At 58.8% G+C, this 115,343-nt stretch carries 92 protein-coding genes and 10 pseudogenes (2 of these 102 running past the window's edge); 53 read left to right on the forward strand and 49 right to left on the reverse strand.

What is annotated here, in order from left to right; translation table 11 throughout:
- Positions 1-129, forward strand: partial view of a transporter associated domain-containing protein gene (locus tag ACXPVS_RS05865; protein WP_458509078.1) — the 3' portion only. It extends 1,116 nt beyond the left edge of the window; the window shows 129 of its 1,245 coding nt (coding positions 1,117-1,245); its start codon lies off the left edge, out of view; the stop codon is at positions 127-129.
- A gap of 175 nt (positions 130-304) precedes the next feature.
- Positions 305-1,621 carry an MFS transporter gene (locus tag ACXPVS_RS05870; RefSeq protein WP_458509079.1) on the forward strand — a complete coding sequence of 439 codons (1,317 nt, stop codon included), beginning with the start codon at positions 305-307 and terminating at the stop codon, positions 1,619-1,621.
- A gap of 42 nt (positions 1,622-1,663) precedes the next feature.
- Here the strand turns inward: ACXPVS_RS05870 and purT are convergent, their stop codons facing one another.
- The 5 genes from purT to ACXPVS_RS05895 form a co-directional block, all read right to left on the reverse strand.
- Entirely contained in the window at positions 1,664-2,845 is a 1,182-nt protein-coding gene (gene purT / locus ACXPVS_RS05875) for a formate-dependent phosphoribosylglycinamide formyltransferase (RefSeq protein WP_458509080.1), read from the reverse strand.
- Between the two features lie 99 nt (positions 2,846-2,944).
- Positions 2,945-3,412, reverse strand: coding sequence for a preQ0 transporter (locus tag ACXPVS_RS05880; RefSeq protein ID WP_458509081.1), 468 nt, complete (start codon positions 3,410-3,412; stop codon positions 2,945-2,947).
- A 102-nt stretch (positions 3,413-3,514) separates the two neighbouring features.
- A complete protein-coding gene (locus ACXPVS_RS05885) occupies positions 3,515-3,730 on the reverse strand; it encodes a DUF1289 domain-containing protein (protein ID WP_458509082.1) in 216 nt (71 codons plus the stop codon).
- Positions 3,727-4,251 (reverse strand): gamma carbonic anhydrase family protein, encoded by a 525-nt coding sequence (locus tag ACXPVS_RS05890; protein ID WP_007954617.1) that lies wholly within the window; start codon positions 4,249-4,251, stop codon positions 3,727-3,729. Before ACXPVS_RS05890 ends, ACXPVS_RS05885 begins: the two co-directional genes overlap by 4 nt.
- A 68-nt stretch (positions 4,252-4,319) precedes the next feature.
- Positions 4,320-4,919, reverse strand: a complete 600-nt coding sequence (locus ACXPVS_RS05895; protein ID WP_458509083.1) for a CoA pyrophosphatase — start codon at positions 4,917-4,919, stop codon at positions 4,320-4,322.
- Between the two features lie 146 nt (positions 4,920-5,065).
- Between ACXPVS_RS05895 and ACXPVS_RS05900 the strand changes: the two genes are divergently transcribed.
- From ACXPVS_RS05900 to nagE, 7 genes are all read left to right on the forward strand, one after another.
- On the forward strand, positions 5,066-5,617 hold the full coding sequence (locus ACXPVS_RS05900; protein ID WP_458509084.1) for an NUDIX hydrolase: 552 nt from the start codon (positions 5,066-5,068) through the stop codon (positions 5,615-5,617).
- Between the two features lie 64 nt (positions 5,618-5,681).
- The gene (locus ACXPVS_RS05905) at positions 5,682-6,185 is read left to right on the forward strand and encodes a L,D-transpeptidase family protein (protein WP_458509085.1); all 504 of its coding nucleotides are present in this window, start codon (positions 5,682-5,684) and stop codon (positions 6,183-6,185) included.
- A gap of 294 nt (positions 6,186-6,479) precedes the next feature.
- On the forward strand, positions 6,480-7,211 hold the full coding sequence (locus tag ACXPVS_RS05910; protein WP_008151596.1) for a GntR family transcriptional regulator: 732 nt from the start codon (positions 6,480-6,482) through the stop codon (positions 7,209-7,211).
- A gap of 33 nt (positions 7,212-7,244) precedes the next feature.
- Positions 7,245-8,351: an N-acetylglucosamine-6-phosphate deacetylase gene (nagA, locus tag ACXPVS_RS05915; RefSeq protein ID WP_458509086.1), complete on the forward strand. Its 1,107-nt coding sequence runs from the start codon at positions 7,245-7,247 to the stop codon at positions 8,349-8,351.
- A complete protein-coding gene (locus tag ACXPVS_RS05920; RefSeq protein WP_458509087.1) occupies positions 8,332-9,354 on the forward strand; it encodes an SIS domain-containing protein in 1,023 nt (340 codons plus the stop codon). The genes nagA and ACXPVS_RS05920 overlap by 20 nt, the downstream gene beginning before the upstream one ends.
- 51 nt (positions 9,355-9,405) lie before the next feature.
- Positions 9,406-11,922 carry a phosphoenolpyruvate--protein phosphotransferase gene (gene ptsP / locus ACXPVS_RS05925; RefSeq protein WP_458509088.1) on the forward strand — a complete coding sequence of 839 codons (2,517 nt, stop codon included), beginning with the start codon at positions 9,406-9,408 and terminating at the stop codon, positions 11,920-11,922.
- A 46-nt stretch (positions 11,923-11,968) separates the two neighbouring features.
- Positions 11,969-13,684: an N-acetylglucosamine-specific PTS transporter subunit IIBC gene (gene nagE, locus ACXPVS_RS05930; protein WP_458509089.1), complete on the forward strand. Its 1,716-nt coding sequence runs from the start codon at positions 11,969-11,971 to the stop codon at positions 13,682-13,684.
- 89 nt (positions 13,685-13,773) lie between these two features.
- Here nagE and ACXPVS_RS05935 read toward each other — a convergent pair whose 3' ends face one another.
- Together ACXPVS_RS05935 and purL are read right to left on the reverse strand one after the other, a co-directional pair.
- Positions 13,774-14,085 (reverse strand): NGG1p interacting factor NIF3, encoded by a 312-nt coding sequence (locus ACXPVS_RS05935; RefSeq protein WP_458509090.1) that lies wholly within the window; start codon positions 14,083-14,085, stop codon positions 13,774-13,776.
- A gap of 5 nt (positions 14,086-14,090) precedes the next feature.
- Positions 14,091-17,987: a phosphoribosylformylglycinamidine synthase gene (purL, locus tag ACXPVS_RS05940; protein WP_458509091.1), complete on the reverse strand. Its 3,897-nt coding sequence runs from the start codon at positions 17,985-17,987 to the stop codon at positions 14,091-14,093.
- A 274-nt stretch (positions 17,988-18,261) separates the two neighbouring features.
- Here purL and mltF point away from each other — a divergent pair, with 274 nt between their 5' ends.
- Positions 18,262-19,722, forward strand: coding sequence for a membrane-bound lytic murein transglycosylase MltF (mltF, locus tag ACXPVS_RS05945; RefSeq protein WP_458509092.1), 1,461 nt, complete (start codon positions 18,262-18,264; stop codon positions 19,720-19,722).
- A gap of 8 nt (positions 19,723-19,730) precedes the next feature.
- Here mltF and pdxJ read toward each other — a convergent pair whose 3' ends face one another.
- The 8 genes from pdxJ to lptF form a co-directional block, all read right to left on the reverse strand.
- Positions 19,731-20,477 carry a pyridoxine 5'-phosphate synthase gene (pdxJ, locus tag ACXPVS_RS05950; RefSeq protein WP_458509093.1) on the reverse strand — a complete coding sequence of 249 codons (747 nt, stop codon included), beginning with the start codon at positions 20,475-20,477 and terminating at the stop codon, positions 19,731-19,733.
- A gap of 49 nt (positions 20,478-20,526) precedes the next feature.
- On the reverse strand, positions 20,527-21,216 hold the full coding sequence (gene recO / locus ACXPVS_RS05955) for a DNA repair protein RecO (protein ID WP_458509094.1): 690 nt from the start codon (positions 21,214-21,216) through the stop codon (positions 20,527-20,529).
- Positions 21,217-21,388: 172 nt separating this feature from the next.
- Positions 21,389-22,291, reverse strand: coding sequence for a GTPase Era (era, locus tag ACXPVS_RS05960; RefSeq protein ID WP_003210432.1), 903 nt, complete (start codon positions 22,289-22,291; stop codon positions 21,389-21,391).
- The gene (gene rnc / locus ACXPVS_RS05965) at positions 22,284-22,973 is read right to left on the reverse strand and encodes a ribonuclease III (protein ID WP_033053426.1); all 690 of its coding nucleotides are present in this window, start codon (positions 22,971-22,973) and stop codon (positions 22,284-22,286) included. The genes era and rnc overlap by 8 nt, the downstream gene beginning before the upstream one ends.
- A gap of 184 nt (positions 22,974-23,157) precedes the next feature.
- The gene (lepB, locus tag ACXPVS_RS05970; RefSeq protein WP_458509095.1) at positions 23,158-24,012 is read right to left on the reverse strand and encodes a signal peptidase I; all 855 of its coding nucleotides are present in this window, start codon (positions 24,010-24,012) and stop codon (positions 23,158-23,160) included.
- 5 nt (positions 24,013-24,017) lie between these two features.
- Complete coding sequence (gene lepA / locus ACXPVS_RS05975; RefSeq protein WP_458509096.1) at positions 24,018-25,817, reverse strand: translation elongation factor 4; 1,800 nt, start codon at positions 25,815-25,817, stop codon at positions 24,018-24,020.
- 172 nt (positions 25,818-25,989) lie between these two features.
- A complete protein-coding gene (lptG, locus tag ACXPVS_RS05980; RefSeq protein WP_458509097.1) occupies positions 25,990-27,051 on the reverse strand; it encodes an LPS export ABC transporter permease LptG in 1,062 nt (353 codons plus the stop codon).
- The gene (gene lptF / locus ACXPVS_RS05985; protein WP_458509098.1) at positions 27,044-28,162 is read right to left on the reverse strand and encodes an LPS export ABC transporter permease LptF; all 1,119 of its coding nucleotides are present in this window, start codon (positions 28,160-28,162) and stop codon (positions 27,044-27,046) included. The genes lptG and lptF overlap by 8 nt, the downstream gene beginning before the upstream one ends.
- A gap of 306 nt (positions 28,163-28,468) precedes the next feature.
- Between lptF and ACXPVS_RS05990 the strand changes: the two genes are divergently transcribed.
- The 5 genes from ACXPVS_RS05990 (at position 28,469) to rlmF (ending at position 34,975) form a co-directional block, all read left to right on the forward strand.
- Positions 28,469-29,959: a leucyl aminopeptidase gene (locus tag ACXPVS_RS05990; protein ID WP_458509099.1), complete on the forward strand. Its 1,491-nt coding sequence runs from the start codon at positions 28,469-28,471 to the stop codon at positions 29,957-29,959.
- Positions 29,960-30,019: 60 nt separating this feature from the next.
- Entirely contained in the window at positions 30,020-30,448 is a 429-nt protein-coding gene (locus ACXPVS_RS05995) for a DNA polymerase III subunit chi (RefSeq protein ID WP_458509100.1), read from the forward strand.
- Positions 30,449-30,456: 8 nt separating this feature from the next.
- Positions 30,457-30,834, forward strand: coding sequence for a DNA polymerase III subunit chi (locus ACXPVS_RS06000; protein ID WP_458509101.1), 378 nt, complete (start codon positions 30,457-30,459; stop codon positions 30,832-30,834).
- Positions 30,835-30,987: 153 nt separating this feature from the next.
- Positions 30,988-33,834: a valine--tRNA ligase gene (locus tag ACXPVS_RS06005; RefSeq protein ID WP_458509102.1), complete on the forward strand. Its 2,847-nt coding sequence runs from the start codon at positions 30,988-30,990 to the stop codon at positions 33,832-33,834.
- Between the two features lie 118 nt (positions 33,835-33,952).
- On the forward strand, positions 33,953-34,975 hold the full coding sequence (gene rlmF / locus ACXPVS_RS06010) for a 23S rRNA (adenine(1618)-N(6))-methyltransferase RlmF (protein WP_458509103.1): 1,023 nt from the start codon (positions 33,953-33,955) through the stop codon (positions 34,973-34,975).
- A 104-nt stretch (positions 34,976-35,079) separates the two neighbouring features.
- Here the strand turns inward: rlmF and ACXPVS_RS06015 are convergent, their stop codons facing one another.
- Positions 35,080-35,361, reverse strand: coding sequence for an HU family DNA-binding protein (locus ACXPVS_RS06015; protein ID WP_007905514.1), 282 nt, complete (start codon positions 35,359-35,361; stop codon positions 35,080-35,082).
- Between the two features lie 395 nt (positions 35,362-35,756).
- Here ACXPVS_RS06015 and yejK point away from each other — a divergent pair, with 395 nt between their 5' ends.
- Together yejK and ACXPVS_RS06025 are read left to right on the forward strand one after the other, a co-directional pair.
- Complete coding sequence (gene yejK, locus ACXPVS_RS06020) at positions 35,757-36,761, forward strand: nucleoid-associated protein YejK (protein ID WP_458509104.1); 1,005 nt, start codon at positions 35,757-35,759, stop codon at positions 36,759-36,761.
- Positions 36,761-37,111, forward strand: a complete 351-nt coding sequence (locus ACXPVS_RS06025) for a glutaredoxin family protein (RefSeq protein WP_458509105.1) — start codon at positions 36,761-36,763, stop codon at positions 37,109-37,111. Before yejK ends, ACXPVS_RS06025 begins: the two co-directional genes overlap by 1 nt.
- A 21-nt stretch (positions 37,112-37,132) precedes the next feature.
- Here the strand turns inward: ACXPVS_RS06025 and ACXPVS_RS06030 are convergent, their stop codons facing one another.
- The 6 genes from ACXPVS_RS06030 to ACXPVS_RS06055 form a co-directional block, all read right to left on the reverse strand.
- Positions 37,133-38,068 (reverse strand): glutathione S-transferase family protein, encoded by a 936-nt coding sequence (locus ACXPVS_RS06030; protein WP_458509106.1) that lies wholly within the window; start codon positions 38,066-38,068, stop codon positions 37,133-37,135.
- A gap of 88 nt (positions 38,069-38,156) precedes the next feature.
- Positions 38,157-38,468: a GIY-YIG nuclease family protein gene (locus tag ACXPVS_RS06035; RefSeq protein WP_458509107.1), complete on the reverse strand. Its 312-nt coding sequence runs from the start codon at positions 38,466-38,468 to the stop codon at positions 38,157-38,159.
- A 40-nt stretch (positions 38,469-38,508) separates the two neighbouring features.
- Complete coding sequence (locus tag ACXPVS_RS06040; RefSeq protein ID WP_458509108.1) at positions 38,509-38,979, reverse strand: nuclear transport factor 2 family protein; 471 nt, start codon at positions 38,977-38,979, stop codon at positions 38,509-38,511.
- Between the two features lie 127 nt (positions 38,980-39,106).
- Entirely contained in the window at positions 39,107-40,414 is a 1,308-nt protein-coding gene (locus tag ACXPVS_RS06045; protein WP_458509109.1) for a CynX/NimT family MFS transporter, read from the reverse strand.
- On the reverse strand, positions 40,404-41,063 hold the full coding sequence (locus ACXPVS_RS06050; RefSeq protein ID WP_458509110.1) for a FadR/GntR family transcriptional regulator: 660 nt from the start codon (positions 41,061-41,063) through the stop codon (positions 40,404-40,406). The genes ACXPVS_RS06045 and ACXPVS_RS06050 overlap by 11 nt, the downstream gene beginning before the upstream one ends.
- A gap of 350 nt (positions 41,064-41,413) precedes the next feature.
- Positions 41,414-41,656, reverse strand: a complete 243-nt coding sequence (locus tag ACXPVS_RS06055; RefSeq protein WP_458509111.1) for a hypothetical protein — start codon at positions 41,654-41,656, stop codon at positions 41,414-41,416.
- A gap of 284 nt (positions 41,657-41,940) precedes the next feature.
- Here ACXPVS_RS06055 and ACXPVS_RS06060 point away from each other — a divergent pair, with 284 nt between their 5' ends.
- From ACXPVS_RS06060 to ACXPVS_RS06080, 5 genes are all read left to right on the forward strand, one after another.
- Positions 41,941-42,456, forward strand: a complete 516-nt coding sequence (locus ACXPVS_RS06060; RefSeq protein WP_458509112.1) for an Hcp family type VI secretion system effector — start codon at positions 41,941-41,943, stop codon at positions 42,454-42,456.
- A 131-nt stretch (positions 42,457-42,587) separates the two neighbouring features.
- The gene (gene tssI / locus ACXPVS_RS06065; protein ID WP_458509113.1) at positions 42,588-44,633 is read left to right on the forward strand and encodes a type VI secretion system tip protein TssI/VgrG; all 2,046 of its coding nucleotides are present in this window, start codon (positions 42,588-42,590) and stop codon (positions 44,631-44,633) included.
- A complete protein-coding gene (locus ACXPVS_RS06070; RefSeq protein WP_458509114.1) occupies positions 44,630-45,496 on the forward strand; it encodes a DUF4123 domain-containing protein in 867 nt (288 codons plus the stop codon). Before tssI ends, ACXPVS_RS06070 begins: the two co-directional genes overlap by 4 nt.
- Positions 45,493-48,756 (forward strand): toxin VasX, encoded by a 3,264-nt coding sequence (locus ACXPVS_RS06075; RefSeq protein ID WP_458509115.1) that lies wholly within the window; start codon positions 45,493-45,495, stop codon positions 48,754-48,756. The genes ACXPVS_RS06070 and ACXPVS_RS06075 overlap by 4 nt, the downstream gene beginning before the upstream one ends.
- Positions 48,753-49,670, forward strand: a complete 918-nt coding sequence (locus ACXPVS_RS06080) for a DUF6708 domain-containing protein (RefSeq protein ID WP_458509116.1) — start codon at positions 48,753-48,755, stop codon at positions 49,668-49,670. Before ACXPVS_RS06075 ends, ACXPVS_RS06080 begins: the two co-directional genes overlap by 4 nt.
- Before the next feature lie 1,881 nt (positions 49,671-51,551).
- On the opposite strand, the gene ACXPVS_RS06085 is transcribed toward ACXPVS_RS06080, so the two are convergent.
- The 9 genes from ACXPVS_RS06085 to ACXPVS_RS06125 form a co-directional block, all read right to left on the reverse strand.
- On the reverse strand, positions 51,552-51,713 hold the full coding sequence (locus tag ACXPVS_RS06085) for a hypothetical protein (RefSeq protein ID WP_458509117.1): 162 nt from the start codon (positions 51,711-51,713) through the stop codon (positions 51,552-51,554).
- Positions 51,710-54,868, reverse strand: a complete 3,159-nt coding sequence (locus tag ACXPVS_RS06090; RefSeq protein WP_458509118.1) for an efflux RND transporter permease subunit — start codon at positions 54,866-54,868, stop codon at positions 51,710-51,712. The genes ACXPVS_RS06085 and ACXPVS_RS06090 overlap by 4 nt, the downstream gene beginning before the upstream one ends.
- Positions 54,865-56,349: an efflux RND transporter periplasmic adaptor subunit gene (locus ACXPVS_RS06095; protein ID WP_458509119.1), complete on the reverse strand. Its 1,485-nt coding sequence runs from the start codon at positions 56,347-56,349 to the stop codon at positions 54,865-54,867. The genes ACXPVS_RS06090 and ACXPVS_RS06095 overlap by 4 nt, the downstream gene beginning before the upstream one ends.
- The gene (locus tag ACXPVS_RS06100; protein ID WP_458509120.1) at positions 56,346-57,602 is read right to left on the reverse strand and encodes a TolC family protein; all 1,257 of its coding nucleotides are present in this window, start codon (positions 57,600-57,602) and stop codon (positions 56,346-56,348) included. The genes ACXPVS_RS06095 and ACXPVS_RS06100 overlap by 4 nt, the downstream gene beginning before the upstream one ends.
- A gap of 99 nt (positions 57,603-57,701) precedes the next feature.
- Positions 57,702-58,043 (reverse strand): hypothetical protein, encoded by a 342-nt coding sequence (locus tag ACXPVS_RS06105; protein WP_458509121.1) that lies wholly within the window; start codon positions 58,041-58,043, stop codon positions 57,702-57,704.
- A 74-nt stretch (positions 58,044-58,117) separates the two neighbouring features.
- A complete protein-coding gene (gene copD / locus ACXPVS_RS06110; protein WP_458509122.1) occupies positions 58,118-59,056 on the reverse strand; it encodes a copper homeostasis membrane protein CopD in 939 nt (312 codons plus the stop codon).
- A gap of 3 nt (positions 59,057-59,059) precedes the next feature.
- The gene (gene copC / locus ACXPVS_RS06115) at positions 59,060-59,443 is read right to left on the reverse strand and encodes a copper homeostasis periplasmic binding protein CopC (RefSeq protein WP_458509123.1); all 384 of its coding nucleotides are present in this window, start codon (positions 59,441-59,443) and stop codon (positions 59,060-59,062) included.
- A gap of 369 nt (positions 59,444-59,812) precedes the next feature.
- The gene (locus ACXPVS_RS06120; protein ID WP_458509124.1) at positions 59,813-61,201 is read right to left on the reverse strand and encodes a heavy metal sensor histidine kinase; all 1,389 of its coding nucleotides are present in this window, start codon (positions 61,199-61,201) and stop codon (positions 59,813-59,815) included.
- Positions 61,198-61,887 carry a heavy metal response regulator transcription factor gene (locus tag ACXPVS_RS06125; RefSeq protein WP_458509125.1) on the reverse strand — a complete coding sequence of 230 codons (690 nt, stop codon included), beginning with the start codon at positions 61,885-61,887 and terminating at the stop codon, positions 61,198-61,200. The genes ACXPVS_RS06120 and ACXPVS_RS06125 overlap by 4 nt, the downstream gene beginning before the upstream one ends.
- 204 nt (positions 61,888-62,091) lie before the next feature.
- Here ACXPVS_RS06125 and ACXPVS_RS06130 point away from each other — a divergent pair, with 204 nt between their 5' ends.
- The 3 genes from ACXPVS_RS06130 to ACXPVS_RS06140 all read left to right on the forward strand — a co-directional run bounded on the left by ACXPVS_RS06130 (position 62,092) and on the right by ACXPVS_RS06140 (position 65,564).
- Positions 62,092-62,445: a co-regulatory protein PtrA N-terminal domain-containing protein gene (locus ACXPVS_RS06130; RefSeq protein ID WP_458509126.1), complete on the forward strand. Its 354-nt coding sequence runs from the start codon at positions 62,092-62,094 to the stop codon at positions 62,443-62,445.
- 164 nt (positions 62,446-62,609) lie between these two features.
- Positions 62,610-63,146 (forward strand): cupredoxin domain-containing protein, encoded by a 537-nt coding sequence (locus ACXPVS_RS06135; protein ID WP_458509127.1) that lies wholly within the window; start codon positions 62,610-62,612, stop codon positions 63,144-63,146.
- A 93-nt stretch (positions 63,147-63,239) separates the two neighbouring features.
- Positions 63,240-65,564: a heavy metal translocating P-type ATPase gene (locus ACXPVS_RS06140; RefSeq protein WP_458509128.1), complete on the forward strand. Its 2,325-nt coding sequence runs from the start codon at positions 63,240-63,242 to the stop codon at positions 65,562-65,564.
- Between the two features lie 32 nt (positions 65,565-65,596).
- On the opposite strand, the gene flgB is transcribed toward ACXPVS_RS06140, so the two are convergent.
- Positions 65,597-66,007 (reverse strand): flagellar basal body rod protein FlgB, encoded by a 411-nt coding sequence (flgB, locus tag ACXPVS_RS06145; RefSeq protein ID WP_458509129.1) that lies wholly within the window; start codon positions 66,005-66,007, stop codon positions 65,597-65,599.
- A 265-nt stretch (positions 66,008-66,272) separates the two neighbouring features.
- Here flgB and ACXPVS_RS06150 point away from each other — a divergent pair, with 265 nt between their 5' ends.
- The 7 genes from ACXPVS_RS06150 (at position 66,273) to ACXPVS_RS06180 (ending at position 74,520) form a co-directional block, all read left to right on the forward strand.
- On the forward strand, positions 66,273-66,479 hold the full coding sequence (locus tag ACXPVS_RS06150) for a co-regulatory protein PtrA N-terminal domain-containing protein (protein ID WP_458509130.1): 207 nt from the start codon (positions 66,273-66,275) through the stop codon (positions 66,477-66,479).
- Positions 66,480-66,656: 177 nt separating this feature from the next.
- On the forward strand, positions 66,657-68,489 hold the full coding sequence (locus ACXPVS_RS06155) for a copper resistance system multicopper oxidase (protein ID WP_458509131.1): 1,833 nt from the start codon (positions 66,657-66,659) through the stop codon (positions 68,487-68,489).
- A gap of 12 nt (positions 68,490-68,501) precedes the next feature.
- Positions 68,502-69,473, forward strand: a complete 972-nt coding sequence (locus ACXPVS_RS06160) for a copper resistance protein B (protein ID WP_458509132.1) — start codon at positions 68,502-68,504, stop codon at positions 69,471-69,473.
- Positions 69,474-69,822: 349 nt separating this feature from the next.
- On the forward strand, positions 69,823-71,328 hold the full coding sequence (gene pdxR / locus ACXPVS_RS06165) for a MocR-like pyridoxine biosynthesis transcription factor PdxR (RefSeq protein WP_458509133.1): 1,506 nt from the start codon (positions 69,823-69,825) through the stop codon (positions 71,326-71,328).
- Between the two features lie 110 nt (positions 71,329-71,438).
- A complete protein-coding gene (locus ACXPVS_RS06170) occupies positions 71,439-72,509 on the forward strand; it encodes a sugar phosphate isomerase/epimerase family protein (RefSeq protein ID WP_458509134.1) in 1,071 nt (356 codons plus the stop codon).
- A gap of 33 nt (positions 72,510-72,542) precedes the next feature.
- Positions 72,543-73,808: an MFS transporter gene (locus ACXPVS_RS06175; protein ID WP_458509135.1), complete on the forward strand. Its 1,266-nt coding sequence runs from the start codon at positions 72,543-72,545 to the stop codon at positions 73,806-73,808.
- Positions 73,809-74,079: 271 nt separating this feature from the next.
- Complete coding sequence (locus ACXPVS_RS06180) at positions 74,080-74,520, forward strand: hypothetical protein (protein ID WP_458509136.1); 441 nt, start codon at positions 74,080-74,082, stop codon at positions 74,518-74,520.
- A gap of 285 nt (positions 74,521-74,805) precedes the next feature.
- On the opposite strand, the gene putA is transcribed toward ACXPVS_RS06180, so the two are convergent.
- From putA to ACXPVS_RS06195, 3 genes and pseudogenes are all read right to left on the reverse strand, one after another.
- Complete coding sequence (putA, locus tag ACXPVS_RS06185) at positions 74,806-78,708, reverse strand: bifunctional proline dehydrogenase/L-glutamate gamma-semialdehyde dehydrogenase PutA (RefSeq protein WP_458509137.1); 3,903 nt, start codon at positions 78,706-78,708, stop codon at positions 74,806-74,808.
- 95 nt (positions 78,709-78,803) lie between these two features.
- Positions 78,804-80,270, reverse strand: coding sequence for a sodium/proline symporter PutP (gene putP, locus ACXPVS_RS06190; protein ID WP_458509138.1), 1,467 nt, complete (start codon positions 80,268-80,270; stop codon positions 78,804-78,806).
- A 540-nt stretch (positions 80,271-80,810) separates the two neighbouring features.
- Positions 80,811-81,380: pseudogene (locus ACXPVS_RS06195) on the reverse strand (acetyl-CoA C-acyltransferase); the annotation flags it as partial.
- 25 nt (positions 81,381-81,405) lie between these two features.
- Here ACXPVS_RS06195 and ACXPVS_RS06200 point away from each other — a divergent pair.
- The 4 genes and pseudogenes from ACXPVS_RS06200 to ACXPVS_RS06215 form a co-directional block, all read left to right on the forward strand.
- Positions 81,406-81,747, forward strand: a pseudogene (locus ACXPVS_RS06200) (EamA/RhaT family transporter); the annotation flags it as partial.
- Between the two features lie 32 nt (positions 81,748-81,779).
- Positions 81,780-81,989: pseudogene (locus ACXPVS_RS06205) on the forward strand (methylated-DNA--[protein]-cysteine S-methyltransferase); the annotation flags it as partial.
- Between the two features lie 43 nt (positions 81,990-82,032).
- Complete coding sequence (locus ACXPVS_RS06210) at positions 82,033-82,836, forward strand: isocitrate lyase/PEP mutase family protein (RefSeq protein WP_458509139.1); 804 nt, start codon at positions 82,033-82,035, stop codon at positions 82,834-82,836.
- 4 nt (positions 82,837-82,840) lie between these two features.
- The gene (locus ACXPVS_RS06215) at positions 82,841-83,491 is read left to right on the forward strand and encodes a DNA-3-methyladenine glycosylase family protein (RefSeq protein ID WP_458509140.1); all 651 of its coding nucleotides are present in this window, start codon (positions 82,841-82,843) and stop codon (positions 83,489-83,491) included.
- Here the strand turns inward: ACXPVS_RS06215 and ACXPVS_RS06220 are convergent.
- The 4 pseudogenes from ACXPVS_RS06220 to miaE all read right to left on the reverse strand — a co-directional run.
- Positions 83,466-84,055 (reverse strand): annotated as a pseudogene (locus ACXPVS_RS06220) (hypothetical protein). The gene ACXPVS_RS06215 and the pseudogene ACXPVS_RS06220 overlap by 26 nt on opposite strands.
- 2 nt (positions 84,056-84,057) lie before the next feature.
- Positions 84,058-85,061: pseudogene (aguA, locus tag ACXPVS_RS06225) on the reverse strand (agmatine deiminase); the annotation flags it as partial.
- Positions 85,061-85,876 (reverse strand): annotated as a pseudogene (locus tag ACXPVS_RS06230) (LysR substrate-binding domain-containing protein); the annotation flags it as partial. The pseudogenes aguA and ACXPVS_RS06230, both read right to left, overlap by 1 nt.
- A 207-nt stretch (positions 85,877-86,083) precedes the next feature.
- A pseudogene (gene miaE / locus ACXPVS_RS06235) lies at positions 86,084-86,686 on the reverse strand (tRNA isopentenyl-2-thiomethyl-A-37 hydroxylase MiaE); the annotation flags it as partial.
- 160 nt (positions 86,687-86,846) lie between these two features.
- On the opposite strand from miaE, the gene ACXPVS_RS06240 reads away from it, so the two are divergent.
- On the forward strand, positions 86,847-87,710 hold the full coding sequence (locus ACXPVS_RS06240; protein ID WP_458509141.1) for a universal stress protein: 864 nt from the start codon (positions 86,847-86,849) through the stop codon (positions 87,708-87,710).
- Positions 87,711-87,759: 49 nt separating this feature from the next.
- On the opposite strand, the gene ACXPVS_RS06245 is transcribed toward ACXPVS_RS06240, so the two are convergent.
- Entirely contained in the window at positions 87,760-88,230 is a 471-nt protein-coding gene (locus ACXPVS_RS06245; protein ID WP_458509142.1) for a DUF1289 domain-containing protein, read from the reverse strand.
- 408 nt (positions 88,231-88,638) lie between these two features.
- Between ACXPVS_RS06245 and acnB the strand changes: the two genes are divergently transcribed.
- Positions 88,639-91,248: a bifunctional aconitate hydratase 2/2-methylisocitrate dehydratase gene (acnB, locus tag ACXPVS_RS06250; protein ID WP_458509301.1), complete on the forward strand. Its 2,610-nt coding sequence runs from the start codon at positions 88,639-88,641 to the stop codon at positions 91,246-91,248.
- A gap of 173 nt (positions 91,249-91,421) precedes the next feature.
- Here acnB and ACXPVS_RS06255 read toward each other — a convergent pair.
- Positions 91,422-91,858, reverse strand: a pseudogene (locus ACXPVS_RS06255) (SulP family inorganic anion transporter); the annotation flags it as partial.
- A 45-nt stretch (positions 91,859-91,903) separates the two neighbouring features.
- Positions 91,904-93,184 (reverse strand): serine/threonine transporter, encoded by a 1,281-nt coding sequence (locus tag ACXPVS_RS06260; RefSeq protein WP_458509143.1) that lies wholly within the window; start codon positions 93,182-93,184, stop codon positions 91,904-91,906.
- 142 nt (positions 93,185-93,326) lie between these two features.
- Between ACXPVS_RS06260 and ACXPVS_RS06265 the strand changes: the two genes are divergently transcribed.
- From ACXPVS_RS06265 to ACXPVS_RS06285, 5 genes are all read left to right on the forward strand, one after another.
- Positions 93,327-93,542 carry a hypothetical protein gene (locus ACXPVS_RS06265; protein WP_458509144.1) on the forward strand — a complete coding sequence of 72 codons (216 nt, stop codon included), beginning with the start codon at positions 93,327-93,329 and terminating at the stop codon, positions 93,540-93,542.
- Between the two features lie 190 nt (positions 93,543-93,732).
- Entirely contained in the window at positions 93,733-94,692 is a 960-nt protein-coding gene (locus ACXPVS_RS06270; protein WP_458509145.1) for a 2-hydroxyacid dehydrogenase, read from the forward strand.
- 144 nt (positions 94,693-94,836) lie between these two features.
- The gene (locus ACXPVS_RS06275) at positions 94,837-95,904 is read left to right on the forward strand and encodes a phosphotransferase family protein (RefSeq protein ID WP_458509146.1); all 1,068 of its coding nucleotides are present in this window, start codon (positions 94,837-94,839) and stop codon (positions 95,902-95,904) included.
- 48 nt (positions 95,905-95,952) lie between these two features.
- A complete protein-coding gene (locus ACXPVS_RS06280; RefSeq protein ID WP_458509147.1) occupies positions 95,953-96,720 on the forward strand; it encodes an SDR family oxidoreductase in 768 nt (255 codons plus the stop codon).
- Between the two features lie 150 nt (positions 96,721-96,870).
- The gene (locus tag ACXPVS_RS06285; RefSeq protein ID WP_458509148.1) at positions 96,871-97,986 is read left to right on the forward strand and encodes a Gfo/Idh/MocA family protein; all 1,116 of its coding nucleotides are present in this window, start codon (positions 96,871-96,873) and stop codon (positions 97,984-97,986) included.
- Between the two features lie 414 nt (positions 97,987-98,400).
- Here ACXPVS_RS06285 and ACXPVS_RS06290 read toward each other — a convergent pair whose 3' ends face one another.
- Together ACXPVS_RS06290 and ACXPVS_RS06295 are read right to left on the reverse strand one after the other, a co-directional pair.
- Positions 98,401-98,649: a DUF1652 domain-containing protein gene (locus ACXPVS_RS06290; protein ID WP_458509149.1), complete on the reverse strand. Its 249-nt coding sequence runs from the start codon at positions 98,647-98,649 to the stop codon at positions 98,401-98,403.
- A 129-nt stretch (positions 98,650-98,778) separates the two neighbouring features.
- A complete protein-coding gene (locus tag ACXPVS_RS06295; RefSeq protein ID WP_458509150.1) occupies positions 98,779-100,275 on the reverse strand; it encodes a helix-turn-helix transcriptional regulator in 1,497 nt (498 codons plus the stop codon).
- Between the two features lie 299 nt (positions 100,276-100,574).
- Between ACXPVS_RS06295 and ACXPVS_RS06300 the strand changes: the two genes are divergently transcribed.
- Together ACXPVS_RS06300 and ACXPVS_RS06305 are read left to right on the forward strand one after the other, a co-directional pair.
- Complete coding sequence (locus ACXPVS_RS06300; protein WP_458509151.1) at positions 100,575-101,009, forward strand: YeeE/YedE family protein; 435 nt, start codon at positions 100,575-100,577, stop codon at positions 101,007-101,009.
- Positions 101,010-101,011: 2 nt separating this feature from the next.
- Positions 101,012-101,425, forward strand: a complete 414-nt coding sequence (locus tag ACXPVS_RS06305; protein ID WP_458509152.1) for a DUF6691 family protein — start codon at positions 101,012-101,014, stop codon at positions 101,423-101,425.
- A 91-nt stretch (positions 101,426-101,516) separates the two neighbouring features.
- Here the strand turns inward: ACXPVS_RS06305 and ACXPVS_RS06310 are convergent, their stop codons facing one another.
- Both ACXPVS_RS06310 and ACXPVS_RS06315 read right to left on the reverse strand, forming a co-directional pair.
- On the reverse strand, positions 101,517-102,788 hold the full coding sequence (locus ACXPVS_RS06310; RefSeq protein WP_458509153.1) for a Zn-dependent hydrolase: 1,272 nt from the start codon (positions 102,786-102,788) through the stop codon (positions 101,517-101,519).
- Between the two features lie 63 nt (positions 102,789-102,851).
- Positions 102,852-104,335, reverse strand: a pseudogene (locus ACXPVS_RS06315) (NCS1 family nucleobase:cation symporter-1).
- A 552-nt stretch (positions 104,336-104,887) separates the two neighbouring features.
- On the opposite strand from ACXPVS_RS06315, the gene hydA reads away from it, so the two are divergent.
- From hydA to preA, 3 genes are all read left to right on the forward strand, one after another.
- Positions 104,888-106,327 carry a dihydropyrimidinase gene (gene hydA / locus ACXPVS_RS06320; protein WP_458509154.1) on the forward strand — a complete coding sequence of 480 codons (1,440 nt, stop codon included), beginning with the start codon at positions 104,888-104,890 and terminating at the stop codon, positions 106,325-106,327.
- Positions 106,328-106,398: 71 nt separating this feature from the next.
- Positions 106,399-107,766 (forward strand): NAD(P)-dependent oxidoreductase, encoded by a 1,368-nt coding sequence (locus ACXPVS_RS06325; RefSeq protein WP_458509155.1) that lies wholly within the window; start codon positions 106,399-106,401, stop codon positions 107,764-107,766.
- Positions 107,767-109,041 (forward strand): NAD-dependent dihydropyrimidine dehydrogenase subunit PreA, encoded by a 1,275-nt coding sequence (gene preA, locus ACXPVS_RS06330; protein ID WP_458509156.1) that lies wholly within the window; start codon positions 107,767-107,769, stop codon positions 109,039-109,041.
- Between the two features lie 42 nt (positions 109,042-109,083).
- Here preA and ACXPVS_RS06335 read toward each other — a convergent pair whose 3' ends face one another.
- Entirely contained in the window at positions 109,084-109,704 is a 621-nt protein-coding gene (locus ACXPVS_RS06335; protein WP_458509157.1) for a TetR/AcrR family transcriptional regulator, read from the reverse strand.
- A gap of 140 nt (positions 109,705-109,844) precedes the next feature.
- Between ACXPVS_RS06335 and copC (ACXPVS_RS06340) the strand changes: the two genes are divergently transcribed.
- The 3 genes and pseudogenes from copC (ACXPVS_RS06340) to ACXPVS_RS06350 form a co-directional block, all read left to right on the forward strand.
- The gene (gene copC, locus ACXPVS_RS06340) at positions 109,845-110,210 is read left to right on the forward strand and encodes a copper homeostasis periplasmic binding protein CopC (RefSeq protein ID WP_458509158.1); all 366 of its coding nucleotides are present in this window, start codon (positions 109,845-109,847) and stop codon (positions 110,208-110,210) included.
- Positions 110,211-110,213: 3 nt separating this feature from the next.
- Positions 110,214-111,074, forward strand: a complete 861-nt coding sequence (gene copD, locus ACXPVS_RS06345) for a copper homeostasis membrane protein CopD (protein ID WP_458509159.1) — start codon at positions 110,214-110,216, stop codon at positions 111,072-111,074.
- Between the two features lie 116 nt (positions 111,075-111,190).
- A pseudogene (locus ACXPVS_RS06350) lies at positions 111,191-111,770 on the forward strand (OprD family outer membrane porin); the annotation flags it as partial.
- 77 nt (positions 111,771-111,847) lie between these two features.
- Here ACXPVS_RS06350 and ACXPVS_RS06355 read toward each other — a convergent pair.
- Positions 111,848-112,648 (reverse strand): sulfite exporter TauE/SafE family protein, encoded by an 801-nt coding sequence (locus ACXPVS_RS06355; RefSeq protein ID WP_458509160.1) that lies wholly within the window; start codon positions 112,646-112,648, stop codon positions 111,848-111,850.
- A gap of 160 nt (positions 112,649-112,808) precedes the next feature.
- Here ACXPVS_RS06355 and ACXPVS_RS06360 point away from each other — a divergent pair, with 160 nt between their 5' ends.
- Complete coding sequence (locus tag ACXPVS_RS06360; RefSeq protein WP_458509161.1) at positions 112,809-113,672, forward strand: MBL fold metallo-hydrolase; 864 nt, start codon at positions 112,809-112,811, stop codon at positions 113,670-113,672.
- 18 nt (positions 113,673-113,690) lie between these two features.
- Here the strand turns inward: ACXPVS_RS06360 and bkdR are convergent, their stop codons facing one another.
- Complete coding sequence (gene bkdR, locus ACXPVS_RS06365) at positions 113,691-114,176, reverse strand: Bkd operon transcriptional regulator BkdR (protein ID WP_046048920.1); 486 nt, start codon at positions 114,174-114,176, stop codon at positions 113,691-113,693.
- Between the two features lie 185 nt (positions 114,177-114,361).
- Here bkdR and ACXPVS_RS06370 point away from each other — a divergent pair, with 185 nt between their 5' ends.
- Positions 114,362-115,343: the 5' portion of a 3-methyl-2-oxobutanoate dehydrogenase (2-methylpropanoyl-transferring) subunit alpha gene (locus tag ACXPVS_RS06370; RefSeq protein WP_201187542.1), read on the forward strand. 254 nt of this gene lie beyond the right edge of the window; 982 of the gene's 1,236 nt are visible here — the first part of the coding sequence; the start codon lies at positions 114,362-114,364; its stop codon lies beyond the right edge, outside the window.

Genomic DNA, 115,343 nt, shown 5'->3' on the forward strand with positions numbered 1-115,343 from the left:
CCGGACAGTGCGGTATGCCTGAAGATCGGGCGTTATCGGCTGGAGACTCTGGAGACTGAAGACAATCGGGTCTCGCGAGTGTTGATCTGGCATACGAATTCGGCCCCAGCGGTTGTCCCTGCACGATAGATCGCTACGATCTTTTGGCCCTTGTTGAATCGTTAGCTACCTTTCTATAATCGAGCCGCTTACCCAAGCCCGCCACACCCAAGTGCTACCCGCACTCTGCGTTAAGCCCACATCCCTGGGTGTTCGACCCAAATAATTCGCTCCGCTGGGGCACATGACTGTCAGGGATAACCGCATGACAACCCGCACGACTTATAACGACACCGCGCCAGCGCAACCGACGAACTCCGCCACCCGCGTGGCGACCGCGAGTTTCATCGGCACCGCCATCGAGTTCTACGATTTCTACGTCTATGCCACTGCCGCTGCGCTGGTGATCGGTCCGGTATTTTTTCCGCAGACCTCCGGCACAGCCCAGATGCTGTCGGCATTCCTCACCTTCGGCATCGCCTTCCTGGCTCGACCGCTGGGATCGGCGCTTTTCGGCCACTTCGGTGACCGCATCGGGCGAAAATCGACGCTGGTTGCCTCGCTGCTGCTGATGGGCGTTTGCACCACGCTGATCGGCGTACTCCCGGGTTACGACAGCATTGGGGCCTGGGCGCCGATTCTGCTTTGCGTGCTGCGCTTCGGCCAGGGCCTGGGACTGGGCGGTGAATGGGGCGGCGCGGCGTTGCTGGCGACGGAAAATGCACCGAAGGGCAAACGCGCCTGGTTCGGCATGTTCCCGCAGCTTGGCCCCTCGATCGGCTTCCTGGCGGCCAATGGTTTGTTTCTTACGCTGGCAATGACCCTGAACGACGAGCAGTTCCGCTCGTGGGGCTGGCGGATTCCGTTCCTGCTCAGTGCCGCGTTGGTGATGGTCGGTCTGTACGTGCGCCTCAAGCTTCACGAAACGCCGGTGTTTGCCAACGCAATGGCTCGCCAGGAGCGGGTGAAGATCCCGCTGGTCGAGCTGCTCAGCCAATACTGGGCGCCGATGTTGCTGGGTGCCGGCGCGATGGTGGTCTGCTACGCATTGTTTTATATCTCGACGGTGTTTTCGCTGAGTTATGGCGTATCGACACTGGGCTACACCCGCGAGACTTTCCTCGCGCTGCTGTGCTTCGCCGTGCTGTTCATGGCCGCCGCTACGCCGCTGTCGGCCTGGGCCAGTGATCGTTACGGGCGCAAACCGGTGCTGATCATCGGCGGTGTGCTGGCGATTCTGTCCGGTTTCCTGATGGAGCCGCTGCTGACCCAAGGTTCGACCTGGGGCGTGGCGCTGTTCCTGTGCATCGAGCTGTTTTTGATGGGCGTGACGTTTGCGCCGATGGGCGCGCTGCTGCCAGAGCTGTTTCCGACTCACATTCGCTATACCGGTGCGTCGGCGGCCTACAACCTGGGCGGCATTGTCGGTGCCTCGGCGGCGCCATTCTTCGCACAGAAGCTGGTGGCGATGGGTGGTTTGAGTTATGTCGGCGGGTATGTGTCGGGGGCGGCGGTGCTGAGCTTGATTGCTGTGCTGTGCCTGAAGGAAACGCGCGATAACGATCTGAATCGGGTCTCATAAGATCGTTCCCACGCCCTGCGCGGGAACGACCGCAGAGGACGTTTACAGCTCTACTACGACCGCCTGAGAGGCGCGGATAGCCTTGGCGCGAGCAGCGTCAATCGACTCATCACGCGCCAGCGCCACACCCATCCGACGCTGACCATTCACCTCAGGCTTGCCGAACAGACGCAATGCCGTATCCGGCTCGCTCAACGCAGCACCGAGATTGGCGAAAGCCGTCTGAGTCGACTGCCCTTCCACCAGAATCACCGCCGAAGCCGATGGACCGAACTGACGGATCAATGGAATCGGCAGGCCCAGAATCGCCCGTGCGTGTAGCGCAAACTGCGACAGGTCCTGGGAAATCAACGTCACCAGACCGGTGTCATGTGGACGCGGCGAGACCTCGCTGAACCAGACTTGATCGCCTTTGATGAACAGCTCAACACCAAACAGTCCACGGCCACCCAAGGCTTCAGTGACGGCTTGGGCAACGCGCTCGGATTCGGCCAGGGCCGTCGGACTCATGGCTTGTGGCTGCCAGGATTCCTGATAGTCGCCCTTCTCTTGACGGTGACCGACTGGCGCGCAGAACGTAGTGCCGCCAACGTGACGCACAGTCAACAGGGTGATTTCGTAGTCGAAATCGATAAAGCCTTCGATGATTACGCGTCCTTTACCGGCTCGGCCGCCTTCTTGAGCGTAATCCCAGGCTTTCTGCACGTCATCAACGCTACGCAGCAGGCTCTGGCCTTTGCCCGACGAGCTCATCACCGGTTTAACCACACATGGAAAGCCGAGGTCTTCGACCGCCTTGCTGTAGTCCTCAAAGGTGTCGGCGAAGTGGTACGGCGAGGTCGGCAGGTCCAGCTCTTCAGCGGCCAAACGACGGATGCCTTCACGGTTCATGGTCAACTGCGTGGCGCGAGCGGTCGGGATCACGGTAAAGCCTTCGGCTTCCAGTTCCACGAGGGTCGCGGTGGCAATGGCTTCGATTTCCGGCACGATGAAATGCGGCTTTTCGGCTTCGATCACTGCACGCAGGGCGGCGCCATCGAGCATGTTGATCACATGGCTGCGATGGGCAACCTGCATGGCAGGCGCATTGGCGTAGCGATCCACGGCAATCACTTCAACGCCCAGGCGTTGCAGTTCGATCACCACTTCCTTGCCCAACTCGCCACAGCCACACAGCAATACGCGGGTCGCGGTTGGCGACAATGGAGTTCCGATACGGGTCATCTCAGGTCCTCAAGAAGCGGATCATCGAGGGTAGCGGCGCCTGGCGCGCTTCCCATGGGGAGAAAGCGCGGCATTTTACATGAACCTGCGGGTTTGGCTTCAGCTGACGACGGCCTGTTTGCGCAAGCGCCAGGCCATGATCAACCACACGGCCGTCACGCCCGCGAACTTCGAGCCCATGGCGGTAAGGATCACGCCTGGAGTGAACGCATCGATCATGCCGAAGAAGATGAAGGTATCGAGGGGAATGCTCAGGGCCGAACTTATCCACAGGCGGTCATGTAAAGGGCGCTGGGTGATGCTGAACACCAGCCAATCGATGCATTCGGACACCGCGAACGCCGTGGCGCTGGCCAGCGCGATGGAGGGATCGGACGTCACGTAGGACAAGACCAGCGCTGCCAGCATCGCCGCGATCGCGCCATGGCCGAAACGGGTTTGCACCATGTCGCGCAAAACGAACACCAAACCACCCCAGGCCGACCAGATGATGTCCAGGTGCGGAGCGGTGGAAAAGGCGTAGTTGATCAGCACGACGCTGCTGATGTAAGCGATCAGGAAGAACATGGGAGGGGCGCACTACCTGTCAATTTGGCGCACAGGGTACTTCAGCCATACACGAGCGCCAAACCCAAACGCGAATCCTGCAGCCGTTCGCAGAGCCTGCGGCTACAGGTTGGGAGTTTTGCCGATCATCCAGAGCAAACCACTGGATTTAGCCCGCTCATGGCACAACCCCAACACCGTGCGCCGCTCTTCGTTGTCCATCCGGCTCCAGCGCGTGATCTCTTCCACTGTGCGCTGACACCCGGTGCAAATATCGTCCTCGTCCAGCGCGCAGATATTCACGCAAGGCGATCGAACCGCGCGCTCGGGCGTGCTCATTCTTCCTGCTCAACCAGATCGCGGGCATAACGTTGCGAGTTATGCACATAGTGAGCAGCGCTGGCCTCCAGCATTTTTTTCTGCGGCTCGGTCAGCTCGCGCACCACTTTGCCGGGGGAGCCCATGACCAGCGAACCGTCTGGGATCTCCTTGCCCTCACCAATCAGTGAGTTGGCGCCGATGATGCAGTTTTTGCCGATTTTCGCGCCGTTGAGGATCACCGCGTTAATCCCGATCAAGCTGTAATCGCCCACCGTGCAGCCATGAAGCATGGCGTTATGGCCGATGGTCACGCCGGTGCCGATGGTCAGCGGGTAACCCATGTCGGTATGCATTACCGTGCCGTCCTGGACGTTGCTGTTCTTGCCGATCAGGATCAGTTCGTTGTCGCCACGCAGCACAGCGTTGAACCAGACGTTGGCGCCCTCTTCCAGTTTGACCTTACCCACCAGCACGGCATTGGGTGCGACCCAGCTCTGCGGATGGGTTTCAACGCGGGCGTCGCCCAGGCGATATTTCATCTTGTTGTCCTCAAGGCCAGGCTGGCTCACTTGCAAAAAGCGGGGTTCACGCCATACGGGCGATGGCTTCAGGTATTGATAAACGTCTTGGGCGGTTGATGCAGGCTGATTTTGGCGTCATAGAGCAGGTTGATCAACTCGACGATCATAATCGCCGTCAGGCCCCAGATTTTGTACTCGCCATAACGATAGCTCGGCACGTACCAACTGCGACCCTGGTAATCGATGCGATGGGTGTGTTCGCGCGGATCCTTGCGGAAGAACTCCAGCGGTACGCTGAAGACGGCGGCAATCTCGGCATCGTTGGCCCGGTACTCGACAAAGTCCGGAACCACACCGACATAGGGTGTGACCTTGATGCCGTGCAGGGAGATCAACGGGCTCAGCGGGCCGATCACTTCAACCAGGCCCGGCGGCAGACCGATTTCTTCTTCGGCTTCGCGCAGGGCGGTGAAAATAAGGTCCGGGTCTTCAGGATCGCGTCGCCCGCCGGGAAAGGCGACTTCGCCGCCATGGGTCGAGAGCCCGCTGGCGCGCAGGGTCAGCACCAGTTCCGGCTCGTCACTGCGGGTGATGGGCACCAGCACTGCGGCCTCGGGGAAACGTTTATCGGTTTCCAGTGTGCGTGGGGTGTGGTTGCTTACTCGATGCAGTAGCTCGTCCAGCATGAGACTTCTCGATATATTCGCTACCTCGCATCATGCACCAATCGAACCGACCGCCCAACCCCATAACCACAGCATGTCGCTAAACGACAACTTGCCGACAGACACCGCCGCACGCCAAGATAGGCGCAGCATTCAGGAACCCAAGCATGAATTTTTGCAGTCAGTGCGGCAACCCGGTGACCCAGCGCATTCCAGAAGGCGATTCGCGCCTGCGTTTTGTCTGTGACAGCTGTCAGGCGATTCACTACCAGAACCCCAATATCGTCGCCGGTTGCGTGGCGACCTGGGGCTCCAAGGTCTTGTTGTGCCGACGCGCCATCGAGCCTCGGCTCGGTTATTGGACCCTGCCCGCCGGCTTCATGGAAAACGGTGAAACCATCGAGCAGGCGGCCATTCGCGAGACGGCCGAAGAAGCCTGCGCGCGGGTGCGCAACCTGAGCATCTATACGTTGATCGACGTGCCGCACATCAGCCAGGTGCATGTATTCTTTCGCGCCGAACTGGTGGACCTGGACTTTTGCGCTGGCCCCGAGAGCCTGCAAGTGCAGCTTTTCGAAGAAGCCGACATCCCTTGGTCCGAGCTGGCTTTCCGCACGGTGGGCCGTACCTTAGAATGCTTCTTCGCTGACCGGCTGACCGAGGTCTACCCGGTGCGCTCGGAGTCGATCCCGCCGCTTGCCCAGCCGGCCATCACCTAACGCTCCTTGTACTAAAATCACCTATAACTAAATAGCCGCGACACCTTTCAGGGATATCGTTTCAATGCGCTGGTTGCTTGCCGTGTTTTGCTTGTCGTTCATCGCTGTCTCCCAGGCTTCCGTTGCGGAAACCCTGGACGGCAAAGTCATCGAAAAAATTCTGGTTCTCAAATCTGCCCACCAATTGCAATTGATCAAGGACGGCAAGCCGCTCAAAACCTATCGCATCTCATTGGGAAAAAAACCCATCGGCCCAAAACTCATGGAAGGCGACAAACGCACGCCCGAAGGTTTTTACTGGCTGGACTGGCGCAAGGTCAGTGACCGTTTCAATCTGGCGATGCACATCTCCTACCCGAACATCAGTGACTCCGCGCGCTCCCGGCGTGAAGGCGTCGCCCCTGGTGGCATGATCATGATCCACGGCACCCCGGACACTGAAGAAAACCCCGAAGACCTGTTCCACACACTGGACTGGACTGACGGCTGCATTGCCATGCGCAACATGGACATGCGCGAGGTTTGGGGTTTGGTGCCGGACGGCACGATGATCGAAATCCGCCCGTAACGGCTACCTTCGGTCGCCCCTCGAAAAATAAATTCAACAGATCGCAGCCTTCGGCAGCTCCTACCGGGTAGATACCAATTTCACCCGCAGGAGCTGCCGAAGGCTGCGATCTTTACTGTTGAAATCCTGACCTCTAATACCACTTAAAACCTACAGCGCTTCAACCCACCCAACTGGGTAGGCACTCTCGCACCCATAGCAAAGTACTGGCATTGACATGGTATTTAAGTGGTATTAGGTTTAGCCCCACCACCGGGCGACAACACTCCAATATCCGCATCGGACCAAACCTACATGAATGACCTCCAGGCCCTACGCCCTGACGACACCCAGCCCACGCCGTTGTACCTGCAACTGGCGCGCAACCTGGAAGCGGCGATCCATGCCGGCCAGTGGAAAGCCGAACAGGCCATGCCGTCGGAGCGCAACCTCAGCGAAATGCTGGGCATTTCCCGTGTCACCGCCCGCAAGGCGCTGGAAGTTCTGTTCGAGCAAGGCCTGATCCGCCGCAACCAGGGTTCCGGCACCTTTATCACTCCACGCCTGGAACAACCGCTATCGCGCCTCTCGGGTTTCAGCGAGATGCTGCGCCTGAAAGGCTTTGTCCCCGGCTCGCAATGGCTGGAACGGGAAATCACTCCGCCGACCCACGAAGAACTGATCCGCCTGGGTCTCTCGCCGAACGACAAGGTCGCGCGGCTCAAACGTCTGCGTAAAGCCGACGACACGGTGATGGCGATCGAGATGAGCACCTTGCCCGCCTCGATCATTCCCAAGCCGCAAGCCGTGGGCGACTCCCTGTACGAGTACCTCGACGGCATTGGCAAGCCGATCGTCCGTGCGCTGCAGCACATTCAGGCGATCAACGCTTCGGACGAGTTCGCCGCCCTGGTGGGCATCGCCCCCGGCACCGCCATGCTGCTGATGACCCGGGTCGGTTACCTGGAAGACAACACGCCGATCGAAGTCACCGACACCTATTGCCGCAACGATTACTACGACTTTGTCGCAGAGCTTCGTCGATAACCCGCTTCGCCGCTAAAGAACCGAGAACCGATCATGTCTGAAGACAACATCCTCACCGCCCACGGCTGGGTTCGCGGCCGGCTGATTCACGACCACGGCAAAGTCGTGTCGATCGAAGGCCAACCGTGCGATCCGGCCGACAACGACCTGCCATACCTGCTGCCGGGTTTCATCGACCTGCATGTTCACGGCGGCGGCGGAAAAGACATCATGGAGGGTGCGCCAGCCTTCGAGACCATCACCAAAACCCACGTGCGTTTCGGCACGACTTCGCTGCTGGCGACCACCATGACCGCGCCGCCTGCAGAAATTTCCAGCGTGCTCAAAGCCGTCGGCGAATATTGTTTGCACCGCCCGAAAGGCAGCGCCCGAGTCCTCGGCGTGCACCTGGAAGGTCCGTACATCAACCCCGGCAAACTCGGCGCTCAACCGAATTTCGCCCATACCGCGTTGATGGCCGAAGTCGAAGAATACCTGGCTCTGGCGCCGATCCGGGTGATCACCATCGCCCCGGAAATTGCCGGCCACGACGCCTTGATCCGCGACCTCAGTGCTCGCGGCGTGCGCATGCAAATCGGCCACACCCTCGGCAGTTACGAGGAAGGCGTTGCCGCGCTTGAAGCCGGCGCCAGCAGCTTCACTCATCTCTACAACGCCATGAGCCCACTGCATCACCGCGAACCGGGCATCGTCGGCGCGGCACTGGCGCACGCCAAATACGCCGAGCTGATTCCGGACTTGCTGCACGTGCACCCCGGCGCCATCCGTGTGGCCCTGCGCTCAATCCCGTGTCTGTATTGCGTCACCGACTCCACCGCTGCCGCCGGCATGCCCGACGGTGAGTACAAGCTCGGCAGCCACACCGTGACCAAATGCCTGGGCGGTGTGCGCTTGCCCGACGGCACTCTGGCCGGCAGCACGCTGACCATGGATCAGGCCCTGCGCAATCTGGTGACGATCGGTTTGCCGATTGCCGAGGCTTCGCAACGTCTTTCGCAATTCCCCGCCGACTACCTCGGCCTCAACGAACGCGGGCGTCTGCAACCCGGCAGCTGGGCCGACTGCGTGCGGCTCGATCGCTCACTCACACTGACCGCCGTCATGGTCGAAGGAGAAGACATTGACTTCAAAAATGCTTGAAGAGGCGCTGTCCTCGTTTGAGGCCGTGCAAGCCCAACTGCAACAACTGGACCCGCAAATGATCGAGATCGCCGGGCGCCTGCGTCGTCAGCCACCGCAAGTGGTGATGACCGTCGCTCGCGGCAGCTCCGATCATGCCGCCAGTTATTTTGCCTACCTGACCATGCAGCAGTTGGGCTTCCCGGTGGCGTCGTTGCCGATGTCGGTGGTGACCATGCTGCAAGCCCCGTTGAAGGTCAGCGGCCAAGTCGCGTTCGCCTTCTCGCAGTCCGGGCAAAGTCCCGACCTGGTGAATAGCATGCGTCTGCTGCGCAAGCGCGGCGCCCTGAGCATCTCGATGGTCAACGCCGAGAGCTCGCCGCTGGAGGCCGCGTGTGAATTCAGCCTGCCGTTGTGTGCTGGCACCGAAAGCAGCGTCGCCGCGACCAAGAGTTTTATCGCCACCCTCAGCGCCAGCGCCCGCCTGATCGCCCACTGGAAAGAAGATGTGGAATTGCTGGAGGCCGGCCTCGCACTGCCGGAGGGTTTGCGCGAAGCGGCGAAACAGGACTGGAACCTGGCCATCGACGCCCTGCGTGATTGCCAGCGCCTGATGGTGATCGGCCGTGGCGCCGGTTTCGCCATCGCCCAGGAAGCTGCGTTGAAATTCAAGGAAACCTCGGCGATCCAGGCTGAAGCCTTCAGCAGCGCCGAGGTCCGTCACGGCCCGATGGCGTTGATTGATGAAAATTACCCGCTGCTGATCTTCGCCCCGCGCGGTGCAGAGCAGGCCGGTTTGCTGAGCCTCGCCGCCGACATGCGCCAACGCGGTGCCCGCGTAATGCTGGCCGCACCAGATGATGTTGCCGAACGCGACCTCACACTGACCCGTGCCGAGCATCCGGCCCTCGACCCGATTCTGGCGATCCAGAGTTTCTACGTCATGGCCGCCGGTCTGGCGGTCGCCCGGGGCATGGACCCGGACCAGCCCAGGCACTTGAGCAAAGTGACGCGCACGCACTGAGCTGTCACAGGGCGAGTTGATCCGAACCCTTTTTACTGATGAGACCGAGCCATGCACAACAACAATAAAGAGCTGACCCTCAGCGCCCCGCTCAGCGGCCCGGTGCTCACGCTCGCCAAAGTCCCGGACCCGGTGTTCGCCAGCGGCGCCATGGGCGACGGGATCGCCATCGACCCGCTGAACGACACCCTCCACGCCCCGTGCGCCGGTGTCGTGGTGCACGTCGCGCGCACCGGCCACGCCATCACCTTGCGTGCCGACAACGGCGCCGAATTGCTGCTGCACCTGGGCCTCGACACGGTCGAGTTGCAGGGCGAAGGCTTCACGATGCTGGTAAAGGAAGGTGCGCGGGTCAGCAACGGCCAGCCGCTATTGCGCTACGACCTGGACAAGGTCGCGCAGCAGTGCAAAAGCCTGGTCAGCCTGATGATCTTGACCAACAGCCAGGACTTTCAGGCGCGGCCGATCACGCTGAAGTCGGTGAAAGTTGGCGAGCCATTGCTGCACATCATTCCTCGGCACGCACCTGGAGCGCAGGCTGAGGCTGAGCGCTCCGGGGAAGAGATTTACGGCCACATCCGCATCGCCCATCGCGGCGGGTTGCATGCTCGTCCGGCAGCGCTGATTCGTCAGACGGCACAAGGTTTCAAGAGTAAATCGCAGCTGCATTTCGCTGGCAAATCGGCGACCTGCGACAGCTTGATCGCACTGATGGGTTTGGCCGTTGGCGAACAGGACGAGGTTCAGGTCAGTTGCCAGGGACCGGACGCCGAGGCGGCGTTGCAAGCGTTGCTGATCGCGTTATCCACCGCGCTGGCCGAAGACAGCCACGCCGCCGCGCCGACACCGGTTGCCCGACGCACTCGAGCTGCCGAAGCAGGCGTGCTGCACGGCGTCTGCGCCGCTCCCGGTTTGGTTGCCGGGTCGTTGTTCCGCTTGAACGCAATCAGCCTGCCGGTAGACGCCGGCAACCATGATCCCGAGCAACAATTGCAAACCCTCGACACCGCGCTGACCGTCGTGCGCAGCGAAATCAACCACACCCTGGCCCAAGCCAGAAAACATCAAAACACCGACGAAGAAGCGATCTTCGCCGCGCACCTCGCCTTGCTCGAAGATCCGGCGTTGCTAGACGCGGCGAACGCCTCCATCGACCAAGGCATGGCAGCGACCCACGCGTGGAGCCAATCGATCGAGGTGCAGTGCGAGGTGCTCCAGCAACTCGGCAGCCCGTTGTTGGCCGAACGCGCCAATGATCTGCGCGACCTCAAACAACGCGTGCTGCGCGCTCTGCTCGGTGAAACCTGGCACTACGACGTGCCGGCCGACGCCATTGTCGCCGCGCATGAATTGACGCCCTCCGATCTGCTGCAACTCAGTCAGCAAGGTGTCGCCGGGTTGTGCATGGCCGAGGGCGGCGCGACTTCCCACGTGGCGATTCTCGCGCGGGGCAAAGGCCTGCCGTGCATGGTTGCACTGGGTTCTACGCTGCTGGATCAGCAGCAAGGCCAAGCCGTGGTGCTGGACGCCGATGGCGGTCGCCTTGAACTGATGCCAAATGCCGAACGTTTGGCCGAGGTCCGTCAGGCACAACTCGATCATCAACAGCGCCGCGCCGAGCAACAGGCTCAGGCTCACACCCCGGCGTTGACGCTCGACGGCTTGCGGATTGAAGTCGCCGCCAATGTGGCCTCCAGCGCTGAAGCGGTTGATGCCCTGGCCAATGGCGCCGACGGCGTCGGCTTGCTGCGTACCGAGTTTCTGTTTGTCGATCGCAGCACCGCGCCGAACGAAGAGGAACAGCGCGCTGCTTATCAAGCCGTGCTCGACGCCATGGGCGACAAGTCGGTGATCATCCGCACCATCGACGTTGGCGGCGACAAACAACTCGACTACCTGCCGCTGCCGGCTGAGGCCAATCCAGTGCTCGGTCTGCGCGGCATTCGCCTGGCTCAGGTCCGCCCGGAAATCCTCGACCAGCAATTGCGCGCCTTACTGCATGTCAGCCCACTGTCGCGTTGCCGGATCCTGTTGCCGATGGTCACCGAAGTCGACGAGTTGCTGCACATCCGCCAGCGTCTCGATGCGTTGTGCACCGAACTCGGTGTGCTTGAGCGCCCGGAACTGGGCGTGATGATCGAAGTCCCCGCCGCCGCCCTGCTGGCCGAGCAACTGGCCGAACACGCGGATTTTCTGTCCATCGGTACTAACGACTTGTCGCAGTACACCCTGGCCATGGACCGCGACCACGCGGGCCTCGCCTCGCGGGTCGACGCCATGCACCCGGCACTGCTGCGGCTGATAGCCCAGACCTGTGCGGGTGCTGCGGTGCATAACCGTTGGGTCGGTGTCTGCGGCGCGCTCGCCTCCGACCCGCTGGCCACGCCGGTTCTGATTGGCCTGGGGGTCAGCGAGTTGTCGGTCAGCCCGGTGCAGATCGGTGAAATCAAGGACCGCGTCCGCCACCTGGACACGAGCGAATGCCGACGCATCAGCCAGGACCTGCTCACGTTGAGCAGCGCCGGCGCGGTGCGTCACGCCTGTCACCAGCAATGGCCTCTGAGCTGAACGACACCTACAGCTCTAAAACAAAAAGAACACAGGGAGAATTGCCATGTACCACTACTTCATCGAAGGCCTGCAGCGCCTCGGCCGTGCCCTGATGCTGCCGATCGCGATCCTGCCGATCGCCGGGCTGTTGCTGCGCCTGGGCGACACCGATCTGCTGAACATCGCGATCATCCACGACGCCGGCCAAGTCATCTTCGCCAACCTGGCGATGATCTTCGCCATCGGCATCGCGGTCGGTTTCGCCAAGGACAACAACGGCACCGCGGGCCTCGCCGGGGTGATTGGCTATCTGGTGATGATCTCCACCCTCAAGGTGCTCGACGCAAGCATCAACATGGGCATGCTCGCCGGGATCGTCAGCGGCTTGATGGCGGGCGCGCTGTACAACCGCTTCAAGGACATCAAACTGCCGGAGTACCTGGCGTTCTTTGGCGGCCGGCGCTTCGTGCCAATTGTCACCGGGTTCGCCGCCGTCGGCCTAGGCGTCATTTTCGGTCTGATCTGGCCGCCCATCCAACACGGCATCAACAATTTCGGTGTATTGATGCTGGAAAGCGGCAGCCTCGGTGCTTTCATTTTCGGCGTGCTCAACCGCCTGCTGATCGTCACCGGCCTGCACCACATCATCAACAACATGGCGTGGTTCGTCTTCGGCAACTTCACCGACCCGACCACGGGCGCTCTCGTGACCGGCGACATCTCGCGCTACTTTGCCGGCGACCCCAAGGGCGGCCAATTCACCACTGGCATGTTCCCGATGATGCTCTTCGGCCTGCCCGCCGCGTGCCTGGCGATGTACCGCAATACCCTGCCGGAACGCCGTAAGGTCATGGGCGGGATTTTTCTGTCGATGGCGCTGACGTCATTTTTGACGGGGGTCACCGAGCCGATCGAATTCGCCTTCATGTTCCTCGCGCCACTGCTTTTTTTGCTGCACGTGCTGCTAACCGGTTTGTCGATGGCCGTTACCAACCTGCTGAACATCCACCTCGGATTTACCTTCTCGGGCGGCTTTATCGACATGATCCTCGGCTGGGGCAAATCCACCAACGGCTGGCGGGTCATCCCGGTGGGACTGGCGTATGCGGTGATCTACTACGTGGTGTTTGATTTCTGCATTCGCCGCTTCAACCTCAAGACACCGGGGCGTGAAGATATTCCAGTGGGCGACAAAGTCGTCGTGGCTGAAAACGAACGGGCCGGGGCTTATATCAAGGCGTTGGGCGGTGCGCAGAACTTGATCACCGTGGGCGCATGTACAACGAGGCTGAGGCTGGACATGGTGGATCGCAACAAGGCAAACGATGCAGAGTTAAAAGCGCTGGGTGCGATGGCGGTTGTGCGTCCGGGCAAGGGTGGGAGTTTGCAGGTCGTGGTCGGGCCGATGGCCGACAGCATTGCCGATGAGATTCGCTTGGCGATGCCTGCATTGGGCCGCGCGATCATTTCCTCCCCCGCGGCGGGGATCGATGCGCCGAAACTTGCGGCAGTGGCGAATTCAGAAGCACAGCAATGGTTGAATGCCTTGGGCGGTGGCGAGAATGTATTGCAGATGGATTGCATCGCCATGACCCGGATTCGATTGCATCTGGCGGATGGCAAGGCGTTGTCGGAAAGCGATTTGAAGGCGTTGGGTTGCCAGGGCGTCAGCCAGCTGGATGGCGGGGTTTGGCATCTGTTGGTTGGCGACAAGGCATCGAGTTTGAATGATGCACTGGAGGCCTTGGTCAATCGCAGTGAGGTGAGCGCCAAGGTTTAGATGGTTGGCGCCTGACAGGCCTATATCGCGAGCAATAAAAACCCGCTGAAATCACTTCAGCGGGTTTTTCATTTCAGCGATCCGGAAGATCAGAAATCCTCCAGCCGCCACACCTCATAAGCCGGTGTCTCGTAGGGATGACTGAGTTTCAATGCAGCCACCACGGCCACTATCCACTCATCCGCCACCACAAGCTCAACCTTCCATTCCTCAACCTGCTCGACCTGCCCCGCGCGCCCAATAAACGGCTGGCTGCCATCCAATGGACGAAACTGACCGAGGCCGAGCACTTGCCAGGCGCAATGGTCATAAGCACCGATCCGTCCGCCACCGGCAGCGAATACGGCACTTTTGACTTGCTCCACATGACTGGCCGGAACAAAAAAGCTGAGCTTATACACAGCGCTTAGTTAACCCAGACCCGAGCATTACGGAACATACGCATCCAAGGTGCATCTTCGTTCCAGTCTTCCGAACGCCACGAGTTCTGCACCGCGCGGAACACTCGCTCCGGGTGCGGCATCATGATCGTCACGCGACCGTCGCGGCTGGTCAAACCGGTGATCCCGCGCGGCGAGCCGTTCGGGTTGGCCGGGTAGTTTTCGGTGACCTTGCCGTGGTTGTCGACAAAACGCATCGCCACGCAACCCGACAGATCGGCTTCCAGCAACGCATCTTCGCTGGCGAACTCGGCATGACCTTCACCGTGAGCAATAGCGATCGGCATACGCGAACCGGCCATGCCTTGCAGGAAGATCGAGTTCGATTCCTGGACCTGAACCATCGCCACACGGGCTTCGAACTGCTCGGAACGGTTACGCACAAAGTGCGGCCAGAACTCGCTGCCCGGGATCAGCTCGTGCAGGTTGGACATCATCTGGCAACCGTTGCACACGCCGAGTGTGAAGCTGTCGTTACGCTCGAAGAAACCCTGGAACGCATCGCGTGCACGGCTATTGAACAGCGCGGACTTGGCCCAGCCTTCGCCGGCGCCGAGAACGTCGCCGTAGGAGAAACCGCCGCACGCCACCAGGCCTTTGAACTCGTTCAGGTCGACACGGCCCGCCAGGATATCGCTCATGTGCACGTCGATCGCGTTGAAACCGGCACGGTCGAACGCGGCCGCCATTTCCACCTGACCGTTGACGCCCTGCTCACGCAGCACGGCAACCTGTGGGCGGATGCCTTTCTTGATGTAAGGCGCAGCGACGTCCTGGTTGACGTCGTAGCTCAGCTTGACGCTCAGGCCCGGGTTGTCTTCTTCCAGCAGCACGTCGAACTCTTGCTCGGCGCAGTCGGCGTTATCACGCAGACGCTGGATCTGGTAGCTGGTTTCAGCCCACTGACGTTGCAGCAGACGGCGCTGACCTTCGAATACGGTTTCGCCGTTGAAGGTGACGTTGATCTGGCCGTTGTTCATCGGCTGACCGATGACCGACACGCACTCGCCCAAGCCAGCGGCGCTAAACTGCGCGAGGATGTCTGGGGTCGCGTCCTGGCGAACCTGGATCACGGCGCCCAGTTCTTCGTTGAACAGGATTGCAGCGATGTCGGCCGAGGTTTCTGCCAGACCGTCGAGGTTCAGGCTCAGACCGCAGTGGCCGGCAAAGGCCATTTCCACAGTGCTGGTCAGCAGACCACCGTCGGAACGGTCATGGTAAGCCAGCAGGTGACCGTCGGCGTTGAGGCCCTGGATCACGGCGAAGAAGGCTTTGAGGTCTTCGGCATCGTCGACGTCCGGCGCTTGCGAGCCGAGCTTGCCGTGAACCTGGGCGAGGATCGAGGCGCCCATGCGGTTTTGGCCACGGCCCAGATCGATCAGGATCAGGTCAGTGGTGCCTTTGTCCATGCGCAGTTCCGGCGTCAGGGTCTGACGAATGTCAGCCACGGGCGCGAAACCGGTCACGATCAGGGACATCGGCGAGGTCACGGCCTTGTCGACGCCTTCGTCGCTCCAGCGCGTGGCCATGGACATGGAGTCCTTGCCCACCGGAATGGTAATCCCCAGTTCTGGACACAGTTCCATGCCGACCGCTTTCACGGTGTCGTACAGACGCGCGTCTTCGCCGGGGTGACCGGCTGCGGACATCCAGTTGGCCGACAGTTTGATGTCGGAGATCTTGTTGATGCGCGAAGCCGCGATGTTGGTCAGGGTTTCGCCGATGGCCATGCGGCCCGACGCCGGAGCGTCCAGCAGTGCCAGCGGAGTGCGCTCGCCCATGGCCATGGCTTCACCGGTGTACACGTCGAAGCTGGTGGCGGTGACGGCAACGTCGGCGACCGGAACCTGCCACGGGCCGACCATCTGATCACGGGCAACGAGGCCGGTGATGGTGCGGTCGCCGATGGTGATCAGGAAACTTTTGCTCGCCACGGCCGGGTGATGCAGAACGCGTTCGACGCAGTCTGCAATCTCGAGGGTCGACGGATCGAAATCGTCACCCAGTTCGTTTTCGCGAACGGCCGAACGGTGCATGCGCGGGGCTTTGCCCAGCAGCACTTCCAGCGGCATGTCCACCGGGCTGTTGCCGAAGTGACTGTCGGTGACCGTCAGTTGCGGCTCGGCAGTGGCTTCGCCGACCACGGCAAACGGGCAACGCTCACGTTCGCAGATCGCCTGGAAGCGTTCGAAGTCGGCCGGGCCGACCGCCAGAACGTAGCGTTCCTGGGATTCGTTACTCCAGATTTCGTGCGGGGCCATGCCCGGCTCGTCGTTTGGAATGTTGCGCAGTTCGAAGCGACCGCCACGGTTGCCATCGTTGACCAGTTCCGGGAAGGCATTGGACAGACCGCCCGCGCCGACGTCGTGGATGAAGCTGATCGGGTTGTGTTCACCCAACTGCCAGCAACGGTCGATGACTTCCTGGCAGCGACGTTCCATCTCAGGGTTTTCGCGCTGTACGGAAGCGAAGTCCAGGTCTGCCGAGCTGGTGCCGGTGGCCATGGAGGAAGCCGCACCGCCGCCCAGGCCGATCAGCATCGCCGGGCCGCCAAGCACGATCAGCTTGGAGCCAACGGTGATTTCGGCTTTCTGTACGTGTTCGGCACGGATGTTACCCATGCCGCCGGCCAGCATGATCGGTTTGTGGTAACCGCGAACTTCGTCGCCACGCGGGGTGGTGATCGACTGTTCGAACGTACGGAAATAACCGGTCAGGGCCGGACGACCGAATTCGTTGTTGAACGCGGCGCCTCCCAGTGGGCCTTCGATCATGATGTCCAGCGCGGTAACGATGCGCTCAGGCTTGCCGTACGGCACTTCCCACGGCTGTTCGAAGCCCGGGATTTGCAGGTTGGACACGGTGAAACCGGTCAGGCCAGCCTTTGGCTTGGCGCCGCGACCGGTGGCGCCTTCGTCGCGAATCTCGCCGCCGCTACCGGTGGACGCGCCCGGGAACGGGGCAATCGCGGTCGGGTGGTTATGCGTTTCGACTTTCATCAGGATGTGCACCGGTTCCTGAACCGCGCCGTACTGACGGGTTTCAGGGTCCGGGAAGAAACGACCGGCGACGTTACCGACGATCACCGAAGCGTTGTCCTTATAAGCCGACAGAACGCCTTCGCTGTGCATCACGTAGGTGTTCTTGATCATGCCGAACAGGCTTTTTTCCTGGCTCTGACCGTCGATGTCCCAACTGGCGTTGAAGATCTTGTGACGGCAGTGCTCGGAGTTCGCCTGGGCGAACATCATCAGTTCGATGTCGTGCGGGTTGCGCTTCAAGTCGACGAAGGCGTTGACCAGGTAGTCGATCTCGTCTTCGGCCAGGGCCAGGCCCAGCTCGGTGTTGGCTTTTTCCAGCGCTGCGCGGCCGCCACCCAGCACGTCGATTGCGGTCAGCGGTTTCGGCTCCGCATGACTGAACAGACCGGCGGCCTGTTCCAGGTTGCCGAGGACGATTTGGGTCATGCGGTCGTGCAGCGCGCCTGCGATCAGCTGCGCTTCGGCGTCGCTGAACTGGCCGGCGACATAGAAAGCAATGCCGCGCTCCAGGCGTTGGATTTTCGTCAGGCCGCAGTTGCGAGCGATGTCGCTGGCTTTACTGGACCATGGCGAGATGGTGCCAAAACGCGGCAACACCAAAAACAGACGACCGGTCGGCTCTTGTACCGGGACACTTGGGCCGTACTTCAGAAGGCGCGCGAGCACCTGCTGTTCGTCGCCGGTCAGGACGCCGGTAACTTCGGCGAAGTGAGCGAATTCAGCATATAAGCCGCTGACAGCCGGGACCTTCTGGCTCAGTTGCTCAAGGAGTTTGCTGTGGCGAAAGGCAGAAAGGGCAGGAGCGCCGCGCAGGATCAACATCTTCGGGACAGCCTCGGGAAGGGGTGTGCTTTGAGGCCGTGCATTCTAGCCTAAACAGGGCGCGACATCACCCGAAACGGTACGGGCGGCTGCACCCGGACGTCGGGCCGGGCGTTCGGACCGCAAACAGGTACGCGCCGAGCGTTATTTTTTCTATCACAACATGCGGCGCGGGCCCGCTCCTGCGGGCTCCAGAGCGGTTTTTAGCGGCCTAACAGACAAGCCTTTTGCTGTCGAGATATGGCGCTCGTGGTCCTTTGCGTATACTGCGCAGATGTTTTCCCCAACGGCTTTGCGTCCGCGGCTCGCCAAATGGCTGATCGCAACCGGACTCTTCCTGATGCTCAGTGGCTGTGTTGATAAACCCAACACGCTGGAGCGCGTAAAGGAGGATGGCGTGCTGCGGGTGGTTACCCGTAACAGCCCCGCCACCTACTTTCAGGATCGCAACGGTGAAACCGGCTTCGAATACGAGCTGGTGAAGCGCTTCGCCGACGATCTGGGGGTGGAGCTCAAAATCGAAACCGCCGACAACCTCGACGACCTGTTTAATCAGGTGGGCAAAACCAACGGCCCGGTGATCGCTGCTGCCGGCCTGGTCAGCAGCGACAAACGCAAACAGCAGGTGCGGTTTTCCCACTCTTACCTCGAAGTCACCCCGCAGATCATCTATCGCAACGGCCAATCGCGGCCGACCGACGCGAAGGATCTGGTGGGCAAGAAAATCATGGTGCTCAAGGGCAGCACCCACGCCGAGCAATTGGCGGAGCTGAAAGAAAAATATCCGGGCATTGAATACGAGGAGTCCGACGCCGTTGAAGTCGTCGATTTGCTGCGGATGGTCGACGAAGATCAGATTGATCTGACCCTGGTCGATTCAAACGAAGTCGCGATGAACCAGGTCTACTTCCCCAACGTGCGGGTAGCCTTCGACCTCGGTGACGCTGGCAACCAGAGCTGGGCGGTGGCCGCCGGCGACGACAACAGCTTGCTCAACGAGATCAACGCCTACCTCGACAAGGTGAAGAAAAACGGCACCCTGCAACGCCTGAAAGATCGCTATTACGGGCACGTCGATGTTCTCGGCTACGTGGGCGCCTATACCTTCGCCCAGCACCTGCAGCAACGGTTACCCAAGTACGAGACGCATTTCAAGGCTTATGCCAAGAAAGAGAAAGTCGACTGGCGCCTGCTGGCAGCAGTCGGTTATCAGGAATCCCTGTGGCAACCGACCGTCACGTCGAAGACCGGCGTGCGCGGCCTGATGATGCTGACCCAGAACACGGCGCAGGCCATGGGCGTGTCCAATCGACTGGACGCCAAACAAAGCATCATGGGTGGCGCCAAGTACCTGGCCCTGATGAAGGAACAGCTGGATGAGTCGATCCAGGAGCCGGATCGCACGTGGTTTGCACTCGCGGCCTATAACGTGGGCAGCGGCCATCTGGATGACGCGCGCAAACTGGCGACCAAGGAAGGACTGAACCCGGATAAGTGGCTGGACGTGAAAAAAATCCTGCCGCGCCTCTCCGAGAAGAAGTGGTTCAGCAAAACCCGTTACGGCTATGCCCGTGGCGGCGAACCGGTTCACTTCGTGGCGAACATCCGCCGCTACTACGACATCCTGACGTGGGTGACGCAACCGCAACTGGAAGGCAATCAGGTCGCCGAGGGCAACCTGCATGTGCCGGGGGTCGACAAGACCAAGCCGAACCCGGAAACCCCTCCGCTCTGACCCTGATGTCAGCCTTTGAGCGCAGCCGCCAGAATCAGCGCCTTCATCTCCGAAACCGCCGACTTCAACCCGACGAACAACGCATGAGCCACCAGCGCATGACCGATGTTCAGTTCGTTGATGCCTTTGATCGCCGCTACAGCTTCAACGTTGTGATAGTGCAGACCGTGACCGGCATTGACGATCAAACCTTGAGCCAGACCAAACGCCACGCCATCCGCCACACGCTTGAGTTCTTCAGCCACTTCGGTTGGCGTCTCGGCATCGGCGTAACGACCGGTATGCAGCTCGATGGCGGGCGCGCCGACACGACGGGACGCTTCGATCTGCCGCTCGTCGGCATCAATGAACAGCGACACTTCGCAGCCGATTTGCGCCAGGCGATCCACCGCCGCTTTGATCCGCGCTTCCTGCCCCGCCACGTCCAGACCACCTTCGGTCGTCAGCTCCTGACGAGTTTCCGGCACCAGGCAAATGTGCGCCGGACGAATCCGTTCGGCGAACATCATCATCTCTTCGGTGACGCCCATTTCGAAGTTCATGCGGGTTTGCAGCACATCCTTGAGCAGCAACACGTCGCGCTCCTGAATGTGCCGACGGTCTTCGCGCAAGTGCACGGTTATGCCGTCAGCACCCGCCTCTTCCGCGTCCAGTGCGGCCTTGACCGGATCCGGATAGCGCGTGCCCCGGGCCTGACGCAGGGTGGCAACATGGTCGATGTTCACGCCAAGAAGAATGCGATTGCTGGTGGTCACGGAAGCGCTCCTAGAAATGGGAAAGTTCGGCGCACAGCATACGGGGTGATCAGGGCTTGCGAAACAACTCGCGACTCACCAAGGGACGACCGCCCAGATGAACCGCCAGTGCCTGGCGCATCAATCGCTTGGCTGCCGATAGCGCGCCGGGGGCAGACCAATCTGCATCGGCCATCGCCAGCAGTTCGGTGCCATTGAACAGTCCGGGTTGCAGCAGATAGACCCGTTCGAGCCCCGCATCCACTTGCAAGCGGTAGAGACCGTCCGGCGCGACGGGATCGCCATGGATGTCGGTGGTCAAGGCGAAGCCGTAACCGAGATCATCGAGCAACCGCCACTCGAAGGAACGCAACAACGGTTCCAGCGGACGACCTTCGGCAAGCGCAAGCAGGGTCGCGGCGTAGTGATCAAACACAGCGGGATGCGGGTCTTCGGACGGTAACAGCCGAATCAACAGCTCATTGAGGTAAAGACCGCTGAACAACGCCTCACCATTGAGCCACGTGGAGACGCCAGCGCTTTCCATGCGACCTACGTTCTTCAATTCACCACGCCCACGCAACTCGACTTCCAGCGGCACGAACGGCCGTGCCAATGTCCCGGCCTTGCCCCGAGCACTGCGCAACACCGCCCGCAGCCGGCCTTGCGGCGTCAGGAAATCCACCAGCGCGCTGTTTTCGCGGTAGGCGCGACTGTGGAGTACGAAGGCGGGTTGGCCGGGGGGTGGGGTTTGGGACATGGAAGTCAGCGCTCTCAATGAGTCAGCACGGATTTATAAACTACCCAAAACCAATGTGGGAGCGAGCGTGTTCGCGATGAGGACCTGACATCCAACATTGATGTTGAATATCAGATCGCTATCGCGAGCAAGCTCGCTCCCACAGGGTTCTTCGGTGTATCAGGAACCGGTGTTACAGGTCGCCGTAACCCAGCGAACGCAAGGCGCGTTCATCGTCAGACCAGCCACCCTTCACCTTGACCCAGAGGTTGAGCATGATTTTGGAGTCGAATAGCAACTCCATGTCCTTGCGCGCCTCGGTGCCGATGCGTTTGATCCGCTCGCCCTTGTCACCAATGATGATTTTCTTCTGGCCGTCGCGCTCGACGAGGATCAAGGCATGGATGTGCAGGGTTTTGCCCTGCTGCTTGAACTCTTCGATTTCGACCGTGATCTGGTACGGCAGCTCGGCGCCCATCTGGCGCATGATTTTCTCGCGTACCAGTTCAGCGGCGAGGAAGCGGCTGCTGCGGTCGGTGATCTGGTCTTCCGGGAAGAAGTGCTCATTTTCCGGCAGGTAACCGGCAATCACACGCTCCAGCGCTTCGAGGTTATGCCCGTGCTGGGCCGAAATCGGCATGATCTGCGCGTTCGGCAGCTGTTCCTGTAACCAACTCAGGTGCGGCATCAGCTCGGCTTTGTCTTCGATGCGGTCAGTCTTGTTCAGCGCCACGATCAGCGGGCCAGTCACGTATTGAACGCGTTCGAGGACCATCTGGTCTTCGTCGGTCCACTTGGTGCGGTCAACCACGAAGATCACCACGTCGACGTCTTTCAACGCCGCCGAAGCGGTCTTGTTCATGTAGCGGTTCAGGGCTTTCTCGCCACCTTTGTGCATGCCGGGGGTGTCGACGTAGACCGCTTGTACCGCGCCTTCGGTCTTGATGCCGAGCATGTTGTGGCGAGTGGTCTGAGGCTTGCGCGAAGTGATCGCCAGCTTCTGACCGAGGATATGGTTCAGCAGCGTGGACTTGCCCACGTTGGGACGGCCGACGATGGCGACATAGCCACAGCGAGTTGCAGTTGAATCAGTCATGGCCATTCTCCACGCCCAGGGCAATCAGTGCTGCAGCGGCCGCTACCTGTTCGGCAATACGACGGCTCACACCCTGACCTCGGCTTTTTTCATTCAATAAGGTGATTTCACATTCGACGAAGAACGTCCGGCAATGCGGCTCACCCTGGATATCTACCACTTCATAACGCGGCAGCTCACACCCCCGCGACTGCAGGAACTCTTGCAGACGGGTTTTTGGATCTTTGTTGGTGTCGACCAGCGTCAGGCCTTCGAACTCCCCGGCCAGCCAGGCCAGTACGCGTTCGCGCGCCATGTCCATGCCGGCATCCAGGTAGATCGCACCAATCAACGCTTCAAGGGCATCGGCCAGAATCGACTCGCGACGGAACCCGCCGCTTTTCAGTTCACCGGAACCCAGGCGCAGGTATTCGCCCAGATCGAAACCGCGAGCCAGTACGGCCAGGGTCTCGCCTTTCACCAGGCGCGCGCGCAAGCGCGACAACTGACCTTCGCGGGCCAGCGGAAAGCGATCGAACAGCGCCTCGCCAGCGACAAAGTTAAGGATGGCATCACCCAGGAATTCCAGGCGTTCGTTGTTACGCCCGGCAAAGCTGCGGTGAGTCAGGGCCAGGACCATCAGTTCCTGATCCTTGAAGGTGTAGCCGAGCTGACGCTCGAGACGGCTTAAGGAGACGCTCACGGTTTACCCACGCTGAGTTCGCGGTTGGGTTCCACCGCCATCGCCGTGATGCGGCGCAGGCTTGGGACAATTAACGCTGTGTTCAAAAATAACGTCCTGAATATCGTAGTTTTCATGCTTCTATCGCCGATTATGCCGACTCCAGAAATGCATTCGGCGCTGTGTTCAACAGCGCCGCGTGTGATTACTTGATCAGGCCAACCCGCGAAAAATTCGGCAGGTGACTGAGTTTAGGTTCCGGCCAGCTCATCCAGACGGCGAAGGCCTTGCCGACGATATTCTTGTCGGGAACCATGCCCAGCAGATCTTTGGGAATGCTCGGATCATCCCAGTAGCGACTGTCATTCGAGTTGTCGCGGTTGTCGCCCATCATGAAGTAGTGCCCGGCAGGCACCGTCCACGAATGCTCCGGCGTTGCGCGGTAACGGCTCATTTCCTTGCGGATCAGGTGCTCGGCGGCGCCGAGTTTTTCCGTGTAGAGCTCAGCGCTGCCCAACGTGCCCGGCTCGGAGCCGACCAGTTGTTCGGCAATCGACTCACCGTTGACGAACAGACGCTTGTCGGCGGTGTAACGAATCTGGTCACCCGGCAGGCCCACTACACGCTTAATGTAGTTGACGCTCGGATCACTCGGGTAGCGGAACACCATCACATCGCCACGCTGTGGATCACCGACTTCGAAGACTTTCTGGTCGATCACCGGCAAGCGGATCCCGTAAGAAAACTTGTTCACCAGAATGAAATCGCCAACGTCCAACGTCGGTTTCATCGAGCCGGAAGGAATCTGGAACGGTTCCACCAGAAACGAACGCAGTACCAGCACGATGAACAACACCGGGAAGAACGACTTGCCGTATTCGACCAGCAGCGGTTCTTTGTTCAGCTTCTCGACCACCACCCCATCAGGCTGGCTGACGCTGCCCTGATAGGAGGCAATGGCGGAACGCCGACGCGGCGCCAGGAAAAGCAGATCGAGCAACGCCAACAAGCCGCAGACGAACACGGCGATGACCAGCAACAGCGGGAAATTTAGTGACATAGGACCTAACTATCCAACCTGAGCACTGCAAGGAAGGCTTCTTGTGGAATTTCCACGTTACCGACTTGCTTCATGCGTTTTTTACCGGCCTTTTGCTTTTCCAACAGCTTGCGCTTACGGCTAACGTCACCGCCGTAGCATTTGGCCAATACGTTCTTTCTGAGTGCCTTGACGGAAGTCCGCGCAATGATCTGCCCGCCGATGGCGGCCTGGATCGCGACGTCGAACATCTGGCGCGGAATCAGTTCTTTCATCTTCTCGGTCAACTGGCGACCTTTGTAGTGCGCGTTATCCTTGTGCACGATCAGCGCCAGGGCGTCGACTTTGTCACCGTTGATCAGCACATCCAGTTTCACCAGATTAGCCGATTGATAACGGTCGAAATGATAATCCAGCGAAGCATAGCCACGGCTGGTGGACTTCAGACGGTCGAAGAAGTCCAGGACCACTTCGTTCATCGGCAAATCGTAGGTCACTTGAACCTGGGTACCGAGGAACAGCATGTCGTGCTGTACGCCACGCTTCTCGATGCACAGGGTAATGACGTTGCCCAAGTGCTCTTGCGGCACAAGAATATTGGCCCGCACGATCGGTTCGCGCATGTCTTCGATCGAAGACAGGTCTGGAAGCTTCGACGGGTTGTCGACGTAAATCGTTTCACCGGTTTTCAGCAGCAGCTCGAAAATTACCGTCGGCGCCGTGGTGATCAGGTCCAGGTCGTACTCGCGCTCCAGGCGCTCCTGGATGATTTCCATGTGCAGCATGCCGAGGAACCCGCAACGGAAGCCGAAACCCAGGGCGTCGGAGCTTTCCGGGGTGTACTGCAGGGACGAGTCGTTGAGCGTGAGCTTTTGCAGAGCTTCACGGAAATCTTCGAAGTCGTCGGAGCTGACCGGGAACAGGCCGGCGTATACCTGCGGCTGAATGCGCTTGAAGCCTGGCAGCACGTCGACGTCCGGCGTGGAGCTCAAGGTCAAGGTGTCACCGACCGGCGCACCGTGAATATCCTTGATGCCGGCGATAATGAAGCCCACTTCACCAGCCTTCAGGTCAACGGTGGCGGTGTGTTTCGGGTTGAAGACACCGACGCTGTCCACGAGGTGGATCTTGCCGGTGGACTTGACCAGGATCTTGTCGCCCTTCTTCACACGACCGTGGCGCACGCGAACCAGGGAAACAACGCCCAGGTAGTTGTCGAACCAGGAGTCGATGATCAACGCTTGCAGCGGATCTTCATAGTTGCCGGTTGGCGCAGGAATGGTCTTGACCAGACGTTCTAGCACTTCGTCGACGCCCAGACCCGTCTTGGCACTGCACTCGACCGCGTCGGTGGCATCGATGCCGATGATTTTTTCGATTTCTTCTTTCACGCGGTCGGGATCGGCCTGAGGCAGGTCGATCTTGTTCAGGACCGGCATCACTTCCAGGCCCTGCTCAATCGCGGTGTAGCAGTTGGCTACCGACTGCGCTTCAACGCCCTGCCCGGCATCGACCACCAGCAACGCGCCTTCACAGGCCGCCAACGACCGACTGACTTCATAGGTGAAGTCGACGTGGCCCGGGGTGTCAATGAAGTTCAGCTGGTACCTGATGCCATCGCGAGCGGTGTAATACAGGGTGACGCTGTGGGCCTTGATGGTGATCCCGCGTTCACGTTCCAGGTCCATGGAATCCAGAACCTGGGCTTCCATTTCGCGCTCGGCAAGGCCGCCACACATCTGGATGAAGCGATCGGCCAGCGTCGACTTGCCATGGTCAATGTGGGCGATGATGGAGAAATTGCGGATATGACTCAAATCACTCACGGATCAACACTCAAAAAGGCTGCAGGCATTGCCCGCCGAAAAATAGCCGGGAATTGTACCTGATCCACGGCGCAAGCGTCACGCTCGCAGGTCAGACGGCGCCTACAAAAACGCCCCCGTCTTGCGACAGGGGCGTTTTGAGTGACCAGCAAGACCCGAAAAAACCCCTTGATCAACCGGCCCTGCGCAACAACCAGAGCCCGGCCAAGCCACAAACACCCGCCGGAACAAGCACCGCAAACAGTGGCGAGAAACCAAAGACCAGGCTCGAAGGACCGAGCAAATCCTGAACGATACGGAAGGTGAAGCCCACCAGCACACCAGTGAATACGCGCTGACCGAGGGTCACCGAGCGCAAAGGACCGAAGATGAAGGAAATCGCCATCAGTACCAGCGCGGCAGTGACCAGCGGTTGCAACACCTTGACCCAAAATGCCAGCCAGTAACGACCATTGCTCAGGCCTTGGTCAGCCAGGTAGTGGATGTAACCCCACAGACCGCTGATCGACAGCGTATCAGGCGACATGACCACCGTACTCAACAACTGCGGACTCAAGGCGACATTCCAGCGCTCGACCGGGGCGGTGACCACTTCGGTGCTCTTTTCATGGAACAGCGTGGTGGTGACGTCGCTCAATTGCCAGTGATCCTGATCGAACTCCGCCCGCTTGGCGAAGCTGGAAGACAGCATGTGATGCTCTTTGTCGAATCGATAACGGGTGACGCCGTACAGCAAACCATTGGGCTGCACAGAGTTGACGTGAATAAACTCATCACCCTGGCGATGCCACAAACCATGCTTGGCGCTCTGCGCATCACCGCCACCCTGAGCCAGGGAACGATTGGCCTGAGCAGTGACTTCGGTGGCCGGAGCAACGTATTCGCCGATCAGCACACCCACCACCATCAGGACCAGCATTGGCTTCATGACCGCCCAGACGATGCGCCCGATCGACACGCCCGCGGCGCGCATGATGGTCAGTTCGCTGTGACTGGCGAGACTGCCGAGGCCGATCAGGCAACCGATCAGTGCAGCCATCGGCAACATTTCGTAAAGACGACGCGGCGCGGTCATCAGGACATAACTCAACACGTCGACCAAAGTGTAGGTATCGCCGACCTCACTCATTTCATCGATGAAGGCGAACAGTGTCGCCAGACCGAGAATGATCCCCAGTACCGCCAGAATTGCAACGAACACACTGCTACCAATGTAGCGATCGAGCTTATCCACGAGCCATCTCCAGCGCGCTGCGACGACTCGCCAGCTTCAACCGTAAGGGTTCCCAATAGAGCAAGCACAGGCCGATGGTCAGGAAGATTGCATGCACCCACCACAACCCTAGCGCTGGCGGGATTTTGCCCTTTTCAAGGGCGCCGCGAGCGGCAATCAGGATGGACAGGTAGGCCATATAGAGAAGAATCGCCGGCAACAGCTTGAGGAAACGGCCCTGACGCGGATTGACCCGCGACAGCGGCACGGCCATCAGGGTCACGATGAAGACCAGCAATGGCAGGGACAGACGCCATTGCAGTTCGGTGCGGGATCGAATGTCATCGCTGCCGATCAGGGAGCGAGTGGTCATCGCGTCACGGTCGGTCACTTCGTTGCTGACGTCCGGTTTGGGTAGCAATACGCCGTACTCCTCGTACTTGATCACCCTGTAGTCGGCCTGTCCCGGATTGCCGTCATAGCGATAGCCGTTGTCGAGAATCAGGTAACGGTTACCGTCTGGGCGAATTTCCTGACGCCCCTTCTCGGCCACCAGCACGGAAATCCCGCGATCCTTCTTATCGGTCGAGACGTTCTTTTGCGAAATGAATACGCCGCCGAGGTTGATGCGATCATCCGATAGCGTTTCGGTGTAGGTCACCCGTGTCCCGTCACGCAGCGCCTGGAAGCGACCCGGCTCGAGGGTGTCGAACTCGGTCAGGGCATCCTGCTTGTTCAGCAGCAACTGGAACTGATTGGCTCCTTGCGGCGCCAGGCTCAGGCTCAGCCATGCCACCACCAGTGCGACCAAGGTGGCTGGAAAAAGGGTCATGGCAAACAGACGCTGCTGGCTCATGCCGGTAGCCGACAGCACCGTCATTTCGCTTTCAAGGTACAGGCGACCGTAGGCCAGCAGGATTCCGAGAAACAGGCCCAATGGCAAAATCAACTGCAGGAAACCCGGCAGACGAAAGCCCATGATCAGGAATAGCGAGCCCGGATCCAGGAGGCCAGAGGCGGCCTGGGCGAGGTATTTGATGAAGCGACCGCTCATGATGATGACCAGCAGCACAGCGCTGACGGCGCTCAAGGTCAACAGGACTTCGCGGGATAGATAACGGAAGACGATCAAACCAGACACTCCAGGGTTGTCAGGCTAAGGCGGCCAAACAAGCAAACGTATCAGACGGCCCGCAGGGCAGAGCCGCCGAAAAAGTTGGCGCATTATCCTGTGATTGGGTGCGCCTGTCACTGCGCATGCTCAAGCAGGCGGGTAAAGCGCTGAAGATCGTACGACCGAGGGTTGTCAGGCTCGGGGCACGAGGTTCAAACTGCGGCCTTTGTCGCGGGCCGTGATCTGCGCCTTTCTATTTATAAGCAAGCTCGAATGCATGCCGTCGAGCTCTTGCGTGTTGACCATTAATTCAGGGACCCGGATATGGAACTGGTTGTAAAAAGCGTTAGCCCAGAAACGTTGAAAACCGCCACTCTGGTGGTCGCCGTCGGCGAAGGCCGCAAGCTCGGCGCCGTCGCCAAACAACTCGACGAACTGAGCGGTGGCGCCATCAGCGCGGTGCTCAAGCGCGGCGACCTGGCTGGCAAAGTCGGTCAGAGTCTGCTGCTGCACAGCCTGCCGAACCTCAAGGCCGAACGCGTGCTGCTGGTGGGCGTGGGCAAAGACGAAGAGCTGGGCGACCGCCCGTTCCGCAAGATCATTGCCGGCATCCTCAACACCCTTAAAGGCCTGGGCGGCAGCGATGCGGTGCTGGCCCTGGACGAAGTCGCGGTAAAAGGCCGCGACAGCTATGGCAAGACCCGCCTGCTGGCCGAAACCCTGGTGGACGGCGAATACACGTTCGACCAGTTCAAAAGCCAGAAAGCCGAGCCTCGCGCCCTGAAGAAAGTCACCCTGTTGACCATCAAGGCTGCACAGGCTGAAGTCGAGCGCGCCGTGGCCCACGCCACCGCTATCGCCAACGGCATGGCGTTCACCCGCGACCTGGGCAACCTGCCGCCGAACATCTGCCACCCAACGTTCCTGGGTGAGCAGGCGAAGAACCTGGGCAAAGAATTCAAAAGCCTGAAAGTCGAAGTCCTTGATGAGAAGAAGATCAAGGACCTGGGCATGGGCTCGTTCTACGCCGTCGGCCAGGGCAGCGCCCAGCCACCGCGCCTGATCGTCATGCAATACAACGGCGGCAAGAAATCCGAGAAGCCGTATGCACTGGTCGGCAAAGGCATCACCTTTGACACGGGCGGCATAAGCCTTAAGCCGGGCGCCGGCATGGATGAAATGAAATACGATATGGGCGGCGCTGCCAGCGTATTCGGTACGCTGCGTGCCGTGCTCGAGCTGAAACTGCCGATCAACCTGGTGTGCATCCTGGCCTGCGCCGAGAACATGCCGAGCGGCAATGCTTCGCGTCCTGGCGACATCGTCACCACCATGAGCGGCCAGACCGTGGAAATCCTCAACACCGACGCCGAAGGCCGTCTGGTGCTGTGCGACGCCCTGACCTACTCCGAGCGCTTCAAGCCGCAAGCGGTGATCGACATCGCGACCCTGACCGGCGCATGCGTTGTTGCACTGGGCGCGCACACCTCCGGCCTGCTGGGCAACAACGACGAACTGATCGGCCAACTGCTGAGCGCTGGCCAATCGGCTGACGATCGCGCCTGGCAACTGCCGCTGTTCGATGAGTACCAGGAACAACTGGACAGTCCGTTCGCCGACATCGCCAACATTGGCGGCCCGAAAGCCGGCACCATCACCGCTGCCTGCTTCCTGTCGCGCTTCACCAAGAACCTCAACTGGGCGCACCTGGACATCGCCGGTACGGCCTGGACCAGCGGCGGCAAGGACAAGGGCGCCACAGGCCGTCCGGTTCCGCTGCTGACCCAATACCTGCTGGATCGCGCCAAAGCCTGAAATCGATGACTTCACGTGGTGTCACTCTCGGGTGATGCCACTCGAAGCTCAGGAACCGCAATGTCCAAAGTCGACTTCTATATCCTGCCCAGCGCCGATCCTTCGGCGCGGCTGGACTTTGCCTGCAAACTCACCGAAAAAGCCTGGCGCATGGGCCACCGAATCTATCTGCATTGCAGCGATGCCGCCCAGCGCGACGATCTCGATGCTCGCCTGTGGACCTTCAAGGGCGAAAGCTTCGTGCCCCACGGTCCCGCTGAGAATGACCTGAACGGTTTGATTGTGTTGGGCCTGGGCGATGACTGCGGTCCGCATCAGGACCTGTTGGTCAATCTCGCCCTGAAAGTCCCGGCATTCGCCAACAAGTTCGCCCGCGTGGCGGAAGTGGTGGTGGAAGATCCGACGATTCGTACGGCTGCGCGGGAGAGTTTCCGTTTCTACCGCGAACAGGGCTATCCTCTGCAAGATCACCGCCTACAGCGACTCTGAGCATTCCGATGGACACTTCAAAACCGCTGCAACAGTCCGCGCACCTGCTGGACGACCTTGAGTCGATCCGTCAATTGCTCGGCGATGACAACCTGCAACCACCCTTGCTCACCGACACGGTCGAGGAAGGTGATCAGGAACAGATTCCGATGCTGTTCGATACGGTCGGCGCCAGCCCACCCATTCTCGAACCGGCGCCTCCCGCCCCGACGGCCCCCGCCGCCAGCAAGGGCCCCGACGACCTGCTGCACCTGGATGACGAACTGCGCGCCGCCGCGCAATTGATCATGCAAGACGTAATCGACGACTTCGCCCCGCACATCGAAACCGAAATCAAACGCCGTCTCAGCGCACGAATGGAACGGTTGTTGAGTCAGTACGAGTAATCCCAGACCTTTGTGGGAGCGAGCTTGGTCCCACATTGATTCTCTGCTGTTGCTGATGGCCAGGTCCCCCCCGCGTTCAACTCGCCCTACGCCCCATGCCCCGCTATACTTGCCGGCTTTTCCTGAATAAATGCCAATAGGGTCCCGCCGCGCATGGATAAGACCTACCAGCCGCACGCCATTGAAACTTCCTGGTACAACACTTGGGAGTCAGAAAATTACTTCGCCCCGCAAGGCGCGGGCGAGTCCTACACCATCATGATTCCGCCGCCGAACGTCACCGGCAGCCTGCACATGGGTCACGGCTTCAACAACGCGATCATGGACGCCCTGATCCGTTTCCGCCGCATGCAGGGTCGTAACACCCTGTGGCAGCCGGGTACCGACCACGCCGGTATCGCCACGCAAATGCTGGTGGAGCGTCAACTTGAAGCTCAGGGCCAGAGTCGCCACGACCTGGGCCGCGAAAAATTTCTCGAGAAAGTCTGGGAATGGAAGGATCAGTCCGGCGGCAACATCAGCCGCCAGATCCGCCGCCTTGGCTCGTCCGTGGACTGGAGCCGCGAGCGCTTCACCATGGACGACGGCCTCTCGGAATCCGTTAAAGAAGCCTTTGTGCGCCTGCACGAAGACGGCCTGATCTACCGCGGCAAGCGCCTGGTCAACTGGGACACCAAGTTGCACACGGCAATTTCTGACCTCGAAGTGGAAAACCACGACGAGAAAGGTTTCCTGTGGAACCTGAAATACCCGCTGGCCGACGGCGCCAAGACCGCTGAAGGCAATGATTACCTGATCGTCGCGACCACTCGCCCGGAAACCATGCTCGGCGACTCCGCCGTCGCGGTGAACCCGAACGATGAGCGCTACCAAGCCTTGATCGGCAAATTTGTCGAGCTGCCGCTGGTCGGCCGCCGTATCCCGATCATCGCCGATGATTATTGCGATCCTGAATTCGGCACCGGCTGCGTGAAAATCACCCCGGCCCACGATTTCAACGACTACGAAGTCGGCAAGCGCCACAACCTGCCGCTGCTGAACATCTTCGACAAGAACGCCGCTGTATTGCCGACCTGTCAGGTGTTCAACCTCGACGGCACGCTGAACGAAAGCATCGACAGCAAGATCCCGGCCGAATACGCCGGTCTTGATCGCTTCGAAGCACGTAAGCAGATCGTTGCTGCGTTCGACGCCGCCGGCCTGCTGGTCAGCGTTGACGATCACAACCTGAAAGTGCCGAAAGGCGATCGCTCCGGCACGATCATCGAGCCATGGCTGACCGACCAGTGGTACGTATCGACCAAACCGTTGGCCGAGCCCGCGATTGCCGCCGTTGAAGACGGCCGTATCCAGTTCGTGCCGAAACAATACGAAAACATGTACTTCTCGTGGATGCGCGACATCCAGGACTGGTGCATCAGCCGTCAGTTGTGGTGGGGCCACCGGATCCCGGCCTGGTACGACGAATCGGGCAAGGTCTATGTCGGTCGCGACGAAGCCGAAGTACGTGCCAAGCACAACCTCGGCCCGGACGTTGCGCTGCAACAGGACAACGACGTGCTCGACACCTGGTTCAGTTCGGGCCTGTGGACGTTCTCGACGCTCGGCTGGCCAGAGCAGACCGAGTTCCTGAAGAAATTCCACTCCACCGACGTGTTGGTGACTGGCTTCGACATTATTTTCTTCTGGGTCGCCCGGATGATCATGCTCACCCTGCACTTGGTGAAGAACGAAGACGGCACGCCGCAGGTTCCATTCAAGACTGTTTATGTTCACGGTCTGGTGCGTGATGGCCAGGGCCAGAAGATGTCCAAGTCCAAGGGCAACGTCCTGGACCCGCTGGACATCATCGACGGCATCGAGCTCGAAGACCTGGTGCACAAACGCACCTCGGGCATGATGCAGCCGAAACTGGCGAAGAAGATCGAGAAGCAGACCCGCGACGAGTTCGCTGACGGCATCGCCAGCTACGGCACCGACGCCCTGCGTTTCACCTTCTGCTCACTGGCCTCCACCGGTCGCGACATCAAGTTCGACATGGGCCGTGTCGAGGGCTATCGCAACTTCTGCAACAAGATCTGGAACGCCGCGCGCTACGTGCTGGACAAGGGCGAAGACTGCGCTCAGAACGGCGAAGTTTACGAGCTGTCGCTGGCGGATCGCTGGATCATTTCGCAACTGCAACGCACCGAAGCCGAAGTGACCCGTCAACTCGATCAGTTCCGCTTCGACCTGGCCGCACAAGCCTTGTACGAGTTCATCTGGAACCAGTATTGCGACTGGTACCTGGAACTCTCCAAGCCTGTGCTGTGGGACGAAAACGCGCCGGTCGAACGTCAGCGTGGCACCCGCCGCACGCTGGTTCGGGTGTTGGAAGTTGCGCTGCGCCTGGCACATCCGTTCATGCCGTTCATCACCGAAGAAATCTGGCAGCGCATAGCGCCGCTGGCCGGTATCGACGGCAAGACGATCATGCTGCAGCCGTGGCCAGTGGCCAATGAAGAGCGCATCGATCCGGCTGCCGAAAACGACATCGAATGGCTTAAAGGCCTGATGCTCGGCACGCGAAACATCCGTGGCGAAATGAACATCGGTCCAGGCAAGCCGTTGAACCTGTTCCTGAAAAACGTCAGCACCGAAGATCAGCGTCGTCTCACCGAGAACGAAGCCCTGCTGAAGAAGCTGGCTCGTCTCGAATCGATCACTGTGTTGGCTGCCGGCGAAGAAGCACCGCTGTCCGCTACCGCACTGGTTGGCGAGATGGAAGTGCTGGTGCCGATGGCCGGCCTGATCGACAAAGCTGCTGAGCTGGCGCGTCTGGACAAGGAAATCCTGCGTCTGCAGGGCGAAGTTCAGCGGGTTGGCGGCAAGCTGTCTAACGCCGGTTTCGTCGACAAGGCCCCGGCCGAAGTCATCGAGAAGGAACGCGCCAAACTGGCTGAAGCTGAACAGGCTTTGGGCAAGTTGGCCGAGCAGCATGCGCGGATTGCCAGCCTGTAACGGCAAATCGCAATGAAAACGGGAGGCCAAGTGGCCTCCCGTTTTTTTGCGCCGAGAATCCCGCGCGGATGTGGGACAATACCCGCCACTTTTAGCCATACCCGAATCGACCACGCCCATGAACGCCCCTCGCACACCCCGCCCCGCGCGCAAAAAGCCTGACACCGCCACCCCGGCCAAAGCCGTGGAGCCCCGCGAAAAGGCCAGCCTGCATCCGCGCAACCGCCATCAGGGTCGTTACGACTTCCCGGCGCTGATCAAAACCACGCCGGAGCTGGCGAAGTTTGTGATCCTCAATCCGTACGGCAAGGAAAGTATCGACTTCGCCAGCCCGGACGCAGTGCGGGTGTTCAACCGTGCGCTGCTCAAGTCGTTCTACGGCGTCGCCCATTGGGACATCCCGGCCGACTACCTCTGCCCACCGGTTCCGGGGCGTGCCGATTACGTGCACTTCCTGGCTGACCTGCTGGCTAGCGTCAACGACGGTGAGATCCCGCGCGGCGCGCCAGTCAAGGTGCTCGATATCGGCATGGGCGCCAACTGCGTCTATCCGTTGATCGGCTACAGCGACTACCGCTGGCACTTCCTTGGCTCGGAAATCGACCCGACGGCCGTGGCTGCCGCCAAAGCCATCGTCCAGTCCAACGGACTGAACAAAGCCATCCAGTTGCGCCAACAAAGCAACCCCAAGCACATTCTGCTAGGCCTGCTCGAACCCGGCGAACGCTTTGATCTGACCATGTGCAATCCGCCGTTCCACGCCTCGATGGACGAAGCGACCAAAGGCAGCGAGCGTAAATGGCGCGCACTGGGCCGTGCCGATCCAAAACGCAAACTGCCGGTGCTGAACTTTGGCGGTCAATCGGCAGAATTGTGGTGTGAAGGTGGCGAAGCACGGTTTGTGACGCAACTGATCGCCGAGAGCGCGCACTTCCAACACAAAGTGCTTTGGTTCAGCACCTTGGTCTCGAAAGCCTCCAACCTGCCGGCGATCCAGACAGCCCTGAAAAAGGCCGGCGTTTTGGAAAGCCAGGTCGTGGAAATGTCTCAGGGCCAGAAGCAAAGCCGCTTCGTCGCCTGGACCTTCCAGACCAAATCCGAGCAACAGGTCTGGCGCGAGCGTTGGGTTCGCAAAAGCTGATTAGTCACTGAGCCAGCGATTGGCCCTTGGCTAGTCGCTGAATCGCAGACACAAAAAAGCCGTGCTCCGGATCACTCCGGAGCACGGCTTTTTTTTACTGCGTCTTACTTGTTAACAGCGTCGGTCAGGCCTTTGGCCACAACCAGCTTGATAACTTTCTTGGCAGCGATTTCGATGGCAGCGCCAGTCGAAGGGTTGCGACCGGTGCGGGCAGGGCGCTCAGTCACTTTCAATTTGCCGATACCTGGCAGAGTGATTTCGCCGCCGTTTTCCAGCTGATCGGCAACGATTTGGCCCAGTTGGTCCAGAGCGTTACGCGCGGTGGTTTTTGGCGCGTCGATAGCTTCAGCGATGTCGGCGATCAGTTGGTCTTTAGTAAGAGCCATGTAGTGTTCCTTCCCTATCAAATTCATATGGATTGCAGAGTGCAGTGTCAGCCATCGAGCCCGATCTTCTGGATCTGGCACCCTCGGCCATAACCGAGACGAGTCGGGGTTATAGATACCGAAATCAGGGTTTGGTTCGACCTGACAAATGCTGAATGCACGCTTAACGCAGTGACTTCGCGCAAGACCGGGCAAAACTAGCACAGAGACGGGGAAATATCCGCCTCTAGCTACCCATTTGGTCAGCTTTATTGCTCTAAAACTGTAAAAACCAACATAAGCGCCATCGGACACCTGCGAATTGCCCTTCGTGCCGCGCCAAAACCAGTGGTTGCGGTACACTTGGCACTTTTTGGGGGAGCACGCCCTCCTCTCTTCAATCAGCCGAGAAGCCCATGCCGATCCGCCATTGCATCGTCCACTTGATCGACAAAAAACCCGACGGCACGCCCGCAGTTCTCCACGCTCGCGATTCCGAATTGGCCGAGTCGAGCGCCATCGAGTACATGCTTGCCGACCTCAATGAAAGCTACAACGCCAAACAAGGCAAGGCCTGGGGCTTTTTCCATGCCGAGTCCGGTGCGCACCCGTTCAGCGGCTGGCTGAAGGAATATCTCGATGGCGGCAAGGATTTCACAGCGTTCAGCCGAGTGGCGGTGGAACATCTGCAAAAACTGATGGAAGAGTCGAACCTCTCTGTGGGCGGCCACGTGCTGTTTGCGCATTATCAGCAAGGCATGACCGACTATCTGGCGATCGCGCTCCTACACCACAGTGAAGGCGTTGCAGTGACCGATCAGTTGGACGTGACCCCGTCCCGGCATCTGGACCTGGGCCAACTGCACCTGGCAGCACGGATCAACGTTTCCGAGTGGCAGAACAACAAACAGTCCAAGCAGTACATTTCGTTCATCAAAGGCAAGAATGGAAAAAAGGTTTCGGAGTATTTCCGCGACTTCATCGGCTGCCAGGAAGGCGTCGACGGCCCCGGCGAAACCCGTACCCTGCTCAAAGCCTTCAGCGATTTCGTTGAAAGTGAAGACCTGCCGGAAGAGTCAGCCCGAGAGAAGACCAAGACCCTGGTGGATTACGCCAGCAGCCAGGCCAAGCTCGGCGAACCCATGGGCCTGGAAGCGTTGTCGGAGCTGATCGACGAAGAACGTCCGAAGGCCTTCTACGATCACATCCGCAATAAGGACTACGGCCTGTCCCCGGAGATCCCGGCAGATAAACGCACCCTCAACCAGTTCCGCCGCTTCACCGGTCGCGCCGAAGGCCTGTCCATCAGCTTCGAAGCGCACCTGCTGGGCTCGAAGATCGAATACGACGAAGAAGCCGGCACGTTGATCATCAAAGGTCTGCCGACCCAACTCACCGATCAGCTCAAGCGACGTAACTGATGCTCGGCGGCGTACTGAAAAAATTCCTGCTGATCCTGCTGGTGGTCGTGGTCTACCAGAACTGGGGCAAGATCGAGCGGGTGTTCCATCCGGAGCAAGGGGTGTCCGAGCAGACTCAGGCCAAGGCCAACGTCGTGCTCTACACCACCGAATGGTGTGGCTACTGCAAACTGACCCGGCGCTTTCTCGATCGCAAGGGCATTGCGTACAAGGAATTCGATATCGAGAAGGATGCCGAGGCCCGCAAGGCCTACGAGGCGCTGGGTGGCGGCGGAATTCCGATCATCGATGTGAACGGGACGTTGATTCGCGGGTATGACCCGGAGGCCATTCTCGCCGCACTGAAGTAAACACAAACCCTAGAGTGGGGTTCAGCGTTTTTCGATGCGAAACCCGAACCGCGCAAAGTGCACATGCACCACCCCGCCACGCTCGTCTTCCCGGCGCAGTATCAATTCTTCGCGGCCCGCAAACAGCAACTCACCCGCCACCGGGTCAACGCCGTAATCGGTTGCCGCAATCACCACTTGCTGTCCTGCCTCAAAACCATTCGGCTCGTCGAATTGCTCATCCGGCAAGGCGGCCGGTGTGGCGTTACGCGCAACCTCCAGCGCCTCCTCAGAGCTCATCTCGCTGAACGCGCCATGACCGAAGCCCAAAACGCGCCCCAGCCATGCCGAAACCGCTGGATAAGCATCGACCAACGGTGACGTGACGGGCGTGGCTTTAAGGAACCACAACGGATGGGCCAGGGCAACGTCGGCAATCGACGGTTCACCGAACAGGAAGTCGCCCTGTTCGCGCTGAAGCTGCTGCTCCAGACGCGCCATGATAGTCGGCCACTGATGCCGGGCTTGTTCAGCCGACAACCGTGTGGCGCTGCCACCGCTGAACAACTCCGTACGATCGGCAATGAACGCCTTGATCGCTTCCGCAGGCATATTACCGAAGCGCACGGCGATCGATTCCGGTTGAAACACCAGGCTGACCGCATGCTGGAACACCACCGAATCCGCCCATGCGGCGAACGTGGCGGCGATCATTTCCTGACCTTCCGGGAAGAACGCCGGCAAGGCTTTTTCCTGTTCCAGACGACGGGCGATCAGCGACGTGTCGCAATAAATATCCGCGCCAATCTGCAGCACCGGCGTCTTGCGGTAGCCGCCGGTCAGCGCGGTCAGATCGGGTTTTGGCATCACCGGCGAGATCTTCACCGAGCGCCAGGACAACCCCTTGAGGCCCAGCAGCAGGCGGGTTTTTTCAGAAAAAGGGGACGTCGGGTAATGATGAAGAATTAACGCTGACATGCTCGGCTCCGCCGCACGGATTGGGAATCCGCAGCTTAGCGCGCATTCCCTGAACAGCCCACCGATCTGCCTGATGGGCACTTATCAGTCAGATTGATAATCGGGCAGCGGCGCTCGCCACCAGACATTCCTTGGCGCTTTTCTTGAGTTTTTTGATCAGTCGTTCCTGCCGCAGCGCGTCGCTTTTATCGCGACAGGCTTCGGTGTAAACCAATGCCACGGCAGGGCTGGAGAGAAAAAACCGCGCGCCCTTGCCGCTCTGGTGAGTCGCGAATCGGCGCACGGGATCATCGCTGATCCCGCAGTAGAGCGAACCATTGGCCGCGCGAACGAGGTAGACGAACCAGGGTTTGCTCACCGGCGGGTCGGCATCGACGGAGATTTCGCTGAGGGTGTTCACGTGACGATCAAGGCTTGTAGGAAAACAAGCCGCGATCTTATCAGCGACTGGCCTGGAATGCCTTCAGCCCCTTCAAGGCCTGCGCGCGGACGGCGCTCCTCACCGCTGGCGTCCAGCCCAATAGCAGCCCTTTGAAACCCAGCGCCTGTCGCGACCAGCTCCACATGTCGAAGCTGTCGTGGTGCTCGCAGATCTTGCCATCGCGAAAAACAAAACGCGCCTGAATATCGTTGACCACCGTGTTGCCGGTCTGGCTGAACAGGTACGTCGCCACCCAATGAGCGCCGCCCGTGCGCTCATCGCTGCGCACGTTATCGAACGTCAGGGAAAAATCCTTGGCCCGGGTAGTGAGCATCCGCCACATGTCGCCGGCCTCTTGCCCGCGCAGTTCGCCGAACGCCGGATCACTGAACACCACGTCGTCGGTATAGCAGGCGCTCATGGCCTCGGCATCCAGCCGCTGGAAGGCTTGATAGAACTGGGTGATCAATGCGTTGTGGGCATCACTCATGGGCAAGCTCCCTCTGGATGCGCAAATAGAGGCGCAAAGTGGTTTCAACAGATGGCTTGCACGATAGTCAACAAAGTCGCCAAACACTATCGGCATTCGTGAGCCGAATACCGACAGTGTGCAGGTGTCAGACCTTTTCGCTTTCGACCTGGACGTACAGCGAACGTCCCGCGCCGAGCCCGGCGATGATCGCCCCGAGGCCGATGATGCCAAAAATCCAGCCCAAGGCGCTCCAGCCACCGGTCCAGTCATGCACGATGCCGACCGCGAACGGCCCCATGGACGCCAAGGTGTAACCGAAGCCTTGGGCCATGCTCGACAGATTCGCTGCGACATGGGAGTCCCGCGAACGCAGCACGATCAGGGTCAACGCCAGACTGAACGCACCGCCCTGCCCAAGACCCAGCAGGATCGCCCAGCCCCACAAGCCTTCGATCGGTGCGTAAAGACAACCGAACAGGCCGCCAAGGGTCAGCAGCATGACGATGACAATCGCCAGACGTTGATCCTTGCCACGCGTCGCCAGCCATGGCGCCGCCAGTGAACTCGCCAACTGAACGATGACCGAGCCTGACAGCACCAGACCCGCCTGGGTCGGCGTCAGGCCGCGACCGATCAGGATCGACGGCAACCAGCCGAACACGATGTAGGCCAGAGAAGATTGCAGGCCCATGTAGAGCGTCACTTGCCAGGCCAGTGGATCACGCAACAAGCCGCGAACCCGATACGCGACGTTGTGCGCGCCGTGTTTCTGCCCGACTTGTGGTAACCAGAAAATCGCCGCGACCAATGCCGGAACCACCCAGAAACCGAGGCCCAAGGCCCAGCTCTTGTCGAAATGCTCGCTCAACGGTACGGTCGCGCCCGCGGCCATCGCCGCCCCCAGACACAGGGCCATGGTGTAGACGCCGGTCATGGTGCCCGCGTGTTTCGCAAAATCGCGTTTAACGATGCCGGGCAGCAATACACCGATCACGCCGATGCTCGCGCCGGCCAGCACGCTGCCAGCAAACAGACCGATCACGCCGAGCGAACTGCGCAGGATGATCCCGCCGGCCAACATCAAGAGAATGCCCAGCACCACTCGCTCGGCGCCGAAACGTCGGGCCAGTAAGGGCGCCAGCGGTGCAAACAAGCCAAGGCACAGCACCGGCAACGTCGTCAGCAAACCGGCCTGGGCTGCCGACAAACCGAGGGCTTTCGAAACCTCGCCGAGTATCGGCGCCATGCTCGATAGCGCCGGGCGCAGGTTCAGTGCCACCAGAATCAGGCCCAGCAGCAACAGCCACGGCCGCCGCAGGATCGGGTGACGTTGCTGGACTTGTTCGTCATCCGCCTCGGCGTCGATCAGCAGCTCTTCAAGTTCTGCTGTCCGCTTGGGATGAGTGATGTTGCTGGTGCTGTTGGACATGGGTTTCTCGGTTTCAAGGTTCATTGATCAACTGCCTTGACAGGGCTTTGGCCCGTTCCGGGTCGCGTTGCTCGACGGCATCAAGCAGTTCGATATGGCGGTCGAACACCTCTTGACGCCGGGGGGAAATGTTCAGACTCTCGCGCAGCTGCGCACCGACCACGCTGGAGAAATAGCGGTACAGCTCGCTGAGCGTCGGGTTATGCGCGGCGTCCACCAAACGCCGGTGGAACACCAGATCGCAGGCGATATACGTGTCGAGATCGCCGTGGTAGTGACTGCCACTGACGCCCAACGCCTCGCGCAATGCCACCAGGTCTTCGTCGGTACGACGCAATGCGGCCAGGCCGATGGCCTCGACTTCCAGAATGTGCCGAGTTTCCCGGGCCTGTTCATGGGAGCAGCGGGACAACGCCTTCATGGTGTCGAGCGGATCGACCACTGCCCGCAGATAGCTTCCGTCGCCCTGACGGATGTCGATCAACCCGGAAAACGCCAATACGCGCATGGCTTCACGCACGGTATTGCGGCTGATGCCCAACTCGGCGGACAGCTCAGGCTCGGTGGGTAAACGCTGGCCGACCGTCCAGACGCCCTCTGTAATGCGCAGACGTAACTGGTCCAGCGCTTGGTCGACCAAAGATCGTTTAATTAATGGAGAAATGTCTGTCATAGGATTCGCCCTTTCATCCAATCATAGGATGAATTTTCTGACATGTTAGTCAGCTTCGTCCGAGAGGACAACCGCCTGGGGTTAAGGGGCGAGTTAAGGCGCGGAAAGGAACGGGATTTTCGATTGTTAAAGTTACCTGTTGCCGCTGACCGATCCGCCCGTACCCTGGTGGTACGGATGGGTCTGCATAACCTGGACATAACCAAGCCTCGATTGAAAGTCGAACGCGTACTGGCTGACCTAAAAGCATTCATTCGAGCAAGAGAGCGTGATCCGATCTCAACCATGAGACAGGCTACATTTGGAGCCTGGAGCAGGGAAAGGACCGGGGCTTCCACCTTCACGCCACGTTATTCTTCAACGGAACTCATCACTCGCGTGACACGCACAAAGCGCGGAAAATCGGTGAGCTGTGGGTACGAATCGCCCAAGGGCAGGGCCATTACTTCAGTTGCAATGCCGATCAGACTGGATATCGTGATCTGGGTATTGGGATGATCAACCGCCTTAATTCTCAGGCCTGTACAAACCTTGTCAGTGCCATGACGTATCTTGCCAAGAATAGGCGGCATCTGCGCCTGAAGCCGGTACACAGGAGAACCTTTGGGGCGGGCCTCTGAGTAGCTAGCGTATCAAGAACGACTTTACTATCCAAAGCATCGGCTCGTGATGATGCCTCATCGCCATTATGCGCAACTTCTTGCGCACTTTCAGTTTGATACCTGATCAAAATTCGACCAAAGGCGCCTGCCGGAACGACCAACCTCCCGGCTCCCGGGGTCGTCACCGAACCTGGCACGTTCCTTGATAACAGTTCAGGTACCCACCGGGCGATTTCGCCTCCGGGCACTCTCAATTTTTAGCAAGGAGCACATCCATGGCTACACCAGCGTACATGTCGGTTACCGGCGAAAAACAAGGCCAGATCACTGCCGGCGCCGTCACTGCCGACTCCGTTGGCAACACCTACCAGGAAGGCCACGAAGACCAGGTCATGGTTCAGGCGTTCAGCCACGACGTGATCATCCCGCGTGACCCGCAGTCCGGCCAACCGACCGGTCAGCGCGTTCACAAGCCAGTTGTGATCACCAAGGTCTACGACAAGGCTTCGCCACTGCTGCAAGCCGCTTTGACTTCCGGCGAGCGCATGAGCGAAATCGTTATCCAGTGGTACCGCACTTCGGCCCAAGGGACCCAAGAGCACTACTACACCACCAAACTGGAAGACGCGATCATCGTCGCCATCAACAACAAAATGCACAACTGCCAAGACCCGGCGAACTCGCACTTCACGCACCTGGAAGAAGTGCAATTCACCTACCGCAAAATCACCTGGACCCACGAAGTATCCGGTACTTCGGGTTCCGATGACTGGCGTCAGCCAGTCGCTTAATCGCGGCTGACCGCTTCACGCATCGGCCAGCTCTGCTGGTCGATGTTGTTTACGCCTTTCCAGAATTTCGCGTCTGCTGATCCTTTGATCGGGTATTGGTTTACGCCGAAACATTGCACGAGGAACAAGGGATGTTCGCGCCGGCCAATCAAACTCACTTTGCCCTGACCATCGAAGGTCTTTCCAGCGACTTCCAGGTATTTTCCCTGCAAGGTCGGGAAGCCATCAGCCAGCCGTTTGTGTTTGAGGTGGAGCTGGTCAGTGAACAGCCGTCCCTGGACCTCGAGACCCTGCTGCACAAACCGGCCTTTTTGCAGCTCTCGCCTGACGGCAGCGGCATTCACGGCCAGGTCTATCGCGCCGCCCAGGGCGATTCCGGCAAACGCCTGACCCGCTACGCGGTGACCCTGCGCCCGCAACTGTCTTACCTGGCGCACCGCATCAACCAGCGCATCTTCCAGAACCTCACGGTGCCTAAAATCATCGGCAGCGTCCTCGAAGAGCACGGCATCCAAAGCAACGCCTACGCATTCAACGTCGGGGCGATTTATCCCGAGCGCATTTATTGCGTTCAGTACGATGAATCGGACCTGCAGTTCATCCAGCGCCTGTGCGAGGAAGAAGGTATCCACTACCACTTCCAGCACAGCGCCACGGCCCACAAGCTGGTGTTCGGCGATGACCAAACGGTGTTCCCGAAACTCGCACCCGTGGCCTACCAGCAAGACTCCGGCATGGTCGCCAACAACCCGGTGATCAAACGCTTCGACCTGCGCCTGGAAACCCGCACCAGCCGCACCACCCGCCGCGACTATGACTTCGAAAAACCGCGCCTGACGCTGGAAAGCGAAAACCGTGGCGACGCCCTGCCCGACCTCGAAGACTACGACTACCCCGGTCGTTTCATCGACCGCGAACGCGGCAAGCACCTGGCCAAACGCGCTCTGGAACGTCACCGCAGCGACTTCCAGCTCGCCGAAGGCCGCAGCGATCAGCCGATCCTCGTCAGCGGCCACTTCCTGGCCCTGACCCAACACCCGAAAGCCAAGTGGAATGACCTATGGCTGCTGACCGAAATCCTCCACGAAGGCAAGCAGCCGCAAGTGCTTGAGGAGTCGGTGACCAGCCACACCACGGCGTTGAAGGACGACTTCCATCAGGGTTATCGCAACCGTTTCCAGGCCACCCCATGGGACGTGCCGAACCGCCCACCGCTGAACCACCCCAAACCCCGGATCCTCGGCAGCCAAAGCGCCGTGGTCACCGGGCCAAAAGGTGAAGAGATCCACTGCGACCAGTACGGCCGCGTCAAAGTGCAATTCCACTGGGACCGCGAAGGTCAGGCCGACGACAAAACCAGCTGCTGGCTGCGCGTCTCCTCCGCCTGGGCCGGCGCCCACTACGGCGGCATCGCCATCCCACGCATCGGCATGGAAGTGCTGGTCAGCTTCCTCGAAGGCGACCCCGACCAACCGCTGATCAGCGGCTGCCTGTACCACAAGGAAAACGTCGTCCCGTACGACCTGCCGGCGAACAAAACCCGCAGCACCTTCAAGACCCTGAGCTCCCCCGGTGGCGGCGGTTACAACGAACTGCGCATCGAAGACAAAAAGGGCCAGGAACAAATTTTCCTGCACGCCCAGCGCGACTGGGACGAGAACGTCGAGCACGACCAGAAGATTCGGGTCGGCAACGAGCGTCACGACACCGTTGAAAAGAACAGCTACACGGAATTCAAGGCCGAAGAACACCACACGGTTTATGCCGATCGCAAAGTTGAGGCGCGGGCCAACGACCACCTGACCGTCGGCGTCAATCAGCACATCAAGATCGGCACCGGCCAGTTCATCGACGCAGGACAGGAAATCCACCTGAGCAGCGGCATGAAAGTGGTGATGGAAGCTGGCGCCGAACTGACGCTGGTGGGCGGCGGCAGCTTCATCAAGATCGATGCTGGCGGCGTAACCATGAGCGGGCCGGTGATCAATATGAACTCCGGCGGTGGTCCGGGTAGCGGCACGGGGGCTGCACCGTTGTTGCCGGGGCCGTTGAAGCAGGCGGATGCGGATAAGGCTGGAGCGTTGTTGGTGCCCGCCTTGCGTCAAACCCTGCAACGAGCAGCCACAACGGCTCAGCCAGTCTGCGAGATATGCCAACAACTGAAGGCGATGAAATGATCCCTGGTGCCACGCGTTATCTGCTTCTGGACGGAGCAAAGATCGAAAACCTTCCGGCCCGCCTGTACAGCCTGGATGACAACCCTGTTGTCGAATGGCTGTATCACGCAACACCCTACCAAGAGGTGTTTGATGTTGGCCCTGCGCTGGTCGTCTTGCGCGCCAACAGCGCACTTGAGAAAGCCTTTACTGATGACTGGCAAAATGACGCTGGCCTCATCATCGAAAGTGATGCGCGTCTACAGCAATTGACTGAACATCTGCGCAGCCTCATCCATGCTCGGGTGACCGGTGATGCCTCAATGCTGTTTCGTTACTACGACCCGCGAGTCATGCGCCATTGGCTGCCGACCCTGAACCCCGGGGAAAAAGATCACGTGATGGGCCCGATCAGACGCGTACGCCTGCCAGCGCGAGAAGGCCTGGAAGAACAGTGGATCGTTCGTGAGCAGGATCGCCAAAGCGCCCAGCAATATGCTGAGCGTCCGTGGCTTTACCTCGATGAGCAACAGTTGCAACGGCTCAATCAAGGCAAGCTGGAAATGTTTGATCAACAGTTGCTGGAGCACGTTCGTACTTACTTTCCCGACTGTCTGGCCCAACATTCGACTGCCGACCAGCAGGAGTGGGCCGTGCTGTGTCGCGAAGGCGCCGCCAGCCACGGATACTCTGCGCCAAAAGAAGTGGCGCGCTGGTCTGCTCTTGTTGCCGAGCACGGCACGGCGTTTCCGCAAGCGCCCGACCATCAGGCCTACCGCGAGATTCTTCAACAGCCGACGCTCAACGCCACACAACGCCTGGATGCCTTGTTGGTAGAACTGCATCGCCATTGGCTGCTGACTGACAAGGAGTCCATTGCATGACCACCGCCCCACTCGATAAAAACCGCAACCTGGCCGCTGCCGATCAGGCAGCGCAATGCCAGTTCGGCGACGAAGAGTTGTCCAGCCCGGCTACTACCTGCCCTGCGCGCCAACCCGAAATCTTCGTGGTTCCCAGCCGCTACGCAATGGCCGAACAGGCCGCCGAACACGCCGATTTCGCGCCTTCCAGCCCGACCAAAAGCCACCCGATGGCCTTGCGCCGCTTGCGCGCGGGTTACGTCTATCTATGGCATGCCGAAGGACCACTCAAACGCTACGCCGTCGCGTCTGATGGTTTGCTGGTCGAACAACCGCTTACGCAACCCCACTCTGCCCTGACGACCGGTGAAAACGCCGGAATCGCGTTGAACAAAAGCACCGACGCGTGGATGCTCTACAGCGAAGTGCCATTGGGCAAAGACGCCTGCGAGCGCCTGAAAAAGAACGGTGAACGACGCAAGCGTATGCGTCAGATCGCCCTCACCGACGTCGCCAAACGCCTGTCGGCCAAACACTGCCCGCCGCTCGAAAAAGCCCCGACACTTGTCGCCGAACTCATGCCGAAAGTGCGCGAAAAAACCCTCGCACATGAACATCAGAAGAACGGCGCGACTGCCCGCGAAGGCGTGAAAGAACAACGCAAAACAGCGCAAGCCGCGCCTACTCAAGACAACATCAAAGCCTATTCCGCCAGCTCGGAATCTCTGCGCGAACGCGAACAGGCGGCCGGCACGCAACCACCGGGCGAGCCCGTGGTCGAGCCTGGGAATTGGAGCGCCAGCCCATGGGAACTGGCACCTACGCAAGCCTGGCTGGACAAAGCCAAGAGCGAGTCAGCTCCGCTGTATGCTGTGTTTGCTGCACTGGATGATGATCTGGGGGTGTTGCGGGATATCGACCACGAACAGAACAAGGTCGAGGCTGAACACGAAGAGTGGGTAGCCGACAATAGCTTGCGCCAGACCATCGGCAGCTTTATCCGCAACATGGTCACCGAAGACGGTGGCGAAGTTGCCAACCTGCTCAACTACCGGTATCGCGAACACAACCTGCAACTGACACCGGAACAGGGCGACACCCTGATCGACAGTCAAAAGCAGCTGAACACCCTGATGCTGGAAGAAACACGCATCAACCAACAACGCGGCCGACAGTATGGACATGCCCAAGCGGATGGCCTGTTGGCTCAGGTTCGATCCCGTGAAGAGGCCGTACTGAACAAGGTGCGCAGCTTCATCCCGAGCGAGCTACATCAGGAAGCGCAACAAGTCGTGCGAGATTATCGCCAGGAAAAAACCAGCAATCTGGAAGGTGGCAGCGGAACCAAAGTTGGTGAATACATCGACTTGGCGAGCATGGACCATTGGCTGGATCAGGAGGCGCCGCAGCACTTCAAACAGGTCGAAGAACGCCATCAATTGCTGTACGCCGATCGCAAAGCCTACCTGCCACGCAACGACAGCGGCACGTGGTTTGTCGACCAGAGCAGCGAAGAACACCTCACTTGGCTTGAAAGTTTGACGGTCGCCTGCCTCAGCGCTCAGTGCAGCCGTAGCGAAGGCGCGAAACAGTTTGCCGACTATGTGAATAGCGAGGATCCCGGTTTGCTGCGTCTGGTGTTCCAGGCGTGGAGTCCGAGCCTGGAAGCGGCGGTAAACAATACCTCGCGCCTCAACGAACTGGTCACGGCGCTCAGTCTGGAAAACCTTGCCGACTCCCGTGCAGCCGCACTCAAGATTCTGGACGCGGACACCCTGCGCAATATCGAGAGGTTAGCGAGCAATCTGGAAGGTGCCTGGACGGCAACCATGACCCGCCTCGGCGCTTCTTTGATTCATGCAAGCAAAGGCACGACGATGGCAATGGGATTATTCCTGGTCATCCGCCTCGGCGATAACACCCGCCTCGTGCAGACCGTAGAGAACGGTATCAAGGTCTGGCGCTTGGTCGGCCAGAACGCTGAAGCCCTCAGCCAATGGACCCGCAGCACTGCTCAAGCCATCAGCCTCGGGCGCGTCAGCGGCATCGTCAACGCTCCCTCGGTCAAGGCCTCGGGTGGCCTGCTGCCGCTGGCGGCGCTGGTGGTCAACATTCTCAACGCCGGCACTTATGCCGGGCAGGCAGCTGCCCTGGAAGGCAGCGATGCGCAACGGCAGGCGGATAGCATGTCAGCGTATTTGTATGCCGGGGCTGCGTTGGGGGCGGTGATTCAGAATTGGTTGATTTTGGGGAAGGGAGTTCAAGAGCTAGGTCGTGGGGCTGTAGTAGCTCCTACACTGACCCTGTTTGGAGGAATAGTAGGGGTAGTGTCAGCAGCAGCAGCCCTCCAAGAGTTCGCATCGTTAAAAATTCAAATAGATAGCGCTCAAAGCTCAATCGATCCGTGGCTGAAAATCAAGCAACTGGCCGTTACCGGACAGATCGCAGTATACGGAGCGCAGGCACTACTAGGTCTTAGCCTCACTGGGATGCGCTTGTCGAACAAAATCTCGACTCCTCTCGCAATAAAGCGCTTTCGACTTGGCATGGGCCCGCTCAATCTTTTGCTTCTGGGTTTGGGAGGTTTGTACCTGTTTGCATGGTTCCGCCAGGCCAACCCTCTGCAAAGCTACCTGGCTAACTGCTGTTGGTCCCATCGCCGAGCCGACACTCACAACTTCATCGCACCTCAGGCACAGCTGGACGAAATCAACGAACTGATGATGCTCCTCTACCAGCCTCGTCTGGCTATGGAAACGCGGGAAGTACGCATCAGTGGTTCAATGGGTGACACGATTACTCAGGACGGCATCAACCAACTTACGATTGACTTGCCTGGAGCGGCGCCGGGTGCCGCACAAATTGATTTAGCCATGAGTGGCAACTTAACTCCCGTTTCGGCCGGCTTCGGCACCGGTACCCGCGGCACGCCAACTGACCTCGGATCTACTTGGTTGAATGCCAGCCAATGCACCTGGATCCCGGTCGATGAGGGTCAAGGCCTGCGTTTGAGCGGTAGTTTTCCCCAACCGCTCACCCGCCTGACTTTACGCCTGTCTTACCTCAGCCCGGTGGCGTTGCTGGCCGGAGTCGGTGCTACTATCGGCGGCGCAAAAGGCTTGGCCTACACCCTGTCACCCAATGGCGGATTATTGAGCCCGGATGGTGAAATCGTCACCTTGCGCTCCGGCGAACCAACCCCAGAACTTGATCGGGCCAGCATTCACCGCCTAGGTCCGCAACAGAACCCCAGCTATTTGAAACCCAAGGACAAGGCATGACCTCAGCCACATCCGGCAGCCGCAAAGGACCGCTCTCGCGAGAGGACTACTTGGCACCACTGGCCGTTCCTACAGGGCAAACGCCAAAGGATGTCCTAAACACCATCTGGCGCAAGAACGACGTTTGCCTTGACATCGGTTCTTACAGTATTGGCTCGGCAGTGATGGTCATTTGGCCGGTACTACTTTTCTGTATCTGGCTTATTCACCACGAGCGCAATTCCGTAATTTTCTGGGAAGCATTGGCCCTTTCGCTTTTCATAGTTGGCATTCCCATTCTCCTAGTACTGAAAGGTTTAATGAGTCCCGTACCGCCTCCAATCCGCTTCAACCGTCAACGCCGCGAAGTATGTGTGCCATTCAAAGATGGCCGATACTGGATCGTGCCTTGGGAGCAGGTTACTGCCCAAGCAGTAGCGATGGACTCGGTGGGGCAGCACGGCAAAACCACTCAAGGTCTATTGGTAGTGGGCTTCCGCAATCCCGATCCTGATGCGCCGGAGAAGGAGCGCGACTTCAGTCTAGGATTCAACTGCGGCGGTGGCGAAACGGCTATGAGCCTTTGGGAGTGCATGCGCAGCTACATGGAGAAGGGGCCACATGCGATCCCGAATAGCCGATTGGGACGAAAGCCATACGCCGAGACACAGATCGGCTCCATCGTAACCAGCTTTTTCAAAGGCGACTTTCTAGACGTATTGCACGGGTTATTTTTCGTTATTTTCCTAGGAACATACTGGGCCGAAAAATTGCAAAACTGGAAGCTCGCCCCACCACCTGAGCTGACCGATCCCGCCATCGTCGAATGGTCCCAACCGCTTCCCCCCGAGCAATGGGCCAAACGCTCCCCGGAGTTGGAAGTGGCTATTGCCAAGCGTGAAGCAGAGCTGGAGGATTCAGCACAAGTCGCATGACTGTCAACACTAAGGAGCGCGATTGGGGAAGAGTCCCCACTGTCCGACACTGACTCGCCTCTAATTCTGTAGGTACCTGTGAACGACCGCATTTGGCCGATTCCTGCCGGTCATCGCCACCCAGCTAGCTGGCCACATCCCGTGCAAATGACTGGTCAAGTCGAATGCAAATGGGTGGTCAGTACCGATGCAATCAGGTTGTCAAGTGGGGTGCAATCTCGTAGCAGTCAACAGCAGATTTCGGTATGGACAAATCAGACTCTGAAAACACTTCATAGGTGGATATCTATGGCCATGGTGTATTCAGCGGGAAACGAGAGTTGGCGCGGGTTCCACTCATGTCCATGGGTTGACATCTACCCTTTATGTCGATGAAACGTTCCGGAAGCTAAATCCGGCGCCATGCCTGGAAAACTGCGCACATGAGCATTTGGACACCCGTCTTCGAACTTACTCCACAGGAGGGAACGCTGTAGTTCTGCAATGTGTAACCTGCGGGCACCTCGTTAGTACATCTAGCAAAAGCAAGTATCCCGGTTGGGCGACGCTTACACCTTTCGATAAAGATTTGGTTAAAAGATCAACGGAGGAATACAATGCATGGTTGCAGCATCGGCTTGAAAGCTCGAAAATTGACCACCAAAATTATAAAAATAACGTTCGCCAGAGGCTCCAACAAGGTGAGCTGACATGGAGAGATAATTCCAGATTCGGTACTTATTACGACTCACCGGAGTGGGAAAGAACGCGTGCCCGCATTATTCGCAGAGATGACTATCAGTGTCAGGCGTTTAAATGCTCTGCGGAGTGCGTACATCACATCCTATATGACAGGCTAGGAGCTGAAAACGATTATGATTTGATTTCGCTCTGTCATAATTGCCATAACCTCATACATAAAGAACAAAGAAAAACCCACAACCTCTATCGAATGAGCCCAGGCGAAATCCGATTGATGCACACCGAAGACGATGAGTGAATCGCTTCTAACTTCTCAGACATATCGAATGTCTGCTTCTGGCCGTAACTGTGTCAAAACGCGCCGCTGCGGTGATGAGATCGTCTTAACTGCGCCCACAGCAACATGAAAATGGATGCAATTGGTCGGCGGCAGCATCACAGACCGGCAGCGGCCGACCAAACATTACCGCTCGACAAAAGCTCAAACGATGCGGCAGTCGCTGCCTGATACTGCCTAATCGCGCTGCTCTCCTTAGATTAGGTAGGCGACCTGCCCACAAGCCACTTTCAATCGTCGTGGGATATGGACAGCCTTCAAAAAAAGTCCATCTAAACAATGGTCATATTGTTCAGGATCCTTCGCGGCAAGTTCCGATCAGAGGTGTGCTTGAGGACATTCGACGGTACAACAAGGTTCAGTACTCACAGCAGGAGCTTGAGCTGATCGACGACCTTTTGTACATGTATGGGTAAAGCGCTCTCCGCCCACCTGCCACCCCCGCACAGATCCCAATTCAACCGGTAACGCTGACTTCGTCGTTTTAGAGCAGTCCCCTGAGCTGGAAGTCGCCGGCAGCCACCACAAAAAAGCGGTTGTTTTCCCGCAATGACTACTTGGCTGCTGGCGCTGATGAGGGTTTGACCCGGCTGCCGAGAAATCGTTGACCCAGGTAGCCTTCAAGACTATGGCCCTCTGTGCGGGGTATCCGGCCCGGTATGAACCGTTCCAACCGATTGCATAATTTTGCGGCGCGGTTCTACAGAACGGAGGTCTACCATGATTCCTCCAGATATCCCTCCTATGAGTAGGTGAGCGTCCCTTGACTCGTTTTTTTACGAGCACCTCGCGCTGCAACGGAAGGTTTGGCACGTAAGGGACGCTACCGTCTGTCCAACAGACTGTACAGATTTGCCAGTCGATCAATCGGTCGCGTTGATCGCTCCTTCGGCGTTAGCGACTGCAGCCTGCTTTAAATCCTGCTTTATCTGCATACCCTCCATACTGTCCATTTTCATGCCCGGCATGCCCTCCGCGTGGGCAGAAAGTGAAAGCGCAAATACGGTGCTTACAACTGCATTCATACGTCTTTTCCTTGAGCGTTGACGGGTTCAACTGCGAGGTGGCGGCGACGCATGAGGCGATAAGCTGCCGGAATGACAAATAGGGAAAGCAAGGGCGCGGTGATCATGCCGCCCACCATGGGCGCGGCGATGCGGCTCATGACCTCGCTGCCGGTGCCGCTGCCCAACAGAATGGGTAACAGGCCGGCAATGATCACCGCCACGGTCATGGCCTTGGGTCGAACACGCTGCACGGCACCTTCACGAATGGCCGCCACCAGCCCGCGTTCAGTGTTGTCGCCGAGGTCTTCACGTTCGGCCCAGGCGTTTTTCAGGTAGAGCAGCATGATCACGCCAAACTCGGCGGAAACGCCGGCCAAGGCGATAAAGCCGACCCCGGTGGCGACTGACAGGTTGAACCCCAACAGATAGAGGAACCATGCCCCGCCAGTAAGGGCGAATGGCAGAGTGGCCATGATCAGCAAGGCCTCGTCGAAGCGGGCAAACGTCAGGTAGAGCAGCACGAAGATGATCAACAGCGTGGCAGGCACCACCAGTTTGAGTCGTGCGTTGGCCCTTTCGAGAAATTCGAACTGCCCCGAGTAGCTTAAACTCATGCCCGGCTGCAACTTGACCTGCTCACTGACGACCCGACGTAGATCGGCGACCACCGAGGCAATATCCCGCCCACGCACGTCGATATACACCCAGCCAGAAGGTCGGGCGTTCTCGCTCTTAAGCATTGGTGGACCATCACTCACCTTGAGCTTCGCCACCGTGCCGAGGGTGATCTGGCTCCCTAGCGGGGTGTAAATCGGCAATTGCTCCAAGGCGCCGAGCGAATCACGCCACTCACGCGGATATCGCACATTGATCGGGAAGCGGGCCAGCCCTTCAATGGTTTCCCCGATGTTTTCTCCGCCGATGGCGCCGGCGACGATCGACTGTACATCGGCGATGTTCAGCCCATAGAGAGCAGCAGCTTTGCGGTCGATATCCACGTCGATATAACGGCCGCCGGTCAGGCGTTCGGCCAGGGCTGAACTGACCCCTGGCACGTCCTTGGCCACACGCTCGACCGCCCGAGTCGCCGCGTCGATCTCCGTCAGATTGCTACCGGCAATTTTCACCCCGATCGGGCTCTTGATCCCGGTAGCGAGCATGTCGATGCGATTGCGAATCGGCGGGATCCAGATATTGGTCAGCCCCGGTACACGGACGACCCGATCCAGTTCCTCCACCAACTTCTCCGGGGTCAGGCCGGGTCGCCATTGCTCACGTGGCTTGAACTGGATGGTGGTTTCGAACATCTCCAGCGGTGCCGGGTCGGTAGCGGTTTCGGCACGACCGGCTTTACCGAAGACATGTTCGACCTCTGGCACCGTCTTGATCAGGCGGTCGGTCTGTTGCAGCAGTTGCGCCGCTTTATGCGCTGACAGCCCCGGTAGAGCCGAAGGCATATAGAGCAGATCACCCTCGTCCAGCGGGGGGAGAAATTCGCCACCCAAGCGAGACATTGGCCATAGCGCACTGACAAAAACCAATAGCGCCACCAGCAACGTGATCTTTGGCCGACGCAAGACCGCGTCCAGAGCCGGCTGATAAATCCGGATCAGCCAACGGTTTAGCGGGTTCTGTTGTTCATTGGGAATTCGTCCCCGAATCCAGTACCCCATCAGCACCGGCACCAAGGTCACTGACAATCCCGCCGCTGCGGCCATGGCGTAAGTTTTGGTGAACGCCAGCGGGCCGAATAGCCGCCCCTCTTGCGCTTGCAGTGTGAACACCGGAATGAACGATAGAGTGATGATCAACAAACAGAAGAACAGCGCGGGGCCTACCTCTGCTGCCGCTTCGGTCATCACGTGCCAATGACGTTCACCCTTCAGTTCCTCCCCCGGATTGGCCACATGCCAGGCCTCAACCTTCTTGTGCGCGTTTTCAATCATCACCACGGCAGCGTCGACCATGGCGCCGATGGCGATGGCTATCCCGCCCAAGGACATGATGTTGGCGTTGATGCCCTGGTAGCGCATGACGATGAAGGCAATCAACACACCCACGGGCAAGGAGATGATCGCCACCAGGGATGAGCGAAGGTGCCAGAGGAAGATCCCGCAGACCAACGCGACGACGATGAACTCTTCGATTAGCTTGTGGCTCAGATTTTTCACAGCGCGGTCGATCAACTTGCTGCGGTCGTAGGTGGTGACGATCTCCACCCCGGCCGGCAGGCTGCTTTTCAGTTCGTCGAGTTTGGTTTTGACCGCCGCAATGGTCTCGCGAGCATTCTTGCCGCTGCGCAAAATCACCACGCCACCGACGGTCTCACCTTCGCCGTCGAGTTCGGTGATGCCTCGACGCATCTCGGGCCCCAACTGAATCGTGGCAACATCGCCCAACGTGACCGGCACACCGCCCGAGCCCAGTTTGAGTGGGATCGCCCGAAAGTCGTTGAGCGTCGTCAAGTAGCCGGAAGCGCGCACGATGAACTCGGTCTCTGCCATCTCCAGGACGGCGCCACCGGTTTCCTGATTGGCCTTGCCGATCGCTTCGGTCACCTCGGCCTGCGTGATACCGAGGCTGGCCAATTTGAGCGGATCAAGCTGCACTTGGTACTGCTTGACCATGCCTCCCACGGTGGCCACTTCCGCAACATTCGGCAGGGTCTTGAGTTCGAACTTGAGGAACCAGTCCTGTAAGGCGCGTAATTGCGCCAAGTCATGTCCGCCACTGCGATCTACCAGCGCGTACTGGAAAATCCAGCCAACGCCTGTCGCATCCGGCCCCAACGCTGGTTTGGCGCTGGCCGGCAAGCGACTTTGTATTTGGCTCAGGTATTCCAACACCCGTGAGCGGGCCCAATACAAGTCAGTACCGTCTTCAAACAGCACGTACACAAAGCTGTCGCCGAAGAAGGAATAACCACGCACCGTCTTGGCTCCCGGTACTGAGAGCATGGTAGTGGACAATGGATAGGTCACCTGGTTTTCGACAATCTGCGGCGCTTGTCCAGGATAGGGGGTACGGATGATCACCTGAACATCGGAGAGATCCGGCAGCGCATCAATGGGCGTGCTCTGCACCGACCAGATGCCCCAAGCCGTAACAAACAGTGTCGCCAGTAGCACCAGGAACCGGTTGGCCACTGACCAACGAATCAGGGCAGCAATCATGGCTGGCTCCCCGATTTATCCAGGCGCTCAACACGCAAGCCATCGTCGGTTTGACTCACTGCTATCCGGACCTTGTCGCCCGTTTTGAGGCCCTGCATCAGCGCCGGACTCGCGAGCGGGAACGCCATCGTCATGCCAGGCATGCCCAGCGTCTTGAAAGGACCATGGGCAAGCCTGACTTCTTTATCGTTGATCTCAACGATTTGCCCATCCGCCTCATGAAAGCTGGAAGCTGCTTCGCTGGGTGGTGACACTTCCTCTGAGCGCGCAACAATGCCCTTAAGACTGGCCTCCGAGTCGAGCAGGAACTGGCCAGAGGTAACCACCTTCTGTCCTTCTTCCAGACCTTTCAATATTGCCGTCTTGCCATCGCTTTCCTGCCCGAGTTGCACCTCCACAGGACGGTAGCGGCCCGCGTCTTCGGCGAGCATCACCAAGGCACGTCGACCCGTGCGAATGACGGCCTCGCTCGGCACCCACAAGACACTTTGCCCGGTCGAGCGATTCAGGCGTACCTGCGCCGTCAAACCCGGCCTGAGGCGCCCGTCCGGATTGGGTAGTTCCACCCGCACACGAAGGGTGCGGCTGTCCGGATTGGTTTCCGGAAGAATCGCGCTGACTACGCCCTTGAGCACAACCCCAGGGAACGCGGGCAAACGCGCCTCTGCCGCTTGCCCCATGAGGATCGATCCAGATTCAGTCTCCGGAACGGCCAGGGCCAGCCAGACGGTACTCAAACCGTTAACGCGTGCCAGTGTCTCGCCAGCGGCCACCGTCATACCCTCGCGTACATTGAGCGCTTGCAGCACGCCACCAATAGGGCTGGTGAGGGTCTGGATTGGTTGGACTTTGCCACTGCGCTCTACTTGCGCAATTGATGCCGCCGGCATCCCGGTGAGCCGCAAGCGCTGGCGAGCCGCTGCCAGCAAGCCCGCATCGCCACTGCGCTTGAGTGCGAGAAACTCCTCCTGAGCCGCAGCCCACTCAGGTACAAGGATATCCGCCATGGCGGCATTGGCTTTGATCACGTCGCCAGGGGCACGGGCATACACGCGCTCGACGAAACCCGCCGTACGGGCTTGAATGACCGCGACGTCCCGCTCGTTGAAGGCCAACACACCAACGACCTCCAGACTCGAAGCAAACACACCTCGACTGACCGTAGCCAGTCGCACACCGAGATTCTGAGTCAGGCTTGGATCAATGCGAACGGCTGCGCTGTCCCCTTTGGTGTCGGCGTACCGAGGAACCAACTGCATGTCCATGAAGGGCGACTTACCCGGCTTATCGAACTTTTGCTGCGGGGACATGGGGTCGTACCAATACAGTACTTTACGTTCGTCCAGAGAAGGGAGGCTCTGCTCCGGGGCTTCACCAGGTACTTCACTCATGCCCTGCTGAGCGAACCAGTAACCACCGGCAACACCCACTACCAGCGAGAGGCCTACCAGCAATGCACCGTTGCATTTTCTAAGGTTCATTGGCTGGACTCCCCGTAAGCAAAATACAAACGCGCCCTGGTCAGCGCGCGTTGCTCTTCCACGTCGATCTGTTTGAGGCGGGCTTCGATGAGCTCGCGCCGAGCGGCCACGACTGAGATCAAATCGCCTTTGCCGGCGCGGTAGCTGGCCATACTGAGCTCGACCTTTTCCTTGGCCAAGGGCAACAGACTGTCCTCGGTTCGATGTACGGCACGATTCAAGCGTTCATAGTCGGCCAACTCGTCCTCCAGTTGCTGGGTATACTCGCGTGACAGGGCTTCACGCTCGGCCTCAAGCTGGTTGAGCTCAGCGTGCTTGGCGGCAATTTTTGGATTTTGCCGAGAGTCAGGAAACAGCGGTAGATCCCATGAAAATTGCACACTGACCATGTCGCCGAACTGTCGACTGCGATGCTGATAGTCGACTTCCCAGCTCCAATCCGACTGTTTGTCCGCTTCTGCTTCACGGACCCTGGCTTGCGCTTCGCGGGTCATTGGCGCGAACGCTGCCAGTTCTGGGTGACGTTGCAGCTTTTGAGAGTAGCCAGAGGCTTCGACAGGCCATTCAGGCAACCTGCCCACAGGTTTGTCGTTGCCGGCAGGGCCAATCCAGCGCTTCAGGGCCGCTCGGGCCTGCGCTCTCTGGCGAATCAGGTCATCTTGCTGCTCCTCCAGTTGTGCTGCTTCCTGTTTGGGCGTTACGGCATCAGCAGGTTGAGCGCGGCCACCGGCAATTTGTGCACGGACGGTATCGGCCAGCAGACGGTTTTCTTTGTAGAAATCCTGGAACAGCGCATCTTTACGCTCAACGGAGAAGCTGTTGATCCAGGCCAGTGCCGTAGCCTGACGAACCTTCAGACGTTCAACCCGGCGCTCAGCCGCGGCGCGGTCAATGGCCGAATCAGCGACCTCGATGCGGGCTTTGCGCTTGGCGCTGTTGGGCATCTCCTGACGGACTCCGACCATTTGCATAGTCATGAAGTCCTGGTCGATGCTCCAGCGATTCGGGCCCCCAATGGGGTAATTCTGTACGCCAAGCAGCAACTTGGGATCGGGTAGTTCACCAGCGGGGATGGCCGCACTACTGGCGGCCTGAATTTTCGCGTCCTGTGCGGTCAGCGACGGCGCATTGTTTTCAGCCAGTTGCAAAGCTTCATCGAGCGTCAATGCGCCAGCGAGACTCGGCAATGCCAGTACACTTGCCGCCAGGCCGGCCACGAGAGACCACCCTGTGCAATAGCACTTGGATTTCATGTTCACGATTCCTGTGATGATCCACTGCGCGCGTCATAAGACATGCACGCAGATATGCCATCCCGCTAACGCGAAATGGGGCTCAGAGTGATACAGGAATCAATTGCGGGGCGGCCGCCATACCCCTGACGGGGTTTGTACTGGAAGGGAATCCTGGGAGAAGGACAGTACAACGGGGCTGGATAAGGTAATAGGAGACTTGATGATGGAGACTTGCAGCATGCTGCCAGTCTTGCATTCCTGACCTGACTTACAGGGTTTGCCGTGCTCGGTGGGACTTTTCATGTCCTGGCAGCAGTCTTGCCCCATGCCGTCCATCATCGCCATGCCCATGGTTTTCATGGGGCAAGGTTCAGTTGGCACCTGAACACCCGCCATCCCGCTGAGGGGGAGCGCCAGGCTAATCAGGAAAATCAGGCAAAAGCGTAGGTAGCGTTTCATGGGCGGGAGTGTAGCCGGTGGAAGTGGCCCTTACAATTCACCTTCTTGACTCCTCAGTCGGCTGTCACCAACCTCTATTCCGCGCTCATTTCCATTTCCGGACTTAAAGTGCCTAACCATGCGACAAGACAAATTATGATGACGGCCATTGAAAATTCGAGTGTCATGCTGCGGCGCAGGGCATTGACCGCGGCAGAGTATTCTCCATTTCGAACTGACCGCTCCAATACCGGACTTAGGTGAAAGCGATTCAGCGTGGCTAACACGATCATCCCGGCAAAGAGCAGGATCTTCAAAAACAGCAGTACACCGTACGTACTGAGCATCACTTCATCGAGATTTGGACCGATGATAAACAGGTAATTTACTACGCCTGTGATGGTTATGATCACTACGATTACAGCGCCGGCCGATTCAAAACCAGTCAGCACCCGTGCAAGAATTCGAGCTTCTTGTTCGCCCTTTTGCGATGTCAACCGCAGCAATAGTGCGAATGCCAATAGAGCACCCAACCAGCCACCTGCGGCTAAAAGATGGAATATATCAGTGATGAAATGCCAGTAACGTCTGCTGCCTTCATCCATGGCGCCGTGCCCTGTCCAAGCCAACGTCGCCAACGCAATCGCCCCGCAAACGGTGACGATCCAGAGACTGGGTGTCGGAAATCGCTTGTTCAACGCGACGCCAATAATTGCCATCACCAAGGCAGCTATTCGGACCATCCAGGTCAGCCCGACGTCGGTCCCCATGAGGACCATTTCAAAAATATGGTGATGTAGCTCCATAAATTCCGACACACCGCTCATTGCTTTCGCAAGCAACAACATGGCGATAAGGGAGAGCGCTACACCTGCAACAGAAGTACCGTAAAGAAGCGACTCAAAATTCAAGACCGTGCCCGATACTCTTTCCTTTCCCCTGAGGCTGTACAAGCCGAAAATGGCCAATCCGAATAACAACATCAGGTCGAAATAGAGAGCAAAGCGAACCACAATATTTATTGAGTCGCTCATCAATCATTTCACTTTAAATGAGAAGTTGCCGGTGATCGGGTGAGTGTCCGAAGAGACCGCGCGCCATTCGACTTTGTAGGTACCGGTGGTCAAAGGTGCCGCCGGTGTAATCAGCATCGTTTTCGGATCACCGCCACCAGCGACGGCGGCCTTAACACCCATTGGGGAGTTCGGCATGCCAGGCATATCGGTCATGATCAGTTTTGCCCCGGAAAACTGAGTGGTGAGACTCTCAGAAAAGTGCAGTTCAATTTTCGAAGGGGCCGCCGCATCCGAGCCTTCTGCCGGAGTGGAAGAAAGGAGCTTTGGATGCGCTTGAGCAACTGCACTCAGAAGCAAACCAGCGGTAAGTGCAACTACTACGGTCGTCGTTTTAAGGAATGACATGCAAGACTCCTCACAGCAAAAGCTGTTGATTCGAGGTTTGTTTGGGAATATCTAGTTTTTACTTTTCGATTCTTGTTAAAACCACTGATGATTAGCTAGTAGCCTCCGTGTTCTAGGGCAGGCTGAACACGAGAAACTCACCAGGCCCCAACGTCACAGTGCAAGAACACGATGCCACACGAACGCAAACCGTTCGATTACATTTCAGTCAGCTTGACGCGGTGTTTGACCGCGAATTGGCGGGCGTAGAGAGACATAAAGTCTAGACCGCGTGCCCGCGATACCAGGGGTTTCACTCATTCAAAAATGACGAAAGTGGACGCTGGGTGCAGGCCGAGAGTGCACCGTTGATCACAAATGCGCCGTTGCTCAGCTGACCCTCAAGTCAACACTTGGAAACTCTAAATGAAAGGCTGTTTTCCCGTCACATGACGTACACCAGATCTTGCCATCATGCGCTTCAATAATTGATCGAGTAATCGACAGACCTAGCCCCGCGTTGCTGGGACTCCCCTCTCGCCGCGCTGGGTCCACGCGATAAAAACGATCGAAAAGCTTTTCAAGATGTTCGGGGGCAATGGGTTCTCCGTGGTTCTCCACGACGACCAATACCGACCTCTCTTTCTGGAGGATTTCGACACTGATCGTCTTCCCTTCAGAGGTGTAGCGAAGCGCGTTAGAGAGCAAGTTAGAAATGGCTCTGTGGAGCATAAGGACATCGCCTCGGACGCTGCCCCTTCCTGAAGCCTTGAGTTCAATCCCTCGCTCATCAGCCAAAAGCCGGTAGTACTCAAGCAGTTTTTCCACGACTTCCACCAGGTCTATTGGTTTGTTCTCGTGTGTGATCAGACCGTTGTCAGATTTCGCCAGAAAAAGCATGTCATCAATCATCCGACTCATACGCTTCAAGTCATCAAGATTTGAGTACAGGTTGTCTTCGTAGTCCTCAATATTCCTTTTTCTTGAAAGCACCACTTCGGTGTGGGTCATCAAGTTGCTCACGGGGGTCCGTAATTCGTGGGCAATGTCTGCGGAAAAGTTCGATAACCGGACAAATGCATCGTCGAGCCTGGACAACATGGCGTTAAACGACAGCACCAGTTGCTGAAGTTCTTTGGGAACGGGTGCTAAGGGGATGCGTTCTTTGAGTGATTTTGCTGACATTGAGGCAGCGGCCCGCGTGACCTGACGAATAGGCCGCAAGCCACTGCTTGCTACCATCCAGCCGAGTGCAGCACTGACCAATGCGCTGATCACCAACCCGATCCAAAACCAGCGTGCAAGCGTCTCGAAAAAGGACATATGCTGAGTAACGTCAAAGATCAATATGACGGTCAACGGCTTGTCTTGCCCCGTCACAACAGTTTGTGCCGTCACTCCACGGAACATCTGCTCTTGCTTCCGCCACTCCCAGACGTTGTTGTTTGAGGTTGTGCGGAACTCCTTCGGAACATCTACCGGACCGGGATCAGCAAACAGCAGCTTGCCGTCACCATCGATTATTAGAGCAGTCAGATCACGGTGAGCACCCAGCAGCGCCTCCAACTCAGGCTTAAATTCGCTGAATTGATCGATGCTGTTCAACCCGGACAAAATTCTCTGGGTCGAGTGGAGCTTTTCGTTCAATGCCTGCTGATCCAGCATCTTAAAGTGATGCTGGCTGAGGTTATTGAAACTGAGTCCGGCGACCGTGAGCACGGCTGTTACCGCGAGCATGAACATCAGACTCATGCGGGTCGTCAGGGACATTCGGTTCATTCCGACTCCGAATCAGGCGCGTCGAGCATATAACCCATTCCCCTTGAGGTATGAATCAACTTGACCTCAAAGTCGTCATCTATCTTGGCCCTCAACCTCCTCACTGCAACCTCGATAACGTTGGTATCGCTGTCGAAGTTCATATCCCAAACCTGGGAGGCGATAAGTGACTTTGGCAGCACCTCCCCTCGACGCCGTAGCAACAGCTCAAGCAACGCAAACTCTTTGGCCGTAAGGTCTATGCGCTTGCCTCCACGAATGGCCCGACGTTTGAGCAGGTCCACCTCCAGATCAGCCAACTTCATATAGGTTTGCGAGGGAGCGCCGTTACCCCGACGCAGCAATGTTCTGACGCGAGCCAGCAATTCAGAAAATGCGAAGGGTTTGATCAGGTAATCATCTGCCCCGAGTTCAAGTCCTTTCACTCGATCCTCAACGCGGTCTCGCGCAGTGAGAAAGAGCACGGGAACGTCTTTCCCGGATGCACGAACCTTCTGAAGGACTTCCCAGCCATCCAGCTCGGGCATCATGACGTCAAGAATCAGCAGATCGTAGGCTTCGCTCAACGCGTGTTGAAGCGCCTCTTTGCCATTGGTAAAACGATCAACATTGAACCCTGCCTCGATGAGTCCTTGCTGCAAATAGATACCTATTTTGGGTTCGTCTTCAGCGACAAGAAGTCTCATGAGGGTCGTTCTCAGATAATGATGAAGCGGAGTCTGCAACGAAAACCGGCAGCCAACCAGAAACTGACAGAAAAGTAATATTGGCTTCAGGTTGATGTCAGCGAACGCTGTCTAGGGTTCAAACATGAGTATTCCTAATGCTCGACCGACTCTGCAGCATTAAACCCATGGGAGCCGGAAAACAATTCCTTAAGGAGCTACCCCATGAATCGCCTAAAAACTCTGTTTTTTGTGAGCGCACTACTCGTCTCGGTTTCTGCATGGGCTGAAAGTGGCGGAGACCGGGTCTTTGAGCGTATGGAAAGCCTGCGCAACAGGGCAGAAGCCGTCCTGATACAAGCAGAAAAAGCGCCTGAAGGACAGCGTCATGTCCACATGACCGAGCATATGAAGATGCTGGGGGAGCTCATGAGTCAGCTCCATCAAGATCATCCAGACGCATCAATGTCACCTCAGCAGCACCTCGCCTGGATGGAAAAGCACGACAAAATCGTCGATGACGTTTTGAGCCAGATGCAGCGCGAGCACAAATTGATGCTGTCAGAGAACCACCAGTGAACAACTCGCTAAAAAGAGCTTTTTGAACAGTCTTGTGGAATGCGGCGTCATCTGGACGCCGTGTTTTTTTTGAAACTGACAGAAATGTAGTGCTCAGGTCAGTTAACTGGCAGCTCCGTGTCTTTAGCATAGCCAGTGTTCCCACACTTACTCTCGAGGTCACCATGAAAGCTAAGCTCGTTACCCCTGTCATCGCAGCAATCACTCTACTCTTCGGTGCTACGGCGATGGCCAGCGCAGGGCACGGGAAAGAGGACATCGGCCAGCCTGGAGTCGCCTCTGAGGTTACCCGTACGGTGGAGGTCAAGATGGGCGATATTTTCTTCAAGCCTGAAAGCATCGACGTAAAACCTGGTGAAACCGTTCGATTTGTCCTTCGCAATGAGGGTTCGATGCTGCACGAGTTCAACATCGGCAAAGCCGCTGCTCATGCCGCGCACCAAAAAGAAATGGCAAGGATGTTCCAGAACGGGACGCTTAACCCCACTGGCACCGGAAAAACGATGAGCGGTATGAGCCACAGCATGGGCGGAATGAAGATGGTCGCAATGGAGCACAATGACCCGAACAGCATCCTGATTGAGCCTGGCGCAACCCAAGAGCTGATCTGGACCTTCAACAACAGCACTGGGCTTCAGTTTGCCTGCAACGTGCCGGGGCATTATCAATCGGGGATGGTCGGTCAGTTTGACCTGAAATAAGCCAGAGTTGGCTGCTAACACCACTTCGACGCAGGAGTTGGCTACGCTGTGTCGCAGAGATCACAGCAACGCTTACACCGTGGGGTTTAGATCATGAATAACCATCAGCATCCGGATGCAAACACCACCCGTGACCCGGTGTGCGGAATGACGGTCACGCCCCCAAGCAAATATGGCGAGCTTTATAACGGACAGACATATCAATTTTGTAGCCTGAAATGCCTGGAGAAATTTCGAGCGGATCCTGAACGCTACAACGGTACTCATCCGAGCGCAAAAACCCACGTCACCACTCCAGCGTCTGCGGTACAAACAGGCACTGAGTTTACCTGTCCGATGCACCCGGAAATACGCCAGCCCGGACCCGGCAACTGCCCTAAATGTGGCATGACGTTAGAGCCGGTCATGCCCGCGCTCGATGAAGAAGAGAATCCTGAACTCCGGGATTTCGCCCGACGCTTTTGGTGGTCATTACCATTAACCGTGATAGTGACCGTGCTCGCCATGGCGGGACACTCGTTACAACTCCTCCATGGTTCGATCCAAAACTGGATCGAGTTCGCTCTGGCGACACCGGTGACCTTATGGGCAGGTTGGCCCTTTTTTGTAAGGGGCATAGCCTCTATTAGAAATCGCAGTCCAAACATGTGGACTCTGATTGGTTTGGGTACCGCCGCCGCCTACCTTTACAGCGTCGTGGCAACGCTCTCTCCCCAAAGCTTTCCCGCCACCTTCATGCAAGATGGACGTATCGGCGTCTACTTCGAAGCCGCCGCGGTCATCATCTCGCTCACCTTGCTTGGGCAGATTCTTGAGCTCAAAGCCCGATCGCAAACCTCCGCCGCCATTAAGTCCCTTCTCGGTCTATCGCCCAAGACCGCACGCCGGATCAATGCCGATGGACAGGAGGAAGACATTCCTCTCACCCATGTTCACCTTGGAGACCATCTGCGGGTCAGGCCAGGTGAAAAGGTGCCCGTTGATGGCTCAGTTCTGGAAGGCGAAAGTGCGGTGGATGAGTCCATGCTCACTGGCGAGCCAGTGCCGGTCATGAAGAGGGCTGGAGATAGCCTGATCGGCGCCACGCTGAATACACATGGGAGCTTGGTAATGGAGGCGCAGAAGGTTGGCGCCGAGACCATGCTGTCCCAGATCGTACAGATGGTCGCTCGAGCTCAGCGCTCCAAAGCACCAATGCAACGAATGGCCGACTCGATTGCCGGCTACTTTGTGATGGGTGTTATCACGATTGCGATACTGACATTTGTCGGTTGGGGGCTTTTTGGCCCTGAGCCCAGTTGGGTGTTTGGTCTGATCAACGCTGTCGCCGTGCTGATCATCGCTTGCCCCTGTGCGTTGGGCCTTGCTACACCCATGTCGATCATGGTTTCGACAGGTAAAGCAGCCAGCATGGGTGTGCTGTTCAGGGATGCCAGTGCCATCGAAAACCTTTGCAAGATCGACACGCTGATTGTCGATAAGACAGGCACCCTGACAGAGGGACGGCCAGTGTTTCACAGTGTGGAGGCCACCCCCGGTTTCAATCCCCACGATGTTCTGCAGCTGGCTGCCAGCTTAGATCAGGGCAGCGAACATCCCTTGGCTCATGCCATCGTCGATCACGCCCGAACCGAGAACATTAAGCTCACCAAGCCAGAATCCTTTGAGTCTGGTTCAGGTATCGGGGTCAGTGGCATCGTTGATGGCAAGAAAATCCAACTGGGGAACACCGCGTTGATGGAAACCGCAGGCGTGACCACCAAGCTCCTACAAGAGCGTGCAGAGGTGTTGCGACTTGACGGCATCAGCATCATCTACCTCGCAGTCGACGGGCTATTGGCAGGGTTGTTGGCAGTATCAGATCCAATTAAGCCGACCTCCAAAGAAGCAGTCATCAAGCTCAAGGCTGATGACATCAAAATCATCATGGCTACAGGTGATGGGCTCACCACCGCTCGGGCTGTCGCCAGGGAGATGGGGATTGATGAAGTCCACGGTGAAGTAAAGCCTCAGGACAAGGAGCGTCTGGTCGCAGACCTCCAGCAATACGGTCGGAAGGTCGCCATGGCAGGTGACGGTATCAACGATGCACCGGCCCTGGCGCGAGCAGATGTGGGCATTGCCATGGGGACAGGGACCGACGTTGCGATGAATAGCGCGCAACTCACGCTGGTAAAAGGCGACCTGATGGGGATTTTACGAGCAAGGGCTCTTTCGGTCGCAACAGTAAAAAACATGCGGCAAAATTTGGGTTTCGCCTTTCTTTACAACTCGATGGGTATTCCCCTTGCCGCAGGCTTGCTCTATCCACTGACGGGACACCTCCTGTCGCCTATGATCGCTGCCATAGCCATGAGCGTCAGTTCTGCATCGGTAGTTTTCAATGCATTGAGACTGAGGAATACCCGAATTGACTGAGCCCCAATGACCGCTCGCAACCCCTTGCACTACTAATCACCTCGCAGAGCTTTGAGCAAACCTTTGAATGCGCCATTCAACCGAGTAAAAGCGGCGTCGAAACGTATTCCATTTTCGGTGTACTTTGCGACCTCGACCTGCTGATCGACAGTATTTTGATCAATGGCAGAGTGAGCCGGCGTACTGTAAAGCAAAGCCCCTCCATCAATATCACCTGCTGATTCTTCGGCAATGTGTTTTACATTTGTTGTTTTCAAAGAAAACGCAGTAGCAGGCGTATCTTTTGTCTGGCCGGCAAGCACTGTAGAAAAATCTAAGTCCCGGGCCTTGAAGTTCGGCGTATCAGCGTTTGCGATATTATTACTCAGGACCTCAGCTCTTTGACCACGATAAATTAACGCTCTTTCAGCGTTACCTAGCGCTTTCTCAAAATTAATACTCACACTCAATCACCCTCAGCAACGCTACTACTGCCCATGAACGTTGAGCACTTAAGTATCAAGTGGTGCAACGCTGGAAGATCGAGACCTTACGGATTAAATAGCGTATTCCTCAAGAGAAATATCGCAACCTGACACAACTGTAATATTGGCCTAAGGTTCCTGACAGGGGATGAGTTTTATAGTCCTATTGAGCCTTAAGCTCTCCCCTAAGAATCATCACTTGATATGGATTCGGGGGTTACCCATATATTCCGAGGAAACTCAAATGAACCCCATCAAAACTTTGTTCGCCCTCGCAGCCCTGACCGTCTCTTCGTTGGCAATGGCTGAAGGCGGTGGTGACCGGGCATTCGCACGTATGGAAGCGGCCAGGAATAATTCGATGGAATCGTATCAAGTAGCCCAACAACAAAGCACCCAACCTCCCATCGCAGACAGCCAAGCCAACGCGATGGATCACAAGAATTGCTGAATAGCTTGCTACGCCCCCAAGCTGACAGAAATGTAATCACTGTAGTGGTTCAAATGTGGCAATTTCTGAGCTCGCTTGCCGTAAGTGTTCGTTTTTTTGACGGTGGGCGAAGCTCATCCGGGCAACTCATTGGTTGTTTCGCACGGCTTCCCTTTTGACTGATTGGATATAAACGGCATGCATTCCAAAACCTCTAGGCGGACATTCGTTAAAGGCCTGGCCGCTGGTGGCATTCTCGGCGGCCTTGGTCTGTGGCGCACGCCTGTATGGGCAGTGACCAGTCCTGGTCTGCCGAGCGTTCTCACCGGTAACGAGTTTGATCTGTTTATTGGTGAAACCCCTGTAAACATAACTGGCTCGCCGCGCACGGCCATGACCATTAATGGTTCGTTGCCCGGCCCTTTGCTGCGCTGGCGCGAAGGCGAGACGGTCACACTGCGTGTGAAAAACCGCTTGGAGCAGGACACCTCCATTCATTGGCACGGGATCATTCTGCCAGCCAACATGGACGGTGTACCGGGTTTGAGTTTCCATGGCATTGCACCTGATGGCATGTACGAATACAAATTCAAGGTGCATCAGAACGGTACGTACTGGTACCACAGCCACTCTGGTTTGCAGGAGCAGGCAGGCGTTTACGGTCCAATCGTCATCGACTCGAAAGAACCTGAGCCTTTTCAATACAACCGCGACTATGTGGTGATGTTGACTGACTGGACCGATGAAGATCCTGGTCGCGTCATGGCCAAGCTCAAGAAGCAATCGGACTACTACAACCACCACAAACGTACCGTGGGCGACTTTATCGACGACGTCAGCAAGCAAGGTTGGTCTGCTGCCGTGGCCGACCGGAAGATGTGGGCTGAAATGAAGATGAACCCCACTGATCTCGCAGACGTCAGTGGCGATACTTACACCTATCTCATGAATGGCCAGGCGCCTAACGGTAACTGGACCGGTATTTTCAAGCCAGGCGAGAAGCTGCGCCTGCGCTTGATCAACGGCTCGGCCATGAGCTATTTCGACGTCCGCATCCCTGGTTTGAAAATGACCGTTGTGGCGGCTGACGGCCAACATGTCAATCCAGTCAGCGTCGATGAATTGCGCATCGCCGTGGCAGAAACGTATGACGTGATCGTAGAACCTGCCAGCGAAGAGGCTTACACCATCTTCGCCCAGTCCATGGATAGAACCGGTTATGCACGTGGAACCTTGGCAGTTCGCGAAGGATTAAAGGCACAGGTACCTGCAATCGATCCTCGGCCACTGTTGACCATGGATGACATGGGAATGGGCGGTATGGCGGGCATGGACCATGGCAGCATGGCTGGTATGGCTGGTATGGCTGGTATGGACCACAGCAAGATGTCGGGCATGGACCAAAGTGACATGACCGGGATGACCGGGATGGACAGCGGTGACATGACTAACATGGCCGGCATGGACCACAGCAAGATGGCAGGGATGGGCGGTATGGGTGGCGAGATGCAGACTCACCCAGCCTCCGAAACCAACAACCCCTTGGTTGATATGCAGACCATGGACCCAACGCCTAAGCTAAACGATCCAGGCATCGGTTTGCGGAACAATGGTCGTCGAGTGCTCACCTACTCCGATCTGAAAAGCACGTTCCAAGACCCTGACGGTCGCGAACCCAATCGCACCATTGAGCTTCATCTGACCGGTCACATGGAGAAATTTTCGTGGTCCTTCAACGGAATCAAGTTTTCTGACGCCGAGCCGCTTCGTCTGAAGTATGGGGAGCGTCTTCGCATCACCCTGGTGAACGACACCATGATGACCCATCCCATCCACCTTCACGGCATGTGGAGCGACCTTGAAGATGAGAACGGTAAGTTCATGGTGCGCAAACACACAATCGACATGCCACCAGGTACCAAGCGCAGCTATCGAGTCACCGCTGATGCCTTAGGTCGCTGGGCCTATCACTGCCACCTGCTTTTCCATATGGAAATGGGTATGTTCCGTGAAGTACGGGTTGATGAGTAAAGGAGAAGATCTGTGAGCACATACCTAAATCGTAAATCGCTGGTCGGTTGCCTCTTTACCGTCGGCTTGATGAGTGGACTCCCATCCGTGGCGCTGGCAGTCGAAGACAGTAGTGATCATTCACCTGCTACTCCTGCGAACGCGACGAGCAAGCCTGTAACGGCGCCAAACGAGTCAAAGCCCGATCACGGGTCAATGGATCACAGCAAGATGAGTATGGATGACGGCCAAATGGCCGGAATGGACAGTATGGATGGAGGGGCGACTACCACCAGTCGAACCCCGGTCCCCGTACTGACCGACGCTGACCGTGCAGCCGCCTTTCCAGAGGTTGCTGGCCATGGTGTCCACGACAAAAAGCTCAACGCCTTCATGCTGCTGGATAAGTTTGAATACCAGGATGCTGACAACGGCAGTGCATTGGCCTGGGATGCGGAAGGATGGATCGGCGGCGACGTGGATCGCCTGTGGTTGCGCTCGGAAGGCGAACGTACCAATGGCGTAACGGAAAGCGCTGAACTCTCAGCACTTTGGGGGCACTCCATCGGTCCATGGTGGGACGTCGTCACCGGCGTACGACAAGACTTCAAGCCTGGGTCGCCCCAAACATGGGGTGCGCTCGGTATTCAGGGCATGGCGCTCTATAACTTTGAAGCCGAAGCGACTGCCTACATCGGTGAGAACGGTCAAACCGCTGCTCGATTGGAAGGCGACTACGACATTCTGCTGACCAATCGCCTGATCTTGCAGCCGACGGCCGAAGCCAATTTTTACGGAAAAAATGATCCTCAGCGCGGCATTGGCTCTGGATTGGCAAACACCGAAGTAGGGCTCCGATTGCGTTATGAGATTGTTCGCCAATTTGCCCCTTACATCGGGGTTAGCTGGAGCCGCTCCTACGGCAATACGGCAGACCTGGCCCGCGATGAAGGAGAGGATGCGAACGAGGCGCGATTTGTCGCCGGTATTCGGATGTGGTTTTGAGGGCCTGAGGCCCAAAAAGGGGCTGCCGCTGGGCATCAAATAGCGCCCATGCCCATGAGGTGGCCTCAGCACCTTCTCAGGATGAAGTGAACATAAGACTCCAGCTTGCGAAAAAGACGGATCTGGCTCTCTTCAACCTGGCCATCGACAGCAAACTGCGTGCCTGCCACTTAACCAAGCGGCGAGTGAGGCCTGGCTTTTTCATCGACCTGTTCAGTGGTCTCTGGCGACCGGATTGCGCCGGACAACAACGCCAGACGGATGACTTATCGGGTATCGCTCGATACCCTTACCTTCCCGTCGCCTGACGGTTTGCGGGGCAGATCCCCTTTCCCCAGACGAGCATGTCATGAAATACCCTGCAGGTTTGCTGCTGTCGGCCATCGAGCTGGACCGCGCCAGTACCATTCCCCTGTACCGCCAACTGTATCTGCAGATTCGCAAACAGATACTCAACGGCAGAATCCAGGGGGGCGTGCGCCTGCCGTCGACCCGGACCTTAAGCAACGAGTTGGGGCTGTCGCGGATTACCATTCTCAATGCTTTCGACCAGTTGATTGCCGAAGGTTTTCTGGCCTCGCGCACTGGCGCCGGTACGTATGTCGGCAGTGATTGGGAAAGCCGGGGGATGGAGGACGAGCAACAGCGACAGCCACCGCGCCTGTCCGACCTGAGCCAGTCGATGCTGTCGCTGCGCAGCGATCATTTTCGCGGGGTGTCCTATGCCGACTGGGACCCCGCGACCCCGACCTCCTTCCTGCCCAGCCACAGCACCTATGACGCATTCCCGCAGGCAATCTGGCGGCGCCTGATGAACCGTCATCTGCTCAAGCCAACCAAGGCCATTCTGGGTTATGGCGAGCTGCAAGGCTTGCAGGCGTTCCGCACAGCGATTGCCGAATACGTCTTCGATGCGCGAGGCATCGACTGCACGGCCGGGCAAGTGGTGATCGTTTCCGGCGCGCAGCAAGCGTTCAACCTGCTGGGCATGCTGCTGCTCAATCCGCAGGACAGCGTCTGGATGGAGGACCCGGGCCACATCGCCGCGCGCATCGCGTTGCAGGCCCAGGGGGCTCAGGTGATTGCGTTGCGTATCGATGAACAGGGGATCGATGTCCAGCAAGGCATGACTGAGTGCCCTGATGCTCGCCTGGTGTTTTGTACGCCTTCGCGCCAGCATCCTTTGGGTGTCACCTTGAGTTATGCGCGGCGCCAGGCACTCATCGACTGGGCTGCGCAGCATCAGAGCTGGATCATCGAGGACGATTGCGACAGTGAGTTTCGCTACAGTGGCCGCCTCCTCCCGGCGCTGTATGCCATGGACCAGATGGCCCGGGTGATCTACGTTGGAACGTTCAGCAAAGTTCTCTTTCCGTCACTTAGACTGGGTTACGTGATTCTGCCGCTGGCCCTGGTCGAACCCTTTTGCACCCTGCGCGCGGTCATGGATCGCAGTCCGCCCACTCTGCTTCAGGCGACAACGGCGGATTTCATGGGCGAAGGCCACTTCCTGGGGCACATCCGCCGCATGCGTGCGCTGTACAAGGCGCGCCAGCAGGCATTGATCGAACAACTTGAAAAGCAGATTGGCAGCTTCTTCAAGATCACTCCCACAGAGGCTGGCATGCACCTGATTGCCTGGCTGCCCCCCGAACTCAGTGACGCTGACATCGCCCGGCAACTGGCCCAGCACCACATCCACACTTACGCCTTGAGCGACTACCGCATCAAGCATGCCCTGCCGCCTGCCCTGTTGATCGGCTTTGCCGGCACGCCTGAAAACCAGGCCAGGGAGCGTGTCGAGGCGCTGGCCCGGGCCTTGCGCACATTGGGTTATCTGCCGCCGACCACTTGATGAGGCAAGTGGTCTTATCAATTAACTGATAATGGATCTATCGAGAGTTCCTGACTGGCGCGATAAAGGCTGCGCCGGTAGACCCGGTGTCTGAACCAGGAACGACTCTAATGAACAATAAGATCCAGGAACGATTCAACGCTTTGCTGAGCCATAAGGTGGTCGAGCACGGGCCTGTTCCCGTGCTGACGGACGCACTGGCCCGGCGGTTGCTTGAGCGTCTCGGGCAATTGCGCCTGTTTGCCCACGCCTACCCGCTACTGACCAACCTTACCCACGGTCGTGTCACCCCTGCCGACCTGCTGGACTTCGCCTATCGTCACGAGCTGCAAGGCCTGAGCCTGCACTTGCTCGACGGCGAGGAAAACAGCCTGAGCCAAATGTCACCCGCGCAGCTCCAGGCGTTTGCCGCCAAGGCCAAAGCACTGGGGCTGGATGTGCACCTGGAAATCAGCAGCACGCTGAAAAAGGATGTTGATCAGGTGATTGCCATCGCCAGGGCCTTGGGGGTGTGCAACATCCGTGTTTACTCACGTTACGAGGGCACGCTGTCGCGGGTCATGGACGTGATCGAGACCGACCTGTACTACCTCGCGCAACAGGCCGACGCACACGATCTGTACTTTGACTTCGAGCAGCATGAAGAACTCAAGAGCGGCGAGATCGCGCAACTGCTCAACCGCCTCAACCACCCTCGCCTGCATGCTCTGTTCGACTTCGGCAACATGATCAATGCCTGCGAACAGCCCCTGCAGGCCCTGCGCAACCTGGCGCCGCACATCCGCCAGACTCACCTCAAGGGTGTGCGCATCGTCCCCGAACAAAACGGTTTCGGCCATTACGGCGTATTGCAAGGCAGCGACGAGGACGATCTGCCCAGTGCCCGCATGCTGTTCGAGCTGCTGATGCTGGGCGAAGCAACCCCACAGGTGATCGCATTCATTCTCGAGCAGGAAAACCACTACGTGGCCCCGGCCTTCCGCCAGAGCCTTGAAACGGCCGATCCCTTCATTGCTTACCGGGAAATGAGTGAAACGCTGCTCCCAAACGGCTACTCGCTCGAGCGAATGCTGAGCGACGAACACCGCTGGGCGAACAACCAGGTCGCCTATGTCCGTAGCTTGCTGGCCGAATTGCGCACCTTGGCCGAGCTGACCCTGGCCACCCCTGCCAACGCCTGAACCTGACGACCCGATTACGCGTGGAGAACAATAATGACAACTCAAAACAAGGCAAAGTGGTTCAGATTCCTGATCCTCATCCTCGGTGGCGGCACCATCTACAAGCTGGCGAACCTCAAGGACGCCTTCTATGTACCCATGCAGGAATTCATGGGCTTGAGCCACACTGAAATCGGTATGCTGCTGAGTGCCAACGCGATCATCGCTACGGCACTGTTTGTGATTGGCGGCCTGCTCGCTGATCGCTACGACACGCGCAAACTAATCCCCCTCGGCCTGATCGGGACCGGTAGCCTGGGATTTTACCTGGCGACCTTTCCGCCCTTCAGCAATTTGCTGATCGTGTTCAGTCTGTTGGCCATCTGTGCCGACTGCCTGTTCTGGCCATCGCTGCTCAAAGCCATCCGCAACCTGGGTGACGATCAGGAGCAAGGCCGGCTGTTCGGCCTACTCGAAGGCGGGCGTGGCGTGGTTGATACACTCGTGGCCTTTTCCGCTCTGGGCGTGTTCGTCGCCATGGGTTCGGGCGAAACCGGTCTGAAGTCGGCGATCCTGTTTTACTCGGTCATCGACATTGTGGCCGGCACCCTGACCTGGTTCCTGCTCAAGGGCGGCAACGCGAAGTCGGTGGCCAAGCCGAAGAATGGTCTGGCAAACCTGATGGAAGCGATCAAGGTACCGGGAATCTGGCTGGTCAGCCTCAACGTATTCATGGTCTACATCGTCTACTGCGGCCTGACCTATTTCATTCCCTACCTCAAGGAAATGTACGGGTTGCCCGTGGCGTTGGTGGGCGCCTACGGCATCATCAACCAGTATTTCCTGAAGATCCTCGGCGGGCCTGCCGGCGGTTTCATTGCCGACAAGCAGTTCAAGAGCACCAGCCGCTACCTGAAGTGGGCATTCCTGGCCCTGTTGCCGCTGATGGGCGTGATCATGCTGATTCCGAAAAGCCCAGGCTTCATCTATGCGGGCATGGCCGCCACCCTGTCCTTCGCCCTGATCGTGTTCTCCATGCGCGGCGTGTTCTGGGCCCCCATGGGTGAAGTGGGCATTCCCCAGCACATCACCGGCTCGGCCTTCGGCATCGGTTGTCTGATCGGCTATGCACCCGGCATGTTTGCCTACGTCATCTATGGCGCAATCCTCGACCACTTCCCCGGTCAACAGGGTTACAACTATGTCTTCACCCTGATGAGCATACTGGCCATTGCGGGCTTCATGGTGTCCAGCCTGCTCTATCAAGCGGTGCGCAAAAAATCCATGGCCACGGGCGGGATGAGCGCGGCTCAAGCCTGATCATCGCCATGGACTCCAGGAGGAATCGTCTATTCCGTCGATCCCTCCTCCTGGTCAAAACGCCGGAATTGAGCGTCGTAACTTACCGGAACAGATCGCCCATTAGAAATCGCGGTGGTGATGGGCGAGTGACGGGCGCCGCCAGTCCGCAACCTCTCGCCTTTTGGGACTCGCAGAAACAACCTAAGATGCGTTTTGAAAACGGCCGGAAAGCTGAGATGAATTCCGAAACGTCAAACGCCCTGCTAACTGATGCCCAGAGCCTTTCACTTTGAGTTATGGACAAGACCTCGCTGTTGTAGAGGCCTTTCAAAGGCTTGCGCGCAATATTGACATTGAGTTTCCTGAACGCCTCGCGACGCTCATGGGAATAGCACATACGCATCCAGCAACGGCAGCACTGAGTAGCCTTGAAGATTTTCTATGGCTTGATGCCGAACAGGCTGAGCGAGAAATCAATGAGTGGCTTAATCCTGATGACCAGCAACCCTTTGCGGCTACAGGCGGCGGTGAGCCTTACTGCGTGGTTCGATTGGAGAACGGCGCTTCGGGGATTGCTCAGGTACTTCATTTTGCACAGCCATCCCTTACCCATGCCGATATCTCTTCGTTCGTGACAAGGGAATACGTGCGCGTTGCTAGCGATCTATCCTGGCTACCGCCCAACGCAGACTTCAGTGTTGCGCTGAAAAGTGAAGTGGCATTGATCTAAAGGGCTCTACTGCCCGCAGATTATGCACTTCTTGACGCTCTTTTCAGTCGACAGTGTGTTGCCATGAACTACCAGGCTGGGCCTTGAAGTATCCCGAAAATTGTCAACGCTTTCATTTCTCAAGAAGAAGCGGAATCTTTAGCCGCCCGACTACGCCATCCGAACCCAATTGAGTTCGCTGCTCTTCGTGCCTGGATGCGCTAATTGTCCATTTCGCGCTTGGGGCCTAAAAACGGGCAAGTTTTGGCCAATAAATGACTGCCGTGAAGGGCAGCAATGGGTCGGCTACTCCATCGTGAATAGTGAGGCGTTGCCGCCCGACGCTGTGGTGTCAATGCTCAGCGCGCGTTCAAGCGCGAAGCGGTATAGGTAGGCCGGGCTGCCGGCGAGCGGACAACCTGGGGCCCCGCCCGCGTGGGTTTTCAGCGCATAGGGAATCAGCGGCCGAATCGGCCCGTCGCACTCGGACAGCGTGCGGTTAAGCGCCTTCGCTAGCGCGTGCGGCCCAGACAGGGCAACGGCATCGACGCGCGGGTCTTCGATCAAGTCCTTCAGGGTCGCGTCTGTGCCGGCCGCCAACGCACCGAGCGCATCCTTCGGTACCCCGACAGCCTGCAACAGGCGTTGCAGCTCGCTGGCCACACGCCCGTCCTCGTGCCACAGCACCACGCTGTTGCCGGCGGCGAGCGCCGCGCCACTCTCTGCGGCGAGCGCGGCGAAGCCACTGCCGGCGGTCGCCAGGCAAGCTACGAGACCGCGCGGCGGACACCTCAGTTCGTTGCGCTCGCCGGTGGGCCCGGGCAGCACAGTGGGTTCGGCCAACTCAGCTGCCGCCTGTGCCGCGTAGCAGCGCAGGGCTTCTGCCGCACGGAGGATGCCTTGTTCGCCGTCGGGGTCGAGTCCACCTAAGGCTTGTGCTGTTGCCTCTATGGCCGTTGCCGCCTTTTCCAGCAAGGCGCAACGCGCAGCGACTGGTCGCGCCGCCCAGTCGGGTGCTGCCGCCTTTGCCTGTTCCAGTGCACGGGCCAGTTGCTCACGCGACACACCCGCCATTGCCGGTGCCGCGCCGCTGGTATTAGCGGGCTGCGGCGGCGCTGCGCCATCGACAACCTCACTGGCGAAGCGCAACAGGTAGTGCGGCCCACCGGCCTTTGGCCCGGTGCCCGACAAACCCTCGCCGCCAAAAGGCTGAACGCCGACCACCGCGCCAATCTGGTTGCGATTGACATAGGCGTTACCCGCACGCATCTGCTCGAGGATCAGGTCACGGGTCTCATCGACACGGGTGTGGATACCATGAGTCAGTCCGTAACCAGTGGCGTTTATGCTCTCGACCACCTTGCCGATCTGCTCGCCGGGAAAACGGATGACGTGCAGCACTGGGCCGAACACCTCGCGTTTGAGGCATGCCAGACTGTCGAGTTCGAAGGCAACCGGTCCGACGAAGCTGCCCCTGCCGCTGCTCGGGCCTGGTTTGACCTGCTTGAGCAGCTTGGCCTCGCCGCGCATGCGCTTGATGTGCTTCTCGAGTAGGCCCTTCGCCTCGTCGTCGATGACCGGGCCGATGTCGCTCGACAGCAGTGCAGGGTCACCGACATTGAGTTCCTCCATCGCCCCGCAAATCATCTTCAGCATCTTGTCGGCGACGTCCTCCTGCACGAACAGCACGCGCAGCGCCGAACAGCGCTGGCCGGCACTCTGGAAAGCCGACATAACGACGTCGCGGGCGACCTGCTCGGGCAATGCGCTGGAGTCAACAATCATCGCATTCAGGCCGCCGGTCTCGGCGATCAGCGGGCAGAGCACGCCGTCGCGTCGCGCCAGTGTGCGGTTGATGAACTGCGCCACCTCGGTCGAGCCGGTGAAGCACACCCCGCTCACGCGGGAGTCGGCGACCAGCGCACCGCCGACGCGAGCGCCATCACCGGTCAGCAGGTGCAGCACGCCGGCCGGGATGCCGGCGCGGTGCATCAGCCGCACGGCAGCGGCGGCAATCAGCGGCGTCTGTTCGGCGGGCTTTGCCACCACCGCGTTGCCCGCAACCAGCGCTGCGGCAATCTGACCGGCGAAGATCGCCAGCGGGAAGTTCCATGGGCTGATGCAGCAGAACACTCCGCCACCATGCAGGCGCGCCGTGTGGCCGCTATCGGCCGGCAAGCGCAGCCGCACCGGCTGGCCAAAGTCATGCTCGGCGCGCAGCGCGTAGTAGCGGCAGAAATCGACGGCCTCGCGCACCTCGGCAAGCGCATCCGCGAGTGTCTTCCCCGCCTCGCGCACCGTGATGGCCATCAGCTGCGGCGCCTCCTGCTCCATCAGGTCGGCGACTCGACGCAGCGCTGTAGCGCGCTCAGCGACTGGGGTAGCGGCCCAGGCGGATGCGCTGCGCTGGGCGCTCGCCAGAGCCTGCTCGACGTCCTCATTGGTGGCCTCGCTCGCTTGGCCAACGACCATGCTGCGGTCAGCCGGGTTAAGCACATCGCATGCGCTGCGTTGGGGTTCTTCACCGTCGATAATCGGCCCGGCCGTCCAGTTGCCCTGCTCAGCCGCCGCCATCGTAGCGGCCAGTTCGTGTAGGGTCGCGCGATCGAACAAGTCGCGCCCGGCGAAGTTCTTCCGTCCTGGACCGTAGAGTTCACGGGGCTGAGGAATTTGCGGATGCGGGATGTCGGTCAGTGCCTGCACTTGGGCGATCGGGTCGGCGATGATCGCTTCTACCGGTTGCGACTCATCCTGAATGCGATTGACGAATGAGCTGTTGGCACCATTTTCCAGCAACCGGCGCACCAGATAAGCAAGCAGATCCTCGTGTCCGCCGACCGGCGCATAAATACGGCACGGCATGCCGATGCGCGGGTCCTCCACTACACCCTCGTACAACTCCTCGCCCATGCCATGTAAGCGCTGAAATTCAAACCCACTCTTGTCGCCGGCATACTCGAGCACAGAAGCAATGGAGTGGGCGTTGTGGGTAGCGAACTGCGGATAGAACACATCGCGATTCGCCAACAGTTTGCGCGCGCAAGCGAGATAGGCCACGTCAGTGTTGACCTTGCGCGTGTAGACCGGATAGTCGGGCAGTGCCAGCTCCTGCGACAGTTTGATTTCCGCATCCCAGTAGGCGCCCTTGACCAGGCGCACCATCAAACGGCGACCGTGGCGGCGCGCCATGTCAGCAAGCCAGTCGATAACAAAGGGCGCGCGTTTCTGATAAGCCTGTACCACGACGCCGAAACCATCCCAGCCCTTGAGCTCCGGGGAGCCGGAAATCGCCTCGATGACGTCGAGCGAGATGTCCAGCCGCGCCGCCTCCTCGGCATCGATGTTGAGACCGATATTAAGCTTGGCGGCCTCGACTGCGAGCGCGTGCATGCGCGGCACCAGCTCATCCATGACCCGCTGTTCCTGCCACAGTTCGTAACGCGGGTGCAGCGCCGACAGCTTGACCGAGATGCCCGGCCCGGCATGAATGCCCTTGCCGCCCGAAACGCGGCCGATGGCGGCAATCGCCCCACGGTAGGACTCGAAGAAGCGATCGGCGTCAGCCATCGTCCGTGCGGCTTCACCGAGCATGTCATAGGAATAACTGTAGCCCTTGCGTTCGAATGCCTTGGCTCGCTCGAGCGCCTCGTCAATCGTGCGGCCCATGACAAACTGCTTGCCCATGAAGCGCATCGCCTGATTCACCGCCTCGCGGATTACCGGCTCCCCGAGCCGGGCAACCAGCCGGCGCCACACCCCACCTGCCGTCTTGCCCTTGACCCCGCGCAGGCCGACGACCCGCCCGGTGAGCATCAATGCCCAAGTTGAGGCGTTGACGAACATCGACTTGCTGCGACCGAGGTGTGCGTCCCAGTTGGCAGTCGACATTTTGTCGCGGATCAGCGCTTCCTGGGTGGCATCATCGGGGATGCGCAACAGCGCCTCGGCGATGCACATGAGCATGATCCCCTCCTGTGTAGACAGGCCGTACTGGTGCAGAAAGGCGTCGATACCCCCCTTGGATTGGGCGCGCACACCTTCGACCAGGCGTTTGGCAGTGGCCTGAATACGCACCTGAGCCGCCGCCTCGACCGTCAGGTCAAACTGGCCAAGCAGCGCCGTCACGCAGGCGGTTTCGTCGGCGCGATAATGAGCGTCGATCTTGCTGCGCAGCGCATCGGCTTGCTGTGGGGGAGCCTCTAAGCTCATGGTCTCGTCCTCACCTGAAGTCTGGAGCGGAAGCTGCGCTTCGGCCTCGCTATAACCGAAGCAGGCGCGGAGACGTTAGCCGTCGTAAACGTTACTCAATCGTGAAGGGTCTTTTTAAAGGAGTCGAATTCGTCCTGGACCGCAACGGGCGGCTCGCTCAACAGGCTTACCCCGACAACCGTGAGCGCACAGAAGATGAAGCCGGGAAGAATCTCGTACATGTCGAACATGCCGCCCTCGATCTGCTTCCACACAATCACCGTGACCGCACCGACGATCATGCCGGCGAGCGCGCCGTTGCGGGTCATGCGCTTCCAGAATAACGACAGGATGATCACCGGCCCGAATGCTGCGCCGAATCCGCCCCAGGCATAGGAAACCAGGCCGAGCACCGTACTGTCGGGGTCGCGAGCCATGAACACGGCGAGCAAGGCGATCAGAATCACCGTACCGCGGCCGATCCACACCAACTCAGACTGGCTGGCATTAGGCCGGATCAAGGCCTTGTAGAAGTCCTCGGTGAGTGCGCTCGAGGAGACCAACAGCTGCGAGTCGATCGTGCTCATGATCGCCGACAGGATCGCTGCCAACAGCACGCCCGCTACCCAAGGGTTGAACAGCAACTGCGACAGGGTGATGAACACCGTCTCCGGATTCGCCAACGGCTGATCGGCGAAGTAGGCGATGCCGGCGAAACCTGTGAACATCGCGCCGTAAATGGCAAGTACCATCCAGGTCATGCCAATCAGTTTGGCCATGGGCATGTCTTTCGAGCTGCGCAGGCCCATGAAGCGCACGGCGATATGCGGCTGGCCGAAATAGCCCAGCCCCCAGGCCATCAAGGACACGATGCCGAACAGCGTCATGTCGTGGAACATGTCGAGGCGTGACGGATCGATCGTCGCCACCTTCGCCACCGTGTTGCCCCAGCCACCGTCAGCACTGATCACCGCGATCGGAACCATGAGCAAGGCAAGAAGCATCAGTATGCCCTGCACGAAGTCGGTCCAGCACACCGCGAGGAAGCCGCCAAGAAAGGTGTAGGAGATGATCACAATCGCTCCCACCCAGAGGGCGACGCTGTATTCCATACCGAAGCTCTTTTCGAACAAGGTCGCACCGGCGACCATGCCTGAGGACGTGTAGAAGGTGAAGAACACCAAAATCACTAACGCCGACATGAGTCGCAACACCTTGCTGCTGTCATGGAAACGGTTCTCAAGGTAGTCGGGCACGGTGATCGAGTCCCGGGCAACCTCGGTGTAGACACGTAATCGGCGAGCAACGAACTGCCAATTCAGATAGGCGCCAATCGTCAGACCCACGGCGATCCACGCCTGGTTCATGCCCGAAAGATAGAAAGCGCCGGGTAACCCGAGCAGTAGCCAGCCGCTCATGTCGGATGCGCCAGCACTCAGCGCCGCAACGCCGGGACTGAGGCGACGCCCGCCAAGCACGTAATCAGACAAGTCGTCAGTGAGCCGATAGGCGGCAAAGCCGATGATCAGCATACCGACCAAGTAGACAACGAAGGTCACAAGGGTGGGGGTGCTCATATTCATGATCTTCGCTCCTCACTCGCCCATTAGATACGTGACTAGCGACAGTAGTACGACTGCGCTCATAGGTACGATCAGCCAAAACCACGTTACGAAACTGAGTGAATGTTCCATGGTGCATCCTCATGTTTAGGTTGTTGTGCATCACGACCGCTAGAGCGAACCGGATAAACCCGCAATGGTTCCGAAACACTTGCGGACGGGCTGAAACCTCAACGCGCCTATGCCCATGCAGATGAAGGATTGGATGCCCCATGGGCCTCATCTCAGATATCCGACTTGGACTACAACAGCACCTCTGCGGCGAGCAGGTGTTCTTAACTATAGGCAAGATTTACAGACTTACCGGACGGCAGCGGCGAACGGGGACATTCGCAAGCCACACTCAATGAAGTAGCAAGGCAGCTAAATAGCCGCCCGCGAAAAACACTAAACGGCGAAACGCCCGCTGACCGATTTAGCCAATCTGTTGCGTCCACCGCTTGAAGCGGTCATCGGTAGAAAGCTCTGGTTATCCGTGATCATAAACAGGTCGACGAAACCTCAGGCACGCCAGCCGGGGTTCTCAATCAATAGCGCCATGCCCTGCCCACCGCCGACACAGGCCGCGGCGACCCCGTAACGCAGATTGTGCTCACGCCTTTGTCGGGCCAAGGTCAGCATCAGACCCAAACCACTGGCGGCCAAGGGATGACCGAGTGCCAACGAACCACCCTGGACGTTCAGGCGCGAACAATCCAGTTCCAGTTCCTGAGCCATCGCAAGTACCTGGGCGGCCTGGGCTTCGTTGATTTCAAAGCGGTCGATCTGACCCAGGCTCAAGCCGCTGCGCTGCGACAGCAGGCGAATCGCCGGTGCAAGACCAATGCCCATGAACTCTGGCGCCACCCCCTCCACGGCGCTGGCCAGCAGCCAGGCCAACGGTGTAGCCCGACAGGCCGAAGCGCGGCCGACCAGGGCCGCGATGTTTCCGGGCCTCACCGTGTCGACACCGCGTGATAGGCCGATACTGCGTGGCTGATAGCCTTCCAGTTCAAACGACTGATGCCGCACGGCAACGATTTAGGGGGCCAGCCAGTTCGCTTGTTGCGCCGCAATCGTCCGCTGATGACTGGCTCAGCAGGTAGGCATCGAAGCTGGCCTGGGCACTGCGCGTACCGGTGCCTACTTTTCCACGGCACCTTTCCTTGGCGCGACGATTGCCATCCTTTTGCTGAATGAGCCCGTCACACTGACGTTCTGGGCCGCTTCGCTGTTGATGGGCCTTGGGGTATGGATTCACCTCAAGGAAAGTCATGCCCATGAGCATCAACATGAGGCGCTCAAGCATGCTCATCGCCACGTGCATGACGAGCATCATCAACATGAACATTCGTTTCAGTGGGACGGAACCGAGCCCCACAGCCACGAACATGAACACACGCCGCTGCGCCACAGCCATCCACACTTTCCGGACATCCATCACCGACATAACCATTAGGCAGTCTTCATGACGAATGACTGGACGCGGCGGCCATCGCTGGGCGATTGGGCAAACCCGGCGCCAGTCGCGCCGTGGGCCTGGCCAGCGGGCACAACCGCCTTTCGATTGTTGTGCCCTGTCATCGGGTGATCCGCGCAGACGGCTCGCTGACCGGCTATGGTGGAGGACAACCGCGCAAGGCGTTTCTACTCAGGCTGGAAAAAGCCACGGTTTACGTCACGCAACAACTCGCGTTCTGATCACTCTTTGTATTCTTCAAAAAGTCATAAGGATGGGCATTCAATGGACACACCATTCCACCAACTGCACCACGAGGGCTTGCTGATCCTCACCAACGTCGCAGACGCCGCCGGGGCGCGCATCGTGGAACAGTTGGGCTGTAAAGCCATCGCCACCAGCAGCGCGGCAGTCGCCTGGGCTCACGGCTATCCGGACGGCAACGCCCTGCCCCTTGAGCGCCTGGTATCGACGGTCGAGGCCATCGCCCGGGTGATCTCGGTACCGCTGACCGTGGACATCGAAGCCGGTTATTGCGATGACCTGACGCGGGTTGCCGACGTCATTGATGCGGTCATTGCCGCCGGGGCCGTCGGGATCAATATCGAGGACGGTGCGTCCCCTCCCGAGTTGCTGGTGCGCAAGATCGAAGTCGCTCGGCAGGTTGCCAATCGGCGAAATGTGAAGCTGTTCATTAATGCCCGGACCGATGTGTACCTCAAGAGCCTGGTGCCCGCCGAAGATCGCGTGGCAGAGACGCTCAAGCGCGCCGCGTTGTATCAGGCCGCCGGTGCCGATGGTTTGTTTGCTGCCGGGGTCACCGCCGAGTACGAGATCGCTGCGCTCTGCCAGGGCACTACGCTGCCAGTCAACGTTCTCGGCCTGCCCGGCCTGCCGTCGCCAGAAGCGTTGAAGGCCCTCGGCGTACGCCGTTTGAGCGCAGGTTCACGCATCGCCGAGTTTCTTTATGGCGCCATGAGCGCACTGGCCAAGAGCTTTCTGGAAACAGGGACACTCGACAGCCGTGAACTGAAGGCCTTCACCTATGGCGAAGTGAACGCCCTGTTGGTGCCATCCGGGAAAGTTTGACCCCATGCCCGACACCTATCTGCCCGCCACCGAGTTTCTATCGTCCATCGATGAGGACTGGCACCGACACATCGCCGCCATCGGCCCTTGCCTGCATCAGCCCCATGCGGCTCGGGATCCTTATGAGTCGCTAGCGCGGGCGATTGCCTACCAGCAACTGCATGCGAAGGCCGGGGATGCGATTGTCGGTCGGCTGCTGGCATTGTTTGGGACGGGCGCGTTCCCGAGGCCTGAACAGCTTGTCGCGACTGAGTTCGATCAACTGCGCCGTTGCGGGTTTTCCGCCAGCAAGATCGCGACCATTCAGGGCATTGCCCAAGCGACGCTGGACGGCGTAATCCCGGATTACGCCACGGCACTGGCCATGGAAGATGAAACGCTGATCGAGCGCCTGATCACCCTGCACGGCGTTGGGCGCTGGACGGTTGAGATGTTGCTGATTTACAGCCTGGAGCGGCCGGATATTTTGCCGGCCGATGATTTCGGGGTGCGTGAGGGGTATCGGCGGATGAAGGGGTTGGAGGTGCAGCCCAATCGCAAGCAAATGATTGAGATCGGGCTGGGGTGGAGTCCGTTTCGGACGGTGGCGGCGTGGTATTTGTGGCGTGTTCCAAAGCCGTCTGTTCCAATCATAACCCCGACTTCAACCGACTGAACGCCCGTATCAACGCCCGGTTAAACGCCTTGCCATTGTCATTCTTGCTATACAACGAAGCCCTCACCTCGGCCGACGGATACGTCCCCGGATCATTGCGAATCGCCGGATCAATCAAGCCGTCCGCTGCCGTAATCGCATTGGCGTAATGGATGGTGTCCGTGATTGGCGCAATCACCTCCCGGCGTAGCGATTGCCCGGATCGAACACCGCCATGTGCTGGCGGAATTCGTCACCCACCCCAGCAAAATGCGGCAACTGCTGCCGGTTCAGGGTTTGAATCGCGCCACTCTGGATCGCCCGGGACAAATGCTGGCCGGCGGTGAGCACCAGGTCATAGCCGCTATGGCCGGTGAGCAGTTTGGTCTCTACGGTTTCCAGGGAATCGAAGTGGTCGGCCACCACGTGGATGCCGGTTTTCTTCTCGAAACGGGTCAGGGTGTCCGGGGCCAGGTACTCGCCCCAGATGTACAGGTTGACCACCGGTTTAGCGGTACTGGCAGCCTGCACACACAGGGGCGCGAGCACCAGCAGTAATGCTTGAGTCAGTTTGTGCAGGCCCATTTTCAAATGCCCTTTTTGTTGCAGGCACTGCCTGCGTACTGCGGCATGGTGATGCAGGCGACATTGCCGCCGCCGAGGAGGATTTCCCTGGAGTTTTCGATACCGACGATTTTGTGATGCGGGAACAGTTCGGCAAGGGTCGCCATTGCCGCCTGATCATTACGATCACCAAACAAAGGCACCACGATCGAGGAGTTACCGGCGTAATAGTTGATATACGAGGCGCAGATTTTGCTCCCGGCCTGACGGGTGTGCGTGCTGTCTTGCTGATCCAGGCCTTCGGCTTCCTCAGCGGTCCATTCCAGCACATCCGGTTGCGGCAGCTTGTGCACTTTCAGCTCGCGGCCACGGCTGTCGCGGCTGCTGCGCAGAATGTCGTAGGCCTCCTGGTAGATTTCCCATTGCGGATCATCGCGATGGTCGGTCCATTGCAGCACTACTTCACCGGGACGCACGAAGCAGGCGAGATCGTCGACATGGCCGTCGGTTTCGTCGAATTTGCAGCCCGTGGCAGCCAGATGATTTGCTCGGCGCCGAGGTAATCGGTCAATCGCCGGGTGACTTCTTCCTTGCCCAAATGCTGGTTGCGATTGCGGTTGAGCAGGCACTGTTCGGTGGTGAGAATGCTGCCTTGGCCGTCGCTCTGGATGCCGCCCATTTCGGCGATCAGCGGTGCGCGGTAGCGGTCGAACCGTTCGATTTCGAGGATTTTGCTGGCGATCTGATCGTCCTTGTCCCACGGGTAATAGAGGCCGCCATCGAGGCCACCGTAAGCGTTGAACTCGAAGTCCACGCCGCGCACCTCACCGCTGTCGTCGCTGACCACAAAGCAGGGGCCACTGTCGCGGAACCAGGTGTCGTTACAGGTCATCTCCACCACACGCACCTGAGGCGGTAACTGGCGGCGAGCCGTGGCAAACTGCGAGGCAGACGCGCATACGGTGACCGGTTCGCTGTGGGAAATGGCAGTGACGATCTGCACCCAGACTTTCTGCGCAGGCTTGGCTCACACACCAGCGCATATTGGCCCAGCGCCGTCATGCTTGAGGTGAACGGCCGGACCAGACGACCGCTGAGCAAATCCTCCTGCGCGGTCAAGTTATCGCCCATGGCCACACCCTGCCCTTGCGCCGCTGCTTCCAGCGCCAAACCCGCATGGGCGAAATACAACTGCCGTTCGGGGCGCTGATCGCCGGCGTGGCTGGTGAGCCAGGCGGTCCAGGTCTTGCCGTCCTGATCGTCGTGCAACAGGCAGTGACGCGCCAGATCCTTCGGGGTTTTCAACGTACCCTGGTTGAACAGACCGGGGCTGCACACTGGAAAGAACTGCAACGCCGGCAACGGCCTGACGAAGTACGCGCTGCTGCCCACGGGGCCGGTGCCATAAGTGATCGCCAGATCGATGTCTTCACCCGGCGCCGTGGCGTCGATCGGTTGTTCGTAAAGGTGCAAGGTGATGTGCGGATAGCGCGCGTAGAAATCCGTGAGCCGACTCATCAGCCACTTTTGCGCGAGCTCAGCCGTAACCGCCAAACGCAACACGGCCAGCGAAGACGGATCGCGCAGCTCATCGCAGGCGTCGCCGATCAGTTCGAAGGCCTGTTGCAAACGTTGCATCAGGCGCCCGGCAGCCATCGTAGGGCGAATCTGCCGGCCTTCGCGGACGAACAACGTCACGCCCAATTGCTCTTCGAGCTGGCGGATCTGATGACTGAGCGCACTGTCGGTGACGCACAACTGCGCCGCCGCCCGACCGAAATGGGCGTGGCGAGCGGCGCATTCGAAGGTTCTGAGTACTGCTAAAGAAGGCAGTCGGCGCATGATCAAGGTCCCGATTTCGAGGCGCCACGCTGACCCGGCGGACAGTGCGCGTCCAGTGGGACCGCGTTATCGTTCATCGTCGCAGGGATTCGCCATGCTCAACGCACTCAACAGATCAACTCAACCTCAGCTTTTAACCGCAGGGCCAGATCGGGTTGCTGCTTGAGTTGATCGAGCTGGAACGACAGCCGGGCAATCGGCGTGCGTAGCGCATGGGATACCGCTGTGGAAACGAAACTCCACGTCTGGCGACTCGATCAGCGCCTGCTCGGCGGCGCGGACCTTGTCGATCACTTGGGCGATGTCCTTGGCGTCTCCGTACTGGTAGGCCAGTTTCAGGTAACCCTGGAAATGCCGCGCCTCGCTTTTCAGCAGACCGAAGTAGAACGTCCCCAGTTCTTCGTCCAGATGCGGCACCAGCGCCTCGAAACGCTCGCAACTGCGGGCTTCGATAAACGCGCCGACCACCAGGGTGTCCACCAGTTTGACCGGCTCGTGGCTGCGCACCACTTTGCGCAGGCCCGAAGCGTAGCGCCCGGCAGACAGCTGACGCAGTTCGATCTTGCGCTTTTTCATCAGGCGCATGACCTGTTCGTGATGCACCAGTTCTTCCCGGGCCAGACGCGACATCAAGTTGATCAGTTCGACGTGGGAGTGATATTTGGCGATCAGGCTCAACGCGGTACTGGCGGCTTTGAATTCACAGTTTTTGTGATCGATCAGCAGGGTTTCCTGATCAGCCAACGCGGCCTGAACCCAGCCGTCGGGGGTGCGGCAGCCGAGGAACTCGTGAATGTCGGGAAGGATCATGGGGCTCACGGATAAGAGGTTCAAAATCGAAGGGCGCCGATTATACCGGCCTGCCGGCAGACCACCAGTCGCGACCGTTGATATACATCAAGTCCCGAATAGCCGGCCAGCAACTATAGTTGTCCAACGCAGTATTTTTTATTTCATGGAGATCCCGATCATGCAAGCCATTCGCAGCATCCTGGTGGTCCTCGAACCTGAAGACTCGGAAAGCCTGGCGCTCAAACGGGCCAAATTGATTGCCGGTGTGACCCAGGCTCATCTGCATCTGCTGGTCTGCGACCGCAAGCATGACCACAGCGGCATGTTAGGCGTGCTCAAGGCCGCGCTGATCGAGGACGGCTACAGCGTCACCACCGAGCAGGCCTGGAACGAAAGCCTGCACGAAACCATTGTCGATGTGCAGCAGGCTGAAGGTTGCGCACTGGTGATCAAACAGCATTACCCCGACAGTCCTCTGAAAAAAGCCCTGCTGACCCCGGCGGACTGGAAACTGCTTCGTTACTGCCCGACGCCGGTACTGCTGGTCAAAACCTCGAAACCCTGGACCGGCGGCGTCATTCTGGCGGCGATCGATGTCGGTAATACCGATGGTGAACACCGCACCTTGCACACTTGTATTGTCAATCACGGTTACGACATTGCCAGCCTGGCCAAGGCTCATTTGCACGTGGTCAGCGCCCATCCATCGCCGATGCTGTCGGCGGCCGACCCGACGTTACAGCTCAGCGAAACCATCGAGGCGCGCTATCGCGAACAGTGCAAGGCGTTTCAGGCCGAGTTCGACATTGATGACGAGCACTTGCATATCGAGGAAGGTCCGGCGGATGTGTTGATTCCGTTCATGGTCCACAAGCTGCAGGTGGCGGTGACAGTAATCGGCACCGTGGCGCGGTCCGGCTTGTCAGGGGCCTTGATCGGAAATACGGCGGAGGTGGTGCTGGATGCGGTGGAGAGCGATGTGCTGGTGCTGAAGCCGGATACCATCATGGATCATCTGGAGGAGATCGTGACTCAGCATTGAGATTTGCGGTGCCGGTCAGATCGCCATCGCGAGCGCTCCGACGATGCTTTTAGGCGCCGAAGGCGTCTTTTAGGAACCCCGGCGCAATGTAGCGCTGGTAATGGGCTTCGGAGAGCAAAAAGAACTCCCGATCAATGGCATCTCGCAGTTCCGGCAGGTTCCAGTAGCGAAACTCCGGCATCAGCACCATCCCGTAGGCTTCCAGGTTGTTGATGACCCGCGCGCCCCGGGCGATCAACTGATACGCCCAGCAATATTCCGACTGATGCGGCACAAAACGGATCTTGCGCTGCTCCAGTTGCAGACGCAGGCGCTGGGGATCGAAAACTTCAAGCTTGCTCGCCATCACCTGGGACAGCAGCAGCTCAAGACGCAGCCACACCGCACGCTTTTCCTCCTCGTTGTAACCATTCCAGTTGATCACTTCATGGTGGAAACGCTTGCAGCCTCGGCACACCAAATCACCGTAAACAGTGGAGCAGAGGCCGACGCAGGGAGTTTTGATGGTCTGATTGGGCATAGGTTGGGAGAGCACGGGAAAGCAAAACAGGTCGGCATGTTAGCCCTTTGTCTAACATTCATCACCCCTCAAAGTTCAGGGCCTAACTTACCTTTAATTTTTTTTTGCCGTAGAATCAGCCAGCCTTTTAAGGCGCCAATGTCCGTTAGAAGCTGTTTTCAAAGCGTCACGAGCACAGTCGTTCCTTCAGAGCGGTGTTGGCGAAGGGTTTTTCCAGCGGGGAAAAGCCCAACGCCAACCCTCATCAGCTCCCCGTTCTGCAGGCGTAAAACTTTGAAAGCAGCTTCTGTAAGGAATTGTCGGTAATTCTGGCTAAGTGGCCCACAACGCCACGCAGCGCATGAGTACGGCAATTTCGGGATGAGCGTCCCGGACACCCATTTGGGACCACTGATGAGGGTAATAACTGTGCTTGAAGCCTACCGCAAACATATCGAAGAGCGTGCAGCACTGGGTATCGTTCCCCAGCCGCTAAACGCCGAACAAACTGCAGGCCTGGTCGAGCTGCTGAAGAATCCCCCGGCTGGCGAAGAAGCTTTCCTCGTTGACCTGATCACCAATCGCATTCCACCTGGCGTGGACGAAGCCGCCTATGTAAAGGCCGGTTTCCTGTCTGCCCTGGCCAAAGGCGAAGCAACCTCCCCTCTGATCGACAAGAAGCGCGCGGTTGAACTGCTCGGCACCATGCAGGGCGGCTACAACATCGTGACCCTGGTCGACCTGCTCGACAGCGCCGAACTGGCCCCTGTTGCTGCGGCTCAACTCAAGCACACCCTGCTGATGTTCGATGCGTTCCACGACGTCGCGGAAAAAGCCAAGAATGGCAACGAGCATGCCAAAGGCGTGATCCAGTCGTGGGCTGACGGCGAGTGGTTCAAAAACCGTCCTGTGCTTGCCGACAAGATCAGCCTGCGCGTGTTCAAGGTCACCGGCGAAACCAACACCGACGACCTGTCCCCTGCTCCGGACGCCTGGTCCCGCCCGGACATCCCGCTGCACGCCCTCGCCATGCTGAAAATGGCCCGTGAAGGCATCGTGCCTGACGCCCAGGGCGTTACCGGTCCGATGAAGCACATCGAAGAAATGCGTGGTCAAGGCTTCCCGATCGCCTACGTCGGTGACGTGGTCGGTACCGGTTCGTCGCGTAAATCCGCCACCAACTCGGTGCTGTGGTTCTTCGGCGATGACGTTCCGTTCATCCCGAACAAGCGTGCTGGCGGTTTCTGCTTCGGCAACAAAATCGCTCCGATCTTCTACAACACCATGGAAGATGCCGGCGCACTGCCAATCGAATTCGACGTCACCAACATGAACATGGGCGACGTGATCGACCTGTACCCGCATGCTGGCAAAGTCTGCAAACACGGCACTGACGAAGTCCTGACCACCTTCGAAATGAAGACCCCGGTGCTGTTGGACGAAGTTCGTGCTGGCGGCCGTATCCCGCTGATCATCGGTCGCGGTCTGACCGACAAGGCGCGCGCCGAACTGGGCCTGGGCCCTACCGATCTGTTCAAACTGCCTGAAGCACCTGTCGACACCGGCAAGGGTTTCACCCTGGCACAAAAAATGGTCGGCAAGGCGTGCGGTCTGCCAGAAGGCAAAGGCGTTCGTCCTGGCACCTACTGCGAACCGAAAATGACCACCGTCGGCTCTCAGGACACCACCGGTCCTATGACCCGTGACGAACTGAAAGACTTGGCATGCCTGGGCTTCTCGACCGATCTGGTGATGCAGTCCTTCTGCCACACCGCGGCTTACCCTAAGCCGATCGACGTGACCACCCACCACACCCTGCCAGACTTCATCATGACCCGCGGCGGCGTTTCCCTGCGTCCGGGCGATGGCATCATCCACAGCTGGCTGAACCGCATGCTGCTGCCGGATACCGTCGGTACCGGTGGTGACTCCCACACCCGTTTCCCGATGGGCATTTCGTTCCCGGCCGGTTCCGGTCTGGTTGCGTTTGCTGCTGCCACCGGCGTTATGCCGCTGGACATGCCGGAATCGATCCTGGTGCGCTTCAAAGGCAAGATGCAACCGGGCGTTACCCTGCGTGACCTGGTTCACGCCATTCCTTACTTCGCGATCCAGGCTGGCCTGTTGACCGTTGAGAAGAAAGGCAAGAAGAACGCGTTCTCCGGCCGCATCCTGGAAATCGAAGGCCTGGACAACCTGAGCATCGAACAAGCTTTCGAGCTGTCCGACGCCTCGGCTGAACGTTCGGCTGCCGGTTGCACCATCAAGCTGTCGAAAGAGTCGATCACCGAGTACCTGAACTCCAACATCACCCTGCTGCGCTGGATGATCGGCGAAGGCTACGGCGATCCGCGCACCCTGGAACGTCGTGCTCAAGCGATGGAAGCCTGGGTTGCCAACCCTGAGCTGATGGTTGCCGATGCTGACGCGGAATACGCTGAAATCATCGAAATCGACCTGGCCGACATCAAAGAGCCTGTGCTCTGCGCGCCAAACGATCCGGACGACGCCCGTCTGCTGTCCAGCGTTGCTGGCGAGAAGATCGACGAAGTGTTCATCGGTTCGTGCATGACCAACATCGGCCACTTCCGCGCTGCCGGTAAGTTGCTGGAACAGGTCAAAGGTCAGCTTCCAACCCGTCTGTGGCTGTCGCCGCCGACCAAAATGGACGCTCACCAGTTGACCGAAGAAGGCTACTACGGCATCTACGGCAAGGCCGGCGCTCGCATGGAAATGCCGGGTTGCTCGCTGTGCATGGGTAACCAGGCACGTGTAGAGCCGAACTCGACCGTTGTGTCGACGTCGACCCGTAACTTCCCGAACCGTCTGGGTGACGGCGCGAACGTCTACCTGGCTTCGGCCGAGCTGGCGTCTGTTGCTTCCATCCTGGGTCGCCTGCCGACCGTCGAGGAGTACATGGAATACGCTGGCAAGATCGACAGCATGGCGGCCGATGTTTACCGCTACCTGTCCTTCGACCAGATCGCCGAGTTCCGTGAAGCTGCTGCGAACGCCAACATCCCGGTCGTTCAAGCCTAACGCTGCAACGCAATAAAAAACGCCGCCCATCGTGAGATGAGCGGCGTTTTTTTATGCCTGTGAAAGGTGCCCGCTTGCCTGAAGCGCTTGTTGCACTGCGCCGTCGACGCTCAAGCCACTGAGTATCACCTGCGCGAGTTCCTGCGACGGCAACAGTGACAACACCGCTTTGGCTTCACCCCATAGTCTGGCAAGTTCAGCCATTGGCCGGCCGCGATGCCGAGCGCCACCACCAGTAAACCTCCCGGCAAACGCCTGACCCGCGCGCACAGCCACAACACCAACAAGGACACGGCCGCCACGAGCGCGCCGGCCCGGTTCCACTGCGGTAATTGCTCAAGCAGTTGCGGCACGAAACGGATCAGGTGCCATTGTTCAAGTGCACATCGACGATGCTCGCTACTTGCTTGAAGATGATCGTCACTGCAACGCCGAAGGCAAAGCCTCGCAACACCGGTTTGGCAATAAACGACGTCACGCTACCGAGTTTGAACAGTCCGGCCAGCAGAAAAAACCCAGCCGTCACCAGCACCAGACCGATCGCCAGGGACATGCCCAGGCCCGAGTCACCATTGGCCAGCGTGGCGGTGGCAGCAGCCAGCACCGCCACCATCGTGAGATGAGCGGCGTTTTCCTCCACCGATCAGCGTGGTGCTCAGGCAGTCAGCGAATAGATCAACGCTGAAATCGCCACCAGGCCCACCGCCGTCACGAAGACGTTGGAAGCCTGACCGCGATAACGCGCCATGGCCGCAACCTTGCGAATCGCGTACATCGGCATCAGGAACAGGATCGCCGCGATGATTGGGCCACCGAGGGTTTCGATCATCCCGAGAATGCTCGGGTTCAGCGTGGCAACGATCCAGCAAACCACCAGCATGAAGGCGGCAGTCATGCGATCCAGGGTCTTCGGTGCCGGGCGCTTGCCACTCTTCACGATCAGACCTTTCAGACCTTCGCTGGCGCCGATGTAGTGACCGAGGAATGACTTGGAAATGGCCACAAATGCAATCAACGGCGCCGCAAAGGCGATGGTCGGGTTGCTGAAGTGGTTGGCCAGGTACGACAGGATCGACAGGTTCTGCGCCTTGGCTTCAGCCAACTGCGCCGGCGACAGGGTCAGGACGCAACTCAACACGAAGAACAGCACCATCACCACCATCAAGGCGTGGGCGCGGGACAGGATCTGCGAGCTACGCTCTTCGGCGTGATCGCCATAGCGACGCTTCTGGTCCACCGCGAACGCCGAGATGATCGGTGAATGGTTGAACGAGAACACCATCACCGGAATCGCCAGCCACAACGTGTGCAGCAGTGCCGATGGCTCTGGCAGTGTTGACGCGGTCGCGAGGATGCCGCCATTCCAGTGAGGAATCAGGAACACCGCAAGGAACAGCAGCGCAACAATGAACGGATAAACCATCAGGCTCATGGCCTTGATGATCGCTTGCTCGCCGCAACGCACCACCGCCAACAGGCCGAGGATCAGCACGAGCGACAGCACGGCACGCGGTGGCGGCATGATGTGCAGTTGATGCTCGAGGAAACTGCCCACGGTGTTGGTCAAGGCCACGCTGTAAATCAGCAGGATCGGGAAGATCGCAAAGAAGTACAGCAAGGTGATCAACGCGCCAGCCTTGATCCCGAAGTGCTCTTCCACGACTTCAGTGATGTCCGCGCCTTCACGTCCGGACAACACAAAACGTGTCAGGCCACGGTGTGCGTAAAACGTCATAGGGAACGCCAACGCCGCCAGGATCAGCAACGGCCAGAAACCGCCCAGACCCGCGTTGATCGGCAAAAACAGCGTGCCAGCCCCGATGGCCGTGCCAAACAGGCCCAGCATCCAGGTGGTGTCATGACGATTCCAGCGCTCAAGCGTCGCTGGTGCCGCCGATACATAGCGTTCGTCGACGCTATTGGCCTGATCATTCATCCGGTGGGATCTCCGCATTCCGGTCAGTTGCTACCCGGTCAGGACGAGTCGGAAAAATCCGACAGGCAGCGCCCTGGCCGAAACAGGGGCGCGATTGTCCGGGATTAATGAGCAGAAGCAAAGACTTAGCTGAGGAGTGGTTATGCGGATCAGATCCATTATGTGCCATGAAACCGCTGAAAGCGGACTGCACCAGACCTACTCCCAAGGGCTGGACGCAGTGTTGCAGAGGCTGGCACCGCTGATGGTCGGCGCCCTGACCCTGGCCCGCGCAACCCGGGGTGATGCCTTGTCCGATGAAATGCTCGACGCAGCCCGGACGTTTCTCACCTCGGACAACACCATAACGCGACGTTGAACGGTGCCTTCGCAAAAGGTGTTGAACACCGCAGATGTGTAAGCGCTATAGAACGCTCCTACACTGAGGTCGAAAGCCACAAGCCTGCTATCTTTGGTAAATGCCAAACCGTTGCGGAATCAGCAATTTGAAGCAACGTTTTGAAGAAACTTTCGAGCCCCCGACTTCCCGATGCCCAGAGGAGCCCAGCATGCCCGCAACCGTTCTGGTACTGGTTGAAACCATCAATGATTACCTGCCGATTCTCGAGCATCAGGGTTTTCACCTGATTCTGGCTCCCACACCTGCCGAGCGCGCCGATGCCATTACACGCCATGGCGCGCAGATCGATGCGGTGCTGACCCGCGGCCCATTGGGCCTGTATGCCGAAGAAATCGATGCCCTGCCCAATCTCAAGATCATCTGCGTGATCGGCGCCGGCTACGAACACGTCGACCTGCAAGCCGCCGCCAACCGGGGCATTACGGTCACCAATGGCGCCGGAGTCAATTCCTCTTCAGTCGCCGACCATGCCATGGCGATGCTGCTATCTCTGGTACGTGACATTCCTCGTTACGACGCCGCCGTGCGCCGGGGTGAATGGCCGAAAATCATGCGCCCGTCCCTGGCGGGCAAGCGCCTGGGCATCCTGGGCCTCGGTGCGGTAGGCATAGCCATCGCCAAACGCGCCGCCCACGGCTTCGACATGACCATCAGTTACCACAACCGCCAGCATCGCAGCGATGTGCCGTACAGCTTCTGCTCGACGCCCACGGAACTGGCACGCACATCAGACTTTTTGATCGTCGCCACCCCTGGCGGACTGGGCACCAAACACCTGATCACCCGACACGTGCTCGACGCCTTGGGCCCCCAGGGATTCATCGTCAACATCGCCCGAGCCAGTGTAATCGTCACCGCAGACCTTATCAGCTCGCTTGAGCAGCGCAGGATTGCCGGCGCGGCGCTGGACGTCTTCGACACAGAACCCCAAGTACCCAATGCCTTCAAGGCGTTGGCCAATGTGATCCTCACCCCGCATGTCGCCGGTTTGTCCCCGGAAGCCACTCAAGGCACCGTGGAGCTGGTAGGTCGCAATCTGGTGGCGTTCTTCACCGGCAATCCGGTATTGACCCCGATTGCCCTGCCATCGTCGACCGGCATGATCTGACCGCCATTCAAACAGGTGTATCAAAAACAATGATTGCCCGGCAACACGCTCACCTATAAGGGCGGTTCGTGGTTGTGGGTGTCTGGCGTGCGCATTAGATTAGCCAATAGTCTCAGGCCTCCAAAATAAGCAGAAGGGATAAGCATGGCGCTTACTGACCAGTCCACCCGTATCCGCACCGGCGAAGAACTCGATGCCAGCCTGATCGACCCCTACCTCAAGGCTCACATTCCGGGCTTGAGTGGTTTGCCGCAGATCAGCCAGTTTCCAGGCGGTGCGTCGAACCTCACCTACTTGCTGGAATACCCCGAACAGGAGTGTGTGCTGCGTCGGCCGCCCTTTGGCCACAAGGCCAAGTCCGCCCACGACATGGGCCGCGAATTTCGCATCCTCAATCAACTTCGGGATGGTTTTCCGTACTGCCCCAAAGCCTACGTGCACTGCACTGACGAATCAGTGATCGGTGCCGAGTTCTATGTGATGGAGCGGGTCAAGGGGATCATCCTGCGCGCTGAACTGCCGCCGGAACTGGGTCTGGATTCGGCGGCAATCGAAACGCTGTGCAAGAATTTCATCGACAAATTCGTTGAACTGCACCGGGTCGACTACAACGCCTATGGCCTGGGCGACCTTGGCAAGCCCGAAGGTTATGTCGCGCGGCAAATTAAAGGCTGGAGCGATCGTTACGAGAAAGCACTGACGCCGGACGCTCCGAAGTGGGAACGGGTCAAAACCTGGCTCAACGACAAGATGCCGGCCGATCACCCGACCTCCAGCATCGTCCACAACGATTACCGCTTCGACAACGTGATCCTCGACCCGAACAACCCGATGGACATCATCGGTGTGCTCGACTGGGAACTGACGACCCTCGGCGACCCGTTGATGGACCTGGGCAACACCCTCGCCTACTGGATCGAAGCCGACGACCCGGCACCGGTGCAACTGATGCGCCGCCAACCGAGCCACGCGCCGGGCATGCTGACCCGCCGCGAGTTCGTCGACTACTACGCCGAGCGTTCAGGCATCCAGATCGACAACTTCGACTTCTACTACACCTACGGCCTGTTCCGCTTGGCCGGCATCGTGCAGCAGATCTACTACCGCTTCTTCCATGGTCAGACCCAGGACAAACGCTTCGCGCAGTTCATTCACATGAACAAACTGCTGGAGCAGATGAGCCTGCAAGTCATTTCCAAATCCAGCCTCTGATCGCCCGGCTCTGATTACCTTCCCTGGCCCCAACAACACGGAAAAACCATGTCCAAGACTCAGTTGTTCGACCTCGACGGCAAAATCGCATTCGTATCCGGCGCCAGCCGCGGCATCGGTGAAGCCATCGCCAAACTGCTGGCCCAGCAAGGCGCCCATGTGATCGTCTCGAGCCGCAAACTCGACGGCTGCCAGCACGTGGCTGACGCGATCATCGCTGCCGGCGGCAAAGCCACTGCCGTGGCTTGCCACATCGGTGAAATGGATCAGATCAGCCAGGTCTTCGCCGGCATCCGCGAACAATTCGGGCGTCTGGACATTCTGGTCAACAACGCGGCGACCAACCCGCAGTTCTGCAACGTACTGGACACCGACCTCAGCGCCTTCCAGAAAACCGTCGACGTGAACATCCGCGGCTACTTCTTCATGTCGGTAGAAGCCGGCAAGCTGATGCGCGAAAACGGCGGCGGCAGCATCATCAACGTCGCCTCGATCAACGGCATCTCGCCGGGGATCTTCCAGGGCATCTACTCGGTGACCAAAGCGGCGGTCATCAACATGACCAAAGTGTTCGCCAAGGAATGCGCGCAGTTCGGCATTCGCTGCAATGCGCTGCTGCCGGGTCTGACCGACACCAAATTTGCTTCGGCGCTGGTGAAAAACGAGGCTATTTTGAACACCGCGTTGCAACAGATTCCGCTCAAGCGTGTGGCGGACCCGAGTGAAATGGCGGGAGCGGTGTTGTATCTGGCCAGTGATGCGTCGAGTTACACCACGGGGGTTTCGTTGAATGTGGATGGTGGGTTTTTGTCCTGATCCGATGTACCGGATGTACAACAGGCAGCCTTAGGGCTGCCTTCTTTTTTGGCTTCACGAAAAGGAACTTTAATTCCACTATTTGCAAATAAGGAACTTTTATTCCATTAATAGCCCCTCCTGAAAATAAAACCCAAAAGGACCCCGGCTATGCGCGAACTCGGTATCGGACTCATCGGCACAGGTTTCATGGGCCGCGCCCATGCCTTGGCGTTTCGCAACGTCAGTGCGGTTTTCGAACTGCCCCTCAAGCTCAAACTCGCCGCCCTGGCCGATGCTGATCCGCTGCGTGCCCGCCACTGCGCCGATGCCTGGGGTTTCGACACCGGTCACAGCGACTGGCAGCAACTGATCGATGACCCCAAGGTCAATCTGATCGCCATCACCACGCCCAATCACCTGCACTACCCCATGGCCATGGCCGCCCTCGCCGCCGGCAAACCGGTGTATTGCGAAAAGCCGTTGGCGGTGAATCTGCAACAGGCCGACGCCATGCGTCTGGCGGCCAAAGCCGCAGGCGTGGTGACGCGGGTGGGTTACAACTATCAGCACAATCCGATGATCGCGCTCGCCCGGCAGCTGATTGAAAACGGCGACGTGGGTCAGATCATCAGTTTCCAGGGTGAATTCAGCGAGGACTTCATGGCCGATCCCGCGTCACCCTGGTCGTGGCGTTGCGATGCCGATCATGCCGGTGGTGCACTGGCCGATCTGGGCAGTCACTTGTTGGCCATGGCCCGCTATCTGGTGGGCGATGTCGAAGCCGTAAGCGCCGACACCCAGACCGTACACCGGCAACGTCCCGCCACGGCCGGCAGCCCGGAACAACGCAGTATCGCGGTCGACGATCAGGTCCACGCCTTATTGCGGTTTGCGAATGGCGCCCGGGGCACGTTCAGCAGCAGTTGGCTCAAGCACGGCTACAAGAATCACCTGAGTTTTGAAATCAGCGGCACCCGAGGGACGTTGGTATTCGATCAGGAACGCCTGAATGAACTGCGTCTGTTTCGTGCCGGTCACGACGGTTTCCAGCGTTTGCTGGCAGGACCGAGTCTGCCCGGCTATGCGGCGTTCAGCCCGGCGGCAGGACATCAGTTGGGTTACAACGAACTCAAGACGCTCGAAGTTCATGATCTGGTGATGGCGTTGGCCGGGGTCGGCCAGGGCGGAACGGACTTCGAGCAAGCGTGGGAAGTCGAACGCCTGGCGACGGCCATTCGACTGGCAGCACAGGAATCGCGGTGGGTCAGGATCGAGGAGGTCTGAGCGAAACGCGCAGACACCTGCCAGCAGCACGGCGCCGCTGGCGGTTCAACGTGAACAGATGGACGCTTACTGAGTCACGCAACGAGTAAGCGTCGTTTGCCGGGTCACCTGCCCTTCAGCCCTCATCTCGCCTTGCACTTCAGTGTTTTCAGTGGTTTGGCAAGTGCGCACAGGGGCTGGAGGCGGCGCCGCGGGAGGTGGCGGTGGAGGACTCGCACAACCGCCCAGAATCGCTATCCAGAGTGCGAACGACAACGTTGCAAAAATGCGTTTCCCAAGACTTTTCATCGGTTGATCCGCGGTAAGTGATCGACATATTTGCGCGACCTAACTGCTTTACCGCGAACCCGCGGACCGGTCACAGAAAAATACTCTCGTATTCTTTATACGACCGCCGGCAAAACCCGAGAGTTCCTAGGACGTCTCGCGACGATTCAAGGTGTTGCTTTCAAGTTCATAACGCAGCTCTTCGATCAACGCTGCCACCGCCTCCGGCGTTCTGAGGTTGGCCACGCTCAACCCACTGACCACCAGATCCACCTGTCCCGACACCGGATGATAGAGCTTCATCGTCAAAGAATGATCACCCGTCACATTGCACTCACAGGCCAACGGCGAAAAGCTCCGCTCCAGTTCCATCCGCAATTGCGCCACATACGTCATCCCGCGGTTCCTGTCGCTGTTTTGAAAGGGAGGCGATACCCGAAGACCTGTATCGCACCCTGACAGCCTAAGAACTGCCGCGCCCGGCCAGAACATGAATTTGCACCCCCTTGAGTAGTGCATTTGCACCTAACGCTGGGCCTTGGGCCGCCACTCGCTGGAGAACAAACCGCGCTCGCGAGCCCAAACAATCGCCTCGCTACGACTGTGAACGTCGAGCTTGGAATACACCGTCGACACATGGTTGCGCACCGTGTTCGGCGCGAGCTTGAGCCGCGCGGCGATTTCCTTGTCGGCCAGGCCTTCGCAGATCAAGCCGAGCACCTCGCGCTCACGAACGCTCAGGTCGGTGAAAGACACGCTAAGCAACTGCGGCGAATTGACGTTTTTCACGTTAGCGAGCTTCTCGATGAGCGTGCGGCTGAACCAGGAGGCGTCTTTCATCACCTCTTCGATCGCCGACACCAACTCCAGCTCCGTACGCTTACGTTCGGTGATGTCCATAAACACCAGCAGGTAGCAGGGACTGTCCTGAATGTTCACGGTGTCGGCCGATACCGCACAGTCGATCAGCCCGGCGCCTTTCTTGCGTACCCGAACATCAACACGATCCACGCTTCCGGTTTTTTCCAGCGCCGCAAACAGGCGCGAGCGAACGCCTGTGTCATCGACAAAATCGATCTGCGTCACCGATTTTCCAAGCATTTCTTCACGGCGATACGCCAGCGTATCGAGGAAGGCTTCATTGACGTCCATCACCACCTGATCGCCGGCGTTGCACACCAGGATCGGCACCGGTGTCAGTCGAAATGCCTTGGCGAAGCGTTCCTCGCTCTGGCGCAGGGCGACTTCGGCCTTATGCCGACGCTCGATATCGACGAAGGAAAACAGCATGCAGGCTTCGTCGTTCAGCTCAAGGGGCTGACCAGCGACGATCACCTGCTTGCTGCCACCGTCGTGTAACTGCAACTGAGCCTGCATCTGCGCAATGGTTGCCCCTTCACGCAAACGCTGCTTGGCCAGGTCTTTGTTTTCCACACCCTCCAGTACGTCCAGTTCATAGGTCGTACGGCCGATCACCTGATCACGGGCATAGCCGGTCATCTCCAGGAAGCCCGGGTTGACTTTGATGTAGCGAAAATCGCTGAGGCGACAGATCACCGCCGGGGCCGGGTTGGCATTGAAGGTTTTTTCGAAACGCTGTTCGGCGCCGGCCCACTCGGTGACATCGTTCATGATCAGCACCAGCGACTCTGGCTCACCAGCACTGTCGGCCAACACCCTGCTACGCACGCTGTGGACCCAGGTGCGCGATTCGTCGTCCGCCGGTGTCACCTCAACCAACACATCACTGAAGGTTTCGCCTCGGGCGACGCGGCTGATCGGATAATTGTCGGCCTGAACCGGATGATTATTGCGATAACGCAAGGCGAAGCGCTTGGTGTACTCCTTGGCATTCGCCCCCAGTTCGCTGAGTTGCCCGACGCCGTGCATGGCCAACGCGGCGTCATTGGCCCAGAGAAGGGTCTGGTCGAGCTCCAGCAGAATCACCCCATCGGACAGGCCGGCGATAATCTGCTGCAACTGACGGCGATTGGTTTCGGTGGTCAGGACGTCCTGGCTCATTGGCTCTCCACGCGTACGGCGGCGCCTTCATGCGCCGCCCTGTGAAGCTTACGACCGCGGGGGGGTTGGATAGTTGTTGTAAACAGCCCTCGATTTGTAAGCCGAGCGCAGCAGATCGATGCAGTGACGGGAGCACGCCGTGTTCAGCCAGGCGGCCAGACGACCAAGCGGCCCAGCCGTTCGCTGGTGACGCGGACAAAGGCTTTTATCTTTGGTCGTACTACCTTCTCGCTGCGGCTGGCCTAGGCTCAAGTCAAAGAGTGATTTAATGCTGTCCCTTTACTGCCTGGAGAGTTGCCATGATGCTGGATACGCTGCACTTCACGCCTTGGTCTGCGTTGGCAGGCGGTGCGTTGATCGGCTTGGCGGCGAGCGTGATGGTCGTGGCCAATGGACGGGTTGCCGGGATTAGCGGATTACTCGGCAGTCTGCTAGCGCCAGGTGATTCGGGGAGAGGCGAAAAAGCCATATTCATCCTCGGACTGCTGGCGGCCCCCCTGTTGTGGGCGCTGTTTCAGGTGTGGCCAACCATTGAATTCAAGACCGGTACCGTGGGGCTGATCGTCGCCGGATTGTGTGTCGGGATCGGCACCCGCTATGGCGCTGGTTGCACCAGTGGCCACGGGGTGTGCGGTATTTCGCGGCTTTCACCACGCTCCATCGTCGCGACGCTGAGCTTCATGTGCGCGGGCTTTGTGACTGTGTTTGTCCTACGCCATCTGCTGGGGGTTTGAACATGAAAAAACTCACGGCTTTCCTTGCTGGCCTGTTGTTCGGCATCGGCCTGCTGTTGGCCGGCATGGCCAACCCGGCCAAAGTGCTGGGGTTTCTCGATATAACCGGTGTGTGGGACCCCTCTTTGGGGTTGGTCATGATCGGGGCGATTGCCGTGGCCTGGGTGCCGTTTCACTGGGCCATGAAACAATCCACGTCGTTGCTGGGGGCGCCAATGCAATTGCCGGTCAGTCGAGAACTCGATCGACGCTTGATCGGTGGCAGCCTGCTGTTCGGGGTCGGTTGGGGCATTGCGGGGATCTGCCCCGGGCCGGCGCTGGTGCTGTTGCCGACGGGGCATTGGCAGGCGTGGGTGTTTGCCATCGCTATGCTGACGGGGATGTTGATATTCAGCATGTTGCAAGCGCGTCGTTAATTCACCTCGCCAGGTCAATGTCTAGAGGTCGTAGTCTTCGGCGACGCTGTCATTGTCGAAGGCTACGATTTTTTGCGTTTCAAGCCGCCAATTATCCGTTGGCAATCGCCGCCGATGCCGCCAGCATCGCCCGCAACAACACCGCACACCCGGCCGCCAGATCATCCGGCGCGGCGTTTTCGATTTCGTTGTGGCTGATGCCGCCTTCGCACGGTACGAAGATCATTCCCGCCGGGCCGAGTTCGGCGAGGAAGATTGCGTCGTGCCCTGCTCCGCTAACGATGTCCATGTTCGACAGACCCAGGCCTTGGGCGGCGCCGCGTACCGCCTCCACGCAGCTTTTGTCGAAGTACAGCGGCGGGAAGTCAGCGGTGGGTGTCAGTTCGAAGGTCAGGCCGTGCTCCTCGCAGGTGGTTTCGATGACATCGCGCACTTCGGCGATCATCGAGTCCAGCCGCGCCGGTTCCAGATGACGCAAGTCCAGGGTCATGCGCACTTCGCCGGGGATGACGTTGCGTGAGCCGGGATAGGCTTGCAGGCAGCCGACCGTGCCGCAGGCGTGGGGTTGATGAGCGAGCGCGGCGCGGTTGACGGCCCCGACGATCACCGAAGCGCCGACCAGGGCGTCCTTGCGCAGGTGCATCGGCGTCGGGCCGGCATGGGCTTCGACGCCCCGCAGTTTCAGGTCGAACCACTTCTGACCGAGGGCGCCCATCACCACGCCGATGGTTTTGCGTTCGTCTTCGAGGATCGGGCCTTGTTCGATATGGGCCTCGAAATAGGCGCCGACGGCATGGCCGCTGACCTTGCGCTCGCCGGCATAACCAATGGCGTTCAAGGCTTCACCCACGGTAACGCCTTCGGCATCGACCTTGGCCAGGGTTTCTTCAAGGGTGAATTTTTCTGCAAATACGCCGGAGCCCATCATGCACGGAGCAAAGCGTGAGCCTTCCTCGTTGGTCCAGACCACGACTTCCAGCGGTGCTTCGGTTTCCACGCCCAGGTCATTGAGGGTGCGCAGCACTTCGACGCCTGCCAGTACGCCGAAGCAGCCGTCGAACTTGCCGCCGGTGGGTTGGGTGTCGATGTGGCTGCCGGTCATCACCGGTGGCAGGTTCGGGTTGCGGCCTGGGCGGCGGGCGAAGATGTTGCCGACAGCGTCGATGCTGACGGTGCAACCGGCCTCCTCGCACCAGTTGACGAAAATGTCGCGGGCCTGGCGGTCGAGGTCGGTCAGGGCCAGGCGACAGACGCCGCCCTTGACCGTGGCGCCGAGCTTGGCCAGGTCCATGAGCGACTGCCACAAGCGATCGCGGTTGATGTGCTGATGGGTGGACTGCAGAACGTCTACGGCAGCGTTCATGATGATCTCCTCAGGCAGTTCTTATGAATTTTTTCAGGCAATGCATCGATGAAATTGAGGCCGTCACACCGCAGTTTTCGCGATTGATGGGCTGGGGCGCATTGAGCACAACCCGTAATAAATCAGCCCGCCAAGTGCCGAGCCGGTAAACCAGCCGTAGCTGTAGAACCAGCTGAATGCATCATTCCCGAGCGACAGCAGCGTCAGCACCACCGGCACTCCAAAGGCAACAAACCCAAACCAGTTCCACGCGGGGTAAACGTCATCGCGATAGAGGCCGGCCAAGTCCAGTTGCTGTTTTTTGATCAGGAAATAGTCCACTACCATGATTCCGGCAATCGGGCCCAATAGGCTCGAATAGCCTAGTAGCCAGTTGGAATACACCGTATCCAGACTTACGTCCGAGACAATCAAACCGAGCTTCTTCAACAGTTCATGGGCCATGAGCGCCAAGCCGACCAAGCCAGTGAGCATCACCGCTTTGGTGCGGTTGATGACCTTGGGCGCGACGTTCTGGAAATCGTTGGTCGGCGAAACGATGTTGGCCGCTGTGTTGGTCGACAGCGTGGCGATGATGATCAGCGCCATGGCCAGTGCGACCCAGGCCGGGCTCTGGATATGACCAATCAAGGTAACCGGATCGGAGACGGTGACGCCCACCAGTTTTACCGAGGCGGCCGTCATCACCACGCCAAGGGAAGCAAACAGAAACATCGTCAGGGGCAAGCCGATAATCTGCCCGATGATCTGATCCTTCTGGCTTTTCGCATAGCGGCTGAAATCCGGAATGTTCAGGGACAAGGTGGCCCAGAACCCGACCATGGCGGTCAGCCCGGCCGCAAAGTAACTGACCACGCTCGCGCCTTCCGGACGTTTGGCCGGGATCGCCAGCAACTCGGTCATCGACACGTTCGGCATCGCCCATACCAGCAGCCCCACGCCCACCAGCACCAACAACGGTGCAGAGAGGGTTTCGAGCCATTTGATCGAGTCCGCGCCGCGAATCACCACCCACAGGTTCAAGGCCCAGAACACCATGAACCCGATCACTTCACCGGTACCCCGAGGGATTTCCAACCCTCGAACACCGAGCCCAGAAACAGGTGAATGGCCAGTCCGCCAAACATCGTCTGAATGCCGAACCAGCCACACGCCACCAGCGCCCGGATCAGGCAGGGAATGTTCGAACCGAGGATGCCGAAGGACGAACGCAACAACACGGGAAACGGAATGCCGTACTTGGTACCGGGAAAGGCGTTCAGGGTCAGCGGGATCAGTACGATGATGTTGGCGAACAGAATCGCCAGCAGCGCTTCACCGACGCTCAGGCCGAAATACACGGTGAGCACGCCGCCGAGGGTGTAGGTCGGCACGCAGATCGCCATGCCGACCCACAATGCGGTGATGTGCCATTTGTTCCAGGTTCGTTCGTGCACCTTCGTCGGTGCCATGTCGTGGTTATAACGAGGGCTGTCGAGGACGTCGGTGCCGGCTTCGAGCTCAAACAAGCCGTCGCGCTCGGTCACTTGCGATGTGATCTGTTGCATGGCCGCTCCACTGTTCTTTGAATTATTTTTTGCTCATCAGAGGCTGGCGGCATCAACAAACGTGCCGGGCACCCCCTTTGCGCATCGGGCAGTTCCATAAAAATCTTGTAACCAACTGATGTTTATCAGTTTTATTTATACAGCCGATGAGTCACCGGTTACTTGCTTGTTCACTCAGGCCAAATGCCAGGCAAGTTGTCCGAACCGTCAGGACTCAATCTGGTGCATGCCACTTTTTCTCAACATAACGCATCAACCATAGACCATCCTCAAGCGGCTGATTTCACATAAGAAATCTCGTCTATTTTTACAACCTGTCAAGTGCGTCAAAATGGTGAGAGGCCTCACCATTTTGGTGAGTATCAGTTTTAATCGTTAATTATCAATTACTTAAAACAAATATAAGCTTATAAAAAATATTCTTGCTCAATCCTTAAACTCAGACTAGCGTTTATTCCTGACAGTGCTGACAGGATTACACCTGTTTGCGTCAGCTTCATATAAAACATTTAGAACCGGCACAAGTCGGTCATTGCCTGCGAGGAACTCGGAATGTCTCTGTTGATCCGTGGCGCCACCGTTATTACCCATGATGAAAGTTATCGCGCCGACGTCTATTGCGCCGACGGCGTGATCAAAGCCATCGGCGAAAATCTTGATGTTCCGGCGGGTGCCGAAGTGCTCGACGGCAGCGGCCAATACCTGATGCCCGGCGGCATCGATCCGCACACGCACATGCAACTGCCCTTCATGGGCACGGTGGCCAGTGAAGACTTCTTCAGCGGGACTGCGGCAGGACTTGCCGGTGGCACGACGTCAATCATCGACTTTGTGATTCCCAACCCGCAGCAATCCTTGATGGAAGCCTTTCATCAGTGGCGCGGTTGGGCCGAGAAATCGGCGTCGGATTACGGTTTCCACGTCGCGATTACCTGGTGGAGCGAACAGGTCCGCGAGGAGATGGCCGAGCTGGTCAGCCAGCACGGGGTCAACAGCTTCAAGCACTTCATGGCCTACAAGAACGCGATCATGGCCGCCGACGACACCCTGGTAGCGAGTTTCGAGCGCTGCCTGGAGTTGGGCGCAGTGCCGACCGTGCATGCGGAAAACGGCGATCTGGTCTATCACCTGCAACGCAAGTTGATGGCCCAAGGCATGACCGGCCCTGAAGCGCATCCGTTGTCGCGCCCTTCGCAGGTGGAAGGTGAAGCGGCCAGTCGGGCGATCCGCATCGCCGAAACCCTGGGCACGCCGCTGTACCTGGTGCACGTCTCGACCAAGGAAGCCCTTGATGAAATCACCTACGCCCGCAGCAAGGGCCAACAAGTCTACGGCGAGGTCCTGGCCGGGCATCTGCTGCTGGACGACAGCGTCTACCAACACCCGGACTGGCAGACCGCCGCCGGTTACGTGATGAGCCCGCCCTTCCGTCCGCGCGGCCATCAAGAAGCCCTGTGGCACGGCCTGCAATCGGGCAATCTGCACACCACCGCCACCGACCATTGCTGCTTCTGCGCCGAACAAAAAGCGGCTGGCCGTGACGACTTCAGCAAAATCCCCAACGGCACAGCCGGTATCGAAGACCGCATGGCGGTGCTCTGGGATGAAGGGGTGAACACTGGGCGCTTGTCGATGCAGCACTTCGTGGCGCTCACCTCCACCAACACCGCAAAAATCTTCAACCTTTACCCGCGAAAAGGGGCGATTCGCGTCGGTGCGGACGCGGATCTGGTGCTGTGGGATCCGCAAGGTACGCGGACGATTTCGGCGAAGACTCACCATCAGCAAGTGGACTTCAACATCTTCGAAGGCAAGACCGTGCGCGGTGTGCCGAGCCACACCGTCAGCCAGGGCCGGGTGGTATGGGCCGAGGGTGATTTGCGGGCCGAGCGTGGTGCCGGGCGGTATATCGAGCGGCCGGCGTATCCGGCGGTGTTTGATTTGCTGAGCAAGCGGGCTGAGATGAACAAGCCTGTTGCCGTGAAACGCTGACGCCGTACACCCGATCGTACCCACGCTCTGCCCATCAGAGGCAGCACCTCAAAAACCGTGAGGCCAACACCGTGATCAAGACCCTGAATCACCTCCCGCATCCGCACGAAAATGCGGCCGCCCTAGCCGGCCATTTCACCGATCTGGCGCCACCGCTCAACGACCGTCAGGCCCATCTGGAAGCCTCGCGTTGCCTGTACTGCTACGACGCGCCGTGCGTGAATGCCTGCCCGAGCGAGATCGACATTCCGTCGTTCATCCGCAATATCCATCAGGAAAACGTTCAGGGCGCCGCGCAAAAAATCCTCTCGGCGAACATCCTCGGCGGCAGTTGCGCCCGGGTGTGCCCAACGGAAGTGCTTTGCCAGCAAGCCTGTGTGCGCAACAACGACCATGAATGCGCACCCGTGCTGATCGGCCTGTTGCAGCGTTACGCCGTAGACAACGCACACTTCAGCGAGCACCCCTTCACCCGTGCGGCATCAACCGGCAAGCGCATCGCCGTGGTTGGCGCCGGCCCGGCCGGTTTGTCCTGTGCTCACCGCAGTGCCATGCATGGTCATGACGTGGTGATTTTCGAGGCCCGGGAAAAGGCTGGAGGCCTCAACGAGTACGGGATCGCCAAGTACAAACTGGTGGACGACTACGCGCAGAAGGAGCTTGAGTTTCTATTGGAAATCGGCGGGATCGACCTCCGCCACGGGCAAAAACTTGGAGAAAACCTGACCTTAAGCGAGCTGCATCAGCAATTCGATGCGGTGTTCCTCGGTCTCGGCTTGAACGCCAGTAAACAACTGGGACTGGCCCACGAAGAAGCGCCCGGCCTGCTCGCCGCCACCGACTACATCCGCGAACTGCGCCAGGCCGATGACCTGACGCAACTGCCGCTGGCCGATCACTGCATCGTCCTCGGCGCCGGCAACACCGCCATCGACATGGCCGTGCAAATGGCTCGCCTCGGGGCGCGTGATGTGAATCTGGTGTACCGCCGCGGTCTCGATGAAATGGGCGCGACAGGTCACGAACAGGACATCGCCAAAGCCAATCAGGTGCGGCTGCTGACCTGGGCCCAACCTGAAGAAGTGCTACTCAATGATCAAGGCCAAGTACGCGGCATGCGCTTCGCCCGTACATGCTTAGTCGAAGGTCGCCTGAAAACCACCGGCGACACCTTCGAACTGGCCGCTGATGCGATCTTCAAAGCCATCGGCCAGGCCTTCGACGCCAGCGCCCTCGCCGATCCGCTGGCCCGTGAACTCGAGCGCCAGGGTGAGCGGATTCAAGTGGACGAAAACCTGCGCACCAGCATCCCCGGCGTGTACGCCGGCGGCGACTGCACCAGTCTCGATCAGGACCTCACCGTGCAAGCCGTGCAGCACGGTAAACGGGCCGCCGAGGCCATCAACGCCCAACTCATGCTCAACGTGGAGGCTGCGTAAATGGCCGATCTCTCGATTGTCTTCGCTGGCATCAAAGCCCCCAATCCGTTCTGGCTCGCCTCCGCGCCACCCACCGACAAGGCCTACAACGTGGTTCGCGCCTTCGAGGCCGGCTGGGGAGGCGTGGTCTGGAAAACCCTGGGTGAAGACCCGGCGGCGGTCAACGTATCGTCGCGTTACTCGGCGCACTTCGGTGCCAACCGCGAAGTGGTGGGCTTCAACAACATCGAGCTGATCACCGATCGTTCGCTGGAAATCAATCTGCGGGAAATCACTCAGGTCAAAAAGGACTGGCCGGACCGTGCACTGATTGTGTCGCTGATGGTGCCCTGCGTCGAAGAATCCTGGAAATACATCCTGCCGCTGGTGGAAGCCACCGGCGCCGACGGCATCGAACTGAACTTCGGTTGCCCGCATGGGATGCCGGAGCGCGGCATGGGCGCGGCGGTCGGCCAGGTGCCGGAGTACGTCGAGCAGGTTACCCGTTGGTGCAAGACGTACTGCTCGCTGCCGGTGATCGTCAAGCTCACGCCGAATATCACCGACATTCGCGTCGCCGCCCGCGCGGCCCATCGTGGGGGTGCGGATGCGGTGTCGCTGATCAACACGATCAACTCGATCACCAGCGTCAACCTGGAGCGCATGGTCGCCAATCCCGCCGTGGGTAGCCAAAGCACGCACGGCGGTTATTGCGGTTCGGCGGTGAAGCCGATCGCACTGAACATGGTCGCCGAAATCGCCCGCGACCCACAGACACAAGGCCTGCCGATCTGCGGCATTGGCGGCATCAGCAGCTGGCGCGACGCGGCGGAGTTCATTGCGCTGGGCAGCGGCTCGGTGCAGGTGTGCACGGCGGCGATGCTGCATGGTTTCCGGATTGTCGAGGAAATGAAGGACGGGTTGTCACGCTGGATGGACAGTCAGGGCTACGCCAGCGTGTCAGAGTTTTCCGGGCGTGCGGTAGGCAACACCACGGACTGGAAGTACCTGGACATTAACTATCAGGTGATTGCCAAGATTGACCAGGAGGCGTGCATTGGTTGCGGTCGCTGCCACATTGCTTGCGAAGACACATCTCACCAAGCGGTTGCCAGCCTTAAGCAGGCGGACGGGACGCACAAATATGAAGTGATTGATGATGAGTGCGTGGGGTGCAATCTGTGTCAGATCACCTGCCCGGTGCAGGATTGTATTGAGATGGTGCCGATGGATACGGGCAAGCCGTTTCTGGATTGGAATCATGATCCGAGAAACCCGTATCACGTCGCTACCTGACTGATTGACTGATCGTTCCCACTGCGCGTGGGAACGATCGAATTAGGGCTCCAACCCGATCCCCCGCAAGATCACACTCGTCACCGTCTGCACCGCCCGCTCAAACTGCATGTCCGACAACGGTTGATGATCATTCAGAATACTCACCTGATGATCAAAGTCGGCGTAGTGCTGGGTCGACGCCCAGATCATGTACAGCAGGCTCGAAGGTTCCACCGGCAGGATGCGTTTGTCATCCACCCACTGGCGAATTTTCGCTTCTTTCATCTTGGCCCAGTCGTACAGACTCACGTCCAGCTTCTCACCGAGGGTCGGTGCTCCATGGATGATTTCGTTGGCCCAGACTTTTGAGCCATAAGGCCGGCTGCGGGAGTGGTTCATCTTGGCGCGTATGTAACTGCTGAGTACCACGCGCGGGTCGTCGAACATCTCGAAGCACAGGGCGTCCTGTTTCCACACTTCCAGCAAACCCAACAGCACGGCGCTGTACAGCTCACTCTTGGTGCTGAAGTAGTAATGCAGGTTGGAGCGCGGCAGTTGCACTTCGGCGGCGATGTCGGCCATGGCGGTGCTGCCATAACCTTTTTCGGCGAAAACCTTTTCGGCCCCCAACAGAATTTTCTCGACGTTACTGCGACGAATCTCGATCTTGTGATTGCCCATGAGGGCTCCCTGACAACAGCGTTGCTCAAGACTAGCATCCGCTCTACCTCGCGGCGACAAGGGAAAACGAAACGTCGTACACCCTGCGTCTCGCAGGTAAACTGAGCGCCTTTTCGAACCCGCCTCAGAGGTCTTCCACGATGCTGCTCAAGAAAACCCTGGCCACCGGCGCCCTGCTCGGCTCGCTGTTCGCCGCTTCATCGGTGTTTGCCCACCCCCATCTGAAAGACCAGACCCCAGCCGCCGACAGCACGGTGAGCGCGCCGTCGGAACTGCGCCTGGTGTTTTCCGAAGGCGTTGAAGCGACCTTTTCCAAGGTCACGATCAGCAAAGTCGGCAGCAACGTACCGGTGAAGAGCCTCGCCACCGAAGGCCGCGACAAGAAAACCCTGATCGTAACCCCGGCCTCACCGTTGACAGCGGGTGCTTACAAAGTCGAATGGCACGCGGTGTCGGTCGACACCCACAAAAGTGAAGGCGCCTATAGCTTCAACGTTGGCCAGTAATTCATGACGAGCGCAATGTTGCTTTGCCGCTTTGTGCATTTCACCGTCGTGCTGATGTTGTTCGGGGCATGGGTCTTCAGGCCGCTGCTGCTCAATGGCGACGCTGGACATCTGGATCAGCGACTGACAAAAACAAGCCGCTGGCTGGCGGCGGTGGCGTTGGTCACTGGCGTTAGCTGGTTGCTGTTGATCACCGCCAGCATGGCCGGTTCGTGGGACGCCGCATTCGATCCATCGACCCTGGAACGGGTGCTGGACAAGACGTTGTTCGGGCAGGTCTGGCGCTGGCACTTGCTGCTCAATGCGTTGTTGGTAGCGCTGCTGCTGACGCCCTTGCGTTCAAACCTGCCCCTGCGAATCGGCCTCGCCAGCCTGCTGCTGGCCACCCTCGCCCCGGTCGGCCACGGTGCCATGCTCGACGGCCTCAACGGCCAATTGCTGATCCTCAATCAAATCATTCACCTGAGCTGCGTCGGCGCCTGGCTCGGTGGCTTGATGTTGTTGGTGATGATCCTGCAGCAACCGCAAGAGCATTCCATCAAAGTGACATTGCAACGTTTCAGCGGCGTTGGTTACGTATTGGTGGCGGGGTTGGTGATGACCGGATTGATCAACGTGCGGGTACTCACTGGGCAATTCTGGCCGACGCCGTTACTGTCCGGGTTTGCGCTGATTCTGTTGATCAAGGTTGTGCTGGTCGCCACGATGCTGGGGCTGGCGCTGTTCAATCGGCTGCGGATCAACAACTGCGAGCAACGTCTGAGCACATTGCGCGCCAGTGTGGTGCTGGAGTGGCTGCTGGGTATGGGCGCAGTGGCCGCCGTCTCGTTGCTGGGCACCTTGCCTCCGATGATCGCGGGCTGAGACCGGGTTCAATCGCAAAGTCACCGTACAACCTCTGATTGACATTCCCCGTTCCACGCTGAGCCTGATCGGTTGCAGCAGCCTGGTCCTCGTCCTGCCCATGACCAGTCATGCCGAAGGAGTGGACGCAAAGCTTCATCCTCGACGCCAAATCCGGGTTCACCCACGGCTCCGTCGGTTTCGGCATGGATGTGCCGGGCCCGTACTCGGAACAACTCGACGGAGGCAAAGGCACGCGCGGTACTACGTTGCTGCCGATTCATGATGACGCGCTCTCTGCCGCAAACCTTCCGTGGCGGTCAGATAACGTCCTCCGAAATCAGCGGCCTGACGCTCTACGGTGGCCAGTTCCGCGCCAACAGCCCGCGTAACGATACGAGCATGGATGACATGTTCATGAACGGCAAAACCGCCTTCACCTCCGACCGTTTCAACTTTGGCGGCAGTGAATATGCGTTCAACGACAAGCGCACCCAGGTCGGCGTCTGGTACGCGCAACTCAGCGACATTTATCAGCAGCAGTATTTCAACCTGAGCCACAGCCAGCCCATCGGCGACTGGACCCTCGGCGCCCTCCTTGGCTACTTCATCGGCAAGGAAAGGTCCTGGCAGTTGCGCCACGACTACAATTTTGTGGCGCTCGGCATTCCCGGCCTGACAATGATGAACCGTTACATCAGCGGCGATAACCGCCACAAATATTGTCAGATCCTCCACCTCAAGCAGAAGCTGGATCTGAGCCTGCACTACCACCCGCTGAAACCACCTCGAGCTTATGCCCTGAGCAACATATAACCCGCCACTACCATGCAAACACTGGCGAATCCCAGTTGCAACCCACGGGCTGGTACGTGGGAAGACATCCGTCGGCCAATCAGCATCCCGACAATGCTCGCGACGATGAACGCGGCGCCGGTGGCGTTGATGGACACTCCCGCATGGAGCGCGCCGATGACACCTGTCAACGAGATCAGACTGATCACCATCAAGGAAGTGGCGACGATTCCGCGCATCTGCACATCCGTCAGCTGCTTGAACGCCGGGACGATCAGGAAGCCGCCGCCCACCCCGAGCAACCCGGAGACCACTCCGGTCACCGCGCCCAGTGCCGCGAGGGTCGCGGTGCATTTGGCGGTCCAGGAAAAGCGCCCGGTCTGCTGATCGAGCATGCAGTTTTTCTGGCCCCAGTTGGCATGCCCGTGGTCGCTTGGACCTTCGTCCTGGCGCTCACGACGCAGCATCCGCCAGGCCACCATGACCATCAGCAGGCTGAACAGAATCATCAGGATTTTTTCCGGCAACTGATGGGCGAAGTAGATGCCGATCGGCGAAAAAATCGCCCCCAGCAGGGCAATCAGCAACGCGGCGCGGTAGCGCACCAGCCCATGGCGCAACCCGTCAATGGCACCGACCGCCGCCGCACTACCTACCGCGAACAGTGCAACCGGCGCGGCTTGCGTCATGGTCCAACCCAACCCCAATACCAGCGCCGGCACCGCAAGAATGCCGCCACCGGCCCCGGTCAAACCGAGTACCAACCCCATCACCACGCCAAAGAAACTTGCCAGCAACATAAAAACACTCGTGACCTGAAAAAAAACCGGGAGCGCCCGGTATCGATGACTGACAGGATAGAGCCCGCACAGCTTTTTTCATTAATTGAATTGATGCGGGCTGGTCAGCGCGGGGGAAATGAAACTACCCTCATGACTTGTCCAGACAGAAACGGCCACCATGCCCGCCTTGATTGAAGCTTTTTTAGACCCTGCCTCGTCGACCTTCAGCTACGTGATCTACGAAAACGATGGCAGCCAATGCGCAATTGTCGACCCGGTGCTCGACTACGACCCCGCTGCTGGGCGAACCGCCACCACCCAGGCCGACAAGATCATCGCCTTCGTTCGCCAACACCAACTGCAGGTGCAATGGCTGCTGGAAACCCACGCCCATGCCGATCACCTGTCCGCAGCACCGTATCTGCGTCGGGAACTGGGCGCAAAGATTGCGATTGGTCAGTCAATCAGCAAGGTTCAGGCCGTGTTCAAGACCCTGTTCAACCTTGAGCCGGAATTTCGCAGCGACGGTTCACAGTTCGACCATCTGTTCGCGCCAGACGAATCGTTCACGATCGGCAACCTCAAGGCCTCGGCCCTGCATGTTCCCGGCCACACGCCCGCGGACATGGCCTATCTGATCGACAGTGATGTGATGCTGGTGGGCGATACGCTGTTCATGCCGGATGTGGGCACTGCTCGCTGTGATTTTCCCGGTGGCAACGCCAGCCAGATGTTCGCCTCGATTCGCAAACTGCTGGCCTTCCCTGCCGGCGTTCGACTGTATGTCTGCCACGATTACCCGCCCGAGGGCCGCGAACCTCAGTGCATGAGCACAGTGGGTGAGCAGCGCAAAAGCAACATTCACATTCATGACGGCATCGACGAAGCCGCGTTCGTCGCCATGCGCACCCAGCGTGATGCGGGGTTGGGCATGCCGACGCTGTTGCTCCCCGCGATTCAGGTGAATGTGCGGGCGGGGAATTTTCCGCCGGCCGAGGACAATGGCGTGGTGTACCTGAAGATTCCGATCAATAAACTTTAAGATCTTTTGATTTTGCCCTTAGGCGAGAGTCAGCCCATTCGCCGGCAGCGGCAACGCGGTCTTGTAGCGCACCTGTTTGAGCGCAAAGCTCGAACGGATGTTCGCAACCCCCGGCACCTTGGTTAAAAAATCCATCATGAAGCGTTCCAGCGACTGGATGGTCGGCACCAATACGCGAATCAAATAGTCCGGGTCGCCGGCCATCAAATAGCACTCCATCACTTCCGGGCGATCCGAGATCGCTTCCTCGAAATGTTGCAACGCCTCCTCCACCTGTTTCTCCAGGCTGACGTGAATGAACACGTTCACATGCAGCCCCAGCAGCTCAGCATCCAGCAGCGTCACTTGCTCACGAATCAGGCCCAGTTCTTCCATCGCCTTGACCCGATTGAAGCACGGAGTTGGCGACAGGTTGACCGAGCGCGCGAGGTCGGCGTTGGTGATGCGCGCGTTCTCCTGAAGGCTGTTCAAAATGCCGATATCGGTACGATCCAGTTTACGCATGAGACAAAACCACCTGTTTTTTGTGCTTATGAAGATTTTTTATCCTCAAATGATCACCAACGCAACGAAACAGAGATAAATATTCTTCTTGGCCCGGCCTATGATTGTTGTAGGACAAGATTTCTTTTATCAAAGAATGACGGTCAGCTCACTACAAGAAATTCACAAGATCGAGCGTAGAAGCCATGAACCAAGCGTACGAACCGCTGCACCTGCACGTTCCCGAACCATCAGGACGTCCTGGCTGCAAAACCGACTTCTCCTACCTGCGTCTGACCGACGCCGGCACGGTGCGCAAACCCCCAATCGACGTTGAACCGGCCGACACCGCCGACCTGGCCAAAGGCCTGATTCGCGTGCTCGATGACGAGGGCAATGCCCTCGGCCCATGGGCTGAAGGCGTACCCGCCGAGATCCTGCGTAAAGGCATGCGCGCCATGCTCAAGACGCGGATCTATGACAACCGCATGGTGGTCGCCCAGCGTCAGAAAAAGATGTCGTTCTACATGCAGAGCCTTGGCGAAGAAGCCATCGGCAGCGGCCAGGCCCTGGCGCTGAACGTCGATGACATGTGCTTCCCGACGTACCGCCAGCAAAGCATCCTGATGGCGCGCGAAGTGCCGCTGGTGGACCTGATCTGCCAACTGCTGTCCAACGAGCGCGATCCGCTCAAGGGACGTCAGTTGCCGATCATGTATTCGGTCAAAGACTTCGGCTTCTTCACTATTTCCGGCAACCTCGCCACCCAGTTCGTACAGGGCGTGGGTTGGGGCATGGCGTCGGCGATCAAGGGCGACACCAAAATCGCCTCGGCCTGGATCGGCGACGGCGCTACCGCTGAATCCGACTTCCACACCGCCCTCACCTTCGCCCACGTTTACCGTGCGCCAGTGATCCTCAATGTGGTCAATAACCAGTGGGCAATCTCCACGTTCCAGGCGATTGCCGGTGGTGAAGCCACTACGTTTGCCGGTCGTGGCGTCGGTTGCGGCATTGCCTCCCTGCGGGTCGATGGCAACGATTTTGTCGCGGTCTACGCCGCCTCTGCCTGGGCCGCCGAACGCGCCCGCCGCAACCTCGGCCCGACCATGATCGAATGGGTCACCTATCGCGCCGGTCCGCACTCGACTTCTGATGATCCGTCCAAATACCGTCCTGCCGACGACT

This window comes from Pseudomonas sp. Ma2-10, from assembly GCF_054330215.1.

Bases quoted from the DNA above. Each gene is read 5' to 3' on its own strand.
- ACXPVS_RS05870 (WP_458509079.1), top strand. From the start codon at position 305: ATGACAACCCGCACGACTTATAACGACACCGCGCCAGCGCAACCGACG.
- purT (WP_458509080.1), bottom strand. From the start codon at position 2,845: ATGACCCGTATCGGAACTCCATTGTCGCCAACCGCGACCCGCGTATTG.
- ACXPVS_RS05880 (WP_458509081.1), bottom strand. From the start codon at position 3,412: ATGTTCTTCCTGATCGCTTACATCAGCAGCGTCGTGCTGATCAACTAC.
- ACXPVS_RS05885 (WP_458509082.1), bottom strand. From the start codon at position 3,730: ATGAGCACGCCCGAGCGCGCGGTTCGATCGCCTTGCGTGAATATCTGC.
- ACXPVS_RS05890 (WP_007954617.1), bottom strand. From the start codon at position 4,251: ATGAAATATCGCCTGGGCGACGCCCGCGTTGAAACCCATCCGCAGAGC.
- ACXPVS_RS05895 (WP_458509083.1), bottom strand. From the start codon at position 4,919: ATGCTGGACGAGCTACTGCATCGAGTAAGCAACCACACCCCACGCACA.
- ACXPVS_RS05900 (WP_458509084.1), top strand. From the start codon at position 5,066: ATGAATTTTTGCAGTCAGTGCGGCAACCCGGTGACCCAGCGCATTCCA.
- ACXPVS_RS05905 (WP_458509085.1), top strand. From the start codon at position 5,682: ATGCGCTGGTTGCTTGCCGTGTTTTGCTTGTCGTTCATCGCTGTCTCC.
- ACXPVS_RS05910 (WP_008151596.1), top strand. From the start codon at position 6,480: ATGAATGACCTCCAGGCCCTACGCCCTGACGACACCCAGCCCACGCCG.
- nagA (WP_458509086.1), top strand. From the start codon at position 7,245: ATGTCTGAAGACAACATCCTCACCGCCCACGGCTGGGTTCGCGGCCGG.
- ptsP (WP_458509088.1), top strand. From the start codon at position 9,406: ATGCACAACAACAATAAAGAGCTGACCCTCAGCGCCCCGCTCAGCGGC.
- nagE (WP_458509089.1), top strand. From the start codon at position 11,969: ATGTACCACTACTTCATCGAAGGCCTGCAGCGCCTCGGCCGTGCCCTG.
- purL (WP_458509091.1), bottom strand. From the start codon at position 17,987: ATGTTGATCCTGCGCGGCGCTCCTGCCCTTTCTGCCTTTCGCCACAGC.
- mltF (WP_458509092.1), top strand. From the start codon at position 18,262: ATGTTTTCCCCAACGGCTTTGCGTCCGCGGCTCGCCAAATGGCTGATC.
- recO (WP_458509094.1), bottom strand. From the start codon at position 21,216: ATGTCCCAAACCCCACCCCCCGGCCAACCCGCCTTCGTACTCCACAGT.
- era (WP_003210432.1), bottom strand. From the start codon at position 22,291: ATGACTGATTCAACTGCAACTCGCTGTGGCTATGTCGCCATCGTCGGC.
- lepB (WP_458509095.1), bottom strand. From the start codon at position 24,012: ATGTCACTAAATTTCCCGCTGTTGCTGGTCATCGCCGTGTTCGTCTGC.
- ACXPVS_RS05990 (WP_458509099.1), top strand. From the start codon at position 28,469: ATGGAACTGGTTGTAAAAAGCGTTAGCCCAGAAACGTTGAAAACCGCC.
- ACXPVS_RS05995 (WP_458509100.1), top strand. From the start codon at position 30,020: ATGTCCAAAGTCGACTTCTATATCCTGCCCAGCGCCGATCCTTCGGCG.
- ACXPVS_RS06000 (WP_458509101.1), top strand. From the start codon at position 30,457: ATGGACACTTCAAAACCGCTGCAACAGTCCGCGCACCTGCTGGACGAC.
- ACXPVS_RS06005 (WP_458509102.1), top strand. From the start codon at position 30,988: ATGGATAAGACCTACCAGCCGCACGCCATTGAAACTTCCTGGTACAAC.
- rlmF (WP_458509103.1), top strand. From the start codon at position 33,953: ATGAACGCCCCTCGCACACCCCGCCCCGCGCGCAAAAAGCCTGACACC.
- ACXPVS_RS06015 (WP_007905514.1), bottom strand. From the start codon at position 35,361: ATGGCTCTTACTAAAGACCAACTGATCGCCGACATCGCTGAAGCTATC.
- yejK (WP_458509104.1), top strand. From the start codon at position 35,757: ATGCCGATCCGCCATTGCATCGTCCACTTGATCGACAAAAAACCCGAC.
- ACXPVS_RS06025 (WP_458509105.1), top strand. From the start codon at position 36,761: ATGCTCGGCGGCGTACTGAAAAAATTCCTGCTGATCCTGCTGGTGGTC.
- ACXPVS_RS06030 (WP_458509106.1), bottom strand. From the start codon at position 38,068: ATGTCAGCGTTAATTCTTCATCATTACCCGACGTCCCCTTTTTCTGAA.
- ACXPVS_RS06040 (WP_458509108.1), bottom strand. From the start codon at position 38,979: ATGAGTGATGCCCACAACGCATTGATCACCCAGTTCTATCAAGCCTTC.
- ACXPVS_RS06045 (WP_458509109.1), bottom strand. From the start codon at position 40,414: ATGAACCTTGAAACCGAGAAACCCATGTCCAACAGCACCAGCAACATC.
- ACXPVS_RS06050 (WP_458509110.1), bottom strand. From the start codon at position 41,063: ATGACAGACATTTCTCCATTAATTAAACGATCTTTGGTCGACCAAGCG.
- ACXPVS_RS06060 (WP_458509112.1), top strand. From the start codon at position 41,941: ATGGCTACACCAGCGTACATGTCGGTTACCGGCGAAAAACAAGGCCAG.
- tssI (WP_458509113.1), top strand. From the start codon at position 42,588: ATGTTCGCGCCGGCCAATCAAACTCACTTTGCCCTGACCATCGAAGGT.
- ACXPVS_RS06070 (WP_458509114.1), top strand. From the start codon at position 44,630: ATGATCCCTGGTGCCACGCGTTATCTGCTTCTGGACGGAGCAAAGATC.
- ACXPVS_RS06075 (WP_458509115.1), top strand. From the start codon at position 45,493: ATGACCACCGCCCCACTCGATAAAAACCGCAACCTGGCCGCTGCCGAT.
- ACXPVS_RS06080 (WP_458509116.1), top strand. From the start codon at position 48,753: ATGACCTCAGCCACATCCGGCAGCCGCAAAGGACCGCTCTCGCGAGAG.
- ACXPVS_RS06085 (WP_458509117.1), bottom strand. From the start codon at position 51,713: ATGAATGCAGTTGTAAGCACCGTATTTGCGCTTTCACTTTCTGCCCAC.
- ACXPVS_RS06090 (WP_458509118.1), bottom strand. From the start codon at position 54,868: ATGATTGCTGCCCTGATTCGTTGGTCAGTGGCCAACCGGTTCCTGGTG.
- ACXPVS_RS06095 (WP_458509119.1), bottom strand. From the start codon at position 56,349: ATGAACCTTAGAAAATGCAACGGTGCATTGCTGGTAGGCCTCTCGCTG.
- ACXPVS_RS06100 (WP_458509120.1), bottom strand. From the start codon at position 57,602: ATGAAATCCAAGTGCTATTGCACAGGGTGGTCTCTCGTGGCCGGCCTG.
- ACXPVS_RS06105 (WP_458509121.1), bottom strand. From the start codon at position 58,043: ATGAAACGCTACCTACGCTTTTGCCTGATTTTCCTGATTAGCCTGGCG.
- copD (WP_458509122.1), bottom strand. From the start codon at position 59,056: ATGAGCGACTCAATAAATATTGTGGTTCGCTTTGCTCTCTATTTCGAC.
- copC (WP_458509123.1), bottom strand. From the start codon at position 59,443: ATGTCATTCCTTAAAACGACGACCGTAGTAGTTGCACTTACCGCTGGT.
- ACXPVS_RS06120 (WP_458509124.1), bottom strand. From the start codon at position 61,201: ATGAACCGAATGTCCCTGACGACCCGCATGAGTCTGATGTTCATGCTC.
- ACXPVS_RS06125 (WP_458509125.1), bottom strand. From the start codon at position 61,887: ATGAGACTTCTTGTCGCTGAAGACGAACCCAAAATAGGTATCTATTTG.
- ACXPVS_RS06130 (WP_458509126.1), top strand. From the start codon at position 62,092: ATGAATCGCCTAAAAACTCTGTTTTTTGTGAGCGCACTACTCGTCTCG.
- ACXPVS_RS06135 (WP_458509127.1), top strand. From the start codon at position 62,610: ATGAAAGCTAAGCTCGTTACCCCTGTCATCGCAGCAATCACTCTACTC.
- ACXPVS_RS06140 (WP_458509128.1), top strand. From the start codon at position 63,240: ATGAATAACCATCAGCATCCGGATGCAAACACCACCCGTGACCCGGTG.
- ACXPVS_RS06150 (WP_458509130.1), top strand. From the start codon at position 66,273: ATGAACCCCATCAAAACTTTGTTCGCCCTCGCAGCCCTGACCGTCTCT.
- ACXPVS_RS06155 (WP_458509131.1), top strand. From the start codon at position 66,657: ATGCATTCCAAAACCTCTAGGCGGACATTCGTTAAAGGCCTGGCCGCT.
- pdxR (WP_458509133.1), top strand. From the start codon at position 69,823: ATGAAATACCCTGCAGGTTTGCTGCTGTCGGCCATCGAGCTGGACCGC.
- ACXPVS_RS06170 (WP_458509134.1), top strand. From the start codon at position 71,439: ATGAACAATAAGATCCAGGAACGATTCAACGCTTTGCTGAGCCATAAG.
- ACXPVS_RS06175 (WP_458509135.1), top strand. From the start codon at position 72,543: ATGACAACTCAAAACAAGGCAAAGTGGTTCAGATTCCTGATCCTCATC.
- putA (WP_458509137.1), bottom strand. From the start codon at position 78,708: ATGAGCTTAGAGGCTCCCCCACAGCAAGCCGATGCGCTGCGCAGCAAG.
- putP (WP_458509138.1), bottom strand. From the start codon at position 80,270: ATGAATATGAGCACCCCCACCCTTGTGACCTTCGTTGTCTACTTGGTC.
- ACXPVS_RS06210 (WP_458509139.1), top strand. From the start codon at position 82,033: ATGGACACACCATTCCACCAACTGCACCACGAGGGCTTGCTGATCCTC.
- ACXPVS_RS06215 (WP_458509140.1), top strand. From the start codon at position 82,841: ATGCCCGACACCTATCTGCCCGCCACCGAGTTTCTATCGTCCATCGAT.
- ACXPVS_RS06240 (WP_458509141.1), top strand. From the start codon at position 86,847: ATGCAAGCCATTCGCAGCATCCTGGTGGTCCTCGAACCTGAAGACTCG.
- ACXPVS_RS06245 (WP_458509142.1), bottom strand. From the start codon at position 88,230: ATGCCCAATCAGACCATCAAAACTCCCTGCGTCGGCCTCTGCTCCACT.
- ACXPVS_RS06260 (WP_458509143.1), bottom strand. From the start codon at position 93,184: ATGAATGATCAGGCCAATAGCGTCGACGAACGCTATGTATCGGCGGCA.
- ACXPVS_RS06265 (WP_458509144.1), top strand. From the start codon at position 93,327: ATGCGGATCAGATCCATTATGTGCCATGAAACCGCTGAAAGCGGACTG.
- ACXPVS_RS06270 (WP_458509145.1), top strand. From the start codon at position 93,733: ATGCCCGCAACCGTTCTGGTACTGGTTGAAACCATCAATGATTACCTG.
- ACXPVS_RS06275 (WP_458509146.1), top strand. From the start codon at position 94,837: ATGGCGCTTACTGACCAGTCCACCCGTATCCGCACCGGCGAAGAACTC.
- ACXPVS_RS06280 (WP_458509147.1), top strand. From the start codon at position 95,953: ATGTCCAAGACTCAGTTGTTCGACCTCGACGGCAAAATCGCATTCGTA.
- ACXPVS_RS06285 (WP_458509148.1), top strand. From the start codon at position 96,871: ATGCGCGAACTCGGTATCGGACTCATCGGCACAGGTTTCATGGGCCGC.
- ACXPVS_RS06290 (WP_458509149.1), bottom strand. From the start codon at position 98,649: ATGACGTATGTGGCGCAATTGCGGATGGAACTGGAGCGGAGCTTTTCG.
- ACXPVS_RS06295 (WP_458509150.1), bottom strand. From the start codon at position 100,275: ATGAGCCAGGACGTCCTGACCACCGAAACCAATCGCCGTCAGTTGCAG.
- ACXPVS_RS06300 (WP_458509151.1), top strand. From the start codon at position 100,575: ATGATGCTGGATACGCTGCACTTCACGCCTTGGTCTGCGTTGGCAGGC.
- ACXPVS_RS06305 (WP_458509152.1), top strand. From the start codon at position 101,012: ATGAAAAAACTCACGGCTTTCCTTGCTGGCCTGTTGTTCGGCATCGGC.
- ACXPVS_RS06310 (WP_458509153.1), bottom strand. From the start codon at position 102,788: ATGAACGCTGCCGTAGACGTTCTGCAGTCCACCCATCAGCACATCAAC.
- hydA (WP_458509154.1), top strand. From the start codon at position 104,888: ATGTCTCTGTTGATCCGTGGCGCCACCGTTATTACCCATGATGAAAGT.
- preA (WP_458509156.1), top strand. From the start codon at position 107,767: ATGGCCGATCTCTCGATTGTCTTCGCTGGCATCAAAGCCCCCAATCCG.
- ACXPVS_RS06335 (WP_458509157.1), bottom strand. From the start codon at position 109,704: ATGGGCAATCACAAGATCGAGATTCGTCGCAGTAACGTCGAGAAAATT.
- copC (WP_458509158.1), top strand. From the start codon at position 109,845: ATGCTGCTCAAGAAAACCCTGGCCACCGGCGCCCTGCTCGGCTCGCTG.
- copD (WP_458509159.1), top strand. From the start codon at position 110,214: ATGACGAGCGCAATGTTGCTTTGCCGCTTTGTGCATTTCACCGTCGTG.
- ACXPVS_RS06355 (WP_458509160.1), bottom strand. From the start codon at position 112,648: ATGTTGCTGGCAAGTTTCTTTGGCGTGGTGATGGGGTTGGTACTCGGT.
- ACXPVS_RS06360 (WP_458509161.1), top strand. From the start codon at position 112,809: ATGCCCGCCTTGATTGAAGCTTTTTTAGACCCTGCCTCGTCGACCTTC.
- bkdR (WP_046048920.1), bottom strand. From the start codon at position 114,176: ATGCGTAAACTGGATCGTACCGATATCGGCATTTTGAACAGCCTTCAG.